This window comes from Paenibacillus sp. J22P143 (assembly GCF_059692035.1).
The window spans coordinates 288,358-387,584 of record NZ_JCAUAQ010000004.1 but is presented as its reverse complement, the minus strand read 5'-3'; the positions used below and the strand labels follow the sequence as shown (position 1 = coordinate 387,584).

General features: G+C 46.0%; 90 protein-coding genes, 2 pseudogenes and 1 other annotated feature (1 of these 93 running past the window's edge). Of the genes and pseudogenes, 74 read left to right on the top strand and 18 right to left on the bottom strand.

What is annotated here, in order from left to right:
* The 3 genes from AC58PQ_RS10945 to AC58PQ_RS10935 all read left to right on the top strand — a co-directional run.
* Positions 1 to 1,630: beta strand repeat-containing protein (locus tag AC58PQ_RS10945; RefSeq protein ID WP_497241960.1), on the top strand; the 1,630-nt coding region annotated here is incomplete at its 5' end.
* A gap of 588 nt (positions 1,631 to 2,218) precedes the next feature.
* Entirely contained in the window at positions 2,219 to 2,977 is a 759-nt protein-coding gene (locus AC58PQ_RS10940) for a hypothetical protein (RefSeq protein ID WP_497241959.1), read from the top strand.
* Positions 2,978 to 3,486: 509 nt separating this feature from the next.
* Positions 3,487 to 4,728 (top strand): glycosyltransferase family 2 protein, encoded by a 1,242-nt coding sequence (locus AC58PQ_RS10935; protein ID WP_497241958.1) that lies wholly within the window; start codon positions 3,487 to 3,489, stop codon positions 4,726 to 4,728.
* Positions 4,729 to 4,819: 91 nt separating this feature from the next.
* Here the strand turns inward: AC58PQ_RS10935 and AC58PQ_RS10930 are convergent, their stop codons facing one another.
* The gene (locus tag AC58PQ_RS10930; protein WP_497241957.1) at positions 4,820 to 6,547 is read right to left on the bottom strand and encodes a sigma-54 interaction domain-containing protein; all 1,728 of its coding nucleotides are present in this window, start codon (positions 6,545 to 6,547) and stop codon (positions 4,820 to 4,822) included.
* A gap of 231 nt (positions 6,548 to 6,778) precedes the next feature.
* Here AC58PQ_RS10930 and AC58PQ_RS10925 point away from each other — a divergent pair, with 231 nt between their 5' ends.
* Positions 6,779 to 7,693, top strand: a complete 915-nt coding sequence (locus tag AC58PQ_RS10925; protein ID WP_497241956.1) for a proline dehydrogenase family protein — start codon at positions 6,779 to 6,781, stop codon at positions 7,691 to 7,693.
* Positions 7,694 to 7,743: 50 nt separating this feature from the next.
* Positions 7,744 to 9,315, top strand: a complete 1,572-nt coding sequence (gene pruA / locus AC58PQ_RS10920) for an L-glutamate gamma-semialdehyde dehydrogenase (RefSeq protein ID WP_497241955.1) — start codon at positions 7,744 to 7,746, stop codon at positions 9,313 to 9,315.
* A gap of 506 nt (positions 9,316 to 9,821) precedes the next feature.
* Here the strand turns inward: pruA and AC58PQ_RS10915 are convergent.
* The 3 genes from AC58PQ_RS10915 to AC58PQ_RS10905 form a co-directional block, all read right to left on the bottom strand.
* Complete coding sequence (locus AC58PQ_RS10915; RefSeq protein WP_497241954.1) at positions 9,822 to 10,466, bottom strand: transcriptional regulator; 645 nt, start codon at positions 10,464 to 10,466, stop codon at positions 9,822 to 9,824.
* 180 nt (positions 10,467 to 10,646) lie between these two features.
* Positions 10,647 to 10,961: an MGMT family protein gene (locus AC58PQ_RS10910; RefSeq protein WP_497241953.1), complete on the bottom strand. Its 315-nt coding sequence runs from the start codon at positions 10,959 to 10,961 to the stop codon at positions 10,647 to 10,649.
* The gene (locus AC58PQ_RS10905) at positions 10,961 to 12,046 is read right to left on the bottom strand and encodes a lactonase family protein (RefSeq protein WP_497241952.1); all 1,086 of its coding nucleotides are present in this window, start codon (positions 12,044 to 12,046) and stop codon (positions 10,961 to 10,963) included. The genes AC58PQ_RS10910 and AC58PQ_RS10905 overlap by 1 nt, the downstream gene beginning before the upstream one ends.
* Before the next feature lie 185 nt (positions 12,047 to 12,231).
* Here AC58PQ_RS10905 and AC58PQ_RS10900 point away from each other — a divergent pair, with 185 nt between their 5' ends.
* From AC58PQ_RS10900 to murI, 3 genes are all read left to right on the top strand, one after another.
* Positions 12,232 to 12,762, top strand: coding sequence for an ATP-dependent Clp protease proteolytic subunit (locus AC58PQ_RS10900; protein WP_497241951.1), 531 nt, complete (start codon positions 12,232 to 12,234; stop codon positions 12,760 to 12,762).
* 129 nt (positions 12,763 to 12,891) lie between these two features.
* Entirely contained in the window at positions 12,892 to 13,662 is a 771-nt protein-coding gene (locus tag AC58PQ_RS10895; protein ID WP_497241950.1) for a Cof-type HAD-IIB family hydrolase, read from the top strand.
* Between the two features lie 30 nt (positions 13,663 to 13,692).
* A complete protein-coding gene (gene murI / locus AC58PQ_RS10890; protein WP_497241949.1) occupies positions 13,693 to 14,466 on the top strand; it encodes a glutamate racemase in 774 nt (257 codons plus the stop codon).
* Between the two features lie 61 nt (positions 14,467 to 14,527).
* Here murI and greA read toward each other — a convergent pair whose 3' ends face one another.
* A complete protein-coding gene (gene greA, locus AC58PQ_RS10885) occupies positions 14,528 to 14,998 on the bottom strand; it encodes a transcription elongation factor GreA (RefSeq protein ID WP_497241948.1) in 471 nt (156 codons plus the stop codon).
* 225 nt (positions 14,999 to 15,223) lie between these two features.
* On the opposite strand from greA, the gene AC58PQ_RS10880 reads away from it, so the two are divergent.
* Positions 15,224 to 15,835, top strand: coding sequence for a hypothetical protein (locus AC58PQ_RS10880; protein ID WP_497241947.1), 612 nt, complete (start codon positions 15,224 to 15,226; stop codon positions 15,833 to 15,835).
* A gap of 20 nt (positions 15,836 to 15,855) precedes the next feature.
* Here the strand turns inward: AC58PQ_RS10880 and AC58PQ_RS10875 are convergent, their stop codons facing one another.
* The gene (locus AC58PQ_RS10875; RefSeq protein WP_497241946.1) at positions 15,856 to 16,365 is read right to left on the bottom strand and encodes a metal-dependent hydrolase; all 510 of its coding nucleotides are present in this window, start codon (positions 16,363 to 16,365) and stop codon (positions 15,856 to 15,858) included.
* Between the two features lie 345 nt (positions 16,366 to 16,710).
* Between AC58PQ_RS10875 and AC58PQ_RS10870 the strand changes: the two genes are divergently transcribed.
* From AC58PQ_RS10870 to cysI, 6 genes are all read left to right on the top strand, one after another.
* Positions 16,711 to 19,392: an alpha-L-rhamnosidase gene (locus tag AC58PQ_RS10870; RefSeq protein ID WP_497241945.1), complete on the top strand. Its 2,682-nt coding sequence runs from the start codon at positions 16,711 to 16,713 to the stop codon at positions 19,390 to 19,392.
* Positions 19,393 to 19,473: 81 nt separating this feature from the next.
* Complete coding sequence (locus AC58PQ_RS10865) at positions 19,474 to 19,743, top strand: late competence development ComFB family protein (protein ID WP_497241944.1); 270 nt, start codon at positions 19,474 to 19,476, stop codon at positions 19,741 to 19,743.
* Between the two features lie 201 nt (positions 19,744 to 19,944).
* Entirely contained in the window at positions 19,945 to 20,112 is a 168-nt protein-coding gene (locus AC58PQ_RS10860; RefSeq protein WP_497241943.1) for a hypothetical protein, read from the top strand.
* Positions 20,105 to 20,275 carry a sporulation histidine kinase inhibitor Sda gene (gene sda, locus AC58PQ_RS10855; protein ID WP_497241942.1) on the top strand — a complete coding sequence of 57 codons (171 nt, stop codon included), beginning with the start codon at positions 20,105 to 20,107 and terminating at the stop codon, positions 20,273 to 20,275. The genes AC58PQ_RS10860 and sda overlap by 8 nt, the downstream gene beginning before the upstream one ends.
* A gap of 453 nt (positions 20,276 to 20,728) precedes the next feature.
* A complete protein-coding gene (locus tag AC58PQ_RS10850) occupies positions 20,729 to 22,555 on the top strand; it encodes an assimilatory sulfite reductase (NADPH) flavoprotein subunit (RefSeq protein WP_497241941.1) in 1,827 nt (608 codons plus the stop codon).
* Between the two features lie 38 nt (positions 22,556 to 22,593).
* The gene (gene cysI, locus AC58PQ_RS10845; RefSeq protein ID WP_497241940.1) at positions 22,594 to 24,315 is read left to right on the top strand and encodes an assimilatory sulfite reductase (NADPH) hemoprotein subunit; all 1,722 of its coding nucleotides are present in this window, start codon (positions 22,594 to 22,596) and stop codon (positions 24,313 to 24,315) included.
* 325 nt (positions 24,316 to 24,640) lie between these two features.
* On the opposite strand, the gene AC58PQ_RS10840 is transcribed toward cysI, so the two are convergent.
* Positions 24,641 to 25,849 (bottom strand): PASTA domain-containing protein, encoded by a 1,209-nt coding sequence (locus AC58PQ_RS10840; RefSeq protein ID WP_497241939.1) that lies wholly within the window; start codon positions 25,847 to 25,849, stop codon positions 24,641 to 24,643.
* A 261-nt stretch (positions 25,850 to 26,110) separates the two neighbouring features.
* Here AC58PQ_RS10840 and AC58PQ_RS10835 point away from each other — a divergent pair, with 261 nt between their 5' ends.
* The 5 genes and pseudogenes from AC58PQ_RS10835 (at position 26,111) to AC58PQ_RS10815 (ending at position 35,219) form a co-directional block, all read left to right on the top strand.
* Positions 26,111 to 27,757, top strand: a complete 1,647-nt coding sequence (locus tag AC58PQ_RS10835; protein ID WP_497241938.1) for a hydroxysqualene dehydroxylase — start codon at positions 26,111 to 26,113, stop codon at positions 27,755 to 27,757.
* Positions 27,758 to 27,794: 37 nt separating this feature from the next.
* Positions 27,795 to 32,477, top strand: a pseudogene (locus AC58PQ_RS10830) (ATP-binding protein); the annotation flags it as partial.
* 54 nt (positions 32,478 to 32,531) lie between these two features.
* Positions 32,532 to 32,981 (top strand): sensor histidine kinase, encoded by a 450-nt coding sequence (locus AC58PQ_RS10825; protein WP_497241978.1) that lies wholly within the window; start codon positions 32,532 to 32,534, stop codon positions 32,979 to 32,981.
* 151 nt (positions 32,982 to 33,132) lie between these two features.
* Positions 33,133 to 34,302: an iron-containing alcohol dehydrogenase gene (locus AC58PQ_RS10820; RefSeq protein WP_497241937.1), complete on the top strand. Its 1,170-nt coding sequence runs from the start codon at positions 33,133 to 33,135 to the stop codon at positions 34,300 to 34,302.
* A complete protein-coding gene (locus AC58PQ_RS10815) occupies positions 34,299 to 35,219 on the top strand; it encodes an EamA family transporter (protein WP_497241936.1) in 921 nt (306 codons plus the stop codon). Before AC58PQ_RS10820 ends, AC58PQ_RS10815 begins: the two co-directional genes overlap by 4 nt.
* A gap of 85 nt (positions 35,220 to 35,304) precedes the next feature.
* Here AC58PQ_RS10815 and AC58PQ_RS10810 read toward each other — a convergent pair whose 3' ends face one another.
* Positions 35,305 to 35,787 carry a phage lytic cycle repressor MrpR family protein gene (locus tag AC58PQ_RS10810; RefSeq protein WP_497241977.1) on the bottom strand — a complete coding sequence of 161 codons (483 nt, stop codon included), beginning with the start codon at positions 35,785 to 35,787 and terminating at the stop codon, positions 35,305 to 35,307.
* Positions 35,788 to 36,083: 296 nt separating this feature from the next.
* Here AC58PQ_RS10810 and AC58PQ_RS10805 point away from each other — a divergent pair, with 296 nt between their 5' ends.
* Entirely contained in the window at positions 36,084 to 36,593 is a 510-nt protein-coding gene (locus tag AC58PQ_RS10805) for a hypothetical protein (protein WP_497241935.1), read from the top strand.
* Positions 36,594 to 36,730: 137 nt separating this feature from the next.
* On the opposite strand, the gene AC58PQ_RS10800 is transcribed toward AC58PQ_RS10805, so the two are convergent.
* Entirely contained in the window at positions 36,731 to 37,801 is a 1,071-nt protein-coding gene (locus AC58PQ_RS10800; RefSeq protein WP_497241934.1) for a bifunctional 3-deoxy-7-phosphoheptulonate synthase/chorismate mutase, read from the bottom strand.
* Positions 37,802 to 38,087: 286 nt separating this feature from the next.
* Here AC58PQ_RS10800 and AC58PQ_RS10795 point away from each other — a divergent pair, with 286 nt between their 5' ends.
* The gene (locus tag AC58PQ_RS10795; protein WP_497241933.1) at positions 38,088 to 38,675 is read left to right on the top strand and encodes a hypothetical protein; all 588 of its coding nucleotides are present in this window, start codon (positions 38,088 to 38,090) and stop codon (positions 38,673 to 38,675) included.
* Positions 38,676 to 38,684: 9 nt separating this feature from the next.
* Here the strand turns inward: AC58PQ_RS10795 and AC58PQ_RS10790 are convergent, their stop codons facing one another.
* Positions 38,685 to 39,692: a LacI family DNA-binding transcriptional regulator gene (locus tag AC58PQ_RS10790; protein WP_497241932.1), complete on the bottom strand. Its 1,008-nt coding sequence runs from the start codon at positions 39,690 to 39,692 to the stop codon at positions 38,685 to 38,687.
* A 129-nt stretch (positions 39,693 to 39,821) separates the two neighbouring features.
* Between AC58PQ_RS10790 and fucU the strand changes: the two genes are divergently transcribed.
* The 4 genes from fucU to AC58PQ_RS10770 all read left to right on the top strand — a co-directional run bounded on the left by fucU (position 39,822) and on the right by AC58PQ_RS10770 (position 44,704).
* On the top strand, positions 39,822 to 40,241 hold the full coding sequence (gene fucU / locus AC58PQ_RS10785; RefSeq protein WP_497241931.1) for an L-fucose mutarotase: 420 nt from the start codon (positions 39,822 to 39,824) through the stop codon (positions 40,239 to 40,241).
* A gap of 111 nt (positions 40,242 to 40,352) precedes the next feature.
* Positions 40,353 to 41,321 (top strand): aldo/keto reductase, encoded by a 969-nt coding sequence (locus tag AC58PQ_RS10780; RefSeq protein ID WP_497241930.1) that lies wholly within the window; start codon positions 40,353 to 40,355, stop codon positions 41,319 to 41,321.
* A 68-nt stretch (positions 41,322 to 41,389) separates the two neighbouring features.
* Entirely contained in the window at positions 41,390 to 44,092 is a 2,703-nt protein-coding gene (locus AC58PQ_RS10775) for a UxaA family hydrolase (RefSeq protein ID WP_497241929.1), read from the top strand.
* Between the two features lie 288 nt (positions 44,093 to 44,380).
* Positions 44,381 to 44,704, top strand: coding sequence for a hypothetical protein (locus AC58PQ_RS10770; protein ID WP_497241928.1), 324 nt, complete (start codon positions 44,381 to 44,383; stop codon positions 44,702 to 44,704).
* A gap of 99 nt (positions 44,705 to 44,803) precedes the next feature.
* Here the strand turns inward: AC58PQ_RS10770 and AC58PQ_RS10765 are convergent, their stop codons facing one another.
* Positions 44,804 to 44,998, bottom strand: a complete 195-nt coding sequence (locus AC58PQ_RS10765) for a hypothetical protein (RefSeq protein WP_497241927.1) — start codon at positions 44,996 to 44,998, stop codon at positions 44,804 to 44,806.
* Between the two features lie 211 nt (positions 44,999 to 45,209).
* On the opposite strand from AC58PQ_RS10765, the gene AC58PQ_RS10760 reads away from it, so the two are divergent.
* From AC58PQ_RS10760 to AC58PQ_RS10750, 3 genes are all read left to right on the top strand, one after another.
* Positions 45,210 to 46,211, top strand: a complete 1,002-nt coding sequence (locus tag AC58PQ_RS10760) for an LLM class flavin-dependent oxidoreductase (protein ID WP_497241926.1) — start codon at positions 45,210 to 45,212, stop codon at positions 46,209 to 46,211.
* Positions 46,212 to 46,459: 248 nt separating this feature from the next.
* The gene (locus tag AC58PQ_RS10755; protein ID WP_497241925.1) at positions 46,460 to 46,675 is read left to right on the top strand and encodes a hypothetical protein; all 216 of its coding nucleotides are present in this window, start codon (positions 46,460 to 46,462) and stop codon (positions 46,673 to 46,675) included.
* 164 nt (positions 46,676 to 46,839) lie between these two features.
* On the top strand, positions 46,840 to 47,313 hold the full coding sequence (locus tag AC58PQ_RS10750; protein WP_497241924.1) for a GlcG/HbpS family heme-binding protein: 474 nt from the start codon (positions 46,840 to 46,842) through the stop codon (positions 47,311 to 47,313).
* 44 nt (positions 47,314 to 47,357) lie between these two features.
* Here the strand turns inward: AC58PQ_RS10750 and AC58PQ_RS10745 are convergent, their stop codons facing one another.
* From AC58PQ_RS10745 to kduI, 4 genes are all read right to left on the bottom strand, one after another.
* Positions 47,358 to 48,191 carry a sugar phosphate isomerase/epimerase family protein gene (locus AC58PQ_RS10745; RefSeq protein ID WP_497241923.1) on the bottom strand — a complete coding sequence of 278 codons (834 nt, stop codon included), beginning with the start codon at positions 48,189 to 48,191 and terminating at the stop codon, positions 47,358 to 47,360.
* A gap of 1 nt (position 48,192) precedes the next feature.
* The gene (gene kduD, locus AC58PQ_RS10740) at positions 48,193 to 48,945 is read right to left on the bottom strand and encodes a 2-dehydro-3-deoxy-D-gluconate 5-dehydrogenase KduD (RefSeq protein WP_173108698.1); all 753 of its coding nucleotides are present in this window, start codon (positions 48,943 to 48,945) and stop codon (positions 48,193 to 48,195) included.
* A gap of 78 nt (positions 48,946 to 49,023) precedes the next feature.
* Positions 49,024 to 49,779: a DeoR/GlpR family DNA-binding transcription regulator gene (locus AC58PQ_RS10735; RefSeq protein ID WP_497241922.1), complete on the bottom strand. Its 756-nt coding sequence runs from the start codon at positions 49,777 to 49,779 to the stop codon at positions 49,024 to 49,026.
* 35 nt (positions 49,780 to 49,814) lie between these two features.
* A complete protein-coding gene (kduI, locus tag AC58PQ_RS10730) occupies positions 49,815 to 50,648 on the bottom strand; it encodes a 5-dehydro-4-deoxy-D-glucuronate isomerase (protein WP_497241921.1) in 834 nt (277 codons plus the stop codon).
* A 206-nt stretch (positions 50,649 to 50,854) separates the two neighbouring features.
* Here kduI and AC58PQ_RS10725 point away from each other — a divergent pair, with 206 nt between their 5' ends.
* From AC58PQ_RS10725 to AC58PQ_RS10685, 9 genes are all read left to right on the top strand, one after another.
* Positions 50,855 to 51,019, top strand: a complete 165-nt coding sequence (locus tag AC58PQ_RS10725) for a hypothetical protein (protein ID WP_497241920.1) — start codon at positions 50,855 to 50,857, stop codon at positions 51,017 to 51,019.
* 99 nt (positions 51,020 to 51,118) lie between these two features.
* Positions 51,119 to 52,057 carry an AraC family transcriptional regulator gene (locus AC58PQ_RS10720; RefSeq protein WP_497241919.1) on the top strand — a complete coding sequence of 313 codons (939 nt, stop codon included), beginning with the start codon at positions 51,119 to 51,121 and terminating at the stop codon, positions 52,055 to 52,057.
* 107 nt (positions 52,058 to 52,164) lie between these two features.
* On the top strand, positions 52,165 to 53,670 hold the full coding sequence (locus AC58PQ_RS10715) for an alpha-glucosidase/alpha-galactosidase (protein WP_497241918.1): 1,506 nt from the start codon (positions 52,165 to 52,167) through the stop codon (positions 53,668 to 53,670).
* Between the two features lie 132 nt (positions 53,671 to 53,802).
* The gene (locus AC58PQ_RS10710; protein WP_497241917.1) at positions 53,803 to 54,120 is read left to right on the top strand and encodes a cupin domain-containing protein; all 318 of its coding nucleotides are present in this window, start codon (positions 53,803 to 53,805) and stop codon (positions 54,118 to 54,120) included.
* Between the two features lie 60 nt (positions 54,121 to 54,180).
* A complete protein-coding gene (locus tag AC58PQ_RS10705; RefSeq protein ID WP_497241916.1) occupies positions 54,181 to 54,546 on the top strand; it encodes an L-rhamnose mutarotase in 366 nt (121 codons plus the stop codon).
* A 173-nt stretch (positions 54,547 to 54,719) separates the two neighbouring features.
* Positions 54,720 to 55,649, top strand: a complete 930-nt coding sequence (locus tag AC58PQ_RS10700; RefSeq protein WP_497241915.1) for a prenyltransferase — start codon at positions 54,720 to 54,722, stop codon at positions 55,647 to 55,649.
* A 28-nt stretch (positions 55,650 to 55,677) separates the two neighbouring features.
* Entirely contained in the window at positions 55,678 to 56,406 is a 729-nt protein-coding gene (locus tag AC58PQ_RS10695; protein ID WP_497241914.1) for a DUF6081 family protein, read from the top strand.
* Positions 56,407 to 56,525: 119 nt separating this feature from the next.
* A complete protein-coding gene (locus AC58PQ_RS10690; protein ID WP_497241913.1) occupies positions 56,526 to 57,284 on the top strand; it encodes a C1 family peptidase in 759 nt (252 codons plus the stop codon).
* 26 nt (positions 57,285 to 57,310) lie between these two features.
* Complete coding sequence (locus AC58PQ_RS10685; protein ID WP_497241912.1) at positions 57,311 to 57,451, top strand: N-acetylmuramoyl-L-alanine amidase; 141 nt, start codon at positions 57,311 to 57,313, stop codon at positions 57,449 to 57,451.
* A gap of 175 nt (positions 57,452 to 57,626) precedes the next feature.
* Here AC58PQ_RS10685 and AC58PQ_RS10680 read toward each other — a convergent pair whose 3' ends face one another.
* Positions 57,627 to 57,833 carry a DUF1657 domain-containing protein gene (locus tag AC58PQ_RS10680; protein ID WP_310226800.1) on the bottom strand — a complete coding sequence of 69 codons (207 nt, stop codon included), beginning with the start codon at positions 57,831 to 57,833 and terminating at the stop codon, positions 57,627 to 57,629.
* Between the two features lie 199 nt (positions 57,834 to 58,032).
* Between AC58PQ_RS10680 and AC58PQ_RS10675 the strand changes: the two genes are divergently transcribed.
* From AC58PQ_RS10675 to leuS, 18 genes and pseudogenes are all read left to right on the top strand, one after another.
* On the top strand, positions 58,033 to 58,893 hold the full coding sequence (locus AC58PQ_RS10675) for a DUF421 domain-containing protein (protein ID WP_497241911.1): 861 nt from the start codon (positions 58,033 to 58,035) through the stop codon (positions 58,891 to 58,893).
* A 24-nt stretch (positions 58,894 to 58,917) separates the two neighbouring features.
* Positions 58,918 to 59,388, top strand: coding sequence for a stage V sporulation protein AC (spoVAC, locus tag AC58PQ_RS10670; protein WP_477592190.1), 471 nt, complete (start codon positions 58,918 to 58,920; stop codon positions 59,386 to 59,388).
* A 4-nt stretch (positions 59,389 to 59,392) separates the two neighbouring features.
* The gene (gene spoVAD / locus AC58PQ_RS10665; protein WP_497241910.1) at positions 59,393 to 60,412 is read left to right on the top strand and encodes a stage V sporulation protein AD; all 1,020 of its coding nucleotides are present in this window, start codon (positions 59,393 to 59,395) and stop codon (positions 60,410 to 60,412) included.
* Positions 60,409 to 60,759: a stage V sporulation protein AE gene (gene spoVAE / locus AC58PQ_RS10660; RefSeq protein ID WP_068670930.1), complete on the top strand. Its 351-nt coding sequence runs from the start codon at positions 60,409 to 60,411 to the stop codon at positions 60,757 to 60,759. The genes spoVAD and spoVAE overlap by 4 nt, the downstream gene beginning before the upstream one ends.
* Positions 60,760 to 61,015: 256 nt before the next feature.
* Positions 61,016 to 61,975 (top strand): AAA family ATPase, encoded by a 960-nt coding sequence (locus AC58PQ_RS10655; protein WP_497241909.1) that lies wholly within the window; start codon positions 61,016 to 61,018, stop codon positions 61,973 to 61,975.
* 4 nt (positions 61,976 to 61,979) lie between these two features.
* A complete protein-coding gene (locus AC58PQ_RS10650) occupies positions 61,980 to 63,266 on the top strand; it encodes a DUF58 domain-containing protein (RefSeq protein ID WP_497241908.1) in 1,287 nt (428 codons plus the stop codon).
* Positions 63,259 to 65,490, top strand: coding sequence for a transglutaminase TgpA family protein (locus AC58PQ_RS10645; RefSeq protein ID WP_497241907.1), 2,232 nt, complete (start codon positions 63,259 to 63,261; stop codon positions 65,488 to 65,490). The genes AC58PQ_RS10650 and AC58PQ_RS10645 overlap by 8 nt, the downstream gene beginning before the upstream one ends.
* Positions 65,491 to 65,551: 61 nt before the next feature.
* Positions 65,552 to 66,327, top strand: a pseudogene (locus AC58PQ_RS10640) (alpha/beta hydrolase).
* Positions 66,328 to 66,418: 91 nt separating this feature from the next.
* Complete coding sequence (locus AC58PQ_RS10635; RefSeq protein ID WP_497241906.1) at positions 66,419 to 66,913, top strand: YqeG family HAD IIIA-type phosphatase; 495 nt, start codon at positions 66,419 to 66,421, stop codon at positions 66,911 to 66,913.
* Positions 66,914 to 66,921: 8 nt separating this feature from the next.
* Complete coding sequence (gene yqeH, locus AC58PQ_RS10630) at positions 66,922 to 68,037, top strand: ribosome biogenesis GTPase YqeH (protein WP_497241905.1); 1,116 nt, start codon at positions 66,922 to 66,924, stop codon at positions 68,035 to 68,037.
* Between the two features lie 17 nt (positions 68,038 to 68,054).
* Complete coding sequence (locus AC58PQ_RS10625; protein WP_497241904.1) at positions 68,055 to 68,915, top strand: shikimate dehydrogenase; 861 nt, start codon at positions 68,055 to 68,057, stop codon at positions 68,913 to 68,915.
* Between the two features lie 20 nt (positions 68,916 to 68,935).
* Complete coding sequence (yhbY, locus tag AC58PQ_RS10620; RefSeq protein ID WP_477592199.1) at positions 68,936 to 69,229, top strand: ribosome assembly RNA-binding protein YhbY; 294 nt, start codon at positions 68,936 to 68,938, stop codon at positions 69,227 to 69,229.
* 12 nt (positions 69,230 to 69,241) lie between these two features.
* A complete protein-coding gene (locus AC58PQ_RS10615) occupies positions 69,242 to 69,829 on the top strand; it encodes a nicotinate-nucleotide adenylyltransferase (RefSeq protein WP_497241903.1) in 588 nt (195 codons plus the stop codon).
* Positions 69,819 to 70,391: a bis(5'-nucleosyl)-tetraphosphatase (symmetrical) YqeK gene (gene yqeK, locus AC58PQ_RS10610; RefSeq protein WP_497241902.1), complete on the top strand. Its 573-nt coding sequence runs from the start codon at positions 69,819 to 69,821 to the stop codon at positions 70,389 to 70,391. The genes AC58PQ_RS10615 and yqeK overlap by 11 nt, the downstream gene beginning before the upstream one ends.
* 19 nt (positions 70,392 to 70,410) lie before the next feature.
* Complete coding sequence (gene rsfS, locus AC58PQ_RS10605; protein ID WP_497241901.1) at positions 70,411 to 70,758, top strand: ribosome silencing factor; 348 nt, start codon at positions 70,411 to 70,413, stop codon at positions 70,756 to 70,758.
* Positions 70,755 to 71,651: a CvfB family protein gene (locus tag AC58PQ_RS10600; RefSeq protein ID WP_497241900.1), complete on the top strand. Its 897-nt coding sequence runs from the start codon at positions 70,755 to 70,757 to the stop codon at positions 71,649 to 71,651. Before rsfS ends, AC58PQ_RS10600 begins: the two co-directional genes overlap by 4 nt.
* Before the next feature lies 1 nt (position 71,652).
* Positions 71,653 to 72,414 carry a class I SAM-dependent DNA methyltransferase gene (locus tag AC58PQ_RS10595; protein WP_497241899.1) on the top strand — a complete coding sequence of 254 codons (762 nt, stop codon included), beginning with the start codon at positions 71,653 to 71,655 and terminating at the stop codon, positions 72,412 to 72,414.
* A 71-nt stretch (positions 72,415 to 72,485) separates the two neighbouring features.
* Positions 72,486 to 72,723: a binding site (T-box leader), on the top strand.
* A gap of 80 nt (positions 72,724 to 72,803) precedes the next feature.
* Positions 72,804 to 75,263 (top strand): leucine--tRNA ligase, encoded by a 2,460-nt coding sequence (gene leuS, locus AC58PQ_RS10590; protein WP_497241898.1) that lies wholly within the window; start codon positions 72,804 to 72,806, stop codon positions 75,261 to 75,263.
* Positions 75,264 to 75,289: 26 nt separating this feature from the next.
* On the opposite strand, the gene comER is transcribed toward leuS, so the two are convergent.
* Positions 75,290 to 76,123, bottom strand: coding sequence for a late competence protein ComER (gene comER / locus AC58PQ_RS10585; protein ID WP_497241897.1), 834 nt, complete (start codon positions 76,121 to 76,123; stop codon positions 75,290 to 75,292).
* Between the two features lie 142 nt (positions 76,124 to 76,265).
* Here comER and AC58PQ_RS10580 point away from each other — a divergent pair, with 142 nt between their 5' ends.
* The 6 genes from AC58PQ_RS10580 (at position 76,266) to holA (ending at position 83,767) form a co-directional block, all read left to right on the top strand.
* The gene (locus AC58PQ_RS10580) at positions 76,266 to 76,853 is read left to right on the top strand and encodes a ComEA family DNA-binding protein (protein ID WP_497241896.1); all 588 of its coding nucleotides are present in this window, start codon (positions 76,266 to 76,268) and stop codon (positions 76,851 to 76,853) included.
* A 103-nt stretch (positions 76,854 to 76,956) separates the two neighbouring features.
* Positions 76,957 to 77,469, top strand: coding sequence for a deoxycytidylate deaminase (locus AC58PQ_RS10575; protein ID WP_497241895.1), 513 nt, complete (start codon positions 76,957 to 76,959; stop codon positions 77,467 to 77,469).
* Between the two features lie 226 nt (positions 77,470 to 77,695).
* Positions 77,696 to 80,245 (top strand): DNA internalization-related competence protein ComEC/Rec2, encoded by a 2,550-nt coding sequence (locus AC58PQ_RS10570; protein WP_497241894.1) that lies wholly within the window; start codon positions 77,696 to 77,698, stop codon positions 80,243 to 80,245.
* 523 nt (positions 80,246 to 80,768) lie between these two features.
* A complete protein-coding gene (locus tag AC58PQ_RS10565; RefSeq protein WP_497241893.1) occupies positions 80,769 to 81,317 on the top strand; it encodes an RNA polymerase sigma factor in 549 nt (182 codons plus the stop codon).
* Positions 81,314 to 82,540 (top strand): anti-sigma factor family protein, encoded by a 1,227-nt coding sequence (locus AC58PQ_RS10560; protein WP_497241892.1) that lies wholly within the window; start codon positions 81,314 to 81,316, stop codon positions 82,538 to 82,540. The genes AC58PQ_RS10565 and AC58PQ_RS10560 overlap by 4 nt, the downstream gene beginning before the upstream one ends.
* A 207-nt stretch (positions 82,541 to 82,747) precedes the next feature.
* The gene (gene holA, locus AC58PQ_RS10555; protein ID WP_497241891.1) at positions 82,748 to 83,767 is read left to right on the top strand and encodes a DNA polymerase III subunit delta; all 1,020 of its coding nucleotides are present in this window, start codon (positions 82,748 to 82,750) and stop codon (positions 83,765 to 83,767) included.
* Positions 83,768 to 83,830: 63 nt separating this feature from the next.
* On the opposite strand, the gene rpsT is transcribed toward holA, so the two are convergent.
* On the bottom strand, positions 83,831 to 84,082 hold the full coding sequence (rpsT, locus tag AC58PQ_RS10550; protein ID WP_065850436.1) for a 30S ribosomal protein S20: 252 nt from the start codon (positions 84,080 to 84,082) through the stop codon (positions 83,831 to 83,833).
* Positions 84,083 to 84,274: 192 nt separating this feature from the next.
* On the opposite strand from rpsT, the gene gpr reads away from it, so the two are divergent.
* The 12 genes from gpr to AC58PQ_RS10490 all read left to right on the top strand — a co-directional run.
* Positions 84,275 to 85,279: a GPR endopeptidase gene (gene gpr, locus AC58PQ_RS10545; protein WP_497241976.1), complete on the top strand. Its 1,005-nt coding sequence runs from the start codon at positions 84,275 to 84,277 to the stop codon at positions 85,277 to 85,279.
* A gap of 320 nt (positions 85,280 to 85,599) precedes the next feature.
* Complete coding sequence (spoIIP, locus tag AC58PQ_RS10540; protein WP_497241890.1) at positions 85,600 to 86,832, top strand: stage II sporulation protein P; 1,233 nt, start codon at positions 85,600 to 85,602, stop codon at positions 86,830 to 86,832.
* 23 nt (positions 86,833 to 86,855) lie between these two features.
* Positions 86,856 to 87,248, top strand: a complete 393-nt coding sequence (locus AC58PQ_RS10535) for a DUF3679 domain-containing protein (RefSeq protein WP_497241889.1) — start codon at positions 86,856 to 86,858, stop codon at positions 87,246 to 87,248.
* A gap of 73 nt (positions 87,249 to 87,321) precedes the next feature.
* Positions 87,322 to 89,136, top strand: a complete 1,815-nt coding sequence (gene lepA / locus AC58PQ_RS10530) for a translation elongation factor 4 (RefSeq protein ID WP_497241888.1) — start codon at positions 87,322 to 87,324, stop codon at positions 89,134 to 89,136.
* 176 nt (positions 89,137 to 89,312) lie between these two features.
* Positions 89,313 to 90,464 carry a radical SAM family heme chaperone HemW gene (gene hemW / locus AC58PQ_RS10525; protein WP_497241887.1) on the top strand — a complete coding sequence of 384 codons (1,152 nt, stop codon included), beginning with the start codon at positions 89,313 to 89,315 and terminating at the stop codon, positions 90,462 to 90,464.
* Positions 90,465 to 90,608: 144 nt separating this feature from the next.
* A complete protein-coding gene (locus AC58PQ_RS10520) occupies positions 90,609 to 91,082 on the top strand; it encodes an N-acetyltransferase (protein WP_497241886.1) in 474 nt (157 codons plus the stop codon).
* A 110-nt stretch (positions 91,083 to 91,192) separates the two neighbouring features.
* Complete coding sequence (hrcA, locus tag AC58PQ_RS10515) at positions 91,193 to 92,221, top strand: heat-inducible transcriptional repressor HrcA (protein ID WP_497241885.1); 1,029 nt, start codon at positions 91,193 to 91,195, stop codon at positions 92,219 to 92,221.
* 14 nt (positions 92,222 to 92,235) lie between these two features.
* Positions 92,236 to 93,759 carry a TCP-1/cpn60 chaperonin family protein gene (locus AC58PQ_RS10510; protein ID WP_497241884.1) on the top strand — a complete coding sequence of 508 codons (1,524 nt, stop codon included), beginning with the start codon at positions 92,236 to 92,238 and terminating at the stop codon, positions 93,757 to 93,759.
* A gap of 57 nt (positions 93,760 to 93,816) precedes the next feature.
* Positions 93,817 to 94,395 carry a nucleotide exchange factor GrpE gene (gene grpE, locus AC58PQ_RS10505; RefSeq protein ID WP_497241883.1) on the top strand — a complete coding sequence of 193 codons (579 nt, stop codon included), beginning with the start codon at positions 93,817 to 93,819 and terminating at the stop codon, positions 94,393 to 94,395.
* A gap of 62 nt (positions 94,396 to 94,457) precedes the next feature.
* Positions 94,458 to 96,296, top strand: a complete 1,839-nt coding sequence (dnaK, locus tag AC58PQ_RS10500) for a molecular chaperone DnaK (RefSeq protein ID WP_497241882.1) — start codon at positions 94,458 to 94,460, stop codon at positions 96,294 to 96,296.
* Between the two features lie 125 nt (positions 96,297 to 96,421).
* Positions 96,422 to 97,555 (top strand): molecular chaperone DnaJ, encoded by a 1,134-nt coding sequence (gene dnaJ, locus AC58PQ_RS10495; RefSeq protein WP_497241881.1) that lies wholly within the window; start codon positions 96,422 to 96,424, stop codon positions 97,553 to 97,555.
* Positions 97,556 to 97,752: 197 nt separating this feature from the next.
* Positions 97,753 to 99,227: the 5' portion of an alkaline phosphatase gene (locus AC58PQ_RS10490; protein ID WP_497241880.1), read on the top strand. The gene runs 253 nt beyond the window's last position; 1,475 of the gene's 1,728 nt are visible here — the first part of the coding sequence; the start codon lies at positions 97,753 to 97,755; its stop codon lies beyond the right edge, outside the window.

Here is a 99,227-nt window from a genome sequence, read left to right as displayed (position 1 = left end):
AACGGGTGCAACAGGAGTAGCAGGAGCAACGGGTGCAACAGGAGTAGCAGGAGCAACGGGTGCAACAGGAGTAGCAGGAGCAACGGGTGCAACAGGAGTAGCAGGAGCAACAGGTGAAACAGGAGCAACGGGTGCAACAGGAGTAGCAGGAGCAACTGGAGCCACAGGAGTAGCCGGAGCAACGGGTGCAACGGGAGTAGCAGGAGCAACAGGTGAAACAGGAGCAACTGGAGCCACAGGAGTAGCAGGAGCAACGGGTGCAACGGGAGTAGCAGGATCAACAGGTGAAACAGGAGCAACGGGAGCAACAGGAGTAGCAGGAGCAACGGGTGCAACAGGAGTAGCAGGAGCAACGGGTGCAACGGGAGTAGCAGGAGCAACAGGTGAAACAGGAGCAACTGGAGCCACAGGAGTAGCGGGAGCAACGGGTGCAACAGGAGTAGCAGGAGCAACAGGTGAAACAGGAGCAACTGGAGCCACAGGAGTAGCAGGAGCAACGGGTGCAACAGGAGTAGCAGGAGCAACAGGTGCAACGGGAGTAGCAGGAGCAACAGGTGAAACAGGAGCAACTGGAGCCACAGGAGTAGCAGGAGCAACAGGTGAAACAGGAGCAACCGGAGCAACCGGAGCAGCAGGAGCAACAGGAGCAACAGGAGTAGCAGGAGCAGCGGGTGCAACGGGAGTAGCAGGAGCAACAGGTGAAACAGGAGCAACTGGAGCCACAGGAGTAGCAGGAGCAACAGGTGAAACAGGAGCAACCGGAGCAACTGGAGCAGCAGGAGCAACAGGTGAAACAGGAGCAACTGGAGCCACAGGAGTAGCAGGAGCAACGGGTGCAACGGGAGTAGCAGGAGCAACAGGTGAAACAGGAGCAACGGGAGCCACAGGAGTAGCGGGAGCAACGGGTGCAACGGGAGTAGCAGGAGCAACAGGTGAAACAGGAGCAACGGGAGCCACAGGAGTAGCAGGAGCAACGGGTGCAACAGGAGTAGCAGGAGCAACAGGTGAAACAGGAGCAACTGGAGCCACAGGAGTAGCAGGAGCAACAGGTGAAACAGGAGCAACGGGAGCAACAGGAGTAGCAGGAGCAACAGGAGCAACAGGTATAGCAGGAACGGGTGCAATCATTCCGTTTGCATCAGGTGCTCCAATTGAAATGGCAACAGTTGCAGGCGGTTTAGCAGGATTAGCAGGACTTGTAGGATTTGGAATTTCACTTCCGAATGTTACATTACTTCCTGGACCAGCAATTGATTTAACTGGACCACTTGCACTTATTGATTATGCATTCTCAATGCCTAGAGCTGGTACAATTACGTCTATTTCAGCATTCTTTAGTAATACAGTAGCTTTAGGTATTTTATCAACAAATATTGTTATTACAGCTCAATTATATAGTGCACCAGCAAATAGCAATAACTTTGCTCCACTAGCGGGAGCAAGTGTAACATTGCCAGCTCTACCAGCCCCTCTTTTATTGGGTCAAATTACGAGCGGTACTGCTACAGGTCTTTTAATACCAGTCGCAGCACAAACTCGTTTAATGATGGTATTTACTGCAACTGCAAATGGTCTTAATCTTATTAATACAGTTGTGGGATACGCTAGTGCAGGAGTAGCTATAAATTAATTAATAAATAGTAAAGAAAAATAGGAAATAGAATTAATATCCAAACCAACTTGTCCACTTTTAATACTATAAAGTATATTTCATTTACCTATGATGTTTGATAGGAATGAAATCTAGTAAATAGAGCGACAAGAACCACAGAAATAGCTTTCCTACCGATTTATTCTTAGCCTTCGTACCTGCTTTAACAACAGCTGCTTCAACCATTGACTGGTCCGTAGCGAACCCGTACTACTAAGCCAGCATGAAACAGGGGCTAACCTGATAAGGTTAGCTCTTTTTCATGCAGTATCTAATAACTAATTTTACTTATGAAGTATGCAAAAATAGCATCAACATGGAAGGAAAGGAGATTTAGATTGTTACAAAGTCAACAAAATGATGCTATTCATCTATCGGGCAATTCTTATACATACATATTTTTTGAAATGAGATCCCATTCCGATGTGAGATGCCATTATTGAAGAAACTAATTTCCTTTACATATAGTCATATGCATATTTTATAACGGACAACCATCTATTGCCAAAAAGTACAGACAAACCTCTGGGATAACTCGTATTATGAAGCATCACAGGAGGTGTTGTAATGAGTCTCTTAGCAGGCAAAAAGAAAAGTACCACTACAGGGAAAAACCGTTTGATTATTAAAAAAAGTAGGGCTAAGCTCCACAAAGTAAGTGGTTGCGGCTGTCACAAACGTAAGAAAAAAGGAAAAAAATGTTGTCGCAAAATTGTTGTCGTGATAGTCAAAAAAGGTCCAAAAGGAGATCGTGGTCCACGTGGCTTTAGAGGTTTCGATGGAGCTGCAGGTGCGATAGGTGCAACAGGAGCAACAGGAGCAACAGGAGCAACAGGAGCAACAGGAGCAACAGGAGCAACAGGAGCAACGGGGGATACTGGAGCCACTGGACCAAAAGGGAAACGTGGAGAAGATGGTGATCGCGGAAAGAGAGGTCATACTGGCCCAACGGGTCCAACAGGTCCAACAGGTGAAAAAGGTGATTGTGGTCATAAAGGTGATAAAGGAGATTGTGGTCATAAAGGTGATAAAGGAGATTGTGGTCATAAAGGTGATAAAGGAGATTGTGGTAATAAGGGTGATAAAGGTGATTGTGGACCACACGGGCCAATGGGTCCAATGGGTCCAATGGGTCCAATTGGAGCATCAGGAGCAACAGGAGTGGGAGAAAGGGGTCCGATGGGTCCAAGGGGTCCAATGGGACCAATGGGACCAGTGGGTCCAGTGGGTCCAATCGGACCAATGGGAGAAACAACTGCTATTAGATTACAGGAGCAACCAGAGCAACCAGAGCAACCAGAGCAACCAGAGCAACCAGAGAAATAAGAGTAGGTGCAATTATTTTCTTTTATCGTTGGGGGATCCGATTAGAATGACAACCATTTTAGTCGGAGTTGAAACTACGAGTCGAATAGGATTTGGTGATTAATGATTAAATAAGATAGCAGATAAAAAGAAATGGGCTCAATGTTACTATAATTCGTTACCTATGTTTGATATTAGGAATGAATGATAGTAAGTTGAGCTTTTTTGTGATTATGCTAACCTGCCAACCCAGCAAACGTTATACCCTTTAAATTTATTCCTTCCAACAGGTTAAAGTGACGAAAACTTAGGGTTTTTTCTAAAAAAACCTTGAATTTTTTTCGGAGTTATTACTTTTTTTGTGTTTATTTAATAATAGTTCCATAAATTGGATGAATGGTGCGGAGGCAATTCTTTTGATGGTTCAATAAGATAAAAGAGATACACATACAGAGTAAAGCATCTCCTTTTCCTGCTTTCTGGGGGAATAACGGAATTCTTGCCTTTACTAGAAAAATGAGGTGTGAGCTTTGAAGACCAGTATTATTATCTTAACTTATAACCAATTGTCTTTAACGCATGCTTGTCTCTCAAGTATTCGGAACCATACGACAGAAAGCTATGAAATTATTGTTGTGGATAATGGCTCCACCGATTTTACAGTAACGTTTCTTCAGATGTATCCGGATATCAAGTTAATTAGCAATCAGATAAACCTGGGGTTTGCTAAAGGCTGTAACCAGGGTTTAGAGGCTGCAACTGGAGAGTATATCTTGTTTCTCAATAATGATACGGTTGTCACAGAGAACTGGCTGACGAACATGATCAGGGTTCTCGATCAGGATGATCAAACGGGGATGGTAGGTCCTGTTACTAATTATTCAAGCGGCTATCAAAAAATCCCTGTTACGTATAGCGATATGTCACAATTAGATGAGTTTGCACTTAACCATCGCATGTTACATGCCGGACTTACTATGGAGGCACGCCGATTGGTTGGGTTTTGTTTGCTGACTAAGAAAAGCATTCTGGACGAAATTGGTGGATTCGATGAGAGATACGGATTGGGCAACTATGAGGACGACGATCTTTGCCTTCGTGCGCTTTATGCTGGATATAAGCTATATATTGTCCAAGATTCCTTTATACATCACGTTGGACATGCGACGATGAATCAATTGAATGATTCGAGCTTGTGGCAACTTCTGAATACGAATCGCCAGAAAGCGGCTGAGAAGTGGGGAGCAGACATTATCGGTTTGTTATACAAACCGCTTATCACAGTTTGTTTTTGTGTGGTTGTGAGGAGACTCGATGAACGATTTACGAATTGTATGAAATCGATTAAAGAGCTCGCGGATGAAATCATCCTCGTTGATCCGGGTTGTGCCGGTCTTACTCAAGAAGTTGCAGGTGCGTATACGGATAAATGGTTCATTTCAGATGGAACATATAGTGAGTGGGAGGCACGTAATTTAGCTTTCAAACAGGCATCCAAGGATTATATCTATTGGCTGGAGACGGATGAGGTTCTATCGGAAATGAATCAACGAAAGCTAAGAGGGTTAAAGCACTCGCTCGGCCCTGCGGTCGATGCAGTGACGATGAAGATACATCGTGAATCGGATTCAGAGCTTCAGGATAAGACAGATCTGCGCCATATTCGTCTTATCCGGAAGTCAGTTCTATTCACTTTGAATGAACAAACGACTGATATCTCGGTAGAAGGAAATATTTATCACAGCGACGTAGAGATCCAAAAAATGCTATAACATTAAAGGTTATGATCAGGAGACCTATGCACATTCAATACAAAAGGGGCTAACCATACATGGTAAGCCCTTTTTATTCGGTAGAAATTACCTACTCCAATTCAAATTCTTTCATTTTATTATAAAGAGTTCCGCGCGAGATCCCAAGCAACTTGGCTGCAGCGCTTTTGTTCCCTGCTGTTTTGGTTAGAGCTTCTTCAATCAACGTAATTTCATCCACTTCGGACACTGTTCCTTTTAACGTACTAGCGAATGTGTCAGCGTCCGTATTGAGGCTCTGCTGTAGCTCTTGTAGGGCAAGTGGCAAATGTTCTAACAAGATCATCTTATCTTCATTTAAAATAATGCATCGCTCGATGACATTTTTCAGTTCTTGAATATTGCCAGGCCAATCATACTGGATTAATGCCAGAATGACCTCAGGAGATAGAACAGGCGCTGGTTTCTGGTAATGCATAGAAAATTGTTTCAGATACATAAGAACCATGGCCGGTATATCTTCGTTTCGTTCGCGCAGAGGCGGGATTCGGATGGAAACAACATTCAGGGCATAGTAAAGGTCTGAACGGAATTCATGAGAAGCAACTTTACTAGCTAGATCCTTTGTGGTCGCAATAATGATGCGAGTTCGTACATGGATCGTTTGATTGCCGCCGGTGCGGACAAGTGTTTGCTGAGTAATGTATCGATAAAGCTTGGCTTGAAGCTCTAGTGACATTTTCTCAATATCATTTATAAATAGTGTACCCTCTTTGGCTTGTTCTAATTTACCGGGTTGACCACTTTGACTTCCACTAAATGCCCCGCCTTGATATCCGAACAATTCCGTCTCCAAAATGCCTGTAGGTACAATGCCGCAATGAACAGTTACAAAAGGCTGCACCCGGCGCGAGCTCGATTGATGAATAATTTGTGCAAGCTGCTCCTTTCCAACGCCCGATTCTCCGATGAGGAGGACGGGGGTGTCGGTTGCTGCGACTTTTTTGGCCCATTGGATGACCTTGCCGATGGCTGGCCCCTTTCCTTTGATCAGGGCAAAAGGATCCGCTTGCGAAGCTTCATTCGGGAGCCCAACGGACTCGATAGTTGTCAATTGTTCGTTCAATCGCACCAGTTGGGTAATATCTTGCTCAGTCGCGATACCGCCGATGATGATGCCCGCGGCATCTTTGATCGGTGATGCATTGATGAGAACGTGTGTGTCGGGTCTTGGACGATGATACGTGTTACGGATGAGACGGCCTTCATCTAACATTTTCAGAACCATCAAGGTTTCCACGTCAAAATGTTCACCAATGCGCTTGCCCACAATGTCTGCACGCGGCAGCCCATAGAGCTCTTCCGCAACAGGGTTCCAGCAGATAACAGCACCCTCCCGGTCTACGACCGTTACGGCGTCTGTCACGGTATCTGCCAGGGCAGCAAAGTAGGCATACCATTTCTGCCCCTCTTTCGTCAGGTAAGCGACATAAGCTGCTGGGGTGAGATAGCCAAGAATGGCTCCTAGTTCATTAGTACATAGAAAGGGGCGACTTCTTCCTCGTAATAGCTCTTGCATGTGGTCATGGTCGTGGAGCTCCACGATGGAACAAATAGGAGCGTTAAAATAGTCAATGCCCACGAGATGAGCCAGATCAGCCGTTGCTTCAAAAGCCTTCAACAACTGCCCATCCTCAGGTGTAAATAAGGCTATGGCAAGTTCTTGTTGGACCATGACGGCTGTTCCTTTTTGAATATATGAAGTCAGCTCTGAAAGTGTTGTCTCTATAGGAAGTGTTTGAATGTGTGTGTTCAATGGAAAGTGTTCAGGAATGAACATGTTTAACCTCATTTTTCGGCCTATTTGGTTTTTAATTTACCATGAAAAGGTAGGCGTTTCAACACATGTTGTCTCTTTGCTGAATATCGTACAGATATGGAGGGGTTACATGGAAAATGTACAAATCCAAAATTTATTATGAACACATAGTGTTCAAAAGTGAAATAAAAGTGTATAATCAAAATATAAATTAAACAAAAGTGTACATTTTTTTCTTGGAGGCAACCACAGATGGAACTCATGATGCGAAATATGTTTCAATCCTTAGGGAAAAGTCGCGCAGCCAATCGCTTAGCGAAAAAATATGGACTCCGTTTTGGCGCAGCACGTTTTGTTGCTGGTGAGACGATTGGGCAATCAATTAACGCGGTGCGTGGTTTGAATCAAGATGGCCGCGTAGCAACATTGGATCATTTAGGCGAGTTTGTTTTTAGCGTAGAAGAAGCGTTGGAATCAGCTGCGATGTGCATTCAGACGCTTGATGCGATTGCGGAATCGGGTGTAAAGTCTAATCTTTCCTTAAAGATGACCTCGTTAGGCCTTGATATAAGCAAAGAGCTTTGCGTGAGCAGCATGAAACGTATTTTAGATCGTGCTCGTCAGCATGGGAATTTTGTTCGGATTGATATGGAGGATTATGCCCACTGTCAAGTTTCCCTTGATATTTACCGCGAGCTTCGTCAAGAATACGACAATGTAGGCATCGTGATCCAGGCGTATCTGTTCCGTACTTTAAAGGATATGGATGATCTACATGAGCTAGGCGCGAATTTGCGATTGGTCAAAGGTGCATATAAGGAGTCTCCAGAGGTTGCTTTCCCAGAGAAAAGTGCAGTCGATGAGAATTATAAAGTGATTATTCAAAAGCATCTATTGAAGGGACATTACACAGCGGTCGCCAGCCATGATGAGGCCATTATTAACTTTACTAAACAATTTGTTAGTGAAAATAAGATCTCTAAAGATCAATTTGAGTTCCAAATGCTGTATGGGATCTGTGAAGATCTGCAAAAGCAGCTTGTGAAAGAAGGTTACCGAGTCCGTATTTATGTGCCGTATGGTGTGGATTGGTTTGGTTATTTCATGAGAAGGTTAGCAGAGCGCCCAGCGAATGTCTGGTTTGTTCTTAAAAATATGTTCAAATAATCCCTGAGAATCATATAAAAAGCTTTCTATTCGGAGAGGAGCAATTATACATGACTACACAAACAACAAAGGTAATTCCATACGCGAACGAACCGTTTACGAATTTTGCACAAGAAGTGAATGTAAAGGCGATGGAAGCGGCAATCGCGAAGGTGAAAGGTGAGTTTGGTCAGGAGTATCCGCTATATATTGGTTCTGAGAAGGTTATGACAGAAGCGAAGATTACATCCATCAATCCAGGGAATGTGGATGAAATCATCGGGTACGTGAGTAAAGCGGATCAAGCTTTGGCTGAAAAAGCAATGAACGTCGCGCTTGAAACTTTCGAGACTTGGAAAAAGGTTCCTGCTAGAGAGCGCGCGGAGTACTTGTTTAAAGCGGCTGCGCTGATGCGTGCTAGAAAACATGAGTTCTCGGCACTGATGATCCTTGAGTCAGGCAAAAACTACGTAGAAGCTGACGTCGATACGGCTGAAGCGATCGATTTCATCGAGTTCTATGCGCGTGAGATGATCCGTTTGAATCAAATTAATGAGACACAGCCGTTGGTGAGAATCCCTGGTGAGAATAACCAAATCTCCTATATCCCGCTTGGTGTGGGCGTTGTTATTCCGCCTTGGAATTTCCCGCTTGCGATTTGTGTTGGGATGACGGTTTCTGCCGTCGTTTCTGGGAATACTGTATTACTGAAGCCAGCTTCCACTACACCTGTGATTGCGCACAAATTTGTTGCTTTGATGGAGGAAGTGGGTCTGCCTGCTGGCGTTATTAACTTCATTCCAGGCAGCGGCGCTGAGGTTGGCGACTACCTGACGACACATCCGAAGACGCGTTTTATCTCCTTCACAGGCTCCAAAGAGATCGGCTTACGAATCAACAGACTCGCTGCAGATGTGGCGCCAGGTCAAATTTGGATCAAGCGTGTGATTGCTGAAATGGGCGGTAAAGACGGGATCGTCGTTGACGAAACCGCAGATCTTGATGCGGCTGCAGCTGCAATCGTGGCATCTGCTTTCGGCTTCCAAGGTCAGAAATGCTCCGCGGGCTCCCGCGCCATTATCGTAGAATCCGTCTACGACGAAGTGGTGGAGAAAGTCGTTGCTTACACGAATAAACTACAAAGCGGTTTGCCTGAGTTGAACTTCGCGGCAGGTCCGGTGATTGATCAAGCATCGTACAACAAAATTTTGGAATATATCGAAATTGGTAAAGGTGAAGGCACACTGCTGGCTGGTGGCGGTAAAGCAGAAGGTAATGGCTACTACATTCAGCCAACTGTGTTTGGTGATGTAAGCGGCAAAGCGCGCTTGATGCAGGAGGAGATCTTTGGACCTGTACTTGCGCTAGCGAAAGCGAAGGATTGGCAAGAAGCGATAGTGATGTACAACGACACTGAGTTCGGGTTGACGGGTTCGTATTTCTCAACGGACGAAGATCGCATCGCAGAAGCATTGGAAACTGTTCATTGCGGCAACTTGTACATCAACCGTAAATGTACGGGCGCACTTGTTGGTGTGCATCCATTCGGCGGCTTCAATATGTCGGGTACCGACTCCAAGGCTGGCGGCTACGACTACTTGATGCTGTTGACGCAAGCGAAGTTGACTTCGCGTAAGGTTTAGGCATCACATAAGCTAAACCAAAAACCCCACTTCAGATGAGGTGGGGTTTTTGGTTTAATTACTTGGAACACGAGCTACTGATTCTGTACTGATTCTGCTAACTTACGATACCCCGCCAATTTGAGCTAGACACAGTCACTTAAACAAGCTAATTACTTGAAGAAGCGCATTACGCTTGTTAACTCCGGGTATTTCCCGATATCCCGCAAAACCTCGCCAACCCCTTACCAAACCTCACCATACTCCACCTCACCTAGCTCGCCCATCTAGACCTTTGAGTTACGGAACGTGGTTCCGCTATTTGATCACTTTATCCGTTTCTTGAAAAGTTACGGAACGAGAGGACGTTATTTCATGGGAAACCCAGTGTATTGGCTATTAATCATAGAAATAGCGGAACTACGTTCCGTAACTTTCTGCTTTCGTGCATTTTAATACCAATAAGGGAACCACGTTCCGTAACTTGGTTGAGTCTCCTAACCTTTTCGCGTTGCGGGCCTCCTGAATCACAAATTCAGCAGATAGCTGCGAAATCTTACATTACCACTAGCTACTTTTAAAAGATGCTGTTCCGTCAATTGGTGTAAGAGAGTTCTCGTGTGCTTGGTGCTGATTTTTAGATGCAGGGACAATTCGGCGGCGGTTATGGGGAAGGGCGATCTCCGAGCGAAGCGGATTATTTCGCTTTCTAACCATGAAAGTGTCGAGGGGGCGTCGGTCGAGACGAATTTGCCTACGAGTGAAAGGATGAGCTGTTGGCACTGCTTCGGCGATTCTATGATGGAAGGATAGGCAATAGGGAGAACTAGCCAACCGTCCAACGCGAGGTTGGAATGTCGGAAGCAGAGGTCTTTGAATCGCGAAACTTCAAGATCACGTGCATGCGAACCATAACCTTGCACTTCAATAGTTGACTTCGCATCTCTGGGCATATAAGCGAGATCTAAGTAGCGATACTTATTTGCATAATCCCGGACTTCCCACTCTGGGTACAAATCATTGAAGTTTCCAATGGTTGGATACCAGATGGACCGAAGCAATTCAGTCTCAGCATGTCCTAGGCCGCGCTCTAACCGTTCTAGTCTGCGTTTATTCGTCTCACCCGCAATTTGTTCGGCCATAAATAGTTCGAATGCTTTCTCAAATTTCATACTATGTATTCACTCCTTATGCGGGTTCCAAAACAAAACGCCGCTCTCACCACGATTTCGTTAAGGAGGTACTCCTTAGAAATCATGATGAAAGCGGCGTGTGCTTCACGACCTGATTATTTTACACTAGTATACTTGAATGGAGCTGTTATTGCCACTTGAAAAAGATGAGCGAAACCTTCACTCTTCATTCGTTTGAAATTGAAAGTCAGCCAGAGACACACGTAGATCATTCGAAACGTGGACGCCCTCAGCTTCCAACAAAAACCGCTGCAGCTGCGCACCCTCATCATCCATAATCGCGATTTCTCCTCGGATGTTGAGGACTCTGTGCCAAGGGAGTTGGTGCTTTTTGCTCATCGCATGCAGAATTCGCACAACTTGGCGAGCTGCCCTTGGGCTTCCAGCTTGCCCAGCAATCTGGCCATAAGTCATCACTTTACCTTCTGGAATGGAGCGAATTACGTGGAGAACCCGTTCTGTAAAAGGTGTCATTATACCGGCAGGAACTTAATGCATACAGGCTGAGACATCTCAAGTACACTGCCAGTTGGGACTAGCTTCCCAGTCGCCTCGTCGCGGGCAAAGCTAACGATGTTATCGGAATCTTTATTAGCTACAAGGACAAATCGTCCATCAGGCGAAATCCCGAAATTACGTGGGTGCTTCCCAAGGGTTGGCGCATGTTCCACGACGGAGAGTATTCCGGTTTGCTCATCAATCGCATAGACAACGATGCTATCGTGTCCGCGGTTGGAACCATAAACGTAGCGTCCGTCAGGTGAGACGTGGATGTCTGCACACCCATTTTCGCCATTATAGGAGGCTGGCAGGGTTGGAATGGTTTGAATTTCTGTCAGTGTACCTTGTTCCTCATCATAGTTGAAGGCTGTAACCGTGGAACCAAGCTCATTAATCACATATCCGTACTTGTAGGATGGGTGGAAGGCAAAATGGCGCGGCCCCGAACCAGGTGTAACGGACACTTCCCCGTGTGGAACTAGACATTTAGCGGCTAGATCGAGTTTATATAAGATAATTTTATCAAGGCCTAAATCACAAGCTCCAATGTATCGATTCGCACGATCCACGAAAACGGAATGCGCGCGCGGCCGATCCTGAACCGGAAGAAGACTCGCGCCGTTATGCTGATGAATATCGGCAGAAGTGCCAATTTGACCATCGGCTAAAACAGGGGATAAGCCAACCATGCCCCCATGATAGCTTGTAACCATCACGACTTGATTCGTGTTGTCCAACTGGATATGACATGTTGTCGCAGGCAGCGTGTTTTCCTGATTCAGCAGCGTTAATTCACCCGTCAAGGGCTCGATCGTGTAAGCAAATGCTGCTCCACATTTCTGACCCTCCGTACCGAGAGCTTCTCCTAATGCGTATAATCTGGAATTTAATGCATCGACAGCTAGGAAGGTTGGATTTTGCAATCCAGACACGTGATGTGTAATTGCTAAGCTTCCCGTTTCTGCATCATATTGTGCCGCATACACCCCCGGATTCTTTGCGTCTGCGTAAGAGCCAATAAAGGCTAATGTTTGTTTCGTCTGTTGCTGCTTGTCCACTGAAAGTCACTCCATTCATCAATTTCACTAGAAGCATTATCTCAAATCCACATCGCAGCGGCAACTGTTGAGGGAATCCCCCTATTTTCGCCCAAAAATCTGAAAACTGTCCCCAACGTGTTACAAAGTGTAAAAGCCGAGAATAGACTACTGTAATACAAGGCCTTACGGACAGGAGGCATGTTATGAGTGACAGAACACTTTATCTCTTCGATGGCATCAACAAGACTTCAGTGAAACTGATTGTCGAGCAAATTATCAAAATTAATCAATTTGATGATGACAAAGATAAGAAGGAAAAGGATTTTAAACGCGTGCCCATCGACCTGATCATTAATAGTAATGGAGGCAGCGTTTACGATGGCTTCGGACTTATCAATGTGATGGAGAACAGCAAAACGCCCGTTCACACGTATGTGTATGGATTAGCGGCAAGTATGAGTCTGTTGATCGCGGTCAGCGGGCACAAACGGTATGCAGGCAGGCTGAGCACCTTCATGTATCACTCCGTTTCCACGCATATTGATGGTCATTTGGAGCACTTGAAGAATCGCGTGGATGAAACGCAGAGGCTGCAAAACATCTATGATGAATGCATTTTGTCCAAAACGAATCTGCAAGCTGAAGAGCTGGCTCGTGTGAAGGAGCATCAACGGAATTGGTATATGAGTCCGGAAGAGGCGTTAACCTATGGCATCATCGACAGCATCGTATAGCAAGATAGGAGAGAAGCCATACGGATTCTCTTTTTTCTTTGTTTTTTCTCGGCATTTGGTGTTTAATTGAGAGAAAGAGACATGGTGTAGCAGCGCGTGCTGATTCCGAATGAAAAGGAGAACCCTACTTTGTACAAAATTGTATTTTTTGATATTGATGGCACGTTAATTAATGAGGACAAGCAGGTGCCAGCAAGCACCGTTAAGGCCATTCACGATTTGAAGAAGAGCGGAATCGAGCCTGTTATTGCAACGGGACGAGCTCCTTATTTCATTAAGCCGCTGGCTGAGCTCCTTGGCATCGATTCTTATGTATGCTTAAATGGTGGATACGCAGTTTACAAAGGCGAGCCTCTTTACCACCGCGTCATCGCGAAGAGCGCGATCGAAGCTTTAGTAGAGCTGGCTGCGGCGCACCAGCATTCACTCGTATTTGAAGGTGAGCATACGTTTGCGACGGATGTGGATGATCATCCTTTTGTACATAGCTCCGTATCCTCATTGAAAGTTGATTTACCCAGCTACGACCCGCATTTCTGGAAATCAAACGATATTTATCAGGTTTTTCTCCACTGTGAAGCGAAGGATGAACATCTGTATGAGGGTCTGCTTTCAGAGTTTAAGCTCATTCGTTGGCACGAACATGCGATGGATGTGTTACCTGCTGGCGGTTCCAAGGCACAAGGCATTGCCGCGATGCTGGAGTTGCTAGGCTTGAAGCCAGAAGATGCTGTTGCTTTCGGGGACGGTTTGAATGATATGGAGATGTTATCTTATGTCGGTTTCGGGATCGCGATGGGCAATTCGCACAAAGATTTATTGCCTTATGCCGATCATGTGACAACACATGTAGATGAAGAGGGCGTACGCAACGGACTTATCACGGCAGGACTTCTGTAAGAGAGAACGATTATAAACAGGGTGAATAGGATGAAAATTGCTTTTTTTGATTCAGGCCTAGGTGGAATTACGGTTCTGAACGAAGCCATGAAGAGAATGCCTCATGAGGATTTTATTTATTTTGCAGATACAGCGCATGTGCCCTATGGGATCAAATCGAAGGATGAGGTTCTGGCCTTCGTCAAGCAATCGGTGGATGCCATTATCCAAGAAGAGATTAAGGCGCTTGTGATCGCCTGTAATACAGCAACGAGTATTGCGATTGCCGAGCTAAGGAAAATCTACAAGCTGCCCATCATTGGGATGGAGCCTGCCGTAAAGCCAGCCCTAGAGATGAATCGTTCATCAGGCAAAAGAGTGCTTGTATTCGCTACACCGCTCACGCTGAAGCAGGCTAAATACCGGGAGCTAGTATCCCGGATTGATGATCTGGGAATGGTAGATTCGCTTCCGTTGCCGGAACTAGTAGAATTTTGTGAAAATCTCATCGTGGATGGCCCGCAGATGATCGACTATTTTATGACGAAATTGGCCCCTTTTGATCTGAGTGCCTATGGAACCGTTGTACTGGGCTGCACACATTACCCATTCTATAGTGGGATGTTAAGTGAAATGCTGCCTAGTCATATTCAAATTGTGGATGGAAGCAGAGGGACAGTGAATCGCTTAATGCAAGTTTTGCAGGACAGCGACCAGCTGCTCGAAACGGGGAGTGCGCATGTGAAATGGATGTGCTCCAGCTCGGATTCCTCCTACATACAGAAGATGGAAAAGGCGCTAGCCTTCCTGCAAGCCGCGAAATGAATAAAAGCAGTCAATAACTAGAGCTTCTAGTTACTGACTGCTTTTAATGTTTTCTTAAAGCTTAAATCCGAATTTCGAGCAATTCGTAGCTAATCACGCCCATCGGTGCGTTCACACTGATCACATCGCCAACCGACTTATTCATGAGGGAGATCCCTAGCGGGCTTTCATACGAAATTTTATTTTCGTTGACATTCGCTTCTTGTGAACCAACAATTTTGTACTCGATTTTCTCGGCAAATTCCACGTCATTCAATACAACGGTAGAGCCAACTTGTACTTTGGATGTGCCGGTATTCTTCACGACCTTGGCCTTTTTGAGCATCCGTTCAATCGTTAGCACGCGTGTTTCCATGAAAGACTGATCGTTCTTTGCAGAATGGTATTCGCTGTTTTCCTTTAGATCGCCGTAGGAAATCGCCAATTTGATACGGGCTGCTAATTCCTTACGCTTCACTGTTTTCAAATCTTCAAGTTCTAGCTCTAAACTGCGTAAACCCTCAGGGGTCAAAATGATTTCATCATTAGACAAACGTCAAGCACCTCGTTTCATTCGATATTAGCTATACTACTAAAGTACTGGTGACAAGTAAAGCAATCGGTATGAGGAATTATTTGTGGCGGCCTATTACCTCTGTAATAGTGGATGGGTTATTAACCTGTTTAAACTATTTTTTGTTACAAGTATACAAGAAATTGTTTTAAATTTACGTATAAATAAATTGAAAGCTATTCAATTTATTTAGGTGGGATGAACATGATTTTAAGAGGACTTGTTGATATTAATATCTCGTCAGAATTAAATGCAAATACGATTTTGATTAATGAATGCGGGGGCGGCCCCGCAGCTAGTTTGTTTAAAATTCCAGATGGTTCTATCGTTATTCTCCAGAGGGGAAACATCAGGAAGAGGATGCGTGTTGTTAAAGGAGATGCATCGGAATGCGATTTTCATATCGCTGCATTAAATACGAATACAGCCCGACTCTTCAAAGTCAAAGAGGAACAGCGCTATTTGCTTGTGTTCAATGAGGATACGAACATCATGAGAATGTTCAGAGCGCCTGTGACCCGTGGCGCGGCTCAATTCGCTCTCGATCGGAATCGACTCCACGAAAACACCATTACTTTGGGTGGTCCATTTATGGATGATTTTGGGATTAAAAGTACTAGAAAAACAATAACCGTCCAACGTGGAGGCGTATGCCAAACATTTAGAATCTTGAAAAGTGGTGTAGAGACTCCGGACATTTTCTTTCAATTAACAGCGATTAATGCTGCAAAATTTAATCTGACCAATAGAAAAAAATATCGCTTGGCATATAATCAAATAACAAACAGACTTGTCATTGGCATGCAAGTGAAATAATGGTTAAAAAGATGCACGGATCAAATGATCCGTGCATTTAACACATAGTGCCAGAACGGAATGGCAAGACAGGCAACTAATAGAAACCAGCGAAATACGGTTTCACTCGCAGAACCCGTGTCGATCGCCAACCATTTGGGCAGTAGTCGTATTTTGAATGGAATCGGCCAGAACAACTGGACGCCCCGGTCATTCAGAAGGTCGATTAAGGCATGTGAAGCATAGGACAGGAGGAATACCCAGAAATATAAAGGGTTCAGAGGTAAGCTGATCACAGCGAGCAACCCCATAAAAAGCAGAGAGTGTGTCAATGTTCGATGTTTAATTTTCAAAATATGAAGCAGCGCAGATAAAGGGAATAAAACCTTGGCCATGGTGGAACTAGGCTTATCGACGTCTGCTAATGTACCTGCCAAGCAGCCGAGTAATAGAGAGCCTGCGGCATCCCAAGTGAAGAAGCTGATGTCGCTTTGAATGAGAACGAGCTCGGCAGCAATCATTCCAGCAACACTATGTGTTTTTTGCAGCATAATAAACGCCTTCCTATCTATGAGTTCGATATAACTTTATACTATTCGATTTGGACATGGAAATTAAGGGTATCGCCAAATAAAATGAGAAAAACTTCTATCGAAGTCCTTCGAGGATGAGCGACCGCGTTTTAAAGGTTGTTTTTATCGCCAATTAGAAAGATATTTTCGGAAACTGAAAATTTATACTTTCTAATGTGGTAGAAGATGTCGTATTTGACCTATATAAATGTCTTGATACACCTTAATATTAAAGAGCTTAATCCTCTACAATAGGACGTACAGGTGCAGAAAAGCTGTATGCACATCACACACGACGTTCCGTGTATCAAGGAGGAGAAGTCCATGAGTACCATTCAAATTTCAGCTTTGCATTGCGAATATAGAGTCAATCCTGTTGGATTGGATACCCCGAAGCCACGCTTTACTTGGCAGCTCGAAGCTGACACCAACGCTATCCAGCAAGCTGCTTACCGAATTCAGGTGAGCCTGCAATCAAATGACTTCGAACAAGCGAACTTGGTATGGGACACGGATCGAATCACTTCGGATCAATCCGTACTTATTACGTACGAAGGACCTGAGCTTCTTCCGCGGACTCGTTATTTCTATCGTGTTCAAGTATGGGATCAATCAGGTCTTGAATCGCTTTGGAGTGAAATCGCTTACTGGGAAATGGGGCAGCTTCGGACATCGGATTGGCAAGCGGAATGGATTACACCAGATCCAGCAAATTTAGATCCAGATGCGGAAGAAGCCTACTATCTTCGAAAAACATTCAACGTAAGCGGGCAGATCCGCAAGGCGACGATCTACGCGACAAGTCACGGTGTCTACGAGTTAGAGCTCAATGGCGCGCGAGTCGGCGATTGGGAGCTTACACCAGGCTGGACAAGTTACAAGCATCGCTTACAGGTACACTCCTACGATGTTACGAATAGGCTGACATCAGGGACTCAGCATACCATTGGCGCGGTGCTTGCGAATGGTTGGTTCAAAGGAAACCTAGCGTGGGCGCATCAGCGGAATATTTACGGAAGCGTAAGAGCGCTTCTTTTGCACATGCATATCGTCTACGCGGACGGTTCTGAGGAAGTCGTAAACAGTGATTCCTCCTGGCGAGCATCGCTCGGTCCTATCCGAATGTCAGAGCTTTATCATGGCGAAATCTACGATGCTGGATTAGAGCTTTCGGGTTGGAGTCTGCCGAATTATGAGGACTCATCATGGGTTCCTGTAGCTGAACTGAACTATGGCAAAGAAACGCTCGTCATGCAGGAAAATGAGCCTTCTCGCGTGACGGAGCAGCTGAAGCCTGCTGCTGTCCTTGAAACCCCGTTAGGCGAAACTGTGCTTGATTTTGGGCAAAATATGGTTGGAAAAGTGCAGATGCGTTTCAGCCTGCCTGCGGGTACTCGCATTGATCTGCTGCATGCTGAAGTGCTTGACGCGCAAGGTAATTTCTATATTGGGAACCTACGGTCGGCAAAGCAAACAGTTACCTATGTGTGTAAAGGGCAAGGGGAAGAGTCCTATGCGCCGCATTTCTCGTTCCAAGGGTTCCGCTATGTCAAAGTTGTCGGTTGGCCGCAGGAAATAGCCTTCGACGCTACGTGTTTTACGGGCCAGGTTATCCATACAGATATGGCAGCGAAAGGGACGTTTGAATGTTCGCATCCACTCTTGAATCAACTGCAGCGTAATATCGTTTGGGGTCAACGCGGTAATTTCCTTGATGTGCCGACCGATTGCCCGCAGCGTGATGAGAGGCTGGGATGGACTGGGGATGCGCAAGTATTCATTCGGACTGCGGCATTTAATTATGATGTGACCCTCTTTTTTAGCAAATGGTTACGAGATCTGAAAACCGACCAACGCGATGATGGAGGTGTCCCTTTCGTTATCCCTCACGTCCTAAAGGAGCATGAACATTCCTCTGCAGCGTGGGGAGATGCAGCTGTCATTTGCCCATGGACACTCTATCAGGTTTACGGGGATAAGCGAGTTCTGGAAGAGCAGTATGACAGTATGAAAGGTTGGGTTACCTACATCCGTCAGCAAGGAGACAGTGAATGCTTGTGGCAAACCGGCTTCCATTTCGGCGATTGGCTAGGTTTGGATGCCAAAGAGGGCAGTTATGTCGGGGCTACGCCAAAAGATTTGATTGCAACTTGCTTCTATGCTTACTCGACCTCATTGTTTGTCAAAACTGCTGAAGTGCTAGGACGCGAAGCGGATGTCGCAGAGTTCTCAGCCCTCTATGTGCGCATTGTGGAAGCTTTTACAGCGGAGTTTGTGACACCGAGCGGGAGGTTGGCTGGGCACACGCAGACCGCACATGTGCTTCCGCTGATGTTCGGACTTGTAACTGGAAGCACACGAGAGCGCTTGGCAGCAACCCTGGCTGCGTATGTGAAGGAGCAAAATTACCATCTGACGACAGGCTTTGTCGGCACACCTTATCTGTGCCATGTGCTGTCGGAGAATGGCTATCATGATGTGGCTGTTAAGCTTGTTCAGCAAGAAGACTATCCATCTTGGCTGTACCCGATCCATCAAGGGGCTACGACGATTTGGGAGCACTGGGATGGCATCAAACCGGATGGTACATTCTGGAGTGATAATATGAATTCCTACAATCATTATGCCTACGGTTCGATTGGCGACTGGCTATATCGGAAAGTGGCAGGTTTGGATTCAGATGATCGGCAGCCAGGGTACAGACGCGTGGTCTTCCGACCTCGACCAGATTCTGGCCTCACTTATGCCAAAGCATCCCTTATTACGAATTATGGGGTGGTTCGCAGTGAGTGGACAATCGAAGAGGAAGGCGTCGTCAGTTACACGTTCCAGCTCCCGCCGAATACGACAGGTGAAGCATTCTTATCCGGGACGACCATTTCGGAAGTGACTTGCAATGGTCAGAAGATAGAAGCCGTATGGGGCATTAACAATGTTCGGGAAGCAGAAGGCGATGTATCCTTCGAGCTTGGCTCAGGAAACTATCAAATTCGCGTACATGCATGAGACTAAGCTCCTTCTCTTGGTCATTCTAGGTTTATCGAGTATAATAGATCTAACGAAGGTTCCTAGAGGGAGAGTTACAAGATGGCTGTCATCAACGCAATGGAAACCGTGGTCACTCAATTGTTCAAAGAGTTTCGGAAAAATTATGATTTGAAGTGTGATTGTTTAACTTGCCAAGATGATATATTGGCAATAGCGCTGAACCAACTTCCGCCACGTTATACCTCCAGTGAGAAGGGGCATCTATTTGTAAAAGGGGAATTTACGAATCAACAGTTGCGTTCGGACGTAATGCGAGAACTGATGGAAGCATCGAGCATTGTTGAGCATCATCAGCATCATCGTGAATAAATGACATATGAAACCAGCGGCTTCTTCTGAAGCCGCTGGTTTTCCTTTTGGGAACTTAATTAACCTGAATGCAAATAAAATTACATAATATAGAAAAAAAAGATGTAAGAGATGCAAAAAAAATTGCGCTGTCTTCTTGCTCATTTCGAGATAAGATAGAAGTAGGAATTTCCAAATAAATGAAAATCAGGAGGGGTTCGTGTGAAAACAGAGCAGTTTAATGGCATTTTTGATTCGGTCTTAACGGATATTGTACAGCAATCTTATGGCAATATGTGCTTGCCCTCCGATGAACAAATCCAACAATCCATGAAAAAAATGATGTCGATGCTTGAAGAAAACCCGAAATGGTTGTTGCACAATGAATGATCGCGACCATTTTAAAGCCATATCCAATGACACACTTGTTGATGCTTATATAAATGCAAGTCGGATGAAGCTGAGTAAGGAATTCCTCATGTTTCTACTGCTTGAAATTCAAGCAAGACAGCTTAGTTTATTTCAAGATAACAGCTTAGAAAGTACAAGTTAATGTGTACCGCGTGCGGTGAGTTTAAAAAGAGGTATGAATCCTTTACAATGTAACGGACAGGGAGCTCCTGACGTTGCACGGTAGGGGATTTTTTGTTTTCGGAAAAGGGCGGCCATTATGTCTATACGCAAAAAAATCCGCTCCTTGGATGACGATTGCGAGCTTGCCAACCGTCTTGGTTTATGTCCTTTTTAGTGAGCAAGTCGAGAAAGCGATGACCGTAGGGTCAGCTGTGAAAGGGTAAAATATGTCAGAAATCGTTAAAATGACCCCGTTCGGGGTCATTTTTTGCATGAAAAGTACGCAATTAACCATATATCAATTCCCCTTATAAGTCTCATAAGATGATTCTAATTGACCTAAGGGTGCGCACTATGATAGGTTTCAATGGAGAGTAAAAAAAGTGCGAAAAATAGCAAAGCTTATCAATACATGCTAATGAGGTGGATTTTGTTGGAACTTCAAGTCTTAAACAGTCCTTTTAACCAAGAGCAAGTTGAATTGCTCAACCGCGTCCTGCCAACATTAACAGATATGCAACGAATTTGGCTGAGTGGCTATCTAACAGCTCAACAAGGTTCGACAACTTCTGCGGCAGCGCCTGCTACTTCCGTACCAACGGCGCTGGCAAGTCAACCTGTCATTTCCAAAGAAGTTACGGTCCTTTTCGGATCACAAACAGGTAATTCCCATGGATTAGCTAAAAAGCTAGCTAAAAAGCTAGAAGAGCAGTCGTTCCAAGTAACGCTCTCCTCGATGAGTGACTTCAAACCGAACAATCTGAAAAAGGTACAAAACCTACTCATGATTGTGAGTACACATGGTGAAGGCGATCCGCCTGATAACGCGATCTCATTCTACGAATTCCTTCATAGCAAAAGAGCGCCTCAATTGGAAGAACTGCGTTATTCCGTTCTATCCTTGGGCGATACGTCTTATGAATTCTTCTGCCAAACAGGTAAAGATTTTGATAAGCGTTTGCAAGAGCTTGGCGCGAAATCATTAACTGATCGTGTGGATTGTGATGTTGACTTCGATGAGCCAGCAGCAGCTTGGGTGTCAGGCGTTCTGAATGCTTTGAGTGCTTCATCGGATGCAGTCACCGTTGGTGGCGTTGCTGCCGTGGGTGGAAGTGCTGCTTCCGCTGAGTCAGAATACTCCAGAACGAACCCGTTCCAAGCAGAAGTGCTTGAGAACTTGAACTTGAATGGCCGCGGCTCCGATCGTGAAACGCGTCATGTGGAAATCTCCTTAGAGGGTTCCAATTTGCAATATGAACCAGGCGATAGCTTGGGTGTATTCCCAGAAAATCATCCGCGTCTTGTCAATGAAGTGATTCAAGCGATGGAGTGGAATGCAAGCACGCCTGTTGCTGTTAACAAAAATGGCGAAGAACGTCCTTTGCAAGAAGCACTTCTTCGTTACTACGAAATCACTGTCTTGACGAAACCTTTGCTAGAGCAAGTAGCAAAGCTAACTTCAAATGATAAGCTGCAAGAACTCGTTGCTGTTGGTAATGAGGCTGAGTTGAAATCTTACATTGCAGGTCGCGATCTGCTTGATTTAGTGCAAGACTTCTCCCTACAAGGTGTGTCTGCTAGCCAGTTCGTTGCCGTTCTTCGTAAATTGCCTGCTCGATTGTACTCGATTGCTAGTTCGTCCAAAGCTTCACCGGATGAAGTGCATATCACCGTGCGTGCGGTTCGCTATGAAGCCAATGGACGTAACCGTTATGGTGTTTGCTCCGTTCACCTTGCTGAGCGTGCACAATCGGGCGCAGCGTTGCCTGTGTACATTCAAAGCAACCCGAACTTCAAGCTGCCTGAGAACCCAGAAACGCCAATCATCATGATCGGACCTGGTACTGGTGTAGCGCCATTCCGTTCTTTCCTTGCTGAGAGAGAAGAGACGGGTGCAGACGGAAAAACGTGGTTATTCTATGGGGATCAGCACTTCGCTACAGACTTCTTGTATCAAGTTGAATGGCAGCGTTGGTTGAAAGATGGCGTTCTAACGAAATTAGACGTAGCCTTCTCCCGTGACACGGATCAAAAAGTATACGTTCAGAATCGCATGCTAGAGAAGAGCCGTGAGCTATACCAATGGCTGCAAGAAGGTGCTGTTGTGTATATCTGTGGTGACGAGAAGAGAATGGCTCATGATGTAAATGCCGCTCTAATCACGATTCTTGAGCAAGAGGGCGGATTAAGCAACGACGAAGCCGTGCAATATGTGGCTAATATGCAACAGCAAAAACGTTATCAACGGGATGTTTATTAAAATAGGATCCCCGCGATCACGAGAGGAGAAAGCTCAAGATGTCAGAAAATAATTTACTATCGAAGAATAGTGCTCCACATAGCGATGTAGAACAAATTAAAATTCGCAGTAACTACTTACGCGGAAGTCTAGAAGAAACGCTTGAGAATCGCATCACAGGTTCCATCCCCGAGGATGATAACCGTTTGATGAAATTCCACGGCAGCTACATGCAAGATGACCGTGACCTTCGTAACGAGCGTGCGAAACAGAAGCTAGAGCCCGCCTACCAGTTCATGCTGCGCGTACGTGCTGCTGGCGGTATCGTAACCTCTGACCAATGGTTGATGATGGATCGCGTTGCACAGAAGTATGCGAACGGGACGATTCGTCTTACGACGCGTCAATCCTTTCAATTGCACGGTGTCATCAAATGGAACATGAAGAAAACGATTCAAGAAGTGAACGCATCCATGCTCAGCACCCTTGCTGCATGTGGTGACGTGAATCGTAACGTGATGTGCAACCCGAACCCGTACCAATCCGAGGTTCATGGTGAAGTGTATGAGTGGGCGAATCGCATCTCTAACCACTTGGATCCGCGTACGAGAGCCTACCATGAAATTTGGCTCGATGGCGAGAAAATGATTGATAGCCGTGACACGGAAGAGCAAGAGCCGATCTACGGACACGTGTATTTGCCGCGGAAGTTCAAAATCGGTATCGCGGTTCCACCATCCAACGATGTAGATGTCTACTCGCAGGATCTTGGCTACATCGCGATTATTGAAGAAGATCGCTTGGTGGGCTTCAACGTATCCGTCGGAGGCGGTATGGGGATGTCGCACGGCGATGTGAAGACGTATCCGCAAGTTGCTCAAGTGATCGGCTTCATTAAGCCAGAGCAAGCCGTTGATCTAGCAGAGAAAACGGTTATGATCCAACGTGATTACGGTGACCGTTCTGTGCGTAAACATGCTCGTTTCAAATACACGATCGATGATCGCGGGATTGAGTGGTTCGTGAACGAACTACAAACGCGACTTGGTTGGAACCTTGAGCCAGCTCGTTCGTTCCATTTCGAATCCAACGGGGATCGTTATGGTTGGGTAAAGAATAGCAACGGGAAATGGAATTTCACGATGTTCATTCAGAACGGTCGCGTTATGGACGATGGCGACTACCGTTTGATGACAGGGCTTCGCGAAATTGCGAAGATCCATACTGGCGATTTCCGACTTACGTCGAATCAGAACTTGATGATTGGTAACGTGACTTCTCAGAAAAAGAAAAAGATCGAAGAGTTGATCAAAGAGCACGGCATTACGGATGGTCTTCACTACTCCGCGTTGCGCAGAAACTCGATGGCGTGCGTAGCGTTCCCAACTTGCGGACTCGCTATGGCGGAATCAGAGCGTTATCTGCCTTCGTTGATTACGAAAGTAGAAGCAATCTTGGAAGGTGTCGGCCTTCGTGAGCAGGAAATTACAATCCGGATGACGGGTTGCCCGAATGGTTGCGCACGTCCGATGCTTGCCGAGCTTGCTTTTATCGGTAAAGCGGCAGGGAAATACAACATGTATCTAGGTGGCGGATTCGCAGGAAACCGCTTGAATAAATTGTACAAAGAAAATATCGGTGAGTCCGAGATTTTGGATTCCCTGCAAGCGATCATCCCTCACTATGCCAAAGAGCGTCAAGGCGAAGAGCACTTCGGTGACTTCGTTATCCGCGCTGGCTATGTGAAAGAAGTGCGTTCAGGTCAAGATTTCCACGCTTAACAAGAGAAGAGCAGGTAAAGTAGCTATCTACTTTACCTGCTTTTTTCATGCGCTGTTATTCTTCGCTGCGTCTCATGTTGTCCCACCTGGTGCCGCGCGGCAAGCAGCAAGAAATCTGAAAAATAGCTAGGATTTTTTCGTATAATTGGAATTTTTGACCGATTTGTTTCGGAATAGATGTAGGTTTTACAGTTAAAATTTGTGTAGTGTATGTGATGGAACGAATATTGGAGGATGTGGGTAACTGAGCTACATGGCGTAACAGTGTGTAAAGGTGGCGTGGTTAGTGCGGCATGTAGCGCTCTTCATATGAAGCTGGTGCTCACTACTGCGTCCCCTTGCTCACCCAGAACGTCACATTATCACCCTTCAAGCCGTTTGTGCCAGCTTTAGGTTCTTGCTTCGTTACTGTACCTTTAGCCTGCGTACTGGCTTCGATTAAGAAATTATAATGGAGTTCGGCGGCCAAGGCCATCTGCTCAGCAACCTGTTGCGTTTCACCGACTAGGTTAGGGACGACGGTTTTCTCGGGGGCTTCATTCGTGCTCGTTAGCTTGGCAGTCTCAGTGGGGCTAACGGTCGAAATAGGCGTACTCGTTGGCGTTGGTGAGATGATGACGACGGTTTGTACGACTTTGGGCTCGGGCCACAGCCACCATACGGTGATGATACCTACGACTAGCGCCGATACGGCGCCTAGCGCAATTAGCTTAGCCGAGTGTGTCGAACGGGTAAGGCTCTCATTTTCAAAACGCGAACGAGAGGGTTCTGGCCGAGAATCAGGTATAACTTCATTTACTACCTCTACGATCGGCGCAGCTATCTTCATACTTTTGTTGTTTGGAACGGAAGGTGGTAAGCTCCGCAACCCAAATACGAGCGAAGAGAGCGAGGATTGCCCATGGCAAATAAATTTGATGAGGCGAATTAAGGCCAATTTTTGTTCCATGGTAGCACTTGGGATCGAAGCTCGCTCCAGACTCGTGTGCATAACGTCGAACGTATCAGAAATCGTTTCGCTCCCCGTAAGTAACTGAATCATTAAGCGGCAAAGACCAATGGCTCCTTGCTCCTGGGGCTTATCTTCCTCCCAGTAGTTGATGACAGAAATCTTATTCTGATCGGTTAACCATAAATTATCAGGGCGTACGGAAAAGCCTGTAATCTTTTCCTCCATCGCATCAAGCAAGGAAACACCCAAATCACTCATCATCGTTACGACGGTCTGGAACGTCCATTGGCGCTTGTTGATGTGATTAACGAAAAGCGAACCTGGCTTCGCTTGCAAAATAATGGTGACGGCATCCTCAGCGATAGAAGTATCCAGCATGTGATGAAATCCGTCGTGAATAAACGCGGCTTTATCCTGAAGAGAACCTATGTAATCAACACCTAATTGGTTGTGACGAAGCGCTTTACGATACAGTAGTACTTTGCGAGTCAGAAATACATCATCACCATAATGGAGAGTTCCATGAGGGAAAGAGACGATTTGTGTACTGGGCACGTATCGTGTACCTATTCGATCGGGCATGGATTAACCATCCTCTCTGGCGTGTAGGAGTGCTTTACACATTATTATAAATGATTCGAAAGCAGATAGAAATTTAGGAGTATGGTACCTAAGCTTCTGCACCCTATAGACTTTACTGTACATCTTTTTCCGGCATTTTGGAATCATCTTGTGAAAATTGATGGATGTAATCTATCAGGATTTCTCTATGCTTCAATTGACCTAAATGATATGATAGAAAGATCAGAGAATTTTACAAAAAACACCAAAACGAGGGGGGCTGTGTTGAAAAAGGTCGCAATTTTGGGTGGCGGTGTCGCTGGCTTGAGCGCTGCTCATGAACTTGTTGTAAGAGGCTACGAGGTGTCCGTGTACGAGTTTAAGAGTATACCAGGCGGTAAGGCCAGAAGTATGCCTTTTGTGGGAAGCGGCAGAGGCGGTAGAAGAGATTTGCCAGGCGAGCACGGCTTTCGACTATTTCCACGATTTTATCGTCATGTCATTGATACCTTGAAGCGGATCCCCTATGAGAATGGTTCGGTTTACGATAATTTAACAGAAGTTACGCGTTTAGATATGGCTACCTATACAGCGCCATTATTGCCTTTTTTAGCCGAAATTGAATTCAGCTTGGATAATTTATTAGTGCTAATTAAAGATCTTTTTGATAATGGGTTAGGGTTGACGTTGGATGACATAGAGCAATATGGTCGTAAGCTTTGGCAGGTCATGACAAGCTGCGAGGATCGAATCCGTGAGGAATACAACTTAATCGATTGGTGGGAATTCATTGAAGCTGAGCAACAGTCACCTGCCTTTCAGAAAATTTTCGCAGGATTCACGAAAACGCTGGTTGCCTGTCAGTCCAAGATCGCGAATACGCAAAGCGTAGGACCTGTAGCTGTTCAGATGACATTAGACATAACGACACCAGGCACGAGCTTTGTGTGTCTTCTGAATGGTCCAACGAATGACAAATGGATATACCCGTGGTTATCCTATCTACAGGATCAAGGTCTTGACTATCATTTGGATGCTAAAGTAGAGAGCATTAATTGTGTCGATGGACATATACGAAGTGCGACAATTACAAAGAATAGTGAAACATTTGACATCGAAGCGGATTACTTTATTGCGGCCTTTCCGGTTGAGGTCATGGGGAAAATGATCACGGATGCGATGTTGGAAGCAGATCCGTCACTTCATGGCGTTCAGAAGCTTGTTAACTCTGTTGCTTGGATGAACGGGATTCAGTTCTACTTGAAGGAAGATGTGCCGATTACACATGGCCATGTGATTTATTTAGACGCCCCGTGGTCCTTAACGTCGGTTTCACAGAAGCAATTTTGGCCGGATGTGAATTTGAGCGTATTTGGCGATGGCACAGTAAAAGGCATCCTGTCTGTTGATATCTCGGATTGGGATACGCCTGGCATTCTATTCGGAAAAACGGCGACTCATTGTACCGCAGAAGAAATTAAGGCAGAGGTTTGGGCTCAAATGAAACGAAGCCTTAACGTGGATGGTGCGGTTATTCTGGAGGATTCCGTTCTCCATTCTTGGTTCCTGGATACGGATATTCAATTCGTCAATCCAGAAGGTGCTTGCACGAATATGGAGCCGTTGCTCATAAACCGTGTAGGGACTTGGAATGACCGTCCAGAAGCATTTACCGGCATACCAAATTTATTCCTTGCCGCAGACTACGTTCGGACCAATACGAACCTAGCAACAATGGAAGGTGCGAATGAAGCAGCGCGCCGGGCTGTTAATGCCATTTTGACACGTGATGAATCAGAGGAAGAGCCCTGTAAGATTTGGGAAATGTATACCTTTGAATTGGGGCATTTCGATGTATTGAAAATGTATCATATTCATGATATGAAACGTTTCTCGAAGGGGCTTCCATGGGATGGTATGATGCTCTAATTCCATTTCCAGCAACGAGATTTACTAGGAGGGTACTATGTTAATTTTGCCAGATTATGAGACGTTCAGACAAATCTATCAGGGTGAGCGAACCGTACTGTACCGCGGCATACATAAACCAACAGGCGAGAAGGTGATCATTAAGACGCTGCGCTCTGACTTCCCGATTGCTACAGATGTCGCTAGGTTAAAGCGTGAATATGAAATTGGGAAGATACTTGACATCCCTGGCATTGTTAAGCCTCTTGCGTTGCCGAAGTATCAAAATAGTGTAGCGTTGGTGATGGAGGACTTTGAGGGGGAAACGCTTGCTGCGTACTTTCCGCTGTTTCGACAATCGATTGATGCCTTTCTACAAGCAGCTATCCATTTGGTCAAAATTATTGGCGAGGTTCACCAACGCTATATCATTCATAAGGATATCAAGCCTAGTAATATTATTATGAATCAGCAAAAGCGAATTATGAAACTGGGCGATTTCAGTATTTCTTCGTTTACGAGAGAACGTCAAGAAATGCTTAATCCCTTATTGCTAGAAGGAACCCTCAGTTACATGTCGCCTGAACAGACGGGGCGCATGAACCGGATTATTGACTATCGAACGGATTACTACTCACTTGGGGTCACCTTGTATGAGATGATCACGGGATGTCTGCCATTTCAAACAGAGGAACCGTTAGAACTGCTGCATTGTCATTTTGCCGTCACGCCGACACCACCGGCAAGCTTAAGGATGGGAATTCCGCAGCCGTTGTCTGATATTATCATGAAGCTGCTTTCTAAGGATGCTGAAGACCGTTATCAAAGCGCGTATGGGATCATTCAAGATCTTGAGCAAGTGTTAATGATGGTCAATTCCGATGAAGGTATTCAGGAATTCACAGTGGGTTGTTATGATATGACGGATATGTTTCAGATCCCGCAAGGCTTATATGGTCGCTCGCAAGAGATCACGAGGTTGCTGCGCCGCTATAGTCATGCGGTTCATGGCTCATTAGAGGCAGTCTGGGTCACAGGAGAGTCTGGCTATGGCAAGTCTTTTCTAATTGCTGAAGCGATGAAGACGATTATGAAAGATAACGGCTTGTTTTTATCGGGTCGCTTCGAGCCCAATAAGCAACACATCTCCTATCATGCGATTGCCAAAGCCTTGCAAGAACTCGTTCGGCAGCTACTGACAATGAACGATCAGCAACTTGATGACGATCGCATACGTTTGCTCAAGGTGCTAGGAACGAACGGCAAAGTTTTAACGGATCTTGTGCCAGAACTTGAACTTCTGATTGGGGAACAACTTGCTGCGAAGCAGCTCCCCCCACAAGAAACACAGAATCGATTACATTATTTGCTGCAGCAATTTTTATTGATTTTCTGTGCCAAGGATCGTCCGATTGTCTTATTCATGGATGATTTACAATGGGCGGATACAGCCTCCTTGCAAGTATTGGATCTACTGCTCAACGACTCGCAGTTGAAATATTTCTTGTTTATTGGCTCCTATCGCAGTGAATATGAGAGCAATGGGTTGTCGTCCATGCACGTTCAGTTGCTGAATAAGCTGCCAACGCGACTCTTTGAAGAAAAAATAACACTCCAATCGTTGGAAATTCATGATGTCAAGCAAATGATTGCAGAGTCCTTGAAAACGGGGCAAGAGCAAGTCGTTGACCTGGCTGAGTTAGTTGTGCAAAAAACAGGGGGGAACCCCTTTTTCGTCAAACAATTCCTAACCGCTTTGCACGAACAAAAATTGCTTTCGTTCAATTATGAAGGTAATCGCTGGATTTGGGATATGGTCGAGATTCAAAGGCTGCGAATTACGGATAATTTAATGTTTCTTCTAGCAGAGAAATTAGAGCGCATGCCTTTGAGGACGCAACATGTTTTACGCTTGGCATCATGTTTAGGCGTTTTCTTTGATTTGGAGGCTTTGGGGATTATCATGCGCTGCTCCTTTGTGGATGTGCTGCAGGAGCTTGAAATTTCCATTCAAAGCGGATTAATTATTCCAGTAGGTATGGACTATAAATTTTATACAGAAGGCGATTCTAGTGCACGGGAAATCCGATTTATGTTTGTTCATGACTCCATTCAAGAAGCCATCTATGGTTCCATTGAAAGCGAGAAGCTCACAGAGATGCATTTGAACATCGCCCAATTGCTTCTCTCGGAATTAACGGAAGCTGAAATCGAACGGCGGATTTTTGAAATCGTCAATCATTTGAATATTGGTTCTGACTTGATCACCGAGCGAACCGCTGTTATTCAACTGCTTGAGTATAATCTTAGTGCAGGGCGCAAAGCGAAAGCTTCGAATGCTTACCGATCAGCACTTCAATATTATCATAAAGCACTGCAAGTAGTGAGTCAGATCAAAGGGATGGAATTGGATGAATTAAGCTACACCATTCGATTAGAGAAATCAGAAGTACTCTACTTGAATGGTCAAGCGGATGAAGCTGAGATCTCTTATGAACAACTCCTGAAAGAAGCGACAACCGCGGAGCAGAAGCTGGAATTGTATAACTTACAGGTGGTGCTGTACACCAATATTGGAAAGCAGCATAAAAGCGTCAAGGTCGGCTTGCAAGTGTTGGCGGAGCATGGCATTCGGTTGGTAGAAGCGCCTACGAGCGCTCATATTTTCTTTGCTTACCTAAATGTAAAGCGACTGATTGGGCGAAGAAACACACTTCAGCTCTATGATTTGCCGATCATGGAAGACGCGTATCGCACCAAATTAATGAACCTTATGATGAGTGTCGCCGTATCTGCCTACTTCGTGAATACGAATCTATTTGTACTGTTTATGCTTAACATGACAAAGCTTGCATTGAGATACGGGAACTCACCTGCGATGGCTTATGTGTATGGCGCATATGGCTTAATTCTGGGATCTGGATTCGGCGATTATCAGAGCGGCTATCAATATGGTCAACTGAGCAATCGCATGAATGAAAGATTTCAAGCTCATCAATTTCGTAGTAGAAGCTATTTTTCCTTCGGATTGTTCATAACACCATGGGTAAAACCGCTTCAAAACTGCCTTGTACATTTAAAAGATTCGTTCCGGAGCGGGATTGAAGATGGTGATTTGGTATTTGCGGGATATGCACTGACCTACCAGGTGTTGATCAAAGATTTCCAGGGAGTTACGCTCACGGAAGTGCTCGAAGATTTAACCGAAAACTATCGGATTTTGGAGCAGACGAATCATCATGATACGCTTCTAATGATGGAGCTTCTTCGTATGGTCATTTTTAATGTAGAGGGAAAGACCGTAAATCCATTGTTAATCGGCACTAATGAAGAGGAAGACGAGCAATTTGTTCGCAAACTGGTAAATCATCCGAATCAAGTCATACTACACGTATATACCGTAAAAAAAATGATGTTATATTATTTCTTTGGGTATTACGAGGATGCCATGAGAATGGGGCGAGCAGCTGAGCCGAGGCAAGCGGCTTCATTTGGTTTATTTCATATGCCAGAGAATTATTTCTATTTTGTCTTATCAATTTCGGCCAGATATAGTGACATGTCCATGAGCGAGCAGAAGACTTGTGCGAAGCAAGTGAGGAAAATGCTGCGAAAAATGGATAAGTGGGCTACGCATTGTCCGGAAAACTTTCTTCACCTCAGTCTGCTTATGCATGCAGAATGGCATCGTGTGACGGGTCAAACGCACTTGGCAGAGCAAGGATATGATAACGCAATACGCCAAGCAAGAGATCATGGTTTCATTCATCATGAAGCTATCGCTTGTGAACTCGCTGGAAAATATTATAAGCTGCGTAGACGTGAGAAAATTGCCAAAACGTACCTTGTTGATGCGTACTTCGGCTATGTCAGTTGGGGGGCAACGGCGAAAGCGGAGGATCTGATCAAGCGGTATCCGGGATATTTAATCAGCTTGCTGGAGTCTACAGATGTGGCAGCAACCAAAATCAGTGACTACTCCTTACAAGCCATTGATTTCATGACCATTATGAACACATCCCGTTCACTTTCAAGTGAAGTGAATTTGGAGCAATTGATCAAACGGCTGATGGAAATCGTAACGTATTCTTCTGGTGCGGAGCGGAGCATTCTTGTTCTGAAGGATAAGGAAAGATTGTACGTTGAAGCGGAGATGCTTGCAAGTTCGGGGCGGGATTCCTGTACAGTTAGCTCTGTCTTGCTTGAATCACGTGACAATCTACCCCATACTATCATCCAGTATGTTGCACGTATGAAAGAGGGGGTCGTGTTAGATGATGCAGAAAACGATGGTTTTTTCACAAACGATCCCTATATAAGGCAAGCCGAGAGTAAGTCAATCTTCTGTGAACCGATTCTTCACCAAGGTAACTTAGTTGGCGTCTTTTATCTGGAAAATAATTTGATTCGTAACGCATTTACATCAGATCGTTTAAATGTGATCAAGCTATTATCGGCGCAAGCCGCAATTTCCATTGAGAATGCTAGATTATACAATGATCTCGAATCCAAGGTTAAAGAACGGACGAATGAGTTGATCTTGATGGAGACCTCGCGGCGAGATCTCTTATCGAATATATCCCATGATCTAGGGACGCCACTTACGTCGATACAAGGCTATGTAGAAGCGATTCTGGATGGTGTGATTCAGGAACCAGAGGAGCAAAAGAAATACTTATCCGTGGTGCACATGCGCATCGTCGGTATACAACGATTGATTACGGATTTATATCAGTTGAGCCGACTTGAAACCAAGCAGTTCCATTTCCAGCTTGCACCAACATCGTGTTCGACGATGGTTCGTCAGCTTTTTGACAAGTATGAATTAGATGCGCTAAAAGCGGGAATTACGTATACACTCTGTATGGAGCAGATGGATGGGCAAGAAATGCTAACGGTGGATACGGATCGAATTGAACAGGTCTATTCTAATATTATCTATAATGCCATTAAATTCTCCACAAGCGGCTGTTCCATTGATGTTCGTATTGAAATTAGAGATGAGCCCTATGAACTCGTTATTCGGGTGACCGATACGGGTGTCGGGATCAGCGAAGAGGATCTTCCGCATATTTTTGAACGGTTCTATAAAGTGTCCAAATCGCGCAGCAACTCAGGCGGAAGCGGCTTAGGACTTGCGATTGCGAAAGAAATTGTGCAGTACCATGGCGGGCAAATTTGGGCGGAAAGTCGTCTGGGACATGGGTGCAGCATTTCATTCTCGCTGCCCTTGCACCGCATATAAGTGCTCCTAACCGTACATCTTACTAAGAGATGTGCGGTTTTTTGCTGCAGATATGAGGTGCTATACCCAAGGTGTTTCCAATGCGATTGAATTGGAGTTGTGATATACTACTCTTTTGTAGATATTAGTCATCGAAGGAGTTTACACACATATGCAATCATTTATTCAGTATAATCCAACGAAATTATGGTTTGGCGAAGGTCAGATCAAGCAATTGCAACAGGAACTTGGCCATACTGGTAAACGTGTACTACTCGTTTATGGTGGAGGTAGCATCCGGAAAAATGGTGTTTACGATGCTGTGCGGGAGCAGCTTCTAGATATGCAAACGACTGTCGTTGAGATGTCAGGCGTGGAGCCTAACCCCAGGTTGACGACAGTTAAGAAGGGGATTGAGCTGTGCCGGAGCGAGCAAATCGATCTCATCCTTGCTGTAGGTGGAGGAAGCGTCATTGATTGTGCTAAAGCAATTTCTGTAGGTGTTTATTATGAAGGGGATGTGTGGGACATCATCACAAGGAAAGCTGAGCCGCAAAAGGCGCTTCCACTAGGGACAGTCTTAACGCTTGCCGCGACGGGCTCGGAGATGAATAACATCTCTGTCATTACGAATTGGGATCGCAATGAGAAGCGCGGCTGGAGTAGTCCATTGGCTTATCCGGCTTTTTCTATTTTGGACCCTGCTTACACGACATCCGTACCCCTGGATCAGACCGTATACGGAATTGTGGATATGATGTCACATGTGCTTGAGCAGTATTTCCATCGGACCGACCATACCCCGATGATGGATCGCTTCATGGAAGCCGTCCTTCTGACTGTTATGGAAACTGCCCCGAAACTATTGTCAAATCTGCAGGATGTCGAGCATCGTGCTACGATTATGTATGCTGGTACAACCGTTTTTAATGGTTTACTCTCATGTGGGACAGACGGAGGGGACTGGGCGTCACATCAAATCGAGCATGGCTTATCCGCCTTATACGATATCCCTCACGGGGGTGGTCTTGCCATCGTGTTTCCTAACTGGATGACACATTGTGCTGAGGATGATCCTTCACGCATGAAGAAGCTGGCCATGGCGGTTTTCAGCATTGATGCTTCTGGCAAAACGGATCATGAAGTTGCCTTAGAAGGCATACATGCACTGCGTCAATTCTGGGATTCACTTGGAGCGCCGAATCAACTAGGGTATTACGGGATTGATGATCAGCGGATCGAGGAATTGGTGCATAAATCATTTATGAAGCCAAGCATTGGGCAATATAAAGTTATGACAAGGGACACCGTCAGAGACATTCTGATGAGGTCGTTAGCATGAAATACTATATATACGTACTAGCTGGAGCCATCAGCTTCGGGCTGTTATCGACATTCGTCAAGAAGGCCTATGAGTCTGGCTTTCAAGTAGGCGAGGTGGTTGGCAGTCAAATCTTTTTTGGTCTAATCATGATGTGGCTAATGGCGTTTGTGACAGCCAAATCAGCTAGACTAGGCTCAGCGGAAGCCAAAACGTTTCGGGTGTCACCTCGTCAAGGACTCACGCTCATGTTAGTGGGAACAAGCTCAGGTTTAACCGGGATATTTTATTATGCGGCTTTGCAATATGTGTCTGCCTCCTTTGCCATTCTCTTGTTGTTTCAATTTACGTGGATCGGAATCATTCTGGAGGCCCTAATAGATCGGAAACGTCCCAGCAAGGATAAACTCATCGCACTTATTTTCTTATTTGTCGGAATTATTATGGCAAGTGGTTATCTAAAAGGCATGGTAGAAGCGCCCTCGTGGCTTGGTGTAGGCTTGGGGTTATTATCGGCACTAACGTATGCGTTGTTTATTGCCATGAGTGGTAAGGTTGCCAAGCAAATTGCGCCCATCACGCGAGGCGCTGTGATGCAAACTGGCTCGTTCATCATCGTCATGCTGATCTTCCCACCTCACTTTCTTTGGAACGGATCATTGCATGAATCGTTATTGCCGTGGGCCTTGCTGCTAGCCTTGTTCGGCGTCGTGATCCCTCCGTTGTTTTTCGCAATTGGTGTTCCGCGAATTGGCGGTGGCATGGCAACGATCATGAGTGCGGCTGAGCTGCCGACTGCAGTGATTATGTCCTTTATCGTGCTGCATGAGTCTGTAAGTGGACTGCAGTGGTTAGGCGTAATCATTACGATGCTAGGTATTGCATTACCTGAGTTATTGAAACGAAGAGAACGCGTTCATCGTCTTCAAACGGAATGAAATAAGGTGGATCTCCTAGTGAGTAGGGGATCCGCCTTATTTTTTCTACATGGAAAAAGGCCAATTGGCCTTTGATGATCTAGGGCTATACAATAGCGAGTTGTTTCATTTCCAGCTTCACAGTTGTTAAGTGTGTAAGCTCTGGAAGGGCGTAGTATTCGGCTAATCGGCGAAGTCGCATATAAATGGTTCGTAGAATGACAGAATCCAATTCTGTAATCATCGCTCGATTTGCGATGTAGTCGGACATGCTCATTTTGATCAGGAAAGGACTATTTCTTAGATCGGAATATTTCCTTGGCTTTTGCGGGTCGCCCATCGTCAAATATTTGGATTGCTTCAACGCGGCCTGAAACCGTTCAACACAGATTTTGGAGACTTGGATGTACCTTTTGCCCCCCATGGAATCAGACACGGTAAGTATTTGTTTTTTTTCATCTAAGGAATTACTTTTTAAATAAACAATTTCGTGCGGAGCGACACCCTCAATAAGCAGACGAATAATGATGGCATCTTGTGGATTGATACATTGTGTCTCGATAAACTGAATTTTCTCTAGAGTAAGAATACGAAATCAACATCCCTTCAAGTTTGAACTTAGTTTTCTGCAAAAATTACATTTGGTTTTCAGAAACAAGCAACTATACATGATATGAGATGGGTGGAGTAAATATACCTGGAAATTTGGTATGAGGTAACTATAGCTGAAAGATTAACTAGGAACAATGAGGGGAAAGCCCTAAATAATGTTAGTCTAATTTCGACAAATTTGCATGCATAGACAAGCTAAATATCGACATTCTGCCTTAAGTATGGGATTATGAGGAGAAGAGTTTGGTATCTATTACGCAGGGAGTGAAAGGCATGTCACGCAAGTGGGAAAGAATGGTAAGTAAGAATGCGAAAAAGGCAAACCTGACCCGTGCCAAGCAAGGAAAGGCGCCGATTTCAACAGATCCGGATCGTCCGGTCGTATTTAAAGGAAGAAGCATCTTGTTAGCCGCGTTTTTCATCGTGGTCTCGCTCTTCTTGTTGTTTACGTTGACGAAGACCGAAGGGGACAAAATGTACTGGTATACAACGCTTAGCTATTTGGTTGTTGGTGTACTTATTTATTTTGTGCGGAGACCGTACTTGCGTGTGTCCAAAACGAATCTCGCGAAGAGAGGGCTAGCCAGAGAATTAGTGCTTGGTGCGGAAAATATTAAAGAGATTGTACACGCGCCAGGTCAAATCATCATTGAGCTTACCGGTAAGTCTCCGCGTTGGGTATATAACAAGACCTTAAACCGCTTTGATATCGCGGCAATGGCGACCAAGTTGAAGAAATTCGCCGATCAGAATGGAATCGCGTTTGTAGATAAAACGGTATAAGAATCAAAGAGAGTAGCCTCCAATTCCACTTGCTGTGGGGTTGGGGGCTTTTTTGATGGTGGCAACGAGGGAGTGGTACCAAGAGCGAAGTTACTCGAAAAAACTCGAGTAACTCGAGCGAAGCAGTTGCCCCGATGCTAAAACAAGCCTGAGCTTTGGATCGCTGAATAAAATTGGTTGAACTCCTCAATCGTCAGCTGCTGCTGTGCATCAGAAAGGGCGGTAGCTGGATTCGGGTGGACCTCGACCATAATCCCATCCGCTCCTGCGGCCAAAGCGGCCTTGGCGCAAGGGGCGAAGATATCCTTGCGTCCCGTGGAATGGGTAACATCGACGAGAACAGGCAAGTGGCTCTCTTGCTTCAGTATCGGAACAGCAGAGATATCGAGTGTATTTCGCGTTGCTCGCTCATAGGTTCGGATGCCGCGTTCAATCAACATAACTTGCTTGTTGCCACGTGAGAGGATGTACTCGGCAGCATGGAGGAATTCATCGATCGTAGCGGATAAGCCGCGCTTCAATAGGATCGGAATACGAACCTCGCCCGCCGCTTTAAGTAGTTCGAAATTGTGCATATTTCTTGCGCCAATTTGGATCACATCGATGTACTGACCTGCAATTTCAATATGTGCGGGATCCACGATTTCACTGATCGTCTGGAGTCCAAACTCAGCGGCAACTTCTTTGAGGATTTGTAAACCTTCCAGGCCTAAACCTTGAAAATCATATGGTGATGTTCGAGGCTTGAAGGCGCCGCCGCGCAGCACAGTCACGCCAGCGCTTTTCAAAGCGGCAGCTACCATACGGACTTGCGCGTAGCTTTCGACGGAGCAGGGGCCTGCGATCATGATCGGTTTAGGTCCGCCGATGGCAGCAGGACCTAGCTGGATGATGGTATCTGCTTGCTGCCTCTTTCGACTAACAAGAAGTTGCTTCTTATGATCCGTTTCTTGTAAGGTGAGCGAAGCTTGGAAAATTTGTTTGAAAAGGTGACGAATCGTATCGTCATCGAAAGGACCTGCATTACGTGCAACCAATGACTCTAGCATACTTTTCTCGCGAAGCGGGTCATACTTCGGCACGCCTTGCTTTTCCTTCTCCAAGCCGATTTCTTGGACTGTATGTGCTCTTTCGGAGAGCAACGCCAAGAGTCCTTGGTTTATTTCATCGATTCGACCCCTTAATATATCTAACCTCGTGGTTTCCATCCCTTTACACCCTTTCGTACTTCGTTGATAAAATAGCAAATAGCCCCCAGTCGCAACGGACGAGGAGTCGTGGTACCACCCTTATTAGAAGTAATCTCTCCAGAGGGAAAGATCAGCTTCACACTTTCAGCCCCGCTTTGAAGTATGTTCGCTTTCACTAAGATATGCGGCAAGTGGAGAATCTGCTTATGAGAATCCAACTTTTTTTGCGTGGAGACGTGTTGTAGTCATTTTTCTGCTAGATTCGGAATAGTAGTTTAGGAGGGAGAAGAAGGGGGAATACGCGATGCTCACATTAAAATCATGGACGGGCTTATTTCAGAGGGGGGCAACGGATATCTATCACACGGTTAAAGTTCGTGCACCACGTGACTATTTTAACCGAGCGGATGCTTTCTTGGAGGATATTGTGTACACATCGCAAGAGGAGCTAAGCGGGGTCAATAAAACCTTTCTCGTTAAGCTATTATTTGATAATTTTATGGATCACGTCCGCAAAGGTAAGGATCTATATACATACATTTTGCAGCTTCGGAGTAAATTTGGGGGCATTGTTGCTAGCACAAACACGAACGACCACCAAGCCGCTGGAAGTGTACCTGGCTTTCAATGGGGGCTATCCTTTCAGGAAGGGCAGGCAGAGAGGGCTGCTTATCTAACCCTTAACGTCAGATTACACCCAGCCGAGGTTAATCGGATGCGTGTATTTTTCGATGATATGAATTGGAAGCATCATCACCCTCTGAATATGGAGATGAACGAGCTCTTATCGCTGCTTTTTATTGAATTTATAACAGAACTTCGGAATGGGTTGACGGAGGAGACGAAGGAAGAGATCATTGCGGCTATTGTTCACCAATGGGAAGAACAATAGCCTGCTTTCTCATGATTTTGGCTGTGTCGACGAACGAACGATCAGTTCAGAGGGGAGAATGATCCTGCGTGACTCATTGCTAGACTCACCTTCTATGCGTTCTATCAGGAGCTGCATCCCAAGCTGGCCAAATTGATAGGCGGGTTGGGATGCCACTGTGAGGAAATGATTGATCGCACCTGCGGGACCGAAGTCGTCGAAGCAGACGACAGACATGTCTTCGGGCACCTGTAAGCCACGTTGGCGCAGCGATTGGATAACGCCGACGGCCAGCATATTATTGGCTGCAAAAATGGCGGTAGGCGGTTCATCCAGATGGAGCAGCTCATCAAGGGCAGAATCATCGTGGAAATCACGATAACCCACATGTAATACAAGTGAATCATCAAGGGTCAAGCCATTAAGACGATGTGCCTCGTTATAACCTGTATATCGCAGACGAGCGGTTGAAACGTCCTGTGTACCATTCACTAAGGCGATTCGGTGATGCCCGAGTGCGATCAAATGCTCCACTAGATTCCGAGCACCTTCCTTGCTATCACCAAGCACGAGATCCGCATCAATCCCCGGAATTTCACGGTCCAAGACAACAAAGGGAATCTGATACTTCTCCAGCTGCTGCAAGTTTTCGAGGGAATGATCCCCGGCAGGTGCGAACAATACGCCATCCACACGCGTGGAGAGAATCATATCGACGTAATCCTTTTCTTTCGCGTAGTCCTCATCACTATTGGCAAAAAGCAAGCGATAGCCCGCCTTTTTCGCTGCATCCTCAGCACCTCGGGCGAGTGTTGTATAGAACGGATTCGTAATATCCGTTATGAGTAAGGAAATGAGATTCGTCTTATGGGACACTAAACTGCGTGCTAATGCGTTCGGAATGTAGTGGAGCTCTTCCATGACTTTCCGTACACGTTTGCGCGTCTCTTCGCTGATACGGCCCGTGTTATTGATCACTCGGGAAACCGTCATAGCGGAAACACCGGCCTTTTCAGCGATGTCATAGATTGTTATCACGTGTTAATCTCCTTTACCAGCGTAATATCGTCTATTTTGTATTGTATAGAAATAAAGGATTGACAGCAAGACATAAAATTGTTAATTTTGAGTTATCGGTAACGCAAAACTAAGAAGGAGATGTTGATGATGTTAAAAGGGATACCTTCGATCCTTTCGCCCGAGCTTCTCAAAGTGTTGATGGAGATGGGACATGGGGATGAAATCATTCTGGCAGATGGGAATTTCCCGGCAGCCAGTCATACCAACCGACTATTACGTTGTGATGGTCATGGCGTACCGGAATTGTTGAAAGCGGTATTATCCCTGTATCCACTTGATACGTACAGCGATCAGCCGGTTGCGCTCATGGCTGTCGTTCCTGGTGATCCTGTTGAAACACCGATCTGGGGAGAATATGAGGGGATCATTCGTGAACATGCCACACCGGCCATCGAGTATGTAGAGCGATTCGCTTTTTATGAGCGAGCAAAGAAAGCGTATGCCATTGTTGCGACGAGTGAGAAGGCGTTGTACGCCAATATTATTTTAAGAAAAGGCGTAATTTAGTCATATTTGGATTATCGCTAACTCTGTTGGATGAATGACCTATTATAGATGTAAGTGCAGATTATTTTATTAAAAACCTAATTAATACTCAATAAGAAGCGAGGTTACTTTATGTCAAATGCATCCCTTTACTCGAATCGACCAATTGGTAGAACTGGCCTGCTTGTCTCTCCGCTTTGTGTTGGTGGAGCTCCACTCGGTGATATGCCGGAAACCTTTAATTATAGTGCACCAGAAGAAACTGCGCTAGAAACGATTCGCGCTGCCTTCGCAAGCCCGATTAATTTCCTCGATACTGCTGCGGCCTATGGTGAAGGCGAGAGTGAGCGCCGCATTGGCAAGGTCATTAAAGAGAACGGCGGACTCCCATCGGGTTTTGTGCTCGCCACCAAAGCAGACCGGTGTTTACGGACGGGCGACTTCAGCGGGGATCAAATAAAACGATCCATTGAAGGAAGTCTAATCCGGTTAGGGCAAGATCGTCTGCAATATGTCTATATCCATGACCCGGAACATTCCACCTTTGAAAATGTTATGGGATCAGGTGGTCCTCTTGAGGTGCTGAAAGATTTCAAGGATCAGGGAGTCATCGATCACATTGGAATATCTGGTGGGCCTATTGACATGCTTATCCGTTATGTGAAGACAGGGGAGTTTAGCGCCGTTGAGACCCATAACCGCTATACCCTGCTCAATCGATCAGCTGAGCCTTTGCTTGATATCGCCAATCAATTGGGAGTTGCCGTAATTAATGCAGCACCTTATGGCAGCGGGATATTGGCAAAAGGTCCAGATGCCTACGCACGTTACGCGTATAGTGATGCACCTCCTTTGTTGCTTGAACGTGCACGATCCTTAATGAAAGTCTGCCAGGCATGGAATGTACCTCTAGCCGCCGCTGCACTCCAATTCTCCATGCGTGACTCCCGCGTCGCGAGTACTGTTGTTGGCATGAGCAAGCCGGAACGAGTGGCACAGACGTTGGAGCTTGCCAATTATCCAATTCCTTCAGAGCTTTGGCCTGCACTGGACGACATTGGCTATTCTACTGTAGATCCCGATTCAGATAGATTTTCATAAAACTTAATGTTACTCTCTTCTGACGATAAGTATTTCATGAGTAGTTTTCAAAAAGGAGATAGATATCGATGAACGAAATTTACCAATTTGATGACGTTGCTAGACTTCCACTGCCTGGGGATAACTGCGCCGTTGCAACTCGCAATTTGGACGCCGGCACCGTCATTCATTATGAAGGCCAAACCTTGATCATAGATTATACGGTTCTGGAAGGCCATCGTTTTGCTGTGAAGCCAATTGATCCCGGCGTAGAGCTGCTTTCTTGGGAAATGCCGTTTGGCGTGGCTGTGCAAGCGATTCAGCCGGGGCACTATGTGATAAATGAGGCGGTATTGGATGCACTTAGCGTGCGTCAGCTGAAGTTTGCTCTGCCGACTGCGCCCAATTTTGCCGATCAAGTTCATCCTTATGTGCTAGACGAGGAAAACTTTCAGCCCGCCCCGGCATCGCCGGCGTACTCGGAAATTCGTACTTTTATGGGGTATCGCCGCCATGAAGCCCGCGGGGTGGGTACCCGTAACCACATCGTCCTTCTCGGCACCACCTCCCGTACGGGCAGCTATGTGAAGCAGCTTGCCGCTCGTCTGCAAGGTGAGTTGAAGAACTACCCTAATGTCGAAGGGATTGTCCCAGCGGCGCACACGGAGGGTGGGACGGAGAAGCCGAATAACCTGGACTTGCTGCTGCGGACGCTCGCCGGATTTATGGTAAACCCCAACGTCGGTGCGGTTCTGGCTGTGGATTATGGCATTGAACCGGTAACCAACAAGATGGTGGAAGCGTATTTACGCGAACATAACTACCCTATCAACGAAGTGCTGCACAAGTTTGTGTCGCTCGAAGGCAGCTTTGAAGATAATCTGGTGCAGTGCGAAGCGATTGTACGAGAGTGGCTGCCCACAGTCAATGCGATGCAGCGGACGCCTGAATCCATTAGCCACCTAAAGATCGGACTGCAGTGCGGCGGCTCGGACGCTTTTTCCGGCATATCCGCGAACCCGCTGCTGGGTTGGATTTCAGAAGAATTAGTGCGCTACGGCGGATCTGCCAGTCTGGCTGAAACCGATGAATTGATTGGCGCAGAACCCTTTGTCCTCTCGAAGGTACGCAACGTGGAAACCGCCCGTAAATTTTTGGAGCTTGTGCAACGTTTCAGGGAACGCACCGCCTGGCATGGTGCTAGTGCGGAAGGAAATCCATCCGGCGGCAATATCTATCGCGGCCTATATAACATTTATCTCAAATCCATTGGCGCTGCACAGAAGAAAGATCCGACCACTCGCCTCGATTATGCCACAGAGTATGGGGAGCTCATGAAAGATGGCGGCTTTTATTTCATGGATAGCCCCGGCAATGACCTCGAGAGCATCGCCGGACAGGTTGCTGCAGGTTGCAATATGATTTTCTTTACGACGGGCAACGGCTCGATCACCAATTTCCCCTATTTGCCGACAGTCAAGGTTGTGACGACGACCCGTCGCTTCCAATTGCTGTCCAATGATATGGATGTCAATGCGGGTCAGTATCTGGAAGGCAAGTCTATGAATGAGCTTGGCAAAGAGGTCTTCGAGCTGACCCTCCAAATTGCCTCCGGTCAGCGTAGTGTTGGGGAGAAGGCGGGTCATGCCCAGGTGCAGATCTGGCGCAACTGGCAGCAAAACGATGCGAGCCAGCTGGAGACATTGCTTCATCCCCCTGTACCGTCGGGAGAGCCTATTGAAATCCAAGAGGATGCTGAAGCGACGGTTAATTCCATTCAATTCAGCCTTAATCGTCATCAAGACCGCACGGCCAGCGACAGCATAGGCTTGATCCTGCCGACCAGTCTTTGCGCCGGACAGGTGGCCAATATGATTACGCAACGGCTGAATACACAGGGTGTCGGGCAACCCGAGCTCTCTCGATTCGTGGCTTTGGCGCACACGGAAGGATGCGGAAATTCAGGTGGCCAAGCAGAACGACTGCTCGCCCGGACATTGATCGGCTATATCACACATCCGATGGTGAAGCATTGTCTGCTGCTAGAGCATGGCTGCGAGAAGACACATAATGACTTCATGCGCCATCAGATGGAAGAGATGGGTGTGGACGCGGAACGTCTTGGATTTGCCAGCATTCAGCTTGACGGCGGAATTACGAAGGTGACGCAGAAGGTAGAAGCATGGTTTGCCGATCAAGTGGCAGCAGCTGGAGCAGCTGAGAAGGAGACAGTCGGTCTGGCAGGACTGCGTATTGGTATCATAAGCGATGGTTCCATCTCCGACGTTGAAGGAGAGCAGCTGGTGAAGCTGACCAAAATGGTCGTGGGCGCAGGAGGCTTAGTGGTTGTTCCTGAGAACAGCGGTCTACTTTCCACGGCTTCATATAGCCAACATATATTCACTTCATCCAATGTCCTACCGTCAATTGCCTATGGTGAGCATGTCCGCCGGAATGGCTTTCACATCATGGAGACCCCGACCGAGCATTGGGTGGAGACGGTTACCGGCCTAGCTGCCACGGGTGTAGAGTTAATTATCGCGTTAGTCGGAAATCGTCCGATGCAGACGCATCCATTCGTTCCTATGCTGCAAATAGCATCGGAAACGGGAATGCTGCAAAACTATGAGAATGATCTGGATGTGCTGCTCAATGGAGATCCGAATGCTTGGACGAACAGGATTCTCGAGCGCGTCAAGCAAGTCATTGAGCGTACCTATACACCACGTCTCTACCAGCAGGGTAATGTTGATTTCCAATTAACACGTGGCTTCTTGGGTGTTTCGTTGTGATTATAATTTGTTGCAGTAAATGAAATAGTGATAAGGAACACCCACTCTCAGCGATTTGAGAGTGGGTGTTTGTTGTTACATCTTTTGGGTTCTGAGGTGGGAGATGGGGAGTCTAGGTGTACACCAAGTCAGTTATTTAATCTTCTTCAAACTGCATTTTGAACGATTTAGTTACCAGTCCTGTTCTCTTCAGCGTGATATCGACCCTAGGACGAATTTCGATTTGGAGGAATTCCTTCTGCCAATTGGGTCCAATCCGATTCCATTCTTTAGCCGATTTTGCGCGGCATGGGGCTGTATCACGGCAAGCAGGGCACGGGCGTATCCGTCGAAGCCAAGGTGAAGACGGGAGCGATTACCACGCTGAACATGGCACAGACCGGCGATGGGCGGCTGAAGCTGATATCCAGCGAAGGGGAGTCCACGAATGGGCCGATCATGAAAATCGGCAATACACAGACGCCAGTGAAGTTCCGTGAGCATCCGGAGGCGTACATGTCGCGTTGGTTTGCGGAAGCGCCGACGCATCACTGTGCGATGTCCATTGGGCACAATGCGTCCCAGTTCCAGAAGGTGGCGGAGCTGATGAAGGTGAAGCATGTCATCTTGTAGCAGATGTAAGATAGCAGATAAATAGTGAAAAGCCCGCTCTAGTGGTAACCACTTGGCGGGCTTATTCATATATCCACAACCGTGGAAAAGGTGAGCTATTTAGTTTTGGGGAAGAGGTGACAGTTCTTCAGATGAATTAGAGCTTGCCGTCACATCAATGTAATGATCGATTGAATCAAGGACCTGACTAAGCGGCGTTTGAGCAAATATAATGCGATCCGCGTGAATGGCGTTATAGGTGCTTTCATCTTTGTTAATTTTGAATCCTCTATAATTCTCGTAAATGGTTTTCATCTCAATCTCTCCCTCACTAGGATGTATATAATAAAATATCATTTAATGGATAAGTTTGGTAGAGGTGTAAATTAAGAGATTCTGTCAGATTATGAGTGATTCAGTGATTTTTTTATTAATTCGGATGGTTTGGAGACGTTAGTAGGGAATGATCTATGATTTTTGCTATTCTGTTCTTTTTTGTGTTACAGTTAAGTGGAGGTGATTCCATTTGTTGAAATTAAGTATTTTGGATCAATCGCAAATTGGTGAAGGTCGTAATGCGGCGCAGACATTGGCTGAGACGACCGAACTTGCTCAAGAAGCAGACCGCATTGGTTATAGCCGCTTCTGGGTGTCGGAGCATCATGCCTCACAAGCGTTGGCACACTCAAGTCCTGAGGTTCTGATCGCTCATTTGGCTGCCAAAACAGAGCGTATCCGACTTGGCTCTGGAGGCATCATGATGCCTCACTACAGCGCATATAAAGTAGCAGAAAACTTCCGCTTGCTGGAGGCGCTACATCCGGGGCGTATCGATGTGGGGCTAGGCCGTGCACCTGGCGGGATGCCGATATCTACGCGCGCACTGCAAGAGGGTAAATATACAGGCGTTGACCAATACCCGCAGCAAATAGCTGATTTGACGGGATATTTATATGATTCATTGCCGGCTAATCATCGGTTTGCGGCGCTGCATGCATCGCCGATCATTCCGACGGCACCAGAAATTTGGCTGCTCGGTTCTTCCTATGAGAGTGCAAGAATTGCTGCTGATCAAGGGGCTGCTTTCGGCTTTGCGCAATTTTTTGGGAACGCGGATTGTGAGCAGGCATTGCGAATTTATCGTGAACATTTCACACCGTCCATCTTGAATGAGAAGCCTCACTCGCTTGCAGCGGTTTTGGTCATCTGCGCGGACACGGAGGAAGAAGCGAATCAACTGGCGCTGAGCACGGACTTATTCTTCTTGTCATTAGGTCGGGGGATGCTGCTGCCGTCGTTCCCGTCGGTCAATACTGCGCTTAATTATCCGTATACGGAGAATGACTACGCGACGATTCGAAGCGCCCGACACAAGCGCATTGTCGGCACGCCGAAGCAAGTAAAAGAAGAGATCTTGAAGCTGAATGAGGCTTATCAAGCCGATGAAATCATGGTTGTTTCGCCGATTCATAACATCGAGGCGCGATTGCACTCGTATCGATTGCTAGCGAAGGCGTTCGAGCTGTAGAAATATGCAGTTAATATCCGCCGATTTGATCAAATTTGTGAAATAACTGGGTTTAAGTAGTTATTTTCAGGATTTTGGCCAGATATCCTCATTTCTGAGGAAAATAACAGGATGTTATGTTTTCCAGTTAATCTTGATATCAACTGCTCGGAGTGTACTTTGTGGCAGGATTAGCTGCTGCTGAAACCTGCATTTGCGTTTTTTGGCGTCTGCCATTACACTTAAACAAAAAACGCTGGAGTGGTGTCATGAGCAAGAATCGCGTATGGAACAAGGGAAAACGAAATGGTGGAGGCGGGCCAGCACCTGGAACAGGTTACAAAGAGAAGCTTGCAGCGGAGCAACCGTTTAAAGCGGAAGTCATTGATCTTTCTAATCCCATTAATCAGGTGAAGCGTATGAGCCGTGATAATTGGGTGGAGCGCCCTACAAGACCGGCACGCGAACAGCAGCCAAATAAGTAACTCAGCAAGTAAAAGCCTGAAGTCTAATTTGTCCTTTACTGAAGGGACGGGTTAGGCTTTTTTTGCATGTTATAGACATAGATTGTTACGACTTTTTTCGCAATCATCCCCATATAAATGGAAAATGTGTTTGGATGGAGATTCGATAAAGGAGGCCCTTCATCATGAGATCCGTATTGAAGCTAGAAATCGAGGAAGCGAAGGTGATGATTGCTGCTGGTATTCAAGCTGCGGAGGAAGCTCAGGCAGCAGAAACGATTTGTATTGTCGACGAAGGCGGTTATTTGTTAGCTTTAGAGCGAATGAACGGAGCACGTAATACGAGTCCTGAGCTTGCGATGGCGAAGGCTTTTACGGCTAGCGGGCACAGACGGTCGACGCACCTGTTTAACCAGCCTGGCGGACCGGCGACGATCCACGGTGAAGCCTTCGGGATTCATGCGATGATGCCGGGGAAGTTTGCGATTTTCGTAGGCGGATTTCCCATCGTGGTAAACGGTCAAGTCATTGGCGGGGTAGGCGTCAGCGGAGGGGCCGGTGAGGAGGATATAGCAGTTGGTGTGGCGACATTAAAGGCGCTTCAGCTTCACCTTGGCGACCAATACGAGGTGCTTACCGATGCGGATATTAAAAAATGAGAAAACCCCGACATCTCTCCATAGAGAGAAATCGGGGTTCTTCTTTACACAAGGCTTCTAACAAACTTGAACGCTTCTTCGATTGTGTGATCTTCAAGACGTTCCAAGGAAATATCGACGCCTGGCTTGTATTGGTGAAGCTTTTTCAAAAAAGCAGCTGTCTCGAAGAGTCCTTTGCCAGACTCAACGGCATCCACTTGACCGTTCTTAACGACGAAGTCCTTCAGATGGGTTAGCACAATACGACTGCCGAAGGTTTCGAAGGCATGATCTAGAAAAGCAAGCTGGTCTCGTGGTTCAACAGCTGTCGGCGGGAGCAAATTAACAGGATCGAAAACAACACCCAACGTGCTGGAAGGCACTTCTTCCAAGATTCGCGCCATTTTCTCAGTACTAGATAAAGTATGAGTAAAAACAGGCTCTAATCCGATATGAACGCCCCAACGCTCTGCTTCTTCAGCTAATTCCTCCACAGTCTGCCGAAGGATGTTCCAGCCAATACCCTCGTAGCCTTGAGCATCCTCCGAAAGGTACGTCGTGAGATCACCTGTTTGCGTTGCCACAATAGACGTGCCGAAGTCTCTCGCATAGCGCAGATGCTCTTTAAATCTATCGATTTCATAACGTCGCTGTTGTGCATCAGGATGAATAGGGTTGATGTAGCAACCGAGGACGCCAATTCTCACACCTGCGCGATGGAACTGCTCGCCAATATGATTGGCGAGTGCAGGGCTTAATTTCCCAAGGGATAAATCATAATCGCTGATCGCTTTACTAAGTGCTAGCTGGACGAAATCGATGTCACGACCGCTTAGCTTGGCAGTCAGTTCCTTTAATGGCAAATGTCCGACCGTATGTGCGAGCGTCCCGATACCCATTCTATCTAGCCATCCATCCGCCGTCCACGCAAAGCACGTGTCCGTTCATGTAGTCGGAAGCGTTCGAAGATAAGAACACAACAGGGCCTTTAAGATCCTCAGGTGAACCCCAACGACCTGCTGGAATACGCTCGGTGATTGAAGCTGTACGTTTCTCATCCTTGAGAATAGGTGCCGTGTTATTCGTCGTCATATAACCTGGGGCAATGGCATTGATTTGAATGCCTTTTCCAGCCCATTCATTAGCTAATGCTTTCGTCACACCTGCAATGGCATGCTTACTCGCTGTGTAACCTGGTACATTAATCCCGCCTTGATAAGTCAGCATGGAAGCAATATTCACGATTTTACCGCTGCCGCGTTCGATCATATGACGACCAATCAACTGGCATAGGAAGAAAGCGGAGTTCAGGTTCAGATCAATAACGTCGTGCCAATCTTGACGTGCGTGATCAACCGCTGGTGTACGGCGGATAATACCCGCATTATTGACCAGGATATCGATGCTGCCGTAAATACCAATCGCTCTAGCAACAACATCCTCCAGGATGTCTTCATTGCTAAGATCTGCTGCGATAAGCTCAGCTTTGCCGCCTAATGCGCGGATAGCTTCAACAGTTTGTACGCTTTCCGAAGAGGATACCGCAATCACATTCGCACCTGCTTCTGCAAGTCCGATCGCCATGGCTTGTCCTAGGCCACCTGAAGCGCCCGTAACGAATGCTGTTTTTCCCGAAAGATTAAAAAGTGTCATAATGTACTCCTTTTCAAAAAAACGATTATTGGTTTCAATGTGTAACTGTTGGTTTCACTGTATATCAGTTTGTTCCACTTAATGCGTTTCAATCTGAATGCCTGTTTCGCGGAACTGCCGAGCTGTTTCTTCCGTCAACCCGCTATCGGTTATAATCATGGCCACCTCGGATAAGGAAGCGAAGGTTCGCAGGGCACATTGTCCGAATTTGAAGTGATCGATAACCCCATAAACGGTTGCGCTAGCGTCTATTAATGCACGCTTATACTCGACAAGATCATTCGTATAAATCGTAAAGCCATGCTGCAAATGCACGCCAGTAGCGGAAATGAAGGATTTCTGAATGTTGAGCCCGCGCACATATTCGACCGCTTCAGGTCCCGCAAGCATGTTGCGCAGACGGTAACCTCCAGGAACAACAAGCCGAATTTCATCTTTATGGACAAGCTCGGAGATGATATAGAGATCGTTAGTTACAACTGTAAGCGGCTGATTATCCAGCCGCCTAGCAATTTCAAGCGTTGTAGAGCCGCCATCCAGCGCAATGATATCGCGAGGCTGGATGTATCGAAGTGCGAGGGACGCAATCTCCGATTTTTTATCTGCGTGCTTGATATTCGGTTCTTTCGAGGAGAGAATGCCTAACTGATCACTTTGAGCTAGCATGGCACCGCCATGAATGCGGATAAGCAGCCCTTTTTCCTCCAGCTTGGCTAAATCCTCGCGAATAGTTTTCCCTGTTACTTCCAGTCGTTCGCTCAGCTCGTTTACGGTTACTTCTTTCTGAGCGAGTAAAACTTCCATAATCGTTTCATATCTACGTAGAGGACTCACCCTAGTTTCATCCGTTCTTCTAATGGGATTACCGATTATTTTAAATCTTGCATAGCCACGGCGTCCATATCGTTGAACATTTGATTTTCGCCAGCCATGCCCCAAATGAATGTATAGTTGTTCGTGCCAACACCGCTGTGAATGGACCAGCTTGGTGAGATGACAGCTTGCTCATTACGCATAACAACGTGACGAGTTTGTTGCGGTTCACCCATCATGTGGAAGACAACAGCATCTTCTGGCATGTCAAAATAGAAATAAACCTCGGAACGACGGTTGTGCGTATGAGTCGGCATTGTATTCCACATGTTGCCTGGTTTCAAAAGTGTCATCCCCATTACGAGTTGACAGCTTTGAATGCCATCTAAGTGGATGTATTTATAAATCGTACGCTCATTGGATGTGTTGATGCTGCCTAGGTGAGCAGGCGTTGCTTCGCTAATCGCAACTTTAACCGTTGGGTATGTTGTGTGAGCTGGTGTAGAGTTGAAGTAGAATTTAGCTGGGTTTGCTGCATCATCGCTTGCGAAAGAAATTTCTTTGGAGCCAAGACCGATATAGATGCAGTCTTTGGAATCCATCGTGTAAACCGTACCATCGACAGTAATTGTACCTCTAGCTCCAACGTTGATGATGCCGATTTCACGACGCTCTAGGAAGTAGTCAGCAGCCATTTCTTTGCGGTCAGCTTGTAATTGAAGTGTTTCCGTCGTTGGCAGAACGCCACCAATAATAAAACGGTCAACGTGTGAGTAAACTAACGTCACTTGGTTTTCTGTAAATAAGGATTGAATTTGAAACTCAGCTTGTAGGCGTTCAGTGTCAAATTGTTTTACTTCATTCGGATGTGAGGCATAGCGGATATCCATGGTTTAATCTCTCCCTAGTTTTGGTTTATTTGTGTTGATATACGTTCATATAGGTTTAATTTACTTCATATCGACGATTTAGGCAAGGAGTTCTTGTGAGCTTTTCAGGAAATTTGGGAAGTTGTGAATAAAGTCAGCAGAATGTGAACAAAACAAGCAAACGGGCGAATTTTATTAGGATGTTAAGAATGAGGAGGTACATTCAAATGGACAAAAGTCACTATTTCGATCGTGTATGCAATGATACAATTCCAACCCAACCGGATGAGGAAGATACAACACCGACGGATATGCTAAGTGATGCTATTGCAGAAATTATGGATAATTTAAGCCATCCATTTTCGGATGATGATGTCTCGGATCGAGACTAAAGCGAAAGCTTTTGTAGACTTACAATCAAATAGAAGTAGTCACCTAATCCCTTCCTCATGAAGGGATTTTCTTTTTGGCGACTGGGGAGTACAATGACCATGAGAACGGATGGAGAGGAGCTCCGGATGCTGCACACGACAAATTTGTTTCCAGCTTTATTGACGGATCACCCCTGCCATCCGCAGGAGGTTGCTTATTATTTTAAACAATGGCAAGGCTTTCATATGCCCTTTCACCGTCATAACGCGACAGAGATCATGTATACGATACAAGGCTTTTGCGAAGTAGAGATTCAGCTTTCCCCCACGCGATCCGAAAGGGTGAGATTGAAAAAAGGGGAGTTTATCCTGCTGGATGCGAATATTGCCCACCGTCTTATCGTTGAAGACGATGAGCCCTGTCGCATGCTTAATGTGGAATTTCGCTTCACTGCGCATCAGGGTGTGATGCCCTCGATCCAGCAGCTTGCCGCGGAAGAGAGGCAACTTTCCTCCTTACTGGAGGTCCAGACCGCTTACTTAGTGCTGCGTGATCCAGATGAAGTCTATCATGTGATGAAAAGCCTCGTGTTAGAGTTGGATAAGTCTGCCGACAAAAGTGAGACGATGATTCAATTGCTGATTGCCCAGCTGCTAATCCGAATTGCTCGTTTACGCCGTGAAACCGTATGTAGCAATGTGGTACAAAGCGAATGGTATGTGAAGCAAAGCATGGAGTATATGCATCAAAATTACGATCGCGAGATCCAAGTGAAAGAAATAGCAGGGGTTGTGAATTTACATCCAGGCTATTTACAGCGAATATTCAAAGCGGTGACAGGACAAACCCTGATGGGTTACCTCATGGAAATACGGATGGAAAAAGCACAAATGCTGCTGCTCGAAACTGACATACCCATTGCAGATATTTCTGATTATATCGGCGTGGGCAGCCGGCAGTATTTTCATATGTTATTCAAAGCATATACGAATTTTACACCTACCGAATATCGAAAATCGATGAATACACATAAAGTCGTCTATCCAGAAGGAAGTTAGAATTTTTGACACATGGATAAGGAAGTAGTTAGAAATTTGATAACGGTTTCTCTCATCTGCTTGGTACAATGTGAAGCATAGACGAAGTGATAGAGAGGGCGATAAATATGGCATTTAAGGTAGCATTCATTGGCGCAGGAAGTATTGGATTCACACGTGGACTTCTAAGAGATTTACTAGCTGTTCCTGAATTTCATAACATCCAAGTGGCTTTTACGGACATTAATTCACACAATTTAGAGATGGTGACTGCGCTCTGCCAACGTGATATTCAAGAGAATGGCTTATCCATTCAGATTCAAGCGACGACGGATCGCAGGGAAGCGTTAGAGGGTGCGAAATACGTACTATGCACGATTCGTGTAGGTGGTCTCGAGGCTTTTGCAACAGATGTCGACATTCCGTTGAAATATGGTGTGGACCAATGCGTGGGTGATACGTTGTGTGCTGGTGGCATCATGTACGGACAACGTGGAATCTCAGAAATGCTTCGCATTTGTCATGATATTCGTGAGGTCGCTGCACCTGATGTTACGCTGCTGAATTATGCGAACCCCATGGCTATGCTAACTTGGGCTTGTAATAAGTACGGCGGTGTACGCACGATTGGCCTCTGTCACGGCGTTCAGCATGGACATCATCAAATCGCGGACGTTTACGGGTTGGTTAAGAAAGACGTCGACATTATTTGTGCCGGCATTAATCATCAAACGTGGTATATCCAAGCTTCTCATGAGGGCAAGGATTTAACGGCAGGGCTATTAGATGCTTTTGAAAATCATGCTGAGTATGCACGCACGGAGAAAGTTCGGATCGATATGCTGCGCCGCTTTGGATACTATAGCACGGAGTCTAATGGACATTTGAGTGAGTATGTTCCTTGGTACCGAAAGCGTGCAAGTGAAATTCAGGATTGGATTGATATGGGGTCCTGGATTAATGGTGAAACGGGCGGATACTTACGTGTGTGCACAGAGGGACGTCGTTGGTTTGAAACGGATTTCCCGAACTGGATGAAGGATCCGGCATTCGTATATGCAAGCGAGAAGCGAAGTGAAGAGCATGGCTCTTACATCATCGAAGGCCTGGAAACAGGACGCGTTTATCGTGGTCATTTTAATTTGGTTAATAAAGGTGTGATCTCGAATTTACCGGATGATGCCATTATCGAAGCACCAGGCTATGTCGATCGGAACGGCATCTCGATGCCGCATGTCGGTGATCTGCCTTTGGGCCCAGCGGCGGTGTGCAATGTCAGCATCTCTGTGCAGCGCTTAGCGGTAGAAGCAGCTGTACATGGGAATGATCAGCTGCTGCGTCAAGCCTTTATGATGGATCCTCTCGTTGGTGCTGTCTGCAATCCGAAGGAAATTTGGCAAATGGTTGATGAGATGTTGGTGGCCCAAGAGGCATGGTTGCCTCAGTATAGTACTGCGATTGCTGAGGCCAAACAGCGTCTTGCTGCTGGGAACCTCATACCGACGCGTGACTATGAAGGGGCTGCCCGTGTGAAGGTGAAAACGGTTGCTGATATGCAGCAGGATCGTGAAGCAGCGAATAAGAATGCAGGGGAAGCTGACAAGGGTAAGGATCGCGCGACGACAACAGTCTAAAGGTTCATTTATTTTCAAGTGTGTTCATTTGGGTGCTTTTCAGGTATAATTTAGTGGGTGAGTGAAGGGCCGCTTGCGGTCCTTCTTTTTCATTTACCATGGAAGTGTTTTATATCGAAAGGGGAAAGTCAGATGTCTAATATTGGCATATGGGAAGCTGCAGAGCCGGGTGTGACTCGCTGTATTTTGAAAGCTGAGGTAGGTTTAATGATGATGGAGGTTCACTTTGAGCCCGGAGCTATCGGTTATCAGCACAGCCATGTTCATGAACAAATGTCGTATTGCTTGAAGGGTAAAATCGAATTTACAATCGATGGCGTAGTTTCAGTAATTGAACAGGGTCAAACGATTTATATACCAAGTGGAGCCAAGCACGGGGTTACTGCATTGGAAGACTCTGCACTTTTAGATGTATTTACACCGATTCGTGAAGACTTGGTGAAAAGATAACCAGTTGCTGATGCAACTGGTTTTCCTTTAAGCATCCTGGCGTTTTTAGAGCGTGGAGTTATGAATCTAATATTTGTGAAAAAGGAAGGGGAGAACCTGATGCAAAATAGTGGGAAATTTGCTTGGACATGGACAATACGTGAGGAAGTTCTGGACGAGTATGTTGAGATGCATTTAGCTCCATGGCCTGAAATTATGGAAGAACACAGTAAAGCTGGCATTCGGGATTATTCTATTTTTCAAAATGGTGCGCAATTTTTCTATGTGTTTTTATGCGATGATATAGATGCTGCTTTCGCCTATCTGGCAGAGAGTGATGCATGTAATCGGTGGAATGCCATTACGTCCCAAATGGTCGTAGGCTCCTTCGATTTCCGTGAAGCAGTTCCGATTACGCCGATGCGTGAGGTTTTCTATCTGAAATAAGTTGTTTTGGAAGAAGGATGACTAGAGATTATTCTAGCATCCTTTTCTCATTTTCCGACTATTGACAGAGATGGCATACCGTGGTTTTAGGGGAATTGAAACCTACTTGAAGTACTACTAGGATTGGGATAGTATGAATAGCAGAGCAATTTTTGTTGAAAGGGACGTGAGAAATGAATAACCTCAACTTAAGATTATTATTGAAAGCATCACGATTTCAGGTTATTCCAGTCATGGTTATTCCTGTCGTTCTAGGTGGATTAGGAGCCATTGTATGGAACGATACATTTCATCCAATGCTATTTGTGCTGACCTTTATTGGATCTATTGCAGCGCATCTTTTCTCAAATATGATTAATGACTTATGGGATTTTAGAAATGGGATTGATACGGCAGCCAAGGAAACGGCCTCCGCGATCTCAACGAATTCAGGATTTCTGGCAAATGGCATCATTGCAGAACGTACGTTTAGTTTTTTAACATGGTCATTATTTGCTGTTGCCCTTATTTGTGGACTTATACTAAGTATAAGCAGTGGTTGGCTCGTTCTTTTGTTCGGAGGTTTGGGTGCATTAATTGCCTATTTCTATGTGGCGCCGCCTATTAAATTTGGTTACCGTGGCAAAGGATATAGCGAGATTGCTATTTTGCTATCCTTTGGTGTTTTACCTACGTTAGGCAGTTACTATGTACAGACCATGCAGGTGGATTATCGCCCGCTATTGCTATCTTTACCAATCGGCTTATTAACGACATTGATTCTATTTAATCATCATTTTCTCCATTGGCAAGCGGATCAAAGTGCTGGGAAGCGAACGCTAGTTGTTGTATGGGGCGAGAAGCGAGCCCTGGTTTTCTCCAAATTTCTATTTGTACTGTCTTACGTAGCATTGATTACTTGTGTAATTCTTGATGTGTTCCCTTACTATACCCTTCTTGCTTTACTTACAGCCATTCCATTTTATCGGGTTTATCGTAATTTGAAGTCAGAGAATCCTTCTCCGGCCTATCTGCCATTAATGGGTGCTTCCTTAAAAGCAACCATAAGAGGCGGCATAATTATGATGCTAGCCTTAGTAGTCCAAGCTTTCATTCAATCTTAAAATTCACAGATAAAGCGAGGTCATATACATGAGCAAGCAATTTACAATTGGTGAATTTCACACGATCCTTTCGGAAGGCGAAGTTTGGAAAATAGGCGGTTTCCCAATGCCGGATGGATCTTTCTGGGAATTCAGAGAACCGAATGCAACGATTATTGTTAGAAATGGCATTCTCTATGCGCGTGCACCGCTTAGCCGCAAAAATGATTATGTACAATTTCTAGATAACGCAAAGCATATGTATTATTCGGCTCAAGACGTTGAAGTGCCGGTAGAAGGAGAAATCTCCTTCGAGCTTCAAATTCGTGCTAGTACGCAAAACACAGAGCCTAACGACTTATATGATGGTTTCGTTTCGTTGAATTTGCTTGATTTTACGACAGGGGCAGCATTGGATTTCTTTGCGGGTAATGATAAATATGCGAGTGTTTATGCAGTACTTCCCTTCCCAGGTGTACAAGTGCCTGAAACAGATAAAACACGTTTCTTCTGTATTTTCAAAGAGGAAACCAATTTCCAACCACGTGAATTTAATACGTATAAAATTACGTACCACCGCGGGAATGATGAAGTCATTTTCTATGTGAACGGTGAGGAAGTGCGCCGTGAGAAAAATGTGCCGATCAAATTCAATCGATTCACAATTGCATTAGGCATGATGACAGAGAAGGATTTGACGCCTCAAGGAAGTGTCTCTCTACATGGACAAACGATTATTGGCGAATGGACGCCCGTCACTGTTACAGTAACGGAATAAAACGTACGATTGAAAGAGCTCGGACTTCATTCCTGAAGTCGGGCTCTTTTTTGCACGCTCCTGCCTATGGGTGAATACACTGGAGTACTCAGCGATTAGGCTTCATAGGAGGTACGGGTATGCGGAAATATACAGTCAAACAGGATCCTCGCGATTTTCGTGATTTCACATACAGGAGTGTCAATTATATTCGGGAATCCCAATTGCCGAAGCAATTCGATTTACGCAACAAACTCTCTCCTGTTGTGAACCAAGGTTCGTTAGGTTCATGCACTTCGAATGCGATTGTGAGCGGATTGCGAGAGTACTGGCTGCGATCCGAAGAAGAGAACCCAACGCGGTTATCCCGACTTTTTCACTATTGGCATGAACGTGAACTCGAGCATACGATTAATCGTGATGCAGGAGCTACGATCCGTGATGGGTTTAAAGTGCTGCAGAAAACGGGCGTATGTCCAGAGGAAGTATGGCCCTATGAGATAGCGAATTTTCGCAATACGCCGAATCATGAAGCTGAAGCTCTTGCTAGGTACTATCGTATTGATGGCTATCATCGTATTCATGATCTAGCAGGTATAAAAGCAGCACTTGCAGATGGATCACCAGTTGTTTTCGGTATTTGGATCTATGAATCGTTTGAAAGTAAGACAGCTTCCAAAACAGGGAAAATTCCGTATCCAAATCGGAAAAAGGAAAAGCTGCTAGGCGGTCATGCCTTACTTGCTGTTGGCTACAAGGATAGTAAGGTGAAGGGACAGGGAGTCATCATTGCTAGGAACTCATGGGGTACCACTTGGGGTGACGCTGGCTACTGCTATATTCCTTATTCCCTTTTTAAAAATAGATCGCTGACCTTTGATTACTGGACGGGAAAATAAATCAAAAATAAGGGAGGCTTGCAGCAATGTTAAGCGTGGAAGATGCGAACAAAATTATAGCTTTCTTATCGGCTGCCTATTTCGCAACCTCAGATGCTGAAGCGAGGAAGGAATTTAATCGTTTAGCGAATGAAGTGAGGAAGGCTTCAGGACAGCCCTTACAATAAGTAAATGAATACATCCAAATGAAATTCAACGAAACGAGGGGCGGCTTCATGCCAAAGGAAAAGCTTGCGTTACTCATTCTCATCCTTTATGTTTTGCTAATCTTGTTTCTTAGTTTGTTTTTATGAAAAATGAGAAAAACAGCCGTTGCGATCGGTCGCAGCGGCTGTTTTACGTTTAAAACCCCTTGTATTGCGGCTCTTCATTTTCTAATTGCTGAACGCGTGAAGAGACTTGATCAACAATTTGCTGGGTAGATTGGGCAGCTGTCTCATATAATTGCTTGGCCTCTTGATTCTGTGTACTAAGGGCAAAGGTTTCAAGACTGGCTTGTGCACTTTTTAAGGATGCTAGGGTGGTTTTAACTTGTGCTGCTACTGTCATGTTGTCGTAAACACTCCTCAAATTTGATTATGGATGAGAACAGATAGATTCAATATGCGCTCTCCGGTTTGCGGTTGTTAATATGCCCGCAGTGATTGCTGTATATGTTACCAAATAAATCCAATTTAGAGTAATAATAGTTAGTGTCCAATTGGCACATAATGTAGATATTGAAAGATGGAGAAGGAGGAGGAATGATGTGCCGGACTGGCTACTTATTGCTATTAGAGCACTAGGTACCTTAATGTTTCTGTTTGTTTTAACGCGGATTCTAGGTAAAAAACAAATATCTCAGCTCACTTTTTTTGAATATGTCATCGGCATAACACTTGGGGATCTGGCAGGTAACATTTCGACTGATGTCGAGGCGAATTACTATCATGGTGTTATCGCAATTTTGGTATGGGTCCTTGTGCCATTAGTACTGGAAATATTGACTTTGAAGAGCAAGACACTTCGTGTCTGGTTTGAAGGGAATGGCCGAGTTCTCATTAAGGATGGCAAAATTCTTGAGGGGAATTTGAGAAAAGAACGCTATACAGGTGACGAACTACTTGAACAATTACGTACCAAAGGCGTATTTCGGGTGGCTGATGTGGAATTTGCGATGCTGGAGACTAGCGGTGATTTGAGCATTCTGTTAAAGAGTGAGAACCAGCCATTAACGCCTAAGCATATTGGCATGAAGCTGGCCATAGAGAAACCCACGCAAGCTGTCATGATGGATGGTGTCATTCAAAATGAGCCGCTGGCTGCCGCGGGAAAAAGTAGAGGATGGCTGCAAGCGGAGCTTGATAAGCTGGGTGTTGCGAAGGAGAATGTATTTCTCGGTCAAGTTAACACAGAGGGTGAATTAACCGTTGATCTTTTTGATGACAACCTACAAGTCCCTGCACCGACCGAACGTCCTGCCTTACTCGCTTGCTTAAAGAAATGTGAAGCAGATTTGGAGCTGTTCTCACTAACGACACAGAATGCAGAAGCCAAACAAATGTATGAAGCTTGTTCCATTCAGTTAACCCAAATTATTCAACAGGTACATACGATTCTCAGAGCTTAGGTTTTGAGGGAATAGGAGTAAGTCATGCCTAACAACAAGAAGAAAAACTTAACAATGACACAGCAAGAGTACCAAAAATTAGCCAAGCAGCAAGAGCCCAAAAGACCTGTTCTCAAAAATTGCGGCAGAGCCTTTCTCGTGGGGGGCACGATCTGCCTGATTGGCGAATGCTTTATGCGTATGTTCATTAATTGCTTTGGATTTACGGAGAAAACAGCGGGCAATCCAACCGTAGCAGTAATGATTATTATCTCGGTTATTTTAACCAGTCTCGGTATCTATGACAAAATCGCACAGTGGGCAGGAGGCGGAAGCTCTGTCCCCGTTACTGGATTTGCGAATTCACTTTGTTCGGCGGCGATTGAGCATCGTGCGGAAGGTCTAGTGCTTGGCGTTGGCGGAAATATGTTTAAGTTAGCGGGTTCAGTTATCGTTTTCGGAACTGTTGCGGCCTTCTTTGTAGGGATTGCGCATCTTATCTTCACGGGGGGTTGACGATATGCTGAAGGGACACCAAAGCTGGCTTTTTGAAAATCGGCCCGTGATTCTGTCAACGGGTACTGTTGTAGGTCCAGATGAAGGAAAAGGACCGCTAAATGAGGATTTTGATATTGTTCATGGCGATTTGACACTCGGTCAAAAAACATGGGAAAAAGCAGAGAAAGCGTTGCTGGAGGAGGCTGCACATCACGCACTGGCGAAAGCCGGGCTAACCGACGGCCAGATCCAATTCTATGTTGGCGGCGATCTGATGAATCAGATCATCTCCAATACCTTCGCGGCGCGGACGCTGAATATACCTTATCTTGGTATATTCGGCGCTTGCTCTACGTCGATGGAGGGACTGGCGCTAGCCGCCCAATTGGTCGATTCTGGCGCAGCCAACTATGTGATGGCTGGCACCTGCAGCCATAACTGTACGGCGGAGAAGCAGTTCCGTTATCCAACGGAATATGGCTCTCAGAAGCCGCCGACAGCGCAGTACACGGTCACGGGCGCAGGGGTCGCCGTGCTAGGGAAGACCGGTGTCGGCCCTGTCGTCACCGCTGCTACGATCGGTCGGATCGTGGATATGGGGATCACGGATCCGTTCAATATGGGCGCAGCTATGGCGCCGGCTGCCGTCGATACGATCCAAACCCATTGCCGCGAATTGAATCGCGATCCTTCCTATTACGATCTCATCGTGACGGGGGATCTAGCTGCAGTAGGGGTCAGCATTGCGCGTGAGCTCTTTCACAAGCACCAGTTCCCAATCGAGCAAACAACCTACAACGATTGCGGATTAATGATCTTTGATCGTGAAACGCAAACGGTTCAGGCGGGAGGCAGCGGTTGCGGTTGCTCGGCTACGGTTACCTACGGGCACTTGCTGAAGCGCATGGCCAAAGGGGAGTTGAAAAGAATTCTCGTTGTGGCGACAGGAGCCTTGCTTTCACCGCTTTCTTTCCAACAAGGAGAGAGTATTCCTTGTATCGCACATGCTGTTTCCATTGAGTCTGGAGGGTTATACGTATGAGCTTTTTTTGGGCTTTTGTAGTTGGAGGGGCCATCTGTGTGCTTGGGCAGCTCATGATGGATGTTGGTAAACTAACGCCAGCCCATACCATGAGCACACTTGTTGTTCTTGGTGCCATTGCGGATGGTTGCAATTTATATGAACCGTTGATTGCCTTTGCTGGCGCAGGTGCGACCGTGCCTATAACGAGCTTCGGGAATGCGCTTGTTCACGGAGCTTTAGAGGAACTCCATAAGGATGGCTACATAGGTATCATAACAGGTATTTTCAAGGTGACCAGCGCGGGGATATCCGCTGCGATTATTTTCTCGTTCTTGGCTGCCTTGTTTGTGAAACCCAAAGGATGAAGCTAGTTAGTGTGATAAGGATGCAACAGCATGTGCAATGGACGCCAAGTGGCGTCTTTTTCTGTTTCACGTGGGTAATTTTAACAAATAACTTTAGAGGATTTACAAGTATACGGAAGAAAAACTTTCCTGTAAACTAGATTTACGTACATTTTTTTTTATTTTCTGAACCAAACAGAATATGAAGCATGCTCGTACAAATTAGCCTTGTTAACGCATACAAGTTTTCTACGAAAACTCTAAGGAGGACCAACACATGGAAACTGCCACTCAGCTTCATGTAGAAGTACTAGCTAGGCTGAAAGCAAATTTAGAATCATGTATTCTTGGCAAAAGCGCTGAAATTGAATTGTTGCTTACTGCGATGTTGGCCGGTGGTCATGTTCTGCTTGAGGATGTTCCAGGAACAGGTAAAACGGTACTCATTAAAGCATTAGCGAAATCCATTAACGGGCAATTCCGCCGTATTCAATGTAACCCGGACTTATTGCCAACGGATATAACTGGCGTTTCTATATATCACCCCAAAAAAGAGGAGTTCATTTTCCGTTCTGGGCCGATTATGACCAATATTTTGCTGGTAGATGAGATCAATCGCGCCACGACGAAAACCCAATCAGCCCTTCTGGAAGCGATGGAAGAGCAGCATATTACAGTAGACGGCGACTTGCATGAACTCCCATCTCCGTTTCTAATGCTAGCGACTCAGAATCCGATCGACTTTGAAGGCACATATACATTGCCAGAGGCCCAATTAGATCGATTTATGATCAAGCTGAGCTTAGGTTATCCAAGTGAAGCAGCTGAGAAAATGATGATTGCATCCCAAAGCAAAGTTCATCCAATGGAAGCACTGCATGCTATTGTGGACACCAAGCAAGTGCTTGAGATTCAGGAGCAGGTTCGCCGTGTTCACTTGGATGAAGCCGTGGCTGATTACTTAGTCACCATTTCGAGAAAAACACGGGAACATCACGCTGTTTTCCTCGGAGCGAGTCCGAGGGCTACACTTTCACTAGTATTAGCATCCAAAGCGTATGCTTTCATACATGGACGTGATTATGTCATCCCGGATGATATTAAATATTTAGCTCCTTTTGTACTGGGTCACCGTATGATCCTTCAAATGGAAGCGCGTATGGATGGCGTTAGCATCGCTTCTGTACTCGCTGCGATTTTTGAGCAAGTACGGGTTCCGGTCAGATTGGAGAAGTGAGCCTATGAAACGACCGGTATTTAAACGATTCGGGGAGCGTCCCCGGTTTCCGGCAGCATTATGGCTACTTTTAACTTGTTTGTTGGCTAGCTTGTTCTTCATGCTACTTCAAGGTGGGAAGCTAGCCTCGATGTTATTCATTACGATGACAGTTTTAACGGTGTATTTGCTTTCAGGGAACTGGAGTGGCATCAAACGCGCGCAGGGGACTCGCAAGCTTGCGAATGCAGGCTTAGAGGCTAAACTCGAGGCAGGACAATCTTTGCAAATTAAGATTGGGGTACAATTGCCAGGGTATTGGCCAGTTCCTTACTTGATGATTAAAGATCAGCTAATTCGTCAGAATGGGGATGAATCAATTTTTGAAGGGTCAATCGTTCCAGATTGGAAACGTCGTGGTGAGTTCACCTACAGCACGCCACCACTACGGAGAGGCTATTATCGTTTCGGTGAGACGGAGTGCTTGACGGAAGATATTTTTGGCTTTTTTCAGCATAAGGGTCGATTGGATCTACAGCAGCCGATTACCGTGTATCCGCAAACCGTCACCATACGCGAATGGGCGCAATTTCATCAAATGCTCAAAGGGATGCAGCATCACTCTACGACAACTAGCGCACACCGGGAAACGACGCAAATTAATGGCGTTCGCGAATACATTTACGGCGATCGGCTTTCACGGATTCACTGGAATGCGACGGCTAAGACAGGCACCTGGAAGTCGAAGGAGTTCGAGCGGGAATCTTTGCCGAAAACGATTATTCTCCTAGACCGAACCGCTCGAGCGTACCGAGATGGAGCTGAATTTGAATTAGCTGTGTCGGTTGCAGCTTCCTTGTTCCGATATGGAACAGGACGTGAAATGTCGCTGGGCCTACTGTCGATCGGCAAGGAATTTACTTATTTTGAACCGAAGCACAGTCAGCATCATTATAAGGAAATTGTTAAACATCTAGTAGGTGTAGATGCGGATGGCTATCAAACTCTCAGTCAAATATTGAAGGAGCGCTCGCAGGATTGGCCGGCAGGCAGCTTAATTGTACTTATTTCTCCGCAAAAGGGCAGTAGTATGCTGCAAATGTTTCAGCAAATGGCGCTTCTTCAAATGAAGCCCTGCCATATTTGGATTCATGGTCAACCAGATCAAGCTTTTGGACCTCAAGGAGTGGAGCAAATCTCCACGCATGAGGATTACATTAAAGCGATTCGCTCACAAGGCTATATGGGGTATGATGTTAGTCAATTAACGGACTTGCCTAACCTTCTGGGAGGGGCGAAACGGTATGCCTAACACATGGTGGAGCAGACTCCTTCTTAAGGATTGGGCGATACGAGTCTCTGCGATTTTCGTTGGTATCTTCCTGTATCAATTTTTGATTTGGATCATGAAAGAAGATGGTCTTTGGCTTGCTGAGACGGTCTCTTTTGTAACATGGACCTTGGTCCTTACTACGGCGACTTATTGTATACCCAAAATCACGAATGGCTGGCGCGCATTGATCCAGTTCATACTCATTATCTGGCTCCATGGCTTGGGAATGGGATATCATTGGGTAGCTGTTCATCTGACGTCATGGAAAGAGGCGCTGCGATGGATTGGTCTCAATGCAGGGCAGCTTGAACCGTATATTTGGTTTAGTTTAAGCGCTTGGATCGTTTATTTGTTCGCAATGTGGTCCATTCAATCGAGATTTCGTACTGTCGTCCTCATTTTTGTTAGCATTTTATTTTTTGCCGCACGTGATTCTTTCAGTATGATTATTCTATGGCCTCAAGTGGCGATGATCCTGCTCTGCGGATTTCTCATCTTAATTGTGAGACATTTTTCGCAGCTGAAGAAAAAAGCGCCAGACGTTTGGGAGACGATTTCCGATTATCCGTCTTCTTTCGCTGTTCCTATCCTCATTTTGGTTGGCGTGATTACGTTGGCTGGTGTTTTCGCACCAACGGTAAATCCCATTTTGACGGATCCTTATACAGCTTGGAAAGTGAGTCGCGGGGAAACGGTGCCATTGCTTGGCAAAGGAGTTAGCATTGCAACTTCGACGGCTGACGCCTCATCGGGCTATAGCCGTGATGATAGCCGACTCGGCGGTGGCTTTCGATTTGATTACACGCCGGTGATGACGGTTGAATCTAGTAAACGAACCTATTTCCGTGGTGAAACGAGATCGATGTATAACGGGAAAGGTTGGGAGCTTGGGCCAACGGAAAAGAGATTGCCTATGTTTCGGGTGAATTTGAATCCGTTACCGCTGGATCCACGGTTTGATGTATCGCAATTGAAAACGCAGGAAGTCACGCAAAGTGTTGTGATGGATCGTGAAGAGGTGTTCCCTGTATTATTCGGGGGATACGCCATTCAGAAAATTGTGGAAATTAATAAAGGTGAAAACCCATTCCAGCGTATCATTTGGTCACCGCGACAATCGGAGCTTCGCTTCACAGGACGAAGTAATTATCCAAAAGACTACTCGGTTGTGGTACAAGAGCCTATTCTTGAGGAAGATCTGCTGCGGAAAACGGCAGGAGATTACGTAAATAAGCCGGACTGGGCAGAGTACTTACAAGTACCGGCTGATTTGCCTGAGCGTGTGAAACAGCTAGCTCTTGATCTTACGAAGACAGCAACGAATCCCTATGATAAAGCGAAGCTGATCGAGAAGTATTTGTCTGAGAATTTCCCTTATACCAATACACCAGACGAAACGAAGGGGAAAAGTAAAGATTTTGTGGATCGTTTCCTTTTCGAAGTCAAGCAAGGGTATTGTGATTATTACTCGACGGCAATGGCTGTGCTCACGCGTTCGATTGGTTTGCCTACACGCTGGGTGAAAGGATATTCCTCAGGGTCCTCTTCGATCGCCAACGACATTCGGGAACAGGGTATCTTAGGTGCTTTAGGAGCCACATTTGACACAGATGGTGCTGGTACGTATACGATTCGCAACTCAGATGCGCACTCTTGGGTAGAAGTTTACTTTGAAGGCTTTGGCTGGATATCCTTTGAGCCGACCTCGGGCTTCACGCTGCCCAATGTATTCCCAGAAGCAGCACCAGTACCAGAAGATTTAACAACGGATACGGAAACGAGCACATTGCCAGAAGAAACGACAGAACCAAAGAGCTTCACATGGCTCTGGCTGACACTGAGCAGTGTAGTAGTCGTAGTACTTCTATCTGTCGCAGTATTTTTCTTAATGAGAACTGAAGCTTGGTATAACTGGCGAGCTCGCAGGAAACAGCTGCAAGTCGTGAATTTCAATCAGAAAATAATTGTTGAATTTGAAAGAATGCTCCGTGCCTGCCGTCGTAAAGGGTACACGCGACACGAGTATGAAACTGTTCGTGAAGCAACAACCAGATGGTCATCACAGAGTAAATGGTTGAAGAAAGAGCTGGATGCGTTAATTGAATTATTTGAACGTGCGAAATATAGTCAATTAGCGGTGTCTGAAGTTGAATATCAACAAGCGAACCAATTAATTCTTCGTGTCAAAGAACAAATGAAATGAGAAAACGAAGCCACTCTCCCATCTAGGAGGGTGGCTTCGTAATGAGAGGAGATTTGTTCAAATGGCGTTCATCGATTGTCATTTTCACTCCGAATCCCTTGGTGTTGCAGCTTCCATGCATGTTATATTACCTCAAGTTGCCAAAAGCCAAATCGGACTAGCTTCACATGCTTATGGGGAGAAGCACCCCACATTGTTTTTACTTCACGGCTTGTCTGATGATCATTCAATCTGGATGCGGAGAACCTCCATTGAGCGATACGCTTCCCAGCTCGGTATCGCTGTCGTTATGCCAGCTGTGAATCGCAGCTTTTATGCAGATATGGCTTCAGGGCCAAAATATTGGGAGTTTATTAGTGAAGAATTACCAACGATAGCGAGATCATTCTTCCCATTAGCAGAGGAAAGAGAGTTAAACTACGTAGCAGGTCTTTCTATGGGCGGATAGGAGCTATGAAGCTGGCACTCTCGCATCCGGATCGATTTGCAGCGGGCGCTAGTCTTTCTGGTGCTGTTGATATTGTTGGGAGAGCGACTGCGTTTCCAAATGATTTTCAATTGATTTTTGGCGACGGATCAACGATAAAAGACAGCCCGAATGATTTATTTTATCTTGCAGACCAGCTCGTTGCTAGTAAACAAGAGAGACCTCAGCTCTATCAATGCTGTGGTACGGAAGATTTCCTATACGAAGATAACATTCGATTCCGGGATTATTGCCGTGCACAGGGATTGCAACTGACATATGAAGAAGAACCAGCCACACATGAATGGGGCTATTGGGATCACAAAATTCAAAGCGTATTAGACTGGTTGCCGTTGCCATCAAGAACCTAGTGGGAAAATATGTTCTTTTCTTTTTGCAACAAACGAGGCACTATGGTATAGTTTCACGTATATGTCAAGGAAGCAGTTGGAGGGAATTCGTTTGCTGAAAAAGCTTGTACCCAGACAGTCTGTTCATACAATTTATGATATTGATGCCAATCACCTGTGGGGATTCGGTATTCGCGGAATTATAACGGATCTTGATAATACACTTGTTGGTGCACGCGATCCACATGCGACACCTGAGTTAATAGAATGGCTGAATCATTTGCAGCAGATCGGCTTCAAAGTTGTCATTGTGTCGAACAATCATCATAACCGGGTGTCGACCTTTGCAAAGCCACTGGGCATTCCGTTTATTCACCGTGCCAAAAAACCGACGAATGCTTCCTTTCATAAAGCGATGAAGCTGCTTGGAACGAATACGCGACAGACCACTGTTATCGGGGATCAAATGCTGACAGATGTGCTTGGCGGCAATCGAATGGGGCTATACACGATCCTAGTTCAACCGATCTCAAGAAAAGATGAAGGACTATTTACGAGAGTGAATCGTCTGATTGAGAAATGGGCAGTAGCAAGGATGAAGAAATAGGAGGTTTCATGAGTACAGAAACAATACAACATTGTGCGGGTTGCGGCATTGGGCTGCAAACAGAAGACAAAAGTAAGCTAGGCTTTATTCCAGAGGCAGCCTTGCAAAAGGAACCTTTGATTTGCCAACGCTGTTACCGGATTAAGCATTATAATGAATCTTCAAGCATTACCCTTCAACAGGACGACTTTCTGAAATTATTAGGACATGTTGGTCAAACGAAGGCGTTAGTTGTGAAAATCGTGGATATTTTTGATTTTGAAGGCAGTATGATCAGCTCACTTGCCCGATTTATCGGCAATAATCCCGTTTTACTCGTAGTTAACAAGATTGATTTGCTGCCCAAAGTGACGAATGCTAATAAGATCATCAACTGGGTGCAGCGCAGAGTCAAGGAAGAGAACCTCAAGGTTGTTGATATCGTCCTTTGCAGCGCGAAGAAAAACATCGGCTTCGACCGAGTTATTTCTGCTGTACAAGAATACCGCGGCAACATGGACGTGTACGTGGTTGGTGCTACGAACGTAGGGAAATCGACGTTAATTAATCGCCTTATCAGTGATTACAGTGATTTGGAAGCTGAACTGACGACGTCGCAATATCCGGGAACTACGCTCGATCTGGTCAAAATTCCGCTTGATGACGGCAAATTCATTATTGATACGCCTGGGATAGTGTACAAGCATCGTCTGACTGAGGTCGTGAAGAAGCGTGATCTAACGCCGCTTATGCCAGATAAACCGCTTAAACCTATGGTATTTCAACTTAATGAGGCTCAGACGTTATTTTTTGGCGCGCTCGTTCGATTTGATTTTATCCAAGGTGAGCATCAATCCTTTACTTGTTACACGTCGAATGCGATTCAGATACATCGCACGAAGCTGGAGAAGGCGGATAACTTGTATGAAGAGCACAAAGGTGTCATGCTGACGCCGCCGGCGCAAGCTGATCTTGAAGAACTTCCTAAGCTGGTTAAGCATCCGCTGCACATACCGAAGGGGAAACAGATGGATGTGCTGATCTCAGGTTTAGGCTGGATTAAAGTGAATAGTCTAGCTGGTGCACAGCTCGCTGTTCATGCACCGAAGGGCATTAAAGTGATTACACGGGAGTCGTTGATTTAGGAGGACATGGGGAGATCATGGAGAAGACTCGGACGATCGACAGTCATACAGTACTATACGGAGTATTCGGGGATCCGATCAGGCATTCCCGTTCTCCGATCATGTTGAACCGCGCTTTTCAGGAAGCGGGGATCAATGGGGTTTATGCAGCTTTTCACGTTAAGCCTGAAGAGCTTGGCGACGCAGTTCGGGGAATCAGGGCTCTAGGATACCGCGGAGTGAATGTGACAATTCCACATAAAGTAGATGTGATGAACTACCTCGATGAGATCGATGAAGGGGCTATGATCGTTGGCGCAGTCAATACCATCGTGAATGAAGCGGGCAAGCTCAAAGGCTTCAACACAGATGGGATTGGTTATGTACGTTCCTTGAAGGAAGAGACGGGAATCGATCTCAAAGGGAAACGTGTTCTTCTGCTCGGTGCAGGCGGCGCAGCACGCGGCGTGGCTTATGCCTTGGCCAAAGAGGGCGTGAGCTGTATTTATATTGCGAATCGTACCAAGGCGCGTGCTGTTGAGCTTGCTGCTACAATAGGCGCATTCACCGAAACCGTTGGCTTAGGGATGGATGAGTTGGGGGATATTGTTGATAATGTTGAATTTGTTCTCAACACGACGTCAGCAGGCATGCACCCTAACATAGACGAGCTTCCTATGCCGCTTCATCTAGTTCGAACACATCACCTAGTTAGTGATCTTATTTATAATCCACGCATCACGAGATTTCTTCGTGAAGCGGAAGCTATAGGAGCTCGCATTCATGGCGGGCTTGGCATGTTTATTTATCAAGGCGCTTATGCCTTCGAGTATTGGACGAATACACCTGCGCCGGTTGAGGCGATGAGACAGGTGGTAGAACAGTCATTAACTGAATAAGAATGAATAGAGGGACATCCATGTTAACAGGCAAACAAAAACGTCATTTACGCTCACTCGCGCATCACATTGATCCAATCTTTCAAGTAGGTAAAGGAGGCGTGAATGACCATATCATTCGTCACATTCAAGAAGCTATCGAAGTTCGTGAATTGATCAAAATTACCGTGCTTAACAACAGCGGAGAAGATCGTCAAGAAGTCGGAGCTGAATTATCCGAGAAATCTGGCGCAGAGCTTGTTCAGGTTATCGGGAAGATCGTCGTGCTTTACAAAGAATCGCGTGACAATAAGAAGATTGAACTGCCGCGCTAATGAGGTGGACGTATGCTTGTCGGAATTATGGGAGGCACATTCGATCCCATCCATACCGGTCATTTAATCGCAGCTGAACGTGCGAGGGTAGAAGGGGGCTTGGACGAGGTATGGCTGATGCCTGCCAACGTCCCTCCGCATAAGCCTAATGCACCATGGGCAACAAGCCAGCAGCGTTGGGAGATGGTTTGCCTTGCTGCGGAAGGCAATCCTTTTTTTCGTCCAGTCGATATCGAAATTAACAAAGGCGGCGTATCCTATAGTATCGATACGATCGAACTGTTGAAATCGCAATATCCGGACATCGCGTTCACGTATATTATTGGCGCCGATATGGTTCAGTATTTGCCGCAGTGGCATCGCATCGATGACATCGTGCGGCAAATTCATTTTATTGGATTAGCCAGACCTGGTTATGAGCTGGACTTGACTCAACTGCCCGAGCGTATTCGAAATCGAGTGAAGCTTGTACCGATGCCGCTCGTTGAAATTTCTTCAACAGCAATTCGGGCACTGAGAGAGAATCGGGATCCCGTGAGGTACCTTGTACCAGATAAGGTAGGGCAATTCATGGAGGTGAATCGCTTATATGAAACGTGAAGACCTTATGGCAGCGGTCAAGGAGCAAATGCCCGAGCGGCGTTGGCAGCACACGCTTGGTGTGATGGAAACGAGTGTGCTGCTGGCTGAACGATTTGGCGGGGATGCGGTCAAAGCGGATGTCGCAGCGATTTTGCACGACTATTGCAAGTATTGGCCTATTCAGGAGCAAGCTAAGATTATTCGTGACAATGATTTACCACAAGACTTGTTAGCTTTCGATAAGGAGCTGTGGCATTCGCACGCAGGTGCTTTTATCGCGAAGACGCAATTCGGCATTGACGACGAGGAGATTTTGGATGCGATCAGGTACCATACATCCGGTCGCGAACAAATGACGCAGCTCGACAAAATCGTATGCTTGGCGGATTATATGGAACCAGGCCGTGATTTCCCAGGAGTCGAGTTCATTCGTGAACTTGCTAAGTCGAGTCTCGAACGCGCGTTGATTGCCGGCTTTGACTCCACCATCAACTTTTTGATATCCAAAGGTAAGCGCATTTATCCACTTACTATTTTGACACGGAACGATTTATTGGAACAAATCCAAATACACACCTAATGACATGGAGGATGATTGCATGAGTAAAAACCCAGAAGAAATATTAGCATTCGTTGTTGAGGCAGCGGAAGACAAAAAAGCAGCGGATATCGTTAGCTTGAATTTGCAAGGCGTATCCCCAATTGCGGATTATTTCGTTATTTGTCACGGGAATTCGGAAACACAAGTACAATCAATTGCAGGCGAAGCTCGTAAAAAAGCGCATGAGCATGGTGTTCATATTCGAAGCTATGAAGGCATTGACACAGCAAGATGGGTACTTCTTGATCTAGGGGACGTTGTTCTCCACGTTTTCCATCGTGATGATCGTCAATATTATAATATCGAAAAACTTTGGTCCGATGCCAAAGTTGTGGAGCGCGTATGAGAAATGAAGCAGGATCCCTTGTTACCCTAGAGGTAGCAAGGGAAGTTCCACCTAATGGCTTTTTCCTGAGTGATGGATATCAGGATTATCTGCTGCCTTATGCGGAAATTGTAGGGAACCGAATTAGTCCTGGAGACAAAGTGGAAGTGTTCTTATTCCACGATACGCAGGATCGAATTATGGCGACCATGAAGAAACCGCTGCTGACCATGGGTCATGTTGGGCTTCTAGAGGTTGTTGATATTCATCCGCGGTTTGGCTATTTCTTAGAAATGGGTCTTGGTCGTCATTTACTTTTACCCTACAAACATGTGCCAGAGCTTGAAGAGCTTCGACCTCAAGTAGGGGATAAAGTGTTCGCAACGCTTGCACACGATCGGCAAGGCCGATTAATTGCAAAGCTGGCGCTTGAAGAAGACTTGGCTCCGCTATGTGTACGAGCTCCGTCGAGTTGGACAAACCAATGGGTTAAAGCTCGTGTTTATCGTCCACTTCAGATGGGTACATTCGTCATATGTGAGGCGGGTGTTCTAGGATTTGGTGTCATCGGACTGATCATTCCACAAGAGCGGACACGCTTGCTTCGTGTAGGCGAGCTAGTTGATGTTCGGATCGCATTTGTGCGTGAAGAAGATGGACGAGTTAACCTATCGATGAGGCTTCCGAAGGAAAAAGGACGCGATGAGGATGCAGAATGTATTCTTGAAGTGCTCCGTGAACGTCCTGGGAATGCTATGCCATTCTCGGATAAAACGCAGGCAGATATCATCAAGGATAAATTCGGTCTAAGTAAAGCAGCCTTCAAACGTGCTTTAGGCAAGCTGATGAAAGATGGTCTCATTTATCAGGAAGCAGATTGGACGTATCTGAAACAAGAGGAGACGCAAGGCTGAGATGAGTTACGAGAAATTCGCCTATACGTACGATCGTTTAATGAACAACATGCCCTATGCAGATTGGCTGAGGTTCGTTAAGGAAGGCTTTGAACGCTTCGAAGTAAAACCAACAACGCTTGTGGATTTAGGATGCGGGACAGGCAATTTGTCTATTCCATTAGCTGCTGAAGGCATACAAGTGACGGGCATCGATCTTTCCGAGGATATGCTGGCCGTTGCTGAGCAGAAGCATAGCGAACAACCCAGTCAGCTTCGCGGCGGTGCCATTCGTTGGGTCCAACAGGACATACGTGAATGGGAGCTTAGCGAGGAAGTGGATGTTGCCATTTCATTTTGCGACAGTCTCAACTATTTGCTAGAGGAAGATGACATCGTGGATGCTTTCCGTCAGACATTGGCTGGGCTCAAGCCAGGTGGTTTATTCCTCTTCGATGTACATACACCAGCTCAATTGTTTGCCTACGCGGAGTCTCAGCCCTTTTTTCTAAATGAAGACGATGTTGCTTACATTTGGACAAGTGAGTTAGATGAGGAACGTGTTCAGATTGAACATGATTTAACGATTTTCGTCAAAGACAGAGGCTCAGGCGAAACCTTCCGGCGCATTGATGAAACGCATGAACAAAGAGCGTATCCCTTGCAGTGGCTAGAACGGATGCTAATCGAGGTAGGCTTTCGTGAGGTACATCAAGCTTCTGACTTTACGTGGGAGCAGCCAACGGATAAGACAGAGCGAGCTTTCTTTATTGCGAAAAAATAATCCTAAAGGGATTCGCCCTCGGCTTGACAGTGCGGCATTATTTTACATATAATCAAAGCTAATCAGTTGTATGGAAAGCTTAGATGAGGAATAGTACCTTGTACAGCATCTTTCAGAGAGTCGGAGCTAGGGTGTGAGCCGGCAGATGTTAGTCTTGAGAACTCGCCTCGGAGCTAGAAGGTGAACCGCTGGAAGTGAGGGCGCTAGCTGGATCGTCTCACCCGCGTTAAGGGGCAGAGTGAACACAGGTGAAGAATACCTTGTGTTAACTAGGGTGGTACCACGGGAATTATACCTCTCGTCCCTAGCGATATCCGCTAGCGATGTGAGGTTTTTTTGTGCGTATTTGCATACATGAGCAGAGAGCAACTTGAAGGAGGCATGGAGTCATGACACAGGAATTGAAAGAAACGAAAGAGCAACAAGGCTACAATCCGCAAGCGATCGAACCCAAATGGCAGGCATACTGGGATGCCAAGAAAACATTTAAGGTACTGGAAAATTCGGCTAAACCGAAATTTTATGCCTTAGATATGTTTCCTTATCCATCAGGCGCGGGCTTGCACGTAGGGCATCCTGAAGGCTATACGGCGACTGATATCGTTTCCCGTTTTAAACGGATGAGAGGCTTTAATGTCCTTCACCCAATGGGCTGGGATGCATTTGGACTTCCTGCAGAGCAGTATGCGTTGGATACAGGGAATGATCCGAGAGAGTTCACGAAGAAAAATATCGATACGTTCCGCCGTCAAATTAAATCACTCGGCTTCTCTTACGATTGGGATCGGGAGATTAGTACAACGGATCCGGAGTACTACAAATGGACGCAGTGGATTTTCATCCAACTCTACAATAAAGGTCTTGCTTATGTAGATGAGGTTCCAGTGAACTGGTGTCCGGCTCTAGGTACTGTACTTGCAAATGAGGAAGTTATTGACGGATTAAGTGAGCGTGGTAACCATCCGGTTATTCGGAAGCCGATGCGTCAGTGGATTTTGAGAATTACGGAGTATGCGGAGCGTTTGCTTGAGGATCTAGAAGAGCTTGATTGGTCTGAAAGTATTAAAGATATGCAGCGCAACTGGATTGGGAAATCAACGGGAGCTGAGGTTCAGTTCGTGATTGAAGGCCATGCTGAGAAAAGCCTAACGGTTTTCACAACGCGTCCAGATACATTATTCGGAGCAACTTACTGTGTATTGGCGCCTGAGCATGAGCTTGTTCAGCAGATTACAACAGAAGTGCAAGCTGCTGCGATCAAAGAATATCAAGAGAAAGCTTCACGCAAGAGTGACTTGGAGCGTACAGATTTGGCGAAAGACAAATCCGGTGTGTTCACAGGGGCTTATGCGATCAATCCGGTTAATGACACGAAAGTGCCAATTTGGATTGCTGATTATGTGCTTGGCGGATACGGCACGGGCGCGATTATGGCGGTTCCAGGTCACGATCAACGCGACTGGGAATTTGCGAAGCAATTCGACCTGCCAATTATCGAGGTAGTTCAAGGCGGAGACGTGGAGAAGGAAGCTTATGCAGGCGATGGTAAGCATGTCAACTCAGGTCCAATCGACGGTTTAAACATTGAGCAAGGGATCAGTCATATGATCGCTTGGCTTACGCAAAATGGCAAAGGCCGCGGTAAAGTAACGTATCGCTTGAGAGATTGGCTGTTCAGCCGTCAGCGTTACTGGGGTGAGCCGATTCCGATTCTTCACCTGGAAGATGGCACGATGAAGCCAGTTCCTGTGGATCAGCTGCCGTTATTGCTTCCACAAGTGGATGAAATTAAGCCATCTGGTACAGGTGAGTCACCACTTGCTAACGTATCCGAGTGGGTTAATACAATAGATCCTGAAACAGGCATGAAAGCTCGCCGCGAAACGAATACAATGCCGCAATGGGCAGGAAGCTGCTGGTATTACCTGCGCTTCATTGATCCGAAGAATGATCAAGCCTTCTGCTCGGATGAGCTGCAAAAGCAGTGGTTGCCTGTTGATTTGTACATTGGCGGAGCGGAGCATGCGGTTCTGCACTTGCTATATGCGCGTTTCTGGCACAAAGTACTTTACGATCTTGGTTTTGTTCATACCAAAGAGCCCTTCCATAAGCTTGTTAACCAAGGGATGATTCTTGGCGAGAACATGGAGAAGATGAGTAAATCTCGCGGAAACGTTGTGAATCCGGATGACATCGTGAGCGATCAAGGTGCGGATACATTGCGCATTTATGAAATGTTCATGGGGCCGCTTGAAGCGACTAAACCGTGGAATACAACAGGTGTAGATGGGATCTACCGTTTCTTGAATCGCGTATGGAGACTGTTCGTTGATGACAACGGCCAGGTTCAAGCGAAAATTAGCGGGGATGAAACGCTGGGCAGCGATACCTTCAAGCGCACGTGGCACCGCTCGATCAAGAAAATTACCGAGGATTACGAGGCACTTCGCTTCAATACCGCGATTAGCCAGATGATGATTTTTGTCAATGAGGCTTACAAAACAGAGCGTCTACCTCTGGAAGCGATGAAAAATTTCGTGCAAATGCTATCCCCGATTGCTCCTCATTTAGCGGAAGAGCTTTGGGAGAAATTGGGCGGCGTGGAATCCATCACATACGAAGCGTGGCCAGCTTATGATGAGTCGTGGACCGTGGATAATGAAATCGAAATCGTTGTGCAGATCAATGGTAAAATTGTTGACCGTGTCATGATTTCCAAAGATACCGATGAAGCTGCGATGGAGAAAATGGCCTTTGAACTCGACAAAGTCAAAGAAGCGACCGCCGGAAAGGCCGTTCGCAAATTGATTGTTGTTAAAGGTAAATTAGTCAATATCGTTGTAGGTTAATCACACAAAGTTATGCATTGAGAAGGCTACTGCTGTTGTTTCAAAGGAAAGAGCAGCTCTGCCTTCTCAATGTCTTCTTCATACTTGGCATGAGTAGCACGAATAACCTGAGAGAACACTCCGCAAAGCTCCTTCTCCAAAATACGTAAACCTTCAGCAGTAATGCCTCCAGGAACAGATACTCGCTTTTGCAAGCTAACTGGGTTGAAGCCTCCCGTTGTGAGCAGCTTTCCTGTACCTAAAGTCATTTCACTAGCCAGCAATGTGGCCTCCTCAGCAGAAATACCCGTTTCTTCCACAGCAGCATCGATAAAAGCTTGAATAAAGCTAGCAAGAAAAGCAGGACCACAGCTAGATAAATCAGAGGAAATCCTCGTATAATTTTCAGACACACGTATCGGAGTAGAGATATGCGTGAAAATATTTTCAAGCCACTCTTTATCCTCAGGCTGCATGCGATTCCCATGAATACATAACGTAGCACCGCTTAGTACGTAATTCGTGATACTTGGAATGATTTTACTTATTTTGGCTGGTAATAGACCTTCTAGATGCTTAATCAGGATAGGGCTCGTAATGGAAATTATAAATTGAGAGGAAAGCACGTCCTCTTTGATTTCATCAATAACCTTTTTGAATTCAGATGGTTTGACACATAAGAAAATCAAATCACTTCCACGCACGACTTCACGATTCGTTTCCGCCACTTGCAGGCCAGGATAGTTCTCCGCAAGAAGTTCAACTTTACGTAATGTTCGATTGCTAGCGATAATTTGCTCGGGATTGAACGCCCCGGAATGAATGAATGCTTCAATCAGAATACTTCCCATACTCCCAGTACCGATGAATCCAGCTTTCATCAAGTAATCCCTCCCGAAAAAATCAGTCTTTATACGAAAACCAACCTATTTACGCGGTCGCACACGATTCGTGTAGTCATTGGGACGCTTTTTCATGTATATGGTTGCCCATTCACAAATATGCTAAGAAAGAAGGTAGTCCGTGGATTTTTTTGGAAATAAAATAAAGAGGCTCTTGTTGATCCTTGGGGGCATCTCGCTTTTTATCTGGGTGGTGTGGCCATTTCTCCGCGGAGGACAGCCAACGATTCAAACGGCGTTTATGCCGATCAATACGCAGATGGAAGCGTTACTAACACAAGAGGCTAATGAGAAGAAAGAGGTAAAAACGACAGTAACGCCAAAGGCGAGCTCAACTGCAACTGCAACTTCAACCCCAACTTCAACCCCAACATCAGCCCCAACCCCAGCATCTTCAAAGACGGATTCAAAGATGACAACAGATGTTGAAGAAGCTTCCTCTACTACAGGGACTCGAAACATGACAACTTCTTCCAAAGCTGCACCCCCATCGACTGAAGCACAAAGTGGCCTTGTAAATTTGAACACCGCTACATTAGAGCAGTTAGATAAGCTGCCTGGGATAGGCGAAAGTAAGGCCAAAGCCATTATTGAGTACCGTACGAAGAAGGGGCACTTCAAACGAGTTGAAGAACTCATGGAAGTGAAAGGGATTGGGGACAAAATGTTCGAGAAGCTAAAGGAGCTAGTGTTTGTGGCTCCATCCTAGCTCATCTTTTCATTTCTAGTGAAATATGAGAAAATACTAGAAATAGTTTTGGTTTCGAGAATAGTAAATGAAAAAACGAGTCATCAGGAGGGAGTCAATCATCATGAGCATCCGGAAAGATTGGGATACGTATTTCCTAGATATCGCTTATATGGCCTCCACACGCTCGCGGTGTAATCGTAGACATGTTGGAGCAGTCCTTGTACAGGGGAAAAAGCTGCTTGGAACAGCTTATAATGGCGCTCCGATGGGCGTCCCGGATTGCACTGAAGAAGGTTGTATGCTAGTTGAGGAAATCGAGCTGAAGCTTGTTGCCGATGTAGAGGAAGTCGTGCGTAAGCACCGCTGTATACGTACGATTCATGCCGAGCAGAACTTGCTGTTGTTTACCGATCGCGAAGATCGCGAGGGATCCACAGTTTATGTGACCGATCAACCTTGCTGGACCTGCGCGAATATGTTAGCTAACAGTGGAGTGACCGAGATTGTGTTCCATCGAGGGTATCCGAAGGATCATGAGAAGGTTAGCCAGTTGATGGTAGCCAGAGGGATTTCATTCCGTCAGATGACAGTTTATGAACCACCAGCAGGTACGGTTTCTGAGGTAGTGAACTAAATAGTGAGTTTTGAGGGGAAGAACCTCTCTCTAGAAGCAGCCATGGGGTGCGCTAGGGGGAGGTTTTTTGTTTGTGAATAGCGGCGCGGACGGGCTAAAAGAGGGGCGTTCCGATGGAAGGCTTGGAAAACGAGCTAAAAGAAGAGCGCTCTGAGCGATAGGCTCGGAAAACGAGCTTAAAGTGGAGCATGATCTCATTCTCATTAAAAAGGAGAGATTCCCTATCATGAAAAGACCAGTTGTTCAAGGATGCTGTCTGTGGATAAGTGGGTATGTGCTCGCGATCTATACCGAGCTCCCGTGGCTGTCCTGGATGACGAGCGCGCTTTTGCTAGCCGCGCTCATCATCCTCTACGCGCTGCGTCTGCCTGGCCGGCAGCCGCTGGGCGCCCTGCTGCTGGTCGTAATAGCCTACGGCTATTATCAAGGGACCGACCAGCGCAACATCACTGCCCTGCCGCTAGCGCAGCAGGGGCAGATCAACGAGAGCGGCAGCGAGGTCACGCTGCTCGGTCGGTTTGCTAGCCCTGTCACCATTGACGGTGACAGGGCTAGCTTTACACTTGAAGCGGAGTCCGTCAGCTTCAACGAAGCCACCGCTTTCCCGCTCGGCGGGGAAAGCGTGCAGGTCTCGCTGCGCCTGATGGAGCAGGCGCAGCAGACGATCGCGTCGGGCTGGCGCCGAGGCGACGCCCTGACGCTAACGGGGACGCTGCGCAGCCCGTCCCCGGCCCGTAACTTCGGCGGCTTCGACTACCGCCGATACCTGCGCCTTCACCACACCCATTGGCTGCTTTCAGCCAAAGGGGTGGATCAGGCGCAGGTGCAGCCTGCGGCTGCGCGACTAAGCGTCGTCCAGCTGCTGCGCTGGAACGACGAGCTGCGCGCAATGCTCAGCAGGCGGATGGACGTGATCTTTCCCGCCTCGCAGGCGGGATTTATGAAAAGCATGCTAATCGGACTCACCGACGATCTGGATCCAGACCGTTTCCAGCAATTTTCGGAGCTGGGACTGACCCATATTTTAGCCATCTCAGGGTTGAATATAGCCGTGTTTCTAGGTGTATGCATCTGGATCATGCGCCGTTTGAAAATAGCGAAAGAGACCTATCTGCTCATCTGTATGTGCCTGCTTCCGTTCTACGTCCTCGTCACAGGGGCATCCCCGTCCATTGTAAGAGCAGGACTCATGTCAATGATTGCGTTGTACGCAGCTAGGCGTGGAGGAATGAAGGAGGTGCTTCACATACTTGCAGTCGCCGCATGGGCGATGCTTCTATGGGACCCTTACTTTTTGCTCGATGTTAGCTTTCAACTATCGTTCTTAGTCACACTGGGGCTCATTCTTGGAGTGCAAAGAGTAACTGAATTGCTGTCCCCTTATGTCACGTCCCCGACTCTCAAAAACACCCTCGCCATCACGCTAGTCTCACAATCTGTCTCTTTCCCTGTCTCGATTTACTATTTCAATCAATTCTCTTTGTTGTCTTGGTTAGCAAATGCCGTGTTGGTTCCTGTAATCAGCATGATTGTGTTTCCGGCAGGCTTGGTTGCACTCGCACTCGGTTTGGTCTATATCCCCCTAGGTCAAAGATTAGGCTCACTGATCGCTTGGCTGAATGAATTCATATTTTGGATAACCGATCAACTTCAGCAGATTCCTCATCTCAAAATGATTTGGCCATCCCCAAGTATACCGTGGATCTATTTTTATTACGGTTTCCTGGTTCTCGTTTATATACTTTGGCAACGCAGCCACTTAAGCACTACTGATGAGCCTCCCATCATGCTGGATTTTAGTAGAGGCACTAGTAGAAAGAAGATAAGTGTGAAGTTGAGTCTATTTCTTGTAATCGGTGGTTTTCTAATGCTCTTGTGGATCGGTTATTCGCCGGATCGCTTTCAACGAACAGGTCTTGTGCAATTTATTGATGTCGGTCAAGGCGATGCCATTCTGATTCGTACACCTTATGGTCGCCATTTGTTAATCGATGGAGGAGGGACACTCACATTCCGCAAACCGGGTGATGAATGGAAAATTCGCAAAGACCCTTATGAGGTAGGGCAAAAGCTACTTGTTCCTCTCCTAAAGAAACGAGGTATACAAAGCTTAGATCTTCTTGTGCTCACCCATGAGGATGCCGACCATAGTGGCGGGTTACAGGCTGTTATTGAACAAATTCCAGTAAAGCAATTTCTCTTTAACGGGACTTTTAAGGAGAGCAGCAGCATGACGACCCTTTTTTCGACCCTCGTGCAAAAGCGAGTGCCCTTATTACCCGCACAAATGGATGATTGGATCGATATTGACCCACTGACAAGATTGCAAGTGATTTATCCGCTTGAAACGAACCAGACGATGATCGAAATCGTCAAAGAGCAGAATGCTAGATCGGTTGTCTTTTTGCTCGAAATGCAAGGAACACGTTGGCTGTTTACAGGGGATATGGAGAAAGAATCCGAAGCGGAAGTGCTTGATTATTTGCGTGATTTTTCCTCCGCCGCCTCTTCCGCATCAGAGCACAAAATCGATGTTCTCAAAGTAGCCCACCATGGCAGTAAAACTTCGACAACCCCAGATTGGTTGGCGTATTGGAATCCAGCAGTAGCCGTAATTTCTGTGGGTGCCATGAACACATACGGACATCCTTCTCCAGAAATAATGGATCATTTAGTCAAGGCAAACATGGGGATATTCAGAACAGATCTTATGGGTGAAGTGCAAATGGAGGTTCGAAATGAGGGGATTTTCACGCGAATGAAGCTAAGGGACTAGGAAATCGGGAAAATATTCAAGGATAGAGTCTTTTGACTCATAAAAATAGGTAAAAGGAAATATTTCCCGCAGAATTTTTAATTGAAATAATCATTAATTGAAAGAGTTTTCGGGAAATATGTCGAAATTGCAAGGGAGAAGGTTGGGAAAATACATAAAACGACATGGCAGTGGAGAAAAGTTCGGAGCAATTACGAATCAGTGATGGATTAGTCGGATTGTCTTCCAAACTTGAGCACCTCTCGAATGCACTTCAAAATTCCTTGTCTAAATTTAAGGTTTGATACTTATACACAGTGGCCTTAGCTGGAGCATTTCCTTGTGGAAGTGTTCCTCTAAGGCTTTTTCGATGTGAATATGCTGCTAATTTGAAACTAATTGATCTTTTTTACGTCTAAAAGGTGTTATATGGCTTATTATTTGTTATTCTGATAGATGCAAGATGTACTATATTTATTCTAATATTATTGCAACCTTATGAGATGTGATTGCGTCAGTAAGATTGCAAGGGGGAGGGATCCCAGTGATAGCACCCGAACTGGTAAGATCAGCACAAGCCGGTGACCGTGATGCGCTCATTACCCTATTGCGAGAGATTGAGTCTCACGTTTATCGGACGGCTTTTTATATTTTGAATAATGAACAGGATGCGCTTGATGCTTCGCAGGAAGCACTTCTTCGGATTTATACCAAAATTAATTCCTACGAAGAAAAAGCCTTGTTTAAAACGTGGGTGCAGCGGATTGTTACGAACATCTGCATCGATAAATTTCGCAGAGCGAAACCAACGGTTTCAATGGATGAGCATGAGATGACGTTTACAGCTGATAATAATGTAGAACACGAAATATTGACAGGCTACCTAGCTCAGGATATTAGAGAAGCAATTGAGAAGCTTCCCGAACACCATCGCACTGTGGTTGTTCTTCGTTATTTGCAGGACTTTTCGTATCATGAAATTGCAGAATCACTCAATTTACCACTTAATACGGTGAAGTCTTACTTATTCCGAGCTAGACACACCTTACAGTCGCTACTCCAAGATTATCAGAAAGGAGGTGTTCGGGGATGAAATGTCAAGAGGTGATGTTGTACATGCAAAGACAGCTAGATGGAGATTTAGCTCCAAAAGAGGAAGATGAGCTGCATGCTCACCTTATGCATTGTTGGGACTGCGCCCAGATGTTTGAACGTCTGCAGGCATTGTCGAACGAATTGTCCCAGCTTCCTAAGGTTACGCCGCCTTTCAGCTTGGTTGATGCCATTATGCCACAGCTGCTTGAATTGGATAAACAAACAGAGAAACCTAAGACGGACAATGTTGTTACCTTTCCTTCAATTGTTTCTCGTGCTGAATCTGAAGAGCTTAAACGCTCAAGTTCGAGCCGTTTTAAAGATCAGTTCTCGTGGAAATTCGCAAGCGGCGTTGTTGCCGCGGGATTGATTATTGGATTCTTTGCATTTAATATGCAGAATCCTCTTATCGACAATGCGGACGGATTGATTCCTCATAGAAGTTCTGAGACCAAGAGCAAATCTGAAAAAAGCGCTGCCACTGCTTCTGACATGAACCAAGTGCAAGGAAACGATGACAAAGCTTTAAAACAAGAAATCGCACCGTCTAACGAGGGGTTACCGAACGCCTCAACGGCAGATACCTTTGTAAAAGGGACAGAAAATGCTAATTCGTCAGTAGTCAGTGGGATTTTGCCGCAGGCTACCTCCAACGCGCAGCTTGAGAAGCCAGGTGCTTACAGCGCGCCAGCCGGTGGAAGTGACTCGGGGGCTAAACAAATATCGCCGTCTACGTCACCGCCAGAGCGACTGAGGGATGTTGACACATTCGATGCAAAGACAAAGATAGATAATGTTGATCAGACTTCGAAGTCAATTACTCCTGCGGCAGGCTTGAGCGTACCGATATCATCGCTAGAACCGAAAGCGACGGAGTCGCCTGAGAGGAAATCAGCTCCGGTTCCTACTGTACAACCTACAAGTACAGACCGTACAAATGTGAGTCAAGGTTTCCTCTCCTTATCTTCTACACTTGAGGATACGATGCTGAAGTCTACAACAGGTATATATGTGGCTACTGTTGAAGATGCACATGTTGTCATTCGAAATAGCCTTACGCATGAGATTATTTATGCTTCCAAGCATGTATGGCAGGCAGATGATCAAATCAAGCTGCTGGAGTGGTCGAAGGATGACAAGTTGTTCTATGAGGTTACGAGTAAGGGAACCCTCCAAACTATTCTTATCGATGTGATTGAGAAAACGGAAGCCAATAAATAAAAGTAAGAATCGTTGCACCAAACTGGCTTTGCTTGCGTAAACTATCTTAGGAAACAAGGGACAGTTCATTCATCCACACGTGCTAAGGTTTCTAGAGCCTTAAATCGGTGTTTAAATAGACTGGCAAAGGGATTGCTTCAAGGTCTTCGGACTTTGACGTAATCCCTTTGTTGTTGGTAAAATGAACGGGAGGGGTGAATGCCAGTTATGGACGCGAAAAGAGCATTAAAAGATATACAAGCAGGCCGCCCGGCACCCGTTTATTTGTGCTACGGTCCTGAGAAATATAAAATGCGCGAATTTATTCAAATTCTAACGGATTCGTTAATGGGTCCGGAAGATCGGGAATTTGCTGTGAGTAAGTTTGATTTGAGTGAAATGCCACTTTCATCGGCGTTAGATGATGCTGAAACATTACCATTTATGGTGCCCAAAAAGCTGGTCATTGCTAAAAATGCATTATTTTTCACAGGTGCAAAGGAAAATACGAAGCTTGAGCATAATATGGATCGCTTGACTGCTTATTTGAAATCACCCGCGGAGCATACGGTTGTAGTATTTACGGTGGATGCCGATAAATTGGACGAGCGTAAGAAAATAGTAAAAGCATTAAAGGACATGGAGGCCGCTGTGCCGTTCCTATCTTTGAGTTCTGAAGAATTGACGCACTGGGTAGCTAAACAAGCTAGTCAGCTTGGCTTTACCTTCCTGGGCGGGGCTGCAGAGCAGTTGATTTTATACACGGCTGGTAATCTGCAATCGTTATCGGCCGAGCTAGAGAAGATTTCGTTGTATGTGGGAGCCGGTGGTGAAGTGACGTCAGACGTCATTGATCAGTTGGTCACGCGGAGCACGGAGCAGAACGTGTTCATTCTTATCGAAGATATCGTAAATGTGCGGTTGGAGCGGGCTTTCGTGATCTTGGAGGAGCTTCTGAAGCAGCGTGAAGAGCCGATCAAAATCGCTTCGCTCATTGCGAGGCAGTTCCGCATCATGCTGCAGGTCAAAGAGCTTGGTAAACAAGGATACTCACAGCAACAGATGGCTTCACAGATTGGTTTACATCCTTTTGCGGTCAAAGTGGCAGAGGGGCAGGCCCGGAAGTATGATGGGGAGAAGCTGAGCCGGATTATGGGCGAGCTGGCTGATCTCGATTTGCAGATGAAAACGGGGAAAATCGATAAGGTTTTAGGGTTGGAATTATTCCTTCTTAGGCTGGCTGCCTAGGGAGGGATATGAAAAAAGACTAATTCTCCAAGGAGGATTAGTCTTTTGCTTTATGTCCGTGTATTACGCTTGAGCCGTAAGAGCGTTTAGCTTTTTAGCTAGACGGGACTTCTTGCGGTTAGCGGCATTTTTATGGATTAAACCTTTAGAAGCAGCTTTATCTAATTTCTTGGAAGCAGAAACTAGAGCTTCAGGGGTTAAAGCTGTTTCGAAAGCTTTCACAGCAGTACGCAAAGCGGACTTGTGGGAAGCGTTGCGAAGACGACGCTTTTCGCTAACTTTTACTCGTTTAATAGCGGATTTAATGTTTGGCATGAAATTCACCTCCTACTTACAAAACACGTTCAACGTTACATTTGTATGTTTGCTGACAACTTTAAGTATTCTACCACGCAATATTTCAAAATGCAAGAGCTGTCAATAGGTTTTCAGTGGTCTTCATCTGCATAAGGGGCTGGCTTCTGTCGCACAATAAGCAAAGTCATTTCTATATTTGGAGAAAGGGGACTGTTAATGGACTTAGGCGCATTTAATACACAAACCGATCTTGCACTTGATGCAAGGGATATGGTCCACGCAGCCAATCAAGGACAGCCGATTCCTGGGATTGAACAGGAATTTACACGGGAGAACGGCATCCGCGTTACCAAAATTAATGTTCTCAACGAAGAAGGATCCAAGGCGCTTGGCAAAATGCTTGGTCATTATATAACCATTGAAGTACCTGCATTACGAGAGAAAGACAGTCAGCTCCAAGATCGTGTTGCAACAAAGCTAGCTCAGGAGTTCGAGCAGTTTTTGCGGCAAGTCGGCATTCCCAAGAATGCAAAAGCCCTTATTATTGGTCTGGGAAATGGCAATGTAACCCCCGATGCATTAGGTCCACTTGTTGTTGAAAATATTATGGTCACCCGACATTATTTTGAGCTAGTTCCTGAAGATGTGAGCCCAGGATATCGTGCTGTGAGCGCCGTGGCTCCTGGAGTTCTAGGTACAACGGGGATTGAAAGCAGCGATATTGTGCAAGGCATTGTAGATAAATCCAAGCCCGATTTCATCATCGCCATCGATGCGCTCGCTTCGAGATCCTTGGACCGTGTGAACACGACGATTCAAATTGCGGATACGGGCATCCACCCGGGATCAGGTATCGGCAACAAACGCAAAGGCTTAACGAAGGAGCAGCTGGGTATTCCCGTTATTGCGATTGGTGTCCCGACCGTTGTATATGCCTCAACCATTGTGAATAATGCCTTTGATCTGATGCAGAAGCATTTCAGCGGTCAAACGAGCAATACGGGACAGATTTTCGGACTTCTGGACAATATCAACGAGGACGAGCGGTTGCAGCTAGTGAAAGAGGTGCTAAACCCAGTAGGACATGATCTGCTTGTCACACCGAAGGAGATTGACCAGTTTATTGAGGACATTGCTAATATCATTGCAAGCGGCTTAAATGCGGCTCTACATGACGCAGTGGATGTCGATAACGTAGCTGCCTATACTCACTAATTGAAATGAAAGAACTGAGCCCACAGGCGTGGGGGCAGTTCTTTTTGGCGTTTGAGCATCCCGCAGAATTCCTTCTCACGTCTTCAATGATTTCAGCACTCACTACTTAATCCTTCTCTATGATAAAAACTTCTATTGAAGCCCTTCGTGGTTGAGCGACCGCGTTTCAAAAGTTGTTTTTATCGCCAATAAGCATTTGTTCTTCCGAATCTCGGAAACTTGTAAATTCTTATGTGGTCAAAAAATCTAGCGAAACTAGTTCTATCGTTCGGGCTCGTTTCATAGATTGAATTAAGATAGTTTAGGAGGCATGGTTAACTATGAAATGGACATCAGCCACATGGAATTTCAGCCAAGTTCGCAAAACCTTTCAGAGCGCCAGTTCCGTCGGGAAAACATTTATGGTACTCAGCACCTCGACCTTAGCTCTTTTCGTACTTATTGGGCTGGGTGGCGTCCTGCAAAGCAGAGTAATGACCACATCGCCGGTTTCTTCCATGAAAGGTCTGGCCGCATCCGTCACCAATCAGTTTTTCATCGATATGCTGGGTATGGAAGTCCCTCATTTACATAAGGATCAGAAGAAGTTCACTTTCTCCCAACACAATGTGTTTCACTTCGCTTTTCAAATGATGACAGATATTAATCCGAGCGATCCCAAAAGCTTAGTCGCAAGCGAAGTGCCTGGTATGGAAGTGAATAATTCGACGGTGCTGGTGCAAGGTAGTGCAACAAACCCAAGCTCGCCGATTGATTACGGTCCAGGTAGTGCTGCAAATTTAGAGGCAGAAGCTAGATTTCCACTTCCATCGCCATCGGTGGAGCCAACACCAACTAGCAGCTCAACCCCAGCTCCAAGTGTGATTGGTCAACCACCCAAAACCGCAGGAGATAATGTCGCTTTTATTTATCAAACACATAGTAATGAGTCATTTCTACCAGAACTGAAAGGCGTAACAGACCCAGATAAAGCCTACAGCGATAAAGTGAATATCATCTCCGTAGGTCAGCGGCTAGCTCAGAACTTAGAGAAAGACGGCATTGGGGCTGTTCATTCCTCGACAGTTTATCCTAGCACTGTCAAAGGTTTTTCATATCCGTACTCTTACAAATACTCCGCAAAGACATTGCAAGAAGCAGTCGCATCGCATAAGGATCTAAAATACTTCTTCGATATTCACCGTGATTCAGCTGCACGTAATAAAACTACAGCAACCATAGACGGCAAGGATGTCGCACAGGTGTATTTTATCATCGGTGGAAAAAATCCGAACTGGAAAAAGAATGAGGAATTTGCAAGCAAAATTCATCAGGTGCTGGAAGAGAAGCACCCTGGTGTCTCGAAGGGGATTCATGCGAAAGAAGCAAGCGAGGGCAATGGCTTATATAACCAGAACATTTCAACTAATAGTATTTTGATAGAAGTGGGCGGTCCGTACAATACCCTCGAGGAATGCTATCGAACGACCGATTGGCTGGCAGAGGCGATTTCAGAAGTAATTTTGAATGCGAAAAAAGTGGATGCACCGGCGGTGACGCCTAAAAAATCATAAGAAAACGCTTAGGAGGCAATGCGATGAGGCTGAGGCACTTTTATATCAAGGTAGGTTTGTTTGGACTCTTGCTGCTGTTCTGTATTTTGTTCGGCGTCAGTCTAGCATCTAGCGGCATGGAACGCATTGAAGGTCCTCAGCCTTCCTCCAAAGCATCACCGCAAGTGGCACCTACTAAAGCGCCTAGCAAAGTAACCACAACTGTCGCCAAAGCAACGCCTACGCCTACTCCAGCCGTTAAAGATACAGCAGTTAAAGCCAAACAACCTGCTGAGCCAAAAGCCGAGCCTGTTGCCATTCATGATAATTCATTAAACCGTGTAGGGAATAAATTGGGTGAGGTTTTACAGATTACTGCGCATCACGGGATTAAATTGTTTATCTCTGTATTTGATGCTGTTTTAGGCAAAGGCTAGCCGTGCATTGCTCCGACTTCCCACAACTGCTATAATGAAAATTATTTGCATGTAGTGGGGGTTAGTCTTTAGCATGACGGACATTCGAGAAAGACAACAAAGAATTCGCAACTTTTCAATTATCGCTCATATCGATCACGGTAAATCAACACTAGCTGATCGCATACTGGAATATACAGGTGCATTGTCTTCACGTGAGATGCAAGAGCAAGTTCTCGACCAGATGGATCTGGAGCGTGAACGGGGGATTACCATTAAGCTTCAAGCGGTGAGATTGGCTTACCGCGCTGATGATGGTGTAGATTACATCCTTAACTTGATTGATACACCAGGACACGTAGACTTTACCTATGAGGTTTCACGAAGCCTAGCTGCATGTGAAGGCGCATTGTTGGTTGTCGATGCGGCTCAAGGGATTGAAGCTCAAACATTAGCAAACGTGTATCTCGCATTGGAAAATAATTTAGAAATATTACCTGTCATTAATAAAATCGATTTACCAAGCGCAGACCCGGATAAAGTAAAGCAAGAGATCGAAGACGTGATCGGACTTGACGCTAGTGATGCTGTACATGCTTCAGCCAAAGCGGGTATCGGTATTAAAGAGATCATTGAGCAAATTTGCTTGAAGGTACCAGCTCCGCAAGGGAATCCTGACGCACCATTGAAAGCCTTGATTTTCGACTCCCATTACGATAGCTACAAAGGCGTAATCGTGTATGTACGGGTTGTAGATGGTTCGATCAAAGCAGGCTCCAAAATCAAAATGATGGCAACGAACAAAGTGTTCGAAGTTATTGAAGTCGGTGCGTTCAAACCGAGAATGTCATCTGTTCCTTCCCTTGAAGTTGGGGATGTTGGCTTTATTGTTGCCGGTATTAAAAATGTCGGAGACACCCGTGTCGGTGACACGGTAACAGAAGCGGAACGTCCTTCACCGGATGCACTGCCAGGTTACCGTCGGATTAATCCGATGGTATTCTGCGGATTGTATCCCATCGAAACGACAGATTACAACGATCTGCGTGAAGCGCTGCAAAAGCTTGAACTCAATGATGCTTCCTTGCGTTTCGAGCCTGAAACCTCAACAGCGCTAGGCTTCGGCTTCCGTTGCGGATTCTTAGGACTCTTGCACATGGAAATCATCCAGGAGCGGATTGAACGTGAGTTCAACATTCCGTTAATCACAACAGCACCTAGCGTTATCTATCGGATTACATTGACCAATGGCGATGTTATCGACATCGATAATCCATCCAACTATCCGGATCCACAGCGAATTGACTTCGTTGAAGAGCCTTACGTGAAAGCTTCTGTTATCGTACCCAATGATTATGTAGGGACAATCATGGAGTTGTGCCAAGGCAAACGCGGCGAATATTTGAATATGGAATACTTAGATACGAATCGTGTTACATTGACGTACGAAATTCCGTTATCTGAGATCGTCTACGATTTCTTCGATATGTTGAAATCTCGGACAAAGGGCTATGCTTCCTTTGATTATGAAGTTAGCGGCTACAAGAAATCGAATCTGGTGAAAATGGACATCTTGCTCAACGCGGAGCAAGTCGATGCACTTTCCTTCATCGTTCACCGTGATACCGCGTATCACCGCGGTAAAATCATATGTGATAAGCTCAAGGAGCTCATCCCGCGGCAAATGTTTGAAGTGCCGATTCAAGCGGCAATTGGACAGAAGATCGTGGCTCGTGAGACCGTTAAAGCGATGCGTAAAAACGTACTTGCCAAATGTTACGGCGGTGACATTTCACGTAAGCGTAAATTGTTAGACAAGCAAAAAGAAGGTAAGAAACGCATGAAGCAGGTCGGTAGCGTCGAAGTGCCGCAAGAAGCGTTCATGGCTGTTCTGAAAATCGACGAATAGAAGCATGGAATGAAAAGCTGGGGTGGCAGCGTACGCTGTCCCTTGGCTTTTTCTCAAAATATAGCATTTATATGTTTCACTCGATAGTTCGGCTATATTTCTCCATAAACGCTCGCGTCCTTAGAGGACGGTGTAGCCGTTTATTTTGATTGTGACCATGGAAAGGAATACCCCTTATGTTAGTTACTTATACAACGCCTACAGCGGTGTACATTCATATCCCCTTTTGCACAAATAAATGTCATTATTGCGATTTCAACTCGTATGTGCTCAAAGGTCAGCCCGTTATGGAATATCTAGACGCGCTAGAGCGCGAAATGGAGCTTACTGTCCGCAATCATCCACCTCAGAAGGTGGAGACGATATTCGTAGGAGGCGGTACGCCTACCGTTTTGCTTCCAGAACAAATGGAACGCTTCCTGAGGATCGTGCGTACGTATTTCCCAGCGGATCGTGCGGAAGTCGAATTCTCAATGGAAGCAAACCCAGGAACAACGGACGAAGATAAGCTGGCAGTGATGAAAGCTGGCGGCGTGAATCGCATTAGCTTTGGTGTGCAATCTTTTAACAATGACATCTTGGCGGCGATCGGCCGTATTCACAATACAGATGATGTGCATAGAAGCATCGCCAATGCGAAAAAGCTAGGCTTCGATAATTTATCCATCGATCTGATGTTCGGACTTCCGAAGCAAACGGTGGATATTATGCAGGCTACACTAGATGAGGCGCTCTCACTCGATTTACAACATTACTCGATTTACAGCTTAAAAGTGGAAGAAAACACATTGTTCCACACCTTATTTAATAAAAATCAGCTGCCGCTTCCGAGTGAAGATGAGGAAGTCGATATGTACGAGCTCATCATGCGAAGATTGGAAGGAGCGGGTTACAAGCAATATGAAATCAGTAACTTTGCCAAACCTGGTCGCGAAAGCAGACATAATACGATGTATTGGCGCAATCGTTCCTATTACGGATTAGGCGCTGGTGCACATGGGTATATGAATGGACAACGTCATGTGAACGTGAAGGGCATTCAGCCTTACATTGACGCAACGAAGCTTGGTTTGCCAATCTTGGAACAATCTGAAGTCACGCCTCAGGAAGCCATGGAAGACTTTATGATGGTAGGCTTACGACTGCTTGAGGGTGTCCGCAACAAGGATTTCATGGATCAATTTGGGATCACCATTGAATCTCAATTCGGATCTACGCTTCAAGGTTGGTTGTCAAAAGGGCTGCTTGAACAAACTTCCGAAGGGTATCGATTGTCCAAACATGGCATTCTACTCGGTAATGAAGTGTTCGCTTCTTTCCTAACATAAGACGGAACCTTTGAGCAAAAAACGCTTGTGCATTTATACGTATTGTTGTATATTTATACATGAATCCACAAGCGAAACAGCGGAAAGCCGCAGAGCGCTAGCGTGGCTTTTATGCATTTTTTGCGATTGGTGGGTGGGGAAAGCGTGAATACATCAACTACAGTGTCAGTAAGAAAAGCTTCGGTGGATGATATCGATAAGCTTTATGAAATTATACAGGGGTATGCGGGGCAAGGCATCATGCTGCCGCGTAGCAGGGAAATGCTTCAAGACCAAATTGATACTTTTGTTGTCGCTGAACTAGACGGCTTATTGATTGGCTGCGGTTCGTTGACGAGGTTGGGGCCAGATCTAGTTGAGATTCGCTCACTGGGAATGACGCCTGGCTACAAAGGACAAGGAATCGGCGGCAAGCTCGTAAATTTCTTAGTTGAAGAGGCAAGAAGCCAAGGAATTATTAAAGTCATGGCACTTACTTACGAAGTTGCTTTCTTCCTTAAAAACGGCTTTACCCTCGTTCCGAAGGAGATTTTTCCGGAGAAGGTTTGGAGAGACTGCATGCATTGCAAAAAACAGTATTGTTGCGACGAAATCGCCGTACTTAAACGATTGGATTGACTTGACAACAGACCTTAGGGTCTGTTATTTTTGTATTAGGATTTAGCACTCACTAAATACGAGTGCTAACGAAGATGACGAATAGTGAGAAGTGAGGAGGAGGGGTACTCATGTTGACAGAGCGCCAACGCATGATTTTAAGTGCAATCATTGATGATTACGTTCGTTCAGCAGAGCCGATTGGTTCGCGAAGTATTTCGAAGCGCGGGAATGTTGGGTTTAGTCCAGCAACCATACGTAACGAAATGTCTGATCTCGAAGAAATGGGCTATCTTGAGCAGCCTCATACGTCCGCAGGTCGTATTCCTTCACACAAAGGTTATCGCTACTATGTCGATCATTTGTTGAAGCACGGCTCCTTACACAGTCATGATTTGGACTCCATGAAGGGTGCCTTCGCAGAACGTATTCAAGAGATGGAAGGTGTTATTCAGCACGTTGCTGGCATGCTTTCCAGTCTTACGAATTACACGTCTATTGTGCTCGGTCCTGAGGTATTTAGTACGACATTGAAGCATATCCAGATCATCCCGATTTCGGATACAACTGCTGTTGCGATCCTGGTGATGAATACGGGGCATGTTGAAAATAAAACAGTAACGATACCTGAAGGAATTCCGATGTCGGAAATCGAGAAGGTCGTAAATATATTGAATACAAGGCTTAAGAATGTGCCATTGGTTCAGTTTAAATCCAAGCTTTACAATGAAATTTCGAATGAGTTAAGCAAATATGTAAATGGGTATCAAGAGCTTCTTGGTTTGGTGGAAAGCGTACTTCAAAGTGATGAGAAGGATCGCGTTTTTCTTAGCGGGATGACGAATATGCTCACACAGCCTGAATTTAAGGATGTGGAGAAAGTGAAGAGCATTTTTGATCTGCTGGAAGAAGCACCAACCCTGATTAAGTTATTTACTCCGTCAAATGAAGGCATTGAGATTAAAATTGGTGCTGAAAATAGTATTGAAGCGATATCGAATTGCAGTTTAATTACAGCCTCTTATTCCATAGGTGGTACGCCGCTTGGCACAATTGGTATTTTGGGACCTACCCGGATGGAATATGGTAGAGTGATCGGCTTGATGGAACACCTATCGAAGCATATGGAATTGGTCCTAGGACGTTGGTATGGCAAATGACAGGAGTCAAACCCATGCACGGTGAAGGTGAAGAACGCTACTCAACACTTGTTAATAATGCGGCCGCTGTAAGAGCGATCTGCTCAGCAGTCGAAGGAACACTAGGTCCTAAAGGGCTAGATACGATGCTTGTCGGCGGCCAAGGCGATGTCATTATTACGAATGATGGCGTCACTATTTTGGAAAAGATGGATGTTACTCATCCTGCTGCTAGGCTAATGATTCAAGTCGCTCGCAGCCAACAACGCCAGATTGGTGATGGCACAACAACAGCGACGGTGCTTGCTGGTGCGATGGTGCAAGAAGGCGTCGCGCAAGTGACACGTGGCGTGCCTGTAGCGAAAGTTGTTACGGGCATGCTGCAGGGGATCGATTTAGCTGTAGCTAGCTTACAGGGTCGAAGTCGATCGATTGTGAGTTTGGCAGATCGCGCGTTGCAGCGTATCGCCTATACAGCAGGTCGTGAACAGACAGACATTGCGAAGCTTATCATTCAAGCGGCCGAAGCCGTCGGTGAGGCGAAGCTGCGCGAAGAAGGCTATCGCTTCGCGGATAGCGTGCTCGCGCATGAAGAAGCGAGCAGTGAGGTTTGGACCGGCATTCTGTTGAATCAGAAGCCGATGAACCTGCATATCGAGCAGGAGCGTCGAGATGCACGCATCCTCGTGCTGCACGATGCCCTGGAGCCTGAGGCGGTCAGCGAGGAATCGCTGGTCACCGAGGCAGGCTTCCAGCGCTACATGCAGCTTCGGGAGCTCTTCCGCAGCAGCCTCGGCTCGCTGCTGGAGCTTGGCGTCGGTCTGATCGCATCAGATCGAGGGGTTGACCCTGAGGCGGAGCAGTTCTGCTCCGACCACGGCATTCTCGTGCTGCAGCGGCTGTCCCGCCGGGACCTGCAGTTGCTGAGCGAGCACACCGGCGCTAGGCCGGTGCGGCGCACGGCGCTGCGCAAGAGCGCGCCGGAGCTGAGCGCTGCGCTCGGTCACGCGGGCTATGCCGCGTATGACGAGCGGCTGGAGCGCGTGCGCGTGGCGCAGGGTCACGGTGAGCAGCACGTGACCGTGATTGTTGGCGCCGCGACGCGCGAAGCGGCGCATGAGCGCTCGCGCATCGCGAAGGACGCTGCGTCAGCCGTTCAAGCCGCCGTGCGCGGCGGGTACTTGCCCGGCGGCGGCGCAGCGGAGATGGCCGTCGCGCATGATCTGGAGCGTGTGCGCGAGACGATGAAGGGCATGGAGGGCTTTGGTGTGGCCGCTGTCGCGGGTGCACTGCGCAAGCCATTGTCGCAAATCGTGGTGAATGCAGGCTACAATCCGCTCGAGAAGGTTGAAGAGCTGAAAGCGGCCCAGCTTGCACAAGATACGGACAGCCTAGGCATCGATTGCGATACGGGGCTGATTACGGATTTCGTGGAGGCAGGGATCATGGATCCGACAGATGTGAAAATTCACGCGCTGCAAGCGGCTGGTGAAGTGGCTGCCGCGGTGCTTCGTATCCATACAGTGATTAAGATGAAGCAGCCTTTTGAAGAAAACTAAAGATGGGCAAACTAATCCCAAATAAGTCGTGTATTATGTTTAGGAGGTGAAGGACAATTGAGTACTGGAGATAACAAAACAACTGCAGAACAAGAGATGAATACTACATACGCAGCCGACAACGAACCAACTACAGAGCAAGCTGAGGTAGTGGAGGACGTGGAAGTTTCCGAGGACGCGAGTGCAAATAGCGAATTGGAACAGGCGCGTGTGCAAGCCGAAGAAAACTATCAGCGTTTATTACGCGTTCAAGCGGACTTCGACAACTTCCGTCGCCGTGCAAGAGCGGAGAAGGAAGATTTCGCGAAATACGCTTCGCTAAAATTGATTGAACAGCTATTACCGATTGTGGATAACTTTGATCGCGCGCTGTCTTCAAGCAAAGAGACGAAGGATTTCGATGCATTGGTGAAGGGCTTGGATATGACGTACCGCGGCATGGATCAACTATTAACTGCTGAAGGGCTTAAGCCTATCGAGGCAGTTGGTCAACCATTCAATCCTGAATTCCATCAAGCTGTTATGCAAGTGGAATCTGAGGAGCATGAAGAAGGTATCGTAGTAGAAGAATTGCAAAAAGGATATATCCTTAAAGACAAGGTCATCCGACCTGCAATGGTTAAAGTTAGCGTATAAAGGATCTTATCTTTTTTAAATAAACTAATGACGTTCCTATGGAACATAAGGAGGATCTTTACATGAGTAAAGTAATTGGTATTGACTTAGGTACTACAAATTCTTGCGTTGCCGTTATGGAAGGCGGAGAAGCTGTTGTAATTCCAAATCCGGAAGGCAATCGCACAACCCCATCCGTTGTAGGTTTCAAAAAGGATGGCGAGCGTGTTGTTGGTGAAACAGCCAAACGTCAAGCGATCACAAACCCTGATAAAACAATCAGCTCCATCAAGCGTCACATTGGTACGAACCACAAAGAGAATATTGATGGCAAAGACTACACGCCACAAGAAATCTCTGCCATTATCCTGCAAAAGCTGAAAGCTGATGCGGAAGCTTACCTTGGCCAAACGGTTACACAAGCAGTAATCACAGTTCCTGCTTACTTTAACGACAGCCAACGTCAAGCGACGAAGGATGCTGGTAAAATTGCCGGCCTTGAAGTTCTTCGTATCGTCAATGAGCCTACGGCTGCTGCACTTGCTTACGGTTTGGAAAAAACAGAAGATCAAACGATCCTCGTTTATGACCTTGGTGGCGGTACATTTGACGTATCCATCCTTGAGCTAGGCGATGGTTTCTTCGAAGTTAAAGCAACAAGCGGCGACAACAAATTGGGCGGCGATGACTTTGACCAAGTTGTTATGGATTACCTCGTAGCCGAATTCAAAAAAGAGCAAGGTATTGACCTTTCCAAAGATAAAGCGGCAGTACAACGTTTGAAAGATGCTGCTGAAAAAGCGAAAAAAGAACTTTCCGGTGTTTTGACTACGACTGTTTCCCTTCCGTTCATCACGGTTGCAGACGGCGTGCCTCAGCATTTGGAGTTGAACATGACGCGTGCGAAGTTCGATGAGCTTACTTCCGGACTTGTTGAAAGAACACTTGGACCAACTCGTCAAGCACTTCAAGATTCAGGTTTGTCCACAAGCCAAATCGACAAAGTTGTTCTTGTTGGTGGATCCACGCGTATTCCTGCGGTTGTAGAAGCGATCAAGAAATTGATTGGTAAAGAGCCTCACAAAGGTGTTAACCCGGATGAAGTTGTTGCTCTTGGCGCAGCTGTTCAAGCTGGTGTCTTGACTGGTGAAGTGAAAGACGTTGTTCTTCTTGACGTAACACCACTTTCCCTTGGTATCGAAACAGCAGGCGGCGTATTCACGAAAATGATCGACCGCAACACAACGATTCCTACTACGAAATCACAAGTGTACTCCACTTATGCAGATAACCAAACTAGCGTTGAGATTCACGTTCTTCAAGGTGAGCGCTCCATGGCTAGCGGCAACAAAACACTTGGCCGTTTCATGCTAGGTGACATTCCTCCAGCTCCGCGCGGCGTTCCGCAAATCGAAGTTAGCTTCGATATCGATGCGAATGGTATCGTTAACGTGTCTGCTTTGGATAAAGGAACAGGCAAAAGCCAAAAAATCACGATCACTTCCTCCAGCGGCTTGAGCGATGCGGAAGTTGAACAAATGGTTAAAGATGCAGAAGCACATGCTGAGGAAGACCGCGCACGTAAAGAGCTTGTAGAAGCTCGTAACGAAGCGGATCAATTGGTATACTCCGTTGACAAAACGATCAAAGATCTTGGCGACAAAGTAGACCAAGGCGAAATCGACAAAGCGAATGCAGCGAAAGAGAAAGTAACAGCTGCTCTAGCTGGCAACGATCTTGAAACGATCAAAAAAGCTACTGAGGAATTGACGGAAGTTATCCAACAGCTTTCTGTTAAATTATATGAGCAAGCTTCGCAAGATCAAGGTCCTGATGCGAGTAGCGGCGCAGGAGAAGCTCCAAAAGGCAGAGAAAATGTTGTTGACGCTGACTACGAAGTGGTTGACGAACCTAAAAAATAAACATATTCTAACTAAATAGAAGTTTAAAGAAGTTTTTTAAACACTGTTTGTTACGCATGAAACGTAAGAGTCAAAGCCAAGGGGAGGTTCTCCGTGGCTTTGACTTTCCGTTTGTAGTCTTGAACATGGGAGTGGAACAAGTGAGTAAACGTGATTATTACGAGGTGTTAGGTCTCGGCAAGAATGCTTCACAGGATGAGATCAAGAAGGCTTACCGTAAAATGGCACGTCAATATCACCCTGACGTGAATAAAGCGGCCGACGCAGAAGATAAGTTCAAAGAAGCGAAAGACGCCTATGATGTTCTGAGCGATGATCAGAAGCGCAGTCAATATGATCAGTTCGGACACGTAGATCCGAATCAAGGATTTGGCGGCGGCCAAGATTTCAACGGCGGTTTTGGGGATATCTTTGATATGTTCTTCGGTGGGGGCGGCGGTGGAAATCGTCGTAATCCGAATGCACCGCAGCGCGGTAACGATTTGCAATACACGATGACAGTGGAATTCAAAGAAGCTATTTTCGGCAAAGAATTAGATATCAACATCCCGCGAACCGAAAATTGTGACACGTGTAGTGGTTCAGGTGCTAAGGCAGGTACAAAACCAGAAACATGTGGCGGCTGTCACGGCAGCGGACAACAGGAGGTTGTACAGAATACAGCGTTTGGCCGTATTGTGAACCGCCGTGTTTGTACGTCTTGTAATGGTTCTGGTAAAATCATCAAAGAAAAATGCGGAACGTGTCATGGCGCCGGTAAAGTGAAGAAAACGCGCACGATTCACATTAAGATTCCAGCAGGTGTGGATGATGGCGCTCAGCTTCGCGTTTCTGGTGAGGGTGAAGGCGGAACACGTGGAGGCCCATCTGGTGACCTTTATGTCGTGATTCGCGTGAAATCTCATGAGTTCTTCCAACGTGAAGGCAATGATGTATACTGTGAAGTACCATTGACTTTCATGCAGGCAGCGCTTGGTGATGAAATTGAAATTCCAACGCTTACTGAGAAAGTGAAGCTCAAAATTCCAGCTGGTACGCAAACGGATACGTACTTCCGTCTCAAAGGCAAGGGCGTTCCGCATCTGCGCGGCTTCGGTCAAGGGGATCAGCACGTGAAGGTCATCGTGATGACACCGACCAATTTGTCGGAAGATCAGAAGGATTTGCTTCGTCAGTTCGGCAAGCAAAGCGGCGAGCATACGCATGAGCAGAGCCAGTCTATTTTCGAACGTATGAAAAGAGCCTTCTTAGGCGATTAGAAAGTAAAAACATCTCGAGTGTGCGAATGACAGATTGTATCTGTGTATTCAAGCGCCCGAGGTGTTTTTTTGTTTTGTTTACCCTCTTCTAACAAAACCTATCCATTTTACAAGATATTCATATGAGATTGACACTCTCCAAATCTATGAGTCTTATGCTAGTAAGGAGAAAGATTATTTTTTTGGAGGGAAAACATTTGAAAACAGGGTTAAAGCAAAAGATGGGTTCAGGAATGGCAGTCTCCTTATTAGCTCTAAGTCTAGCAGGAACAGTATCCGCGGCAGATTCAACAACACCTTCAACAGTACCGGCAGCTTCTTCCAAAAATTTGATCGTTCTTATTGGCGATGGGATGGGGCCGGCTGAAGTAACTGCTGCTCGTTATTACGCAAAGAAATTTCTCAATAAAGATCATTTGGAGCTTGATGGGGGCTACTACGTAGGTAAAGCAAGTACATATTCCCAAGCAAGTCCTTACACAACGGAGTCAGGCGCTGTAACGGATTCAGCAGCAGCAGCGACCGCTTTTTCAACTGGAAATAAAACGTACAATAACGCGATCAGTGTATCCAACGGTGATGTAGCTAAACCTTTCGCTTCTATTATCGAAGCTGCGATGAAGCAAGGCAAAGCAACAGGACTAGTAACAACAGACAACATTACAGGAGCAACTCCAGCGGTGTGGGCAGCGCATGTTCGTCAACGCAGCAACCAGAACGCGATTGCTTCGCAATATTTGAACAGTGGCGTCAATGTTTTCTTTGGAGGCGGTAAGGTCAATTTCACAACGAAAGAAGACAAAGGGAAGCGTACCGACAAAAATATTATTCCTGATTTTCAAGCAAAAGGGTACCAAACGGCTTTTGATAAAAAAGGTTTAGATGCAATTCCTGTAACAGCAGGTAAGGCGCTTGGACTATTCGCAGATGCCGAAATTCCTTACGTACTTGACCGTACGGATACGGTTCCTAGCTTACCGCAATTATCGCAAAAAGCACTCGATATTTTATCCCAAAATAAAAATGGCTTCGTCTTAATGGTAGAGCAAGGGCGAATTGACCACGCTGGTCATGCCAACGATCTTCCTGCGAACATTCAAGAAATGCTAGAGTTGGATGCTACGTTCAAAACACTCGTGGATTTTGCTAAAAAAGATGGGAATACATCGGTTGTCGTTACGGCGGATCATGAAACAGGCGGTTTGTCACTTGCAAGAGACAATGTCTATGAACTGAATGTTGATTTGTTTAACAAAGAAAAGCATTCGTATGAGTATTTGGATGCGGTCCTGAAGAAGGCTACAACGGCGGATGATATCCGCAAAATCGTTGCAGACAACATTGGTTTCACGGATCTGTCCGCTGAAGAAGTTCAATTGATTATGAATGGCGATGGTACGTCCTACGGTCGTGGCGGCGGTTATAACGCGGTCGTGTCGAAGCGTCTTGCGGTTGGCTGGACGGGGCACGGTCATACGGGGGTTGACGTCGGTGTTTGGGCCTACGGTCCAATTGCTGCACTAGTAAAAGGCGATATAGACAACACGGATATTGCTAAAAGTGGTGCAAAAGTGATTGGAGCTGATTTGGCAGCCGCAACGAAAGAGTTACAAGATAAATATAGTTATCCACTCTTTAAAGTGACAAGAGATAACAAAACGTTATTCACAGC

Coding starts and splice junctions, on each gene's coding strand:
- AC58PQ_RS10940 (WP_497241959.1), top strand. CDS start 2,219: ATGAGTCTCTTAGCAGGCAAAAAGAAAAGTACCACTACAGGGAAAAAC.
- AC58PQ_RS10930 (WP_497241957.1), bottom strand. CDS start 6,547: ATGTTCATTCCTGAACACTTTCCATTGAACACACACATTCAAACACTT.
- AC58PQ_RS10925 (WP_497241956.1), top strand. CDS start 6,779: ATGGAACTCATGATGCGAAATATGTTTCAATCCTTAGGGAAAAGTCGC.
- pruA (WP_497241955.1), top strand. CDS start 7,744: ATGACTACACAAACAACAAAGGTAATTCCATACGCGAACGAACCGTTT.
- AC58PQ_RS10915 (WP_497241954.1), bottom strand. CDS start 10,466: ATGAAATTTGAGAAAGCATTCGAACTATTTATGGCCGAACAAATTGCG.
- AC58PQ_RS10910 (WP_497241953.1), bottom strand. CDS start 10,961: ATGACACCTTTTACAGAACGGGTTCTCCACGTAATTCGCTCCATTCCA.
- AC58PQ_RS10900 (WP_497241951.1), top strand. CDS start 12,232: ATGAGTGACAGAACACTTTATCTCTTCGATGGCATCAACAAGACTTCA.
- murI (WP_497241949.1), top strand. CDS start 13,693: ATGAAAATTGCTTTTTTTGATTCAGGCCTAGGTGGAATTACGGTTCTG.
- AC58PQ_RS10880 (WP_497241947.1), top strand. CDS start 15,224: ATGATTTTAAGAGGACTTGTTGATATTAATATCTCGTCAGAATTAAAT.
- AC58PQ_RS10875 (WP_497241946.1), bottom strand. CDS start 16,365: ATGCTGCAAAAAACACATAGTGTTGCTGGAATGATTGCTGCCGAGCTC.
- AC58PQ_RS10870 (WP_497241945.1), top strand. CDS start 16,711: ATGAGTACCATTCAAATTTCAGCTTTGCATTGCGAATATAGAGTCAAT.
- AC58PQ_RS10865 (WP_497241944.1), top strand. CDS start 19,474: ATGGCTGTCATCAACGCAATGGAAACCGTGGTCACTCAATTGTTCAAA.
- sda (WP_497241942.1), top strand. CDS start 20,105: ATGAATGATCGCGACCATTTTAAAGCCATATCCAATGACACACTTGTT.
- cysI (WP_497241940.1), top strand. CDS start 22,594: ATGTCAGAAAATAATTTACTATCGAAGAATAGTGCTCCACATAGCGAT.
- AC58PQ_RS10840 (WP_497241939.1), bottom strand. CDS start 25,849: ATGCCCGATCGAATAGGTACACGATACGTGCCCAGTACACAAATCGTC.
- AC58PQ_RS10825 (WP_497241978.1), top strand. CDS start 32,532: ATGGTTCGTCAGCTTTTTGACAAGTATGAATTAGATGCGCTAAAAGCG.
- AC58PQ_RS10820 (WP_497241937.1), top strand. CDS start 33,133: ATGCAATCATTTATTCAGTATAATCCAACGAAATTATGGTTTGGCGAA.
- AC58PQ_RS10815 (WP_497241936.1), top strand. CDS start 34,299: ATGAAATACTATATATACGTACTAGCTGGAGCCATCAGCTTCGGGCTG.
- AC58PQ_RS10805 (WP_497241935.1), top strand. CDS start 36,084: ATGTCACGCAAGTGGGAAAGAATGGTAAGTAAGAATGCGAAAAAGGCA.
- AC58PQ_RS10800 (WP_497241934.1), bottom strand. CDS start 37,801: ATGGAAACCACGAGGTTAGATATATTAAGGGGTCGAATCGATGAAATA.
- AC58PQ_RS10795 (WP_497241933.1), top strand. CDS start 38,088: ATGCTCACATTAAAATCATGGACGGGCTTATTTCAGAGGGGGGCAACG.
- fucU (WP_497241931.1), top strand. CDS start 39,822: ATGTTAAAAGGGATACCTTCGATCCTTTCGCCCGAGCTTCTCAAAGTG.
- AC58PQ_RS10780 (WP_497241930.1), top strand. CDS start 40,353: ATGTCAAATGCATCCCTTTACTCGAATCGACCAATTGGTAGAACTGGC.
- AC58PQ_RS10775 (WP_497241929.1), top strand. CDS start 41,390: ATGAACGAAATTTACCAATTTGATGACGTTGCTAGACTTCCACTGCCT.
- AC58PQ_RS10770 (WP_497241928.1), top strand. CDS start 44,381: ATGGGGCTGTATCACGGCAAGCAGGGCACGGGCGTATCCGTCGAAGCC.
- AC58PQ_RS10765 (WP_497241927.1), bottom strand. CDS start 44,998: ATGAAAACCATTTACGAGAATTATAGAGGATTCAAAATTAACAAAGAT.
- AC58PQ_RS10755 (WP_497241925.1), top strand. CDS start 46,460: ATGAGCAAGAATCGCGTATGGAACAAGGGAAAACGAAATGGTGGAGGC.
- AC58PQ_RS10750 (WP_497241924.1), top strand. CDS start 46,840: ATGAGATCCGTATTGAAGCTAGAAATCGAGGAAGCGAAGGTGATGATT.
- AC58PQ_RS10745 (WP_497241923.1), bottom strand. CDS start 48,191: ATGGGTATCGGGACGCTCGCACATACGGTCGGACATTTGCCATTAAAG.
- kduD (WP_173108698.1), bottom strand. CDS start 48,945: ATGACACTTTTTAATCTTTCGGGAAAAACAGCATTCGTTACGGGCGCT.
- kduI (WP_497241921.1), bottom strand. CDS start 50,648: ATGGATATCCGCTATGCCTCACATCCGAATGAAGTAAAACAATTTGAC.
- AC58PQ_RS10725 (WP_497241920.1), top strand. CDS start 50,855: ATGGACAAAAGTCACTATTTCGATCGTGTATGCAATGATACAATTCCA.
- AC58PQ_RS10720 (WP_497241919.1), top strand. CDS start 51,119: ATGAGAACGGATGGAGAGGAGCTCCGGATGCTGCACACGACAAATTTG.
- AC58PQ_RS10715 (WP_497241918.1), top strand. CDS start 52,165: ATGGCATTTAAGGTAGCATTCATTGGCGCAGGAAGTATTGGATTCACA.
- AC58PQ_RS10710 (WP_497241917.1), top strand. CDS start 53,803: ATGTCTAATATTGGCATATGGGAAGCTGCAGAGCCGGGTGTGACTCGC.
- AC58PQ_RS10705 (WP_497241916.1), top strand. CDS start 54,181: ATGAATCTAATATTTGTGAAAAAGGAAGGGGAGAACCTGATGCAAAAT.
- AC58PQ_RS10700 (WP_497241915.1), top strand. CDS start 54,720: ATGAATAACCTCAACTTAAGATTATTATTGAAAGCATCACGATTTCAG.
- AC58PQ_RS10695 (WP_497241914.1), top strand. CDS start 55,678: ATGAGCAAGCAATTTACAATTGGTGAATTTCACACGATCCTTTCGGAA.
- AC58PQ_RS10690 (WP_497241913.1), top strand. CDS start 56,526: ATGCGGAAATATACAGTCAAACAGGATCCTCGCGATTTTCGTGATTTC.
- AC58PQ_RS10685 (WP_497241912.1), top strand. CDS start 57,311: ATGTTAAGCGTGGAAGATGCGAACAAAATTATAGCTTTCTTATCGGCT.
- AC58PQ_RS10680 (WP_310226800.1), bottom strand. CDS start 57,833: ATGACAGTAGCAGCACAAGTTAAAACCACCCTAGCATCCTTAAAAAGT.
- spoVAC (WP_477592190.1), top strand. CDS start 58,918: ATGCCTAACAACAAGAAGAAAAACTTAACAATGACACAGCAAGAGTAC.
- spoVAD (WP_497241910.1), top strand. CDS start 59,393: ATGCTGAAGGGACACCAAAGCTGGCTTTTTGAAAATCGGCCCGTGATT.
- spoVAE (WP_068670930.1), top strand. CDS start 60,409: ATGAGCTTTTTTTGGGCTTTTGTAGTTGGAGGGGCCATCTGTGTGCTT.
- AC58PQ_RS10655 (WP_497241909.1), top strand. CDS start 61,016: ATGGAAACTGCCACTCAGCTTCATGTAGAAGTACTAGCTAGGCTGAAA.
- AC58PQ_RS10650 (WP_497241908.1), top strand. CDS start 61,980: ATGAAACGACCGGTATTTAAACGATTCGGGGAGCGTCCCCGGTTTCCG.
- AC58PQ_RS10645 (WP_497241907.1), top strand. CDS start 63,259: ATGCCTAACACATGGTGGAGCAGACTCCTTCTTAAGGATTGGGCGATA.
- yqeH (WP_497241905.1), top strand. CDS start 66,922: ATGAGTACAGAAACAATACAACATTGTGCGGGTTGCGGCATTGGGCTG.
- AC58PQ_RS10625 (WP_497241904.1), top strand. CDS start 68,055: ATGGAGAAGACTCGGACGATCGACAGTCATACAGTACTATACGGAGTA.
- yhbY (WP_477592199.1), top strand. CDS start 68,936: ATGTTAACAGGCAAACAAAAACGTCATTTACGCTCACTCGCGCATCAC.
- AC58PQ_RS10615 (WP_497241903.1), top strand. CDS start 69,242: ATGCTTGTCGGAATTATGGGAGGCACATTCGATCCCATCCATACCGGT.
- yqeK (WP_497241902.1), top strand. CDS start 69,819: ATGAAACGTGAAGACCTTATGGCAGCGGTCAAGGAGCAAATGCCCGAG.
- rsfS (WP_497241901.1), top strand. CDS start 70,411: ATGAGTAAAAACCCAGAAGAAATATTAGCATTCGTTGTTGAGGCAGCG.
- AC58PQ_RS10600 (WP_497241900.1), top strand. CDS start 70,755: ATGAGAAATGAAGCAGGATCCCTTGTTACCCTAGAGGTAGCAAGGGAA.
- AC58PQ_RS10595 (WP_497241899.1), top strand. CDS start 71,653: ATGAGTTACGAGAAATTCGCCTATACGTACGATCGTTTAATGAACAAC.
- leuS (WP_497241898.1), top strand. CDS start 72,804: ATGACACAGGAATTGAAAGAAACGAAAGAGCAACAAGGCTACAATCCG.
- comER (WP_497241897.1), bottom strand. CDS start 76,123: ATGAAAGCTGGATTCATCGGTACTGGGAGTATGGGAAGTATTCTGATT.
- AC58PQ_RS10575 (WP_497241895.1), top strand. CDS start 76,957: ATGAGCATCCGGAAAGATTGGGATACGTATTTCCTAGATATCGCTTAT.
- AC58PQ_RS10570 (WP_497241894.1), top strand. CDS start 77,696: ATGAAAAGACCAGTTGTTCAAGGATGCTGTCTGTGGATAAGTGGGTAT.
- AC58PQ_RS10560 (WP_497241892.1), top strand. CDS start 81,314: ATGAAATGTCAAGAGGTGATGTTGTACATGCAAAGACAGCTAGATGGA.
- holA (WP_497241891.1), top strand. CDS start 82,748: ATGGACGCGAAAAGAGCATTAAAAGATATACAAGCAGGCCGCCCGGCA.
- rpsT (WP_065850436.1), bottom strand. CDS start 84,082: ATGCCAAACATTAAATCCGCTATTAAACGAGTAAAAGTTAGCGAAAAG.
- spoIIP (WP_497241890.1), top strand. CDS start 85,600: ATGAAATGGACATCAGCCACATGGAATTTCAGCCAAGTTCGCAAAACC.
- AC58PQ_RS10535 (WP_497241889.1), top strand. CDS start 86,856: ATGAGGCTGAGGCACTTTTATATCAAGGTAGGTTTGTTTGGACTCTTG.
- lepA (WP_497241888.1), top strand. CDS start 87,322: ATGACGGACATTCGAGAAAGACAACAAAGAATTCGCAACTTTTCAATT.
- hemW (WP_497241887.1), top strand. CDS start 89,313: ATGTTAGTTACTTATACAACGCCTACAGCGGTGTACATTCATATCCCC.
- hrcA (WP_497241885.1), top strand. CDS start 91,193: ATGTTGACAGAGCGCCAACGCATGATTTTAAGTGCAATCATTGATGAT.
- AC58PQ_RS10510 (WP_497241884.1), top strand. CDS start 92,236: ATGCACGGTGAAGGTGAAGAACGCTACTCAACACTTGTTAATAATGCG.
- dnaK (WP_497241882.1), top strand. CDS start 94,458: ATGAGTAAAGTAATTGGTATTGACTTAGGTACTACAAATTCTTGCGTT.
- dnaJ (WP_497241881.1), top strand. CDS start 96,422: ATGGGAGTGGAACAAGTGAGTAAACGTGATTATTACGAGGTGTTAGGT.